General features: G+C 69.5%; 103 protein-coding genes (1 of these 103 running past the window's edge). 49 read left to right on the top strand and 54 right to left on the bottom strand.

What is annotated here, in order from left to right; all coding sequences use genetic code 11:
* From AB7I40_RS12005 to AB7I40_RS11990, 4 genes are all read right to left on the bottom strand, one after another.
* Positions 1 to 828 carry the 5' end (the start) of an MMPL family transporter gene (locus AB7I40_RS12005; protein ID WP_428347705.1) on the bottom strand. Its footprint begins 1,272 nt before the window's first position, so only the first 828 of its 2,100 coding nucleotides appear in the window; the start codon lies at positions 826 to 828; its stop codon lies beyond the left edge, outside the window.
* 66 nt (positions 829 to 894) lie between these two features.
* A complete protein-coding gene (locus AB7I40_RS12000) occupies positions 895 to 2,649 on the bottom strand; it encodes an ABC transporter ATP-binding protein (RefSeq protein WP_428347704.1) in 1,755 nt (584 codons plus the stop codon).
* The gene (locus tag AB7I40_RS11995) at positions 2,646 to 4,370 is read right to left on the bottom strand and encodes an ABC transporter ATP-binding protein (RefSeq protein WP_428347703.1); all 1,725 of its coding nucleotides are present in this window, start codon (positions 4,368 to 4,370) and stop codon (positions 2,646 to 2,648) included. Before AB7I40_RS11995 ends, AB7I40_RS12000 begins: the two co-directional genes overlap by 4 nt.
* A 42-nt stretch (positions 4,371 to 4,412) precedes the next feature.
* A complete protein-coding gene (locus AB7I40_RS11990) occupies positions 4,413 to 4,937 on the bottom strand; it encodes a YbaK/EbsC family protein (RefSeq protein ID WP_428347702.1) in 525 nt (174 codons plus the stop codon).
* Here AB7I40_RS11990 and AB7I40_RS11985 point away from each other — a divergent pair.
* Positions 4,936 to 6,075 (top strand): glycerophosphodiester phosphodiesterase family protein, encoded by a 1,140-nt coding sequence (locus AB7I40_RS11985; RefSeq protein ID WP_428347701.1) that lies wholly within the window; start codon positions 4,936 to 4,938, stop codon positions 6,073 to 6,075. The two genes, AB7I40_RS11990 and AB7I40_RS11985, sit on opposite strands and share 2 nt — an antisense overlap.
* On the opposite strand, the gene AB7I40_RS11980 is transcribed toward AB7I40_RS11985, so the two are convergent.
* From AB7I40_RS11980 to AB7I40_RS11970, 3 genes are read right to left on the bottom strand one after another with little or no spacing between them, the layout of a single operon-like run.
* Positions 6,059 to 6,271 carry a PspC domain-containing protein gene (locus AB7I40_RS11980; RefSeq protein ID WP_428347700.1) on the bottom strand — a complete coding sequence of 71 codons (213 nt, stop codon included), beginning with the start codon at positions 6,269 to 6,271 and terminating at the stop codon, positions 6,059 to 6,061. The genes AB7I40_RS11985 and AB7I40_RS11980 overlap by 17 nt on opposite strands.
* Positions 6,268 to 6,492, bottom strand: coding sequence for a hypothetical protein (locus AB7I40_RS11975; RefSeq protein WP_428347699.1), 225 nt, complete (start codon positions 6,490 to 6,492; stop codon positions 6,268 to 6,270). Before AB7I40_RS11975 ends, AB7I40_RS11980 begins: the two co-directional genes overlap by 4 nt.
* Positions 6,492 to 7,637 (bottom strand): PspC domain-containing protein, encoded by a 1,146-nt coding sequence (locus AB7I40_RS11970; RefSeq protein ID WP_428347698.1) that lies wholly within the window; start codon positions 7,635 to 7,637, stop codon positions 6,492 to 6,494. Before AB7I40_RS11970 ends, AB7I40_RS11975 begins: the two co-directional genes overlap by 1 nt.
* Positions 7,638 to 7,780: 143 nt before the next feature.
* Between AB7I40_RS11970 and AB7I40_RS11965 the strand changes: the two genes are divergently transcribed.
* Together AB7I40_RS11965 and AB7I40_RS11960 are read left to right on the top strand one after the other, a co-directional pair.
* Positions 7,781 to 9,046 carry a PspC domain-containing protein gene (locus AB7I40_RS11965; protein ID WP_428347697.1) on the top strand — a complete coding sequence of 422 codons (1,266 nt, stop codon included), beginning with the start codon at positions 7,781 to 7,783 and terminating at the stop codon, positions 9,044 to 9,046.
* Entirely contained in the window at positions 9,039 to 9,677 is a 639-nt protein-coding gene (locus tag AB7I40_RS11960) for a response regulator (protein WP_428347696.1), read from the top strand. Before AB7I40_RS11965 ends, AB7I40_RS11960 begins: the two co-directional genes overlap by 8 nt.
* Positions 9,678 to 9,739: 62 nt before the next feature.
* Here AB7I40_RS11960 and AB7I40_RS11955 read toward each other — a convergent pair whose 3' ends face one another.
* Both AB7I40_RS11955 and AB7I40_RS11950 read right to left on the bottom strand, forming a co-directional pair.
* Positions 9,740 to 10,039 carry a hypothetical protein gene (locus AB7I40_RS11955; protein ID WP_428347695.1) on the bottom strand — a complete coding sequence of 100 codons (300 nt, stop codon included), beginning with the start codon at positions 10,037 to 10,039 and terminating at the stop codon, positions 9,740 to 9,742.
* Positions 10,040 to 10,104: 65 nt separating this feature from the next.
* Positions 10,105 to 10,983, bottom strand: coding sequence for a Calx-beta domain-containing protein (locus tag AB7I40_RS11950; protein ID WP_428347694.1), 879 nt, complete (start codon positions 10,981 to 10,983; stop codon positions 10,105 to 10,107).
* A 121-nt stretch (positions 10,984 to 11,104) separates the two neighbouring features.
* Between AB7I40_RS11950 and AB7I40_RS11945 the strand changes: the two genes are divergently transcribed.
* The 6 genes from AB7I40_RS11945 to AB7I40_RS11920 all read left to right on the top strand — a co-directional run bounded on the left by AB7I40_RS11945 (position 11,105) and on the right by AB7I40_RS11920 (position 18,371).
* Positions 11,105 to 11,461 (top strand): hypothetical protein, encoded by a 357-nt coding sequence (locus AB7I40_RS11945; protein WP_428347693.1) that lies wholly within the window; start codon positions 11,105 to 11,107, stop codon positions 11,459 to 11,461.
* A 105-nt stretch (positions 11,462 to 11,566) separates the two neighbouring features.
* The gene (locus tag AB7I40_RS11940; protein ID WP_428347692.1) at positions 11,567 to 12,028 is read left to right on the top strand and encodes an NAD(P)H-dependent oxidoreductase subunit E; all 462 of its coding nucleotides are present in this window, start codon (positions 11,567 to 11,569) and stop codon (positions 12,026 to 12,028) included.
* On the top strand, positions 12,025 to 13,629 hold the full coding sequence (locus tag AB7I40_RS11935) for a formate dehydrogenase beta subunit (RefSeq protein ID WP_428347691.1): 1,605 nt from the start codon (positions 12,025 to 12,027) through the stop codon (positions 13,627 to 13,629). Before AB7I40_RS11940 ends, AB7I40_RS11935 begins: the two co-directional genes overlap by 4 nt.
* Positions 13,626 to 16,445, top strand: a complete 2,820-nt coding sequence (gene fdhF, locus AB7I40_RS11930; RefSeq protein WP_428347690.1) for a formate dehydrogenase subunit alpha — start codon at positions 13,626 to 13,628, stop codon at positions 16,443 to 16,445. The genes AB7I40_RS11935 and fdhF overlap by 4 nt, the downstream gene beginning before the upstream one ends.
* The gene (locus tag AB7I40_RS11925) at positions 16,438 to 16,650 is read left to right on the top strand and encodes a formate dehydrogenase subunit delta (RefSeq protein WP_428347689.1); all 213 of its coding nucleotides are present in this window, start codon (positions 16,438 to 16,440) and stop codon (positions 16,648 to 16,650) included. Before fdhF ends, AB7I40_RS11925 begins: the two co-directional genes overlap by 8 nt.
* A gap of 41 nt (positions 16,651 to 16,691) precedes the next feature.
* Complete coding sequence (locus AB7I40_RS11920; RefSeq protein ID WP_428347688.1) at positions 16,692 to 18,371, top strand: formate--tetrahydrofolate ligase; 1,680 nt, start codon at positions 16,692 to 16,694, stop codon at positions 18,369 to 18,371.
* 25 nt (positions 18,372 to 18,396) lie between these two features.
* On the opposite strand, the gene AB7I40_RS11915 is transcribed toward AB7I40_RS11920, so the two are convergent.
* The 3 genes from AB7I40_RS11915 to AB7I40_RS11905 form a co-directional block, all read right to left on the bottom strand.
* On the bottom strand, positions 18,397 to 19,035 hold the full coding sequence (locus tag AB7I40_RS11915; RefSeq protein WP_428347687.1) for a sensor domain-containing protein: 639 nt from the start codon (positions 19,033 to 19,035) through the stop codon (positions 18,397 to 18,399).
* Between the two features lie 69 nt (positions 19,036 to 19,104).
* On the bottom strand, positions 19,105 to 19,767 hold the full coding sequence (locus tag AB7I40_RS11910) for a class F sortase (protein WP_428347686.1): 663 nt from the start codon (positions 19,765 to 19,767) through the stop codon (positions 19,105 to 19,107).
* Positions 19,764 to 20,813, bottom strand: coding sequence for an ice-binding family protein (locus tag AB7I40_RS11905; RefSeq protein WP_428347685.1), 1,050 nt, complete (start codon positions 20,811 to 20,813; stop codon positions 19,764 to 19,766). Before AB7I40_RS11905 ends, AB7I40_RS11910 begins: the two co-directional genes overlap by 4 nt.
* 247 nt (positions 20,814 to 21,060) lie before the next feature.
* Here AB7I40_RS11905 and AB7I40_RS11900 point away from each other — a divergent pair, with 247 nt between their 5' ends.
* Positions 21,061 to 22,149: an alpha/beta hydrolase family protein gene (locus tag AB7I40_RS11900; protein ID WP_428347684.1), complete on the top strand. Its 1,089-nt coding sequence runs from the start codon at positions 21,061 to 21,063 to the stop codon at positions 22,147 to 22,149.
* A 10-nt stretch (positions 22,150 to 22,159) separates the two neighbouring features.
* Here the strand turns inward: AB7I40_RS11900 and AB7I40_RS11895 are convergent, their stop codons facing one another.
* Entirely contained in the window at positions 22,160 to 22,813 is a 654-nt protein-coding gene (locus tag AB7I40_RS11895; protein ID WP_428347683.1) for a TetR/AcrR family transcriptional regulator, read from the bottom strand.
* Between the two features lie 77 nt (positions 22,814 to 22,890).
* Here AB7I40_RS11895 and AB7I40_RS11890 point away from each other — a divergent pair, with 77 nt between their 5' ends.
* Positions 22,891 to 23,412 carry a cupin domain-containing protein gene (locus tag AB7I40_RS11890; protein ID WP_428347682.1) on the top strand — a complete coding sequence of 174 codons (522 nt, stop codon included), beginning with the start codon at positions 22,891 to 22,893 and terminating at the stop codon, positions 23,410 to 23,412.
* Between the two features lie 27 nt (positions 23,413 to 23,439).
* Here AB7I40_RS11890 and AB7I40_RS11885 read toward each other — a convergent pair whose 3' ends face one another.
* Together AB7I40_RS11885 and AB7I40_RS11880 are read right to left on the bottom strand one after the other, a co-directional pair.
* Positions 23,440 to 23,919, bottom strand: a complete 480-nt coding sequence (locus AB7I40_RS11885) for an XdhC family protein (protein WP_428347681.1) — start codon at positions 23,917 to 23,919, stop codon at positions 23,440 to 23,442.
* 16 nt (positions 23,920 to 23,935) lie between these two features.
* Complete coding sequence (locus tag AB7I40_RS11880; protein WP_428347680.1) at positions 23,936 to 25,756, bottom strand: flavin-containing monooxygenase; 1,821 nt, start codon at positions 25,754 to 25,756, stop codon at positions 23,936 to 23,938.
* A 102-nt stretch (positions 25,757 to 25,858) separates the two neighbouring features.
* On the opposite strand from AB7I40_RS11880, the gene AB7I40_RS11875 reads away from it, so the two are divergent.
* Together AB7I40_RS11875 and pcrA are read left to right on the top strand one after the other, a co-directional pair.
* The gene (locus tag AB7I40_RS11875) at positions 25,859 to 27,079 is read left to right on the top strand and encodes a GAF domain-containing protein (RefSeq protein ID WP_428347679.1); all 1,221 of its coding nucleotides are present in this window, start codon (positions 25,859 to 25,861) and stop codon (positions 27,077 to 27,079) included.
* Positions 27,080 to 27,117: 38 nt separating this feature from the next.
* Positions 27,118 to 29,571, top strand: a complete 2,454-nt coding sequence (gene pcrA / locus AB7I40_RS11870; protein WP_428347678.1) for a DNA helicase PcrA — start codon at positions 27,118 to 27,120, stop codon at positions 29,569 to 29,571.
* A 4-nt stretch (positions 29,572 to 29,575) separates the two neighbouring features.
* Here the strand turns inward: pcrA and AB7I40_RS11865 are convergent, their stop codons facing one another.
* The gene (locus AB7I40_RS11865; RefSeq protein ID WP_428347677.1) at positions 29,576 to 30,487 is read right to left on the bottom strand and encodes a M23 family metallopeptidase; all 912 of its coding nucleotides are present in this window, start codon (positions 30,485 to 30,487) and stop codon (positions 29,576 to 29,578) included.
* 300 nt (positions 30,488 to 30,787) lie between these two features.
* Here AB7I40_RS11865 and sucC point away from each other — a divergent pair, with 300 nt between their 5' ends.
* Positions 30,788 to 31,948, top strand: a complete 1,161-nt coding sequence (gene sucC, locus AB7I40_RS11860) for an ADP-forming succinate--CoA ligase subunit beta (RefSeq protein ID WP_428347676.1) — start codon at positions 30,788 to 30,790, stop codon at positions 31,946 to 31,948.
* 11 nt (positions 31,949 to 31,959) lie between these two features.
* Positions 31,960 to 32,841 (top strand): succinate--CoA ligase subunit alpha, encoded by an 882-nt coding sequence (gene sucD, locus AB7I40_RS11855; RefSeq protein WP_428347675.1) that lies wholly within the window; start codon positions 31,960 to 31,962, stop codon positions 32,839 to 32,841.
* A 108-nt stretch (positions 32,842 to 32,949) separates the two neighbouring features.
* Here the strand turns inward: sucD and AB7I40_RS11850 are convergent, their stop codons facing one another.
* Complete coding sequence (locus tag AB7I40_RS11850; RefSeq protein WP_428345898.1) at positions 32,950 to 34,800, bottom strand: hypothetical protein; 1,851 nt, start codon at positions 34,798 to 34,800, stop codon at positions 32,950 to 32,952.
* Between the two features lie 100 nt (positions 34,801 to 34,900).
* Between AB7I40_RS11850 and AB7I40_RS11845 the strand changes: the two genes are divergently transcribed.
* From AB7I40_RS11845 to AB7I40_RS11825, 5 genes are all read left to right on the top strand, one after another.
* Entirely contained in the window at positions 34,901 to 36,166 is a 1,266-nt protein-coding gene (locus AB7I40_RS11845; protein WP_428347959.1) for a cell division protein PerM, read from the top strand.
* A 21-nt stretch (positions 36,167 to 36,187) separates the two neighbouring features.
* Entirely contained in the window at positions 36,188 to 36,805 is a 618-nt protein-coding gene (gene purN, locus AB7I40_RS11840) for a phosphoribosylglycinamide formyltransferase (RefSeq protein ID WP_428345900.1), read from the top strand.
* Positions 36,805 to 38,361 (top strand): bifunctional phosphoribosylaminoimidazolecarboxamide formyltransferase/IMP cyclohydrolase, encoded by a 1,557-nt coding sequence (gene purH / locus AB7I40_RS11835; RefSeq protein WP_428345901.1) that lies wholly within the window; start codon positions 36,805 to 36,807, stop codon positions 38,359 to 38,361. Before purN ends, purH begins: the two co-directional genes overlap by 1 nt.
* A 72-nt stretch (positions 38,362 to 38,433) precedes the next feature.
* Positions 38,434 to 39,297, top strand: coding sequence for a bifunctional methylenetetrahydrofolate dehydrogenase/methenyltetrahydrofolate cyclohydrolase (locus tag AB7I40_RS11830; RefSeq protein WP_428345902.1), 864 nt, complete (start codon positions 38,434 to 38,436; stop codon positions 39,295 to 39,297).
* Between the two features lie 3 nt (positions 39,298 to 39,300).
* Positions 39,301 to 39,684 carry a DUF3017 domain-containing protein gene (locus AB7I40_RS11825; protein ID WP_428345903.1) on the top strand — a complete coding sequence of 128 codons (384 nt, stop codon included), beginning with the start codon at positions 39,301 to 39,303 and terminating at the stop codon, positions 39,682 to 39,684.
* A gap of 25 nt (positions 39,685 to 39,709) precedes the next feature.
* Here AB7I40_RS11825 and AB7I40_RS11820 read toward each other — a convergent pair whose 3' ends face one another.
* The gene (locus AB7I40_RS11820) at positions 39,710 to 40,699 is read right to left on the bottom strand and encodes a malate dehydrogenase (RefSeq protein WP_428345904.1); all 990 of its coding nucleotides are present in this window, start codon (positions 40,697 to 40,699) and stop codon (positions 39,710 to 39,712) included.
* A gap of 66 nt (positions 40,700 to 40,765) precedes the next feature.
* On the opposite strand from AB7I40_RS11820, the gene AB7I40_RS11815 reads away from it, so the two are divergent.
* Positions 40,766 to 41,473, top strand: coding sequence for a hypothetical protein (locus AB7I40_RS11815; RefSeq protein ID WP_428345905.1), 708 nt, complete (start codon positions 40,766 to 40,768; stop codon positions 41,471 to 41,473).
* Between the two features lie 65 nt (positions 41,474 to 41,538).
* Here the strand turns inward: AB7I40_RS11815 and AB7I40_RS11810 are convergent, their stop codons facing one another.
* Positions 41,539 to 42,396 carry an MIP/aquaporin family protein gene (locus tag AB7I40_RS11810; RefSeq protein WP_428345906.1) on the bottom strand — a complete coding sequence of 286 codons (858 nt, stop codon included), beginning with the start codon at positions 42,394 to 42,396 and terminating at the stop codon, positions 41,539 to 41,541.
* 108 nt (positions 42,397 to 42,504) lie between these two features.
* On the opposite strand from AB7I40_RS11810, the gene AB7I40_RS11805 reads away from it, so the two are divergent.
* Complete coding sequence (locus AB7I40_RS11805) at positions 42,505 to 44,736, top strand: NADP-dependent isocitrate dehydrogenase (RefSeq protein WP_428345907.1); 2,232 nt, start codon at positions 42,505 to 42,507, stop codon at positions 44,734 to 44,736.
* A gap of 175 nt (positions 44,737 to 44,911) precedes the next feature.
* On the top strand, positions 44,912 to 46,156 hold the full coding sequence (locus AB7I40_RS11800) for an MFS transporter (protein WP_428345908.1): 1,245 nt from the start codon (positions 44,912 to 44,914) through the stop codon (positions 46,154 to 46,156).
* 9 nt (positions 46,157 to 46,165) lie between these two features.
* Here the strand turns inward: AB7I40_RS11800 and AB7I40_RS11795 are convergent, their stop codons facing one another.
* Positions 46,166 to 47,278, bottom strand: coding sequence for a GNAT family N-acetyltransferase (locus AB7I40_RS11795; RefSeq protein ID WP_428345909.1), 1,113 nt, complete (start codon positions 47,276 to 47,278; stop codon positions 46,166 to 46,168).
* A 99-nt stretch (positions 47,279 to 47,377) separates the two neighbouring features.
* Here AB7I40_RS11795 and trpS point away from each other — a divergent pair, with 99 nt between their 5' ends.
* Genes trpS through AB7I40_RS11775 form a run of 4 tightly spaced genes read left to right on the top strand, consistent with a single transcriptional unit; the run spans position 47,378 to position 50,257 of the window.
* A complete protein-coding gene (trpS, locus tag AB7I40_RS11790) occupies positions 47,378 to 48,436 on the top strand; it encodes a tryptophan--tRNA ligase (RefSeq protein WP_428345910.1) in 1,059 nt (352 codons plus the stop codon).
* Positions 48,437 to 48,446: 10 nt separating this feature from the next.
* Positions 48,447 to 48,977: a 2'-5' RNA ligase family protein gene (locus tag AB7I40_RS11785; RefSeq protein ID WP_428345911.1), complete on the top strand. Its 531-nt coding sequence runs from the start codon at positions 48,447 to 48,449 to the stop codon at positions 48,975 to 48,977.
* A gap of 9 nt (positions 48,978 to 48,986) precedes the next feature.
* On the top strand, positions 48,987 to 50,039 hold the full coding sequence (locus AB7I40_RS11780; protein ID WP_428345912.1) for a YihY/virulence factor BrkB family protein: 1,053 nt from the start codon (positions 48,987 to 48,989) through the stop codon (positions 50,037 to 50,039).
* On the top strand, positions 50,036 to 50,257 hold the full coding sequence (locus tag AB7I40_RS11775) for an SCO4848 family membrane protein (protein WP_428345913.1): 222 nt from the start codon (positions 50,036 to 50,038) through the stop codon (positions 50,255 to 50,257). Before AB7I40_RS11780 ends, AB7I40_RS11775 begins: the two co-directional genes overlap by 4 nt.
* A gap of 4 nt (positions 50,258 to 50,261) precedes the next feature.
* Here AB7I40_RS11775 and AB7I40_RS11770 read toward each other — a convergent pair whose 3' ends face one another.
* The 4 genes from AB7I40_RS11770 to AB7I40_RS11755 form a co-directional block, all read right to left on the bottom strand.
* Positions 50,262 to 51,005 carry a succinate dehydrogenase/fumarate reductase iron-sulfur subunit gene (locus AB7I40_RS11770; protein WP_428345914.1) on the bottom strand — a complete coding sequence of 248 codons (744 nt, stop codon included), beginning with the start codon at positions 51,003 to 51,005 and terminating at the stop codon, positions 50,262 to 50,264.
* Positions 51,002 to 53,023 carry a fumarate reductase/succinate dehydrogenase flavoprotein subunit gene (locus AB7I40_RS11765; RefSeq protein ID WP_428346068.1) on the bottom strand — a complete coding sequence of 674 codons (2,022 nt, stop codon included), beginning with the start codon at positions 53,021 to 53,023 and terminating at the stop codon, positions 51,002 to 51,004. Before AB7I40_RS11765 ends, AB7I40_RS11770 begins: the two co-directional genes overlap by 4 nt.
* Positions 53,024 to 53,043: 20 nt before the next feature.
* A complete protein-coding gene (locus AB7I40_RS11760; protein ID WP_428345915.1) occupies positions 53,044 to 53,745 on the bottom strand; it encodes a succinate dehydrogenase cytochrome b subunit in 702 nt (233 codons plus the stop codon).
* 73 nt (positions 53,746 to 53,818) lie between these two features.
* Positions 53,819 to 54,898, bottom strand: a complete 1,080-nt coding sequence (locus AB7I40_RS11755; protein WP_428345916.1) for a glycosyltransferase — start codon at positions 54,896 to 54,898, stop codon at positions 53,819 to 53,821.
* Between the two features lie 157 nt (positions 54,899 to 55,055).
* On the opposite strand from AB7I40_RS11755, the gene AB7I40_RS11750 reads away from it, so the two are divergent.
* From AB7I40_RS11750 to AB7I40_RS11715, 8 genes are all read left to right on the top strand, one after another.
* Positions 55,056 to 55,853, top strand: coding sequence for a hypothetical protein (locus AB7I40_RS11750; protein ID WP_428345917.1), 798 nt, complete (start codon positions 55,056 to 55,058; stop codon positions 55,851 to 55,853).
* Position 55,854: 1 nt separating this feature from the next.
* Positions 55,855 to 57,753, top strand: a complete 1,899-nt coding sequence (locus tag AB7I40_RS11745; protein ID WP_428345918.1) for a fumarate reductase/succinate dehydrogenase flavoprotein subunit — start codon at positions 55,855 to 55,857, stop codon at positions 57,751 to 57,753.
* A 13-nt stretch (positions 57,754 to 57,766) separates the two neighbouring features.
* The gene (locus AB7I40_RS11740) at positions 57,767 to 58,543 is read left to right on the top strand and encodes a succinate dehydrogenase/fumarate reductase iron-sulfur subunit (RefSeq protein WP_428345919.1); all 777 of its coding nucleotides are present in this window, start codon (positions 57,767 to 57,769) and stop codon (positions 58,541 to 58,543) included.
* A gap of 69 nt (positions 58,544 to 58,612) precedes the next feature.
* On the top strand, positions 58,613 to 59,323 hold the full coding sequence (locus tag AB7I40_RS11735) for a hypothetical protein (RefSeq protein ID WP_428345920.1): 711 nt from the start codon (positions 58,613 to 58,615) through the stop codon (positions 59,321 to 59,323).
* 65 nt (positions 59,324 to 59,388) lie between these two features.
* On the top strand, positions 59,389 to 61,203 hold the full coding sequence (locus AB7I40_RS11730) for a methylmalonyl-CoA mutase family protein (protein ID WP_428345921.1): 1,815 nt from the start codon (positions 59,389 to 59,391) through the stop codon (positions 61,201 to 61,203).
* Entirely contained in the window at positions 61,200 to 63,422 is a 2,223-nt protein-coding gene (scpA, locus tag AB7I40_RS11725) for a methylmalonyl-CoA mutase (protein ID WP_428345922.1), read from the top strand. Before AB7I40_RS11730 ends, scpA begins: the two co-directional genes overlap by 4 nt.
* Complete coding sequence (meaB, locus tag AB7I40_RS11720) at positions 63,422 to 64,459, top strand: methylmalonyl Co-A mutase-associated GTPase MeaB (RefSeq protein ID WP_428345923.1); 1,038 nt, start codon at positions 63,422 to 63,424, stop codon at positions 64,457 to 64,459. The genes scpA and meaB overlap by 1 nt, the downstream gene beginning before the upstream one ends.
* Before the next feature lie 74 nt (positions 64,460 to 64,533).
* Complete coding sequence (locus tag AB7I40_RS11715) at positions 64,534 to 65,715, top strand: amidohydrolase (protein ID WP_428345924.1); 1,182 nt, start codon at positions 64,534 to 64,536, stop codon at positions 65,713 to 65,715.
* Here AB7I40_RS11715 and AB7I40_RS11710 read toward each other — a convergent pair.
* The 4 genes from AB7I40_RS11710 to AB7I40_RS11695 all read right to left on the bottom strand — a co-directional run bounded on the left by AB7I40_RS11710 (position 65,712) and on the right by AB7I40_RS11695 (position 70,921).
* Positions 65,712 to 66,983, bottom strand: coding sequence for an ABC transporter permease (locus AB7I40_RS11710; RefSeq protein ID WP_428345925.1), 1,272 nt, complete (start codon positions 66,981 to 66,983; stop codon positions 65,712 to 65,714). The genes AB7I40_RS11715 and AB7I40_RS11710 overlap by 4 nt on opposite strands.
* Positions 66,980 to 68,200, bottom strand: coding sequence for an ABC transporter permease (locus AB7I40_RS11705; RefSeq protein ID WP_428345926.1), 1,221 nt, complete (start codon positions 68,198 to 68,200; stop codon positions 66,980 to 66,982). The genes AB7I40_RS11710 and AB7I40_RS11705 overlap by 4 nt, the downstream gene beginning before the upstream one ends.
* Positions 68,197 to 69,711: an ABC transporter ATP-binding protein gene (locus AB7I40_RS11700; protein WP_428345927.1), complete on the bottom strand. Its 1,515-nt coding sequence runs from the start codon at positions 69,709 to 69,711 to the stop codon at positions 68,197 to 68,199. Before AB7I40_RS11700 ends, AB7I40_RS11705 begins: the two co-directional genes overlap by 4 nt.
* Positions 69,712 to 69,805: 94 nt before the next feature.
* The gene (locus tag AB7I40_RS11695; protein ID WP_428345928.1) at positions 69,806 to 70,921 is read right to left on the bottom strand and encodes a BMP family lipoprotein; all 1,116 of its coding nucleotides are present in this window, start codon (positions 70,919 to 70,921) and stop codon (positions 69,806 to 69,808) included.
* Between the two features lie 147 nt (positions 70,922 to 71,068).
* Between AB7I40_RS11695 and AB7I40_RS11690 the strand changes: the two genes are divergently transcribed.
* A complete protein-coding gene (locus AB7I40_RS11690; protein ID WP_428345929.1) occupies positions 71,069 to 71,470 on the top strand; it encodes a cytidine deaminase in 402 nt (133 codons plus the stop codon).
* A 30-nt stretch (positions 71,471 to 71,500) separates the two neighbouring features.
* Positions 71,501 to 72,799 carry a thymidine phosphorylase gene (locus tag AB7I40_RS11685; protein WP_428345930.1) on the top strand — a complete coding sequence of 433 codons (1,299 nt, stop codon included), beginning with the start codon at positions 71,501 to 71,503 and terminating at the stop codon, positions 72,797 to 72,799.
* A gap of 22 nt (positions 72,800 to 72,821) precedes the next feature.
* Here AB7I40_RS11685 and AB7I40_RS11680 read toward each other — a convergent pair whose 3' ends face one another.
* Positions 72,822 to 73,274, bottom strand: coding sequence for a MaoC family dehydratase (locus tag AB7I40_RS11680; RefSeq protein ID WP_428345931.1), 453 nt, complete (start codon positions 73,272 to 73,274; stop codon positions 72,822 to 72,824).
* A gap of 71 nt (positions 73,275 to 73,345) precedes the next feature.
* On the opposite strand from AB7I40_RS11680, the gene AB7I40_RS11675 reads away from it, so the two are divergent.
* Entirely contained in the window at positions 73,346 to 74,431 is a 1,086-nt protein-coding gene (locus AB7I40_RS11675; protein ID WP_428345932.1) for an adenosine deaminase, read from the top strand.
* On the opposite strand, the gene AB7I40_RS11670 is transcribed toward AB7I40_RS11675, so the two are convergent.
* Genes AB7I40_RS11670 through deoC form a run of 5 tightly spaced genes read right to left on the bottom strand, consistent with a single transcriptional unit; the run spans position 74,403 to position 78,872 of the window.
* Complete coding sequence (locus AB7I40_RS11670) at positions 74,403 to 74,999, bottom strand: hypothetical protein (protein WP_428345933.1); 597 nt, start codon at positions 74,997 to 74,999, stop codon at positions 74,403 to 74,405. The genes AB7I40_RS11675 and AB7I40_RS11670 overlap by 29 nt on opposite strands.
* Complete coding sequence (locus AB7I40_RS11665) at positions 74,989 to 75,600, bottom strand: ATP-binding protein (protein WP_428345934.1); 612 nt, start codon at positions 75,598 to 75,600, stop codon at positions 74,989 to 74,991. The genes AB7I40_RS11670 and AB7I40_RS11665 overlap by 11 nt, the downstream gene beginning before the upstream one ends.
* Positions 75,601 to 75,603: 3 nt before the next feature.
* On the bottom strand, positions 75,604 to 76,473 hold the full coding sequence (locus AB7I40_RS11660; RefSeq protein ID WP_428345935.1) for an aldehyde dehydrogenase family protein: 870 nt from the start codon (positions 76,471 to 76,473) through the stop codon (positions 75,604 to 75,606).
* Positions 76,470 to 77,891, bottom strand: a complete 1,422-nt coding sequence (locus tag AB7I40_RS11655; RefSeq protein ID WP_428345936.1) for an aldehyde dehydrogenase family protein — start codon at positions 77,889 to 77,891, stop codon at positions 76,470 to 76,472. The genes AB7I40_RS11660 and AB7I40_RS11655 overlap by 4 nt, the downstream gene beginning before the upstream one ends.
* Before the next feature lie 3 nt (positions 77,892 to 77,894).
* Positions 77,895 to 78,872: a deoxyribose-phosphate aldolase gene (deoC, locus tag AB7I40_RS11650; protein ID WP_428345937.1), complete on the bottom strand. Its 978-nt coding sequence runs from the start codon at positions 78,870 to 78,872 to the stop codon at positions 77,895 to 77,897.
* Between the two features lie 55 nt (positions 78,873 to 78,927).
* Here deoC and AB7I40_RS11645 point away from each other — a divergent pair, with 55 nt between their 5' ends.
* On the top strand, positions 78,928 to 79,482 hold the full coding sequence (locus tag AB7I40_RS11645; RefSeq protein WP_428345938.1) for a hypothetical protein: 555 nt from the start codon (positions 78,928 to 78,930) through the stop codon (positions 79,480 to 79,482).
* A 26-nt stretch (positions 79,483 to 79,508) separates the two neighbouring features.
* Here AB7I40_RS11645 and AB7I40_RS11640 read toward each other — a convergent pair whose 3' ends face one another.
* From AB7I40_RS11640 to AB7I40_RS11600, 9 genes are read right to left on the bottom strand one after another with little or no spacing between them, the layout of a single operon-like run.
* Positions 79,509 to 81,134, bottom strand: coding sequence for a phospho-sugar mutase (locus AB7I40_RS11640; RefSeq protein ID WP_428345939.1), 1,626 nt, complete (start codon positions 81,132 to 81,134; stop codon positions 79,509 to 79,511).
* A 10-nt stretch (positions 81,135 to 81,144) separates the two neighbouring features.
* Positions 81,145 to 81,945 carry a crotonase/enoyl-CoA hydratase family protein gene (locus AB7I40_RS11635; protein WP_428345940.1) on the bottom strand — a complete coding sequence of 267 codons (801 nt, stop codon included), beginning with the start codon at positions 81,943 to 81,945 and terminating at the stop codon, positions 81,145 to 81,147.
* A 57-nt stretch (positions 81,946 to 82,002) separates the two neighbouring features.
* Entirely contained in the window at positions 82,003 to 83,013 is a 1,011-nt protein-coding gene (locus AB7I40_RS11630; RefSeq protein WP_428345941.1) for an aldo/keto reductase, read from the bottom strand.
* 33 nt (positions 83,014 to 83,046) lie between these two features.
* Positions 83,047 to 83,436 (bottom strand): MerR family transcriptional regulator, encoded by a 390-nt coding sequence (locus AB7I40_RS11625; RefSeq protein WP_428345942.1) that lies wholly within the window; start codon positions 83,434 to 83,436, stop codon positions 83,047 to 83,049.
* 33 nt (positions 83,437 to 83,469) lie between these two features.
* Positions 83,470 to 83,922: a VOC family protein gene (locus AB7I40_RS11620; protein WP_428345943.1), complete on the bottom strand. Its 453-nt coding sequence runs from the start codon at positions 83,920 to 83,922 to the stop codon at positions 83,470 to 83,472.
* A gap of 20 nt (positions 83,923 to 83,942) precedes the next feature.
* Entirely contained in the window at positions 83,943 to 85,136 is a 1,194-nt protein-coding gene (locus AB7I40_RS11615; RefSeq protein WP_428345944.1) for an acetate/propionate family kinase, read from the bottom strand.
* A complete protein-coding gene (pta, locus tag AB7I40_RS11610; protein WP_428345945.1) occupies positions 85,133 to 87,190 on the bottom strand; it encodes a phosphate acetyltransferase in 2,058 nt (685 codons plus the stop codon). Before pta ends, AB7I40_RS11615 begins: the two co-directional genes overlap by 4 nt.
* A gap of 46 nt (positions 87,191 to 87,236) precedes the next feature.
* The gene (locus tag AB7I40_RS11605) at positions 87,237 to 88,043 is read right to left on the bottom strand and encodes an NAD-dependent epimerase/dehydratase family protein (protein WP_428345946.1); all 807 of its coding nucleotides are present in this window, start codon (positions 88,041 to 88,043) and stop codon (positions 87,237 to 87,239) included.
* 5 nt (positions 88,044 to 88,048) lie between these two features.
* Positions 88,049 to 88,843: a purine-nucleoside phosphorylase gene (locus AB7I40_RS11600; RefSeq protein WP_428345947.1), complete on the bottom strand. Its 795-nt coding sequence runs from the start codon at positions 88,841 to 88,843 to the stop codon at positions 88,049 to 88,051.
* Between the two features lie 145 nt (positions 88,844 to 88,988).
* Here AB7I40_RS11600 and AB7I40_RS11595 point away from each other — a divergent pair, with 145 nt between their 5' ends.
* From AB7I40_RS11595 to AB7I40_RS11585, 3 genes are read left to right on the top strand one after another with little or no spacing between them, the layout of a single operon-like run.
* Positions 88,989 to 90,392, top strand: a complete 1,404-nt coding sequence (locus tag AB7I40_RS11595) for a ferredoxin reductase family protein (protein WP_428345948.1) — start codon at positions 88,989 to 88,991, stop codon at positions 90,390 to 90,392.
* A 4-nt stretch (positions 90,393 to 90,396) separates the two neighbouring features.
* The gene (locus AB7I40_RS11590; RefSeq protein ID WP_428345949.1) at positions 90,397 to 90,882 is read left to right on the top strand and encodes an FMN-binding protein; all 486 of its coding nucleotides are present in this window, start codon (positions 90,397 to 90,399) and stop codon (positions 90,880 to 90,882) included.
* A 32-nt stretch (positions 90,883 to 90,914) separates the two neighbouring features.
* Positions 90,915 to 91,745, top strand: a complete 831-nt coding sequence (locus tag AB7I40_RS11585) for an FAD:protein FMN transferase (protein WP_428345950.1) — start codon at positions 90,915 to 90,917, stop codon at positions 91,743 to 91,745.
* Here the strand turns inward: AB7I40_RS11585 and AB7I40_RS11580 are convergent.
* Genes AB7I40_RS11580 through AB7I40_RS11570 form a run of 3 tightly spaced genes read right to left on the bottom strand, consistent with a single transcriptional unit; the run spans position 91,640 to position 93,847 of the window.
* The gene (locus AB7I40_RS11580; protein WP_428345951.1) at positions 91,640 to 92,470 is read right to left on the bottom strand and encodes a carbohydrate kinase family protein; all 831 of its coding nucleotides are present in this window, start codon (positions 92,468 to 92,470) and stop codon (positions 91,640 to 91,642) included. The genes AB7I40_RS11585 and AB7I40_RS11580 overlap by 106 nt on opposite strands.
* 4 nt (positions 92,471 to 92,474) lie before the next feature.
* Positions 92,475 to 93,395, bottom strand: coding sequence for a pseudouridine-5'-phosphate glycosidase (locus AB7I40_RS11575; RefSeq protein WP_428345952.1), 921 nt, complete (start codon positions 93,393 to 93,395; stop codon positions 92,475 to 92,477).
* On the bottom strand, positions 93,395 to 93,847 hold the full coding sequence (locus tag AB7I40_RS11570; protein WP_428345953.1) for a gamma-glutamylcyclotransferase family protein: 453 nt from the start codon (positions 93,845 to 93,847) through the stop codon (positions 93,395 to 93,397). The genes AB7I40_RS11575 and AB7I40_RS11570 overlap by 1 nt, the downstream gene beginning before the upstream one ends.
* A 59-nt stretch (positions 93,848 to 93,906) precedes the next feature.
* On the opposite strand from AB7I40_RS11570, the gene lpdA reads away from it, so the two are divergent.
* Together lpdA and AB7I40_RS11560 are read left to right on the top strand one after the other, a co-directional pair.
* Positions 93,907 to 95,304 carry a dihydrolipoyl dehydrogenase gene (gene lpdA, locus AB7I40_RS11565; RefSeq protein WP_428345954.1) on the top strand — a complete coding sequence of 466 codons (1,398 nt, stop codon included), beginning with the start codon at positions 93,907 to 93,909 and terminating at the stop codon, positions 95,302 to 95,304.
* Between the two features lie 15 nt (positions 95,305 to 95,319).
* On the top strand, positions 95,320 to 96,711 hold the full coding sequence (locus tag AB7I40_RS11560) for an NAD(P)H-quinone dehydrogenase (protein ID WP_428345955.1): 1,392 nt from the start codon (positions 95,320 to 95,322) through the stop codon (positions 96,709 to 96,711).
* A gap of 130 nt (positions 96,712 to 96,841) precedes the next feature.
* Here the strand turns inward: AB7I40_RS11560 and AB7I40_RS11555 are convergent, their stop codons facing one another.
* Positions 96,842 to 97,690, bottom strand: a complete 849-nt coding sequence (locus AB7I40_RS11555; protein WP_428345956.1) for a hypothetical protein — start codon at positions 97,688 to 97,690, stop codon at positions 96,842 to 96,844.
* Between the two features lie 188 nt (positions 97,691 to 97,878).
* Between AB7I40_RS11555 and AB7I40_RS11550 the strand changes: the two genes are divergently transcribed.
* Both AB7I40_RS11550 and AB7I40_RS11545 read left to right on the top strand, forming a co-directional pair.
* Positions 97,879 to 99,066, top strand: a complete 1,188-nt coding sequence (locus tag AB7I40_RS11550; RefSeq protein WP_428345957.1) for a SpoIID/LytB domain-containing protein — start codon at positions 97,879 to 97,881, stop codon at positions 99,064 to 99,066.
* 5 nt (positions 99,067 to 99,071) lie between these two features.
* Positions 99,072 to 99,413, top strand: a complete 342-nt coding sequence (locus AB7I40_RS11545) for an MmcQ/YjbR family DNA-binding protein (protein WP_428345958.1) — start codon at positions 99,072 to 99,074, stop codon at positions 99,411 to 99,413.
* A gap of 18 nt (positions 99,414 to 99,431) precedes the next feature.
* On the opposite strand, the gene AB7I40_RS11540 is transcribed toward AB7I40_RS11545, so the two are convergent.
* The 5 genes from AB7I40_RS11540 to AB7I40_RS11520 all read right to left on the bottom strand — a co-directional run bounded on the left by AB7I40_RS11540 (position 99,432) and on the right by AB7I40_RS11520 (position 108,358).
* Entirely contained in the window at positions 99,432 to 102,809 is a 3,378-nt protein-coding gene (locus tag AB7I40_RS11540) for a pyruvate carboxylase (protein ID WP_428345959.1), read from the bottom strand.
* Between the two features lie 93 nt (positions 102,810 to 102,902).
* Positions 102,903 to 104,564, bottom strand: a complete 1,662-nt coding sequence (locus tag AB7I40_RS11535) for an FAD-binding dehydrogenase (protein ID WP_428345960.1) — start codon at positions 104,562 to 104,564, stop codon at positions 102,903 to 102,905.
* Positions 104,554 to 106,059, bottom strand: coding sequence for a PH domain-containing protein (locus AB7I40_RS11530; protein WP_428345961.1), 1,506 nt, complete (start codon positions 106,057 to 106,059; stop codon positions 104,554 to 104,556). Before AB7I40_RS11530 ends, AB7I40_RS11535 begins: the two co-directional genes overlap by 11 nt.
* Complete coding sequence (locus tag AB7I40_RS11525) at positions 106,056 to 106,544, bottom strand: PH domain-containing protein (protein WP_428345962.1); 489 nt, start codon at positions 106,542 to 106,544, stop codon at positions 106,056 to 106,058. The genes AB7I40_RS11530 and AB7I40_RS11525 overlap by 4 nt, the downstream gene beginning before the upstream one ends.
* A gap of 23 nt (positions 106,545 to 106,567) precedes the next feature.
* The gene (locus AB7I40_RS11520; RefSeq protein ID WP_428345963.1) at positions 106,568 to 108,358 is read right to left on the bottom strand and encodes an acetyl/propionyl/methylcrotonyl-CoA carboxylase subunit alpha; all 1,791 of its coding nucleotides are present in this window, start codon (positions 108,356 to 108,358) and stop codon (positions 106,568 to 106,570) included.
* Between the two features lie 165 nt (positions 108,359 to 108,523).
* On the opposite strand from AB7I40_RS11520, the gene AB7I40_RS11515 reads away from it, so the two are divergent.
* On the top strand, positions 108,524 to 109,177 hold the full coding sequence (locus tag AB7I40_RS11515) for an NADPH-dependent F420 reductase (protein WP_428345964.1): 654 nt from the start codon (positions 108,524 to 108,526) through the stop codon (positions 109,175 to 109,177).
* Between the two features lie 30 nt (positions 109,178 to 109,207).
* On the opposite strand, the gene AB7I40_RS11510 is transcribed toward AB7I40_RS11515, so the two are convergent.
* Positions 109,208 to 111,514 (bottom strand): peptidase M6, encoded by a 2,307-nt coding sequence (locus AB7I40_RS11510; RefSeq protein ID WP_428345965.1) that lies wholly within the window; start codon positions 111,512 to 111,514, stop codon positions 109,208 to 109,210.
* A gap of 173 nt (positions 111,515 to 111,687) precedes the next feature.
* On the opposite strand from AB7I40_RS11510, the gene AB7I40_RS11505 reads away from it, so the two are divergent.
* Both AB7I40_RS11505 and AB7I40_RS11500 read left to right on the top strand, forming a co-directional pair.
* Positions 111,688 to 112,896 (top strand): acyl-CoA dehydrogenase family protein, encoded by a 1,209-nt coding sequence (locus tag AB7I40_RS11505; protein ID WP_428345966.1) that lies wholly within the window; start codon positions 111,688 to 111,690, stop codon positions 112,894 to 112,896.
* A gap of 54 nt (positions 112,897 to 112,950) precedes the next feature.
* Positions 112,951 to 113,460 carry a GtrA family protein gene (locus tag AB7I40_RS11500; protein WP_428345967.1) on the top strand — a complete coding sequence of 170 codons (510 nt, stop codon included), beginning with the start codon at positions 112,951 to 112,953 and terminating at the stop codon, positions 113,458 to 113,460.
* Here the strand turns inward: AB7I40_RS11500 and AB7I40_RS11495 are convergent.
* Positions 113,417 to 114,010, bottom strand: coding sequence for a TetR/AcrR family transcriptional regulator (locus AB7I40_RS11495; protein ID WP_428345968.1), 594 nt, complete (start codon positions 114,008 to 114,010; stop codon positions 113,417 to 113,419). The genes AB7I40_RS11500 and AB7I40_RS11495 overlap by 44 nt on opposite strands.
* Positions 114,011 to 114,052: the final 42 nt, after the last annotated feature.

The following is a 114,052-nucleotide window of genomic DNA, read 5'->3' as shown; positions in this document are numbered from 1 at the left end:
GGCGGCGCGGTGCAGGGCGAACGCCATGGCCTCGTGTCGGTCCTCGTGGCGACGGAGCTCTTCTCGGTAGCGCGCCACGAGCAGGAGGGCGTAGTCCGTGCCGGCGCCGAACACCAGCACCGTGAGGATGCCTTGACTCTGGCCGTTGACGGTGAGGTCGGCGTACTTGGCGAGGAAGTAGATGAGTGCCTGGGCCGTGAACAGGGCCACCACCGCGGAGAAGACCGGCAACAGCCACAGGACCGGGCTGCGATAGGTCAGCAGCAGGATCAGGATGACGACCCCGCCCGCAGCGAACAGCAGGGTGCTGTCGAGCCCGGAGAAGGCCTCGGCGGAGTCGGCGGCCTGACCTCCGGCTCCGGCGATGTGCACCGTCACGCCGTCGATGGCTGCGGCCTTGCGCAACTCGTCGACGGCGTCCGGCATGGCGTTCCAGCCGTCCTTGCCGAAGTTGAACGTGACGATGGTCTGGGCTGCCTGCCCGTCCTCGGACGGGAACGGCCCCAGGATCTCGCCCTCGACCCCGTCGAGGTTCGCGAAGTCGGCGGTCTGGGCCTGCGCGGCGGCCAGGTCGCCCTCGCTGAGACCTGAGCTGCGCTGGTAGACGACCACGGTCGGGATGGCGTTTTGATCCTGGAAGGCACCGAGCTTGTCCAGGGCGAGGGTCGACTCGGCGCTCGAGGGCAACCAGGACGAGGCCTCGTTGTTCTGGACGTCGGTGAGCTTGGCGGCGAAGGAGGACGAGCCCACGACGACGATGATCCAGAAGGCCGCGACGACCCACTTCATGACAGGACCGGTGAGCTTGCCAGCGATTTGACGGTGCATGACCAAATTGGACCACCACCCACCGACAAAGTCATCGGGGTTTACCCCGAGCTTTTCAGTGTTCGCTCAGCTTTCGCGCTGGTGACCGTTCCAGGAGTCCCACAGCGCGGCGTAGGAGCCGCCGGCCGCCACGAGCTCGTGGTGCGATCCGAACTCGGAGATCACCCCGTCCTCCACCACCGCGACCCGGTCGGCGTCATGGGCCGAGAACAACCGGTGGGCGATCGCGATCACGGTGCGGCCCTCCAGCACACCGGCCAGCGAGCGCTCCAGGTGCCGCGCTGCCCTCGGGTCGATCAGGGAGGTCGCCTCGTCGAGGACCAACGTGTGGGGGTCGGCCAGCACGAGCCGCGCCAGAGCGACCTGTTGCGCCTGGGCCGCGGTCAGGGACCGGCCGCCGGAGCCCACGATCGTGTCGAGTCCCGCGGGGAGCGCACGCACCCAGACATCGGCGTCCACCGCCACCAAGGCCGCCCAGAGGTCGTCGTCGGTGGCCTGGGCTGGAGCGGCCAGGGCCAGGTTCTCCCGCACCGAACCCACGAAGACGTGGTGCTCCTGGGTGACCAGCGCGACGTGGCCGCGCAGGTCGTCCAGCGGCAGGTCGGTCAGGCCGACACCGCCGACGGTCACCGCACCGGTGCGGGGAGGGTGGATGCCCGCCAAGAGGCGCCCGAGCGTGGACTTGCCGGCACCCGACGGTCCGACCATGGCGATCCGCTCACCGACCCCGACCGTCAGGTCGATGCCGTGGAGCACGTCGCGACCCTCGACGTAGGCGAACCGCACGTCGCTGGCCTCCAGGTGCTCTCCCTCGGGCTCGGCACCGCTCACGCGACGGTCGTCAGGCACCTGGGCGACTCCCAGCAGACGGGCCAGGGACGCGGCACCGAGCTGCAGTTCGTCGAGGATCGACACGATCCGGTCGACCGGGTCGATGAGCATCTGGACGTAGAGCGTGGCGGCGGTGACCTCGCCCAGCGAGACGCTGCCCTGCGTGTAGAGCCACCCGCCGAACAGCAGCGTGCCGACCGTCGGCAGGAGGTAGGAGACCTCCATCGAAGGGAAGAACACGGTGCGCAGGAAGAGGGTGTAGCGCTCGGCGGCGTACGAGGCGGCCACGTCACTGTCGATCGCCGCGATGCGCTCCTGCTCCAGTCCCAGGGCCTCGATGGTGCGGGCACCCTCGACACTCTCGGTCAAGGTGGCGTTGATCCGGGAGTACGACGCACTCTCGCGCAGGTAGCCCTCCTTCGCGCGGGCGAGGTACCACCGCAGCCCGATCACCAGCGGTGGGAGGCCCAGCAGGCAGGGCACCAGCACCCACCAGCCCACGAACAGCGCGGCCGCGAACGTGAGCACGGCGGTCACGACCGCGATCACCCACTCGGGCAGTGCCCAGCGCACCGACCAGCCGAGCTGGTCGACGTCGCGGCTGGTGCGGGTCAGCAGGTCTCCGGACCCCGCCGACTCCACCACGCCGACCGGGAGCGCCAGGATGTTCTCGACGAAGTCCTCGCGCAGGTCGGCCAGGATCTCCTCACCCAGGGACTGCGAGACGTAGCGGGCGTAGCGGGTGAACACCGTCTGCAGCAGCAGGAAGCCGGCCAGAGCCGCGACGATCAGGTCGACGTGACCGGTCGTGGTCCCGGTCTCCACCGCCTGCACCAGGCCGCCCAGCAGGGCGGGAGCGGCCAGACCGGCCAACGCGGCCAGGACGTGCAGTGCCAACGCAACGCCCAGCTTGCGGGGGTGACGACGGGCCAGGCGGCCGGCGTAGCGGCGGACCTCCGCGGTCGAGGAGACGGGCAGTGCGACGCTCATCGGGCCTCCTCCAGCTCGGTCTCGCGGATCACGATGCGGCGGTACGCCGGGTGGGTGGCGAGCAGGTCGAGGTGCGTGCCGGTGGCAACGATCCGGCCGCCCTGCAGGAACGCGACCCGGTCGACGGCATCCAGCATGAGCGGGCTGGAGCTGGTGACCACCGTCGTCCGGCCGGCCCGGTGTCGGCGCAGTCGGGCAGCGATCCGGGCCTCGGTGTGGGCATCGACGGCACTGGTCGGTTCGACCAGCACCAACACCTCCGGATCGGCGCTCAGCACCCGTGCCAGGACCAGGCGCTGGCGTTGACCACCGGAGAAGGTGCGGCCACGTTCGGCCACCTCGTGGTCGAGTCCGCCGGGCAGGCCGTCGAGGATGTCGTGCGCGCTGGCCGTGGCCAGCGCCCGGTCGAGGGCCTCCCAGCCGTGGCCCCGGATGTCGATGCGGGTGCTCAGCGGGCCGGAGAACAGGGCGGCTCCGGTGTCGGAGACGACGATCCGGCGCCGGACCTCCTCGCGCAGCAGGGACGTGAGTGGAACCGCGCCGAGGCGGACCTCGTCGTCGGGTTCGGCCGCGGCCAGTCCCAGCCGGTCGGCGAGCAGGGCTGACTCGTCGGGTTGCTCCGAGACGATCGCCAGGAACTCGCCGTGCGTGACCCGCAGGCCGCTGCGGAGATCATGCAGGTCGGCACCCGGCTCCGGAGAGGGTGCTGGGCTCGAGGGCTCCACGAGGTCCGGCTCGAGCGCCATCACCGTGCACACCCGTCGGGCCGAGACCCGAGCCCGGATGAACTTGTTGGCGTACTCGGTGGCGGTTCGCAGGGGGATCATCAAGAAGGCGGCGTAGCCGTAGAACGCCACCAGCTCCCCGGGGCTGATGCTCCCCTCGACCGCGTAGCGCGCACCGATCCAGACCACGAGGACCACGAACAGCCCGGGCAGGAAGACCTGGAGGGCATCGAGCACCGACTGCAGCCGGGCCACCTGTACGCCGGCCTGCCGGGTGCGCTGGGACTCGAGCCGGTAGCGCCCGAGGAACACGCCCTCGCCCCCGATGCCGCGCAGCACCCGCAGCCCGCTCACGATGTCGCTGGCGGTGTTGGACAGGGAGCCGGTGAGCTCACGTTGCGCGGCACTGCGCGACTGCAGCGGTCGCAGGAGCGGACCGATGAGCAGCATCAGCGCGGGTACGCCGACCAGAACGATCAGTCCCAGCGTGACCGACGTCTGGAGCAGGATGACCGCCACCAGGACGAAGGAGACGATGGCACCGGCGAACCTCGCGGTGACGTCCATGACCTGACCCAGGTTGGACAGGTCCGAGGTGCCGATGGCGATCACCTCGCCGGTCGAGACCTTGCGTGGCAGCGCCCCGCCGAGGCGGGCGGCCTGCCGGCCGACCAACTGGACCGTGCGGTAGGCGGCAGTCAGCCAGTTCGTCACGGCGAACCGGTGCCGGATGATGCCGCTGACCGCCTGCACGAGCCCGATCGCCAGCATCACACCCGCCCAGAGCACGAGCTGGCCGGAGTCGCGGGCGGCGACGCCGCGGTCGATGGCGACGCCGATCACCGCCGGCATCACGGCCTGGCAGCTCATCCAGACCACGCCGAAGAACATGCCCGCCGTCAGAGTGCGCCACTGGCCCTTCGCCATCCACCACAGAAACCGTCCCGGCGACCGGTGATCGGGGATCCCGGGGTCGTCCAGGGGAAGTCTGCGCACTCGCTCCACGGTAGGTCGAAGTGCGTGCATCCGCCAATCGTTTTAGCGGGCCAGCCCCTCGACGACCTCGGCCCCGGGGAGGTCGGCCAGCAGCCGCCCCGGCAGGAAGAGCTTGGAGCCGCGCAGGCCACTGCCGATGACGGCCGACTCGATGGCCAGGATCCGACTGTCCACCAGGACCCGCCACCCCGAGGGGAGGCCGAGCGGGGTGATCCCGCCGTACTCCATCCCCGATTCCTCGACCGCCCGGTCCATGGACAGGAACGAGGCCTTGCGGACGTCGAGGAGCCGCTTCACCACGGTGTTCACGTCGGCTCGGGTGTCGGCCCGCACCATGCAGGCCGCCACCCGCTCCTGACCGTCGCGCCGACCCGCCACCACCACGCAGTTGGCGCTGTCGCGCATCGAGAGCCCGTAGGCCTCGGTGAACGCCGCCGTGTCGGCGAGGCTCGGGTCGATCGCGGCCACGCTCACCCGGTCGGCTCCCGACCAGGCGGACAGCGCGCCGGCCACCGGGGCGGCCAGCAGGTCGAGACGGTCGAGGGCCGGGAGATGGGTCAGGTCCATGGAGTCATCATCCGGCATTCACCCGGAGGACATGCCTGCGCCGTACGTCGCCTGGAGCATGGCTTTCGTGAACCCGTCGACGACAGTGCCGTGGCGCACCGACTCCCTGGCCGTGACGCCGTCGATCGTGGCGCACCGAGGTGCCTGCGCCCATCGCCCCGAGCACACCATGGCGGCCTACCGCCTGGCCATCGCGATGGGGGCAGACGACCTGGAGATCGACGTCGTGTCGAGCGCCGACGGGGTGCTGGTGGCCCGCCACGAGAACGAGATCAGCGCCACCACCGACGTCGCCACTCGCCCGGAGTTCGCAGCACGACACGCTGTCAGGGAGGTCGACGGCGTGCATCGGGAGGGCTGGTTCACCGAGGACTTCACGCTCGCCGAGCTCAAGACCCTGACCGCGCGCGAACGGCTTCCCGCATCCCGGCCGGCGAGTGCGGCCTACGACGGGATGCACGCGATACCCACCCTGAACGAGATCCTGGCCATGGTGCAGGCGGAGTCGACCCGGCACAAGCGGATGGTGGGGCTCCTGGTCGAGCTCAAGCATGCGACGTACTTCGCCGGTCGGGGCCTCCCGCTGGGGCAGCCGCTGACCGCCGACCTGCGACGCCACGAGGTCGACCACGCCCGCTCGCGGGTGAGCGTGATGTCGTTCGAGACGACGATCCTGCGCCAGCTGAACCAGGTCCTGCGCGTCCCCCTGATCCAGTTGCTGGATCGTGCCGAACGTCGGCCCGCGGACCTGCGGGCCATCGGTGACCCTCGCACCTACGCCGACCTCGTCACCCCGGAGGGGCTGGCCCACATCGACGGCTACGCCGACGGCATCGGTGCCCACTCGAGCCTCGTCCTGCCGCGGGAGGCGGACGGATCGCTGGGGAAGCCGACAGCGTTGGTGCGTGACGCCCACCGCCTCTGGCTCGATGTCCTGGTGTGGACGCTGCGGGCCGAGAACCGCTTCCTGCCCACCGACCATCGCCGTGGTGCGGAACCTGACGCCCACGGTGACCTCCTGGGCTTCGCCCGGAGGTGCCTTGATGCCGGGGTGGACGGCCTGATCACCGACTATCCCGGCATCGCGGCAGCGCTGCGTCAGCGTGCGGTCCGTGGCGAGGTCATGATCGGGGCATGAGCACCCACGCGACGACATAGATGATCAGGAACGACCCGAAGCCGAAGATCGTGCCCAGCACGACCAGCAGCCGGATCAGGTTGGCATCGACGCCGAGGTACTCGGCCACGCCCCCGCAGACCCCGGCCACCATCGAGTCGCTGTTGCTGCGGGTCAGGCGCTTGACCGGCGGTGGGTTGAACTGGCCCTCGCTCATGGGTGGACCTCCGTCTCAGGGGTGTCGATGGGTTCTGTTCGTCGGCTGCCGACCCCGCGCAGCGCGAAGGCCAGGAGGCCGATGACACCGGCGCCGACGAGCAGCACCGGCAGGACGTAGGTGGAGTCGGTGATCCAGCCGGCCTGGTCCGCGGTCCACAGGCCGGAGACTCCCAGCAGCACCAGACCGATGACGAGGTGACTGACATTGAGCGGGTGCATCAGGGGTTCCTCACGTTGATGGAGCCGAGGTCCAGCTCGGCGTTGATGGTGATGCTCGGGACGTCGGTTCCGCCGTCGAGGCTGCGGGTCAGGTGAGGGCTGTCACCGTCGTCGGTGTCGCCGAAGATCTCAACGTTGCCACCACCGTCGATGTCACCGGTGGCGACGACGTCGATGCCGGCCGGCACGATCACGTCGATGCTGGCCAGGGTGCCGCTGAGATTGATGGTGCGCCCGTCGAGCGCCTCGAGGTCGCGCACGTCTCGCAGGTCCAGCTTCAGCTCGCCGATGCCGACGTCATAGCTGGGCGCGACTCCGGCCGCCGTCTGCGGGGTGTGGTTCTCGGTGCCTCCGATGCCGTGGGCGGCGAGGTTGGCGGCTCCCAGGCCCAGGCCCGAGATCATGGCGAGGAAGAGTACGCCGCCTGCACGGCCGTACCACGCACCGAGCACCAGCATCGCGCCGCAGATGGCCAGCGCCAGAGCGGGGTAGGCGCCCCCGGGCACGTCGGTCCCCGACAGGTCGACCAGCCACAGGATCCCGAGTCCGACCGCGATGAGCGCCACGGTGGCCAGGAAGAGTCCCGGGCCACGGTAGGGCCTCACCACCGGCGGAGCCGGCTGCCAGACAGTGGGGGGCTCCTGCTTGTCGAGGGAGACGGTCCCCGCGGGCTGGCCTGGAGGTGGTCCGCCGGTGCCGACCTGGCGGTCCTGCCGGCTCATGATGACCGCCAGGATCACGATCCCGACCACGAACACCGGCCAGGGGAAGTCGAAGACACCGGAGGAGTCGCCGACGACGAGGAGCACCGACACGACCGCGAGGCCGATCAGCACCACGGAGCGGGCTGACGGCTCGATGTTGATCTTCGCGTGGTCGGTCCCCTCGTCGGGCACCAGCAACCAGCTCACGCCGTACAGCAGGAGACCGGCACCGCCGAACAGCGCGAGCACCACGAAGCCGACCCGGAAGATGGTGGGGTCGAGATCGAAGTGGCGGCCCAGGCCGCCGGCGACGCCGGCGAGCTTGCGGTCCGAGCGGCTGCGGCGCAGGCGGGCCAGGTCGCGCATCTCCTCGGCCGAGACCCGCGGTGCGCCCTGGTAGGGGGTGTCCTGCTGCGGTGCAGGTGGTGGTGTCGTCGTCATGTCTCCACCTTGTCCCCGATCCTGGCCGCGCACCATCGGGGACAGCCCTGATTCCTGGGCCCCGCAGGGCGTGCGGACTCAGGGTCGGCTCAGGGGTCCACCTCATGGGGTGGGAGCCGCAGCGGTGAGACGATGGACCCACGATGAGCCTGGAATCCACCGACACCCCGCGTCGGGCCACCCGCGACACCCACGACGTCTGGCTCGGTGGGGTGGCCTCGGGCCTGGCCCAGCACCTTGGCGTGCCCACCGTCTGGGTGCGCGCCGCTTTCGTCGCGCTGTCGGTGCTGGGCGGGGTCGGTGTGGCCTTCTACGCCGGACTCTGGATGACGTTGCCCACTGATGCCCGCTTCGCCCGGTCCGCCCCAGGCATCGACTCGGCCACCCGGACGGGCAAGCGCCCCGGGGAGCGCCGACGACTGGCGGAGCTCGGCCCGGTCGCCGCGGTCGCCGCTGTCGCCGTAGGGGTCGTGCTGCTCGCCGAGGCGACCTTCGGGCGTGGTTTCCTCTTCTGGCCGGTCCTGTTCGGGATCGGCGGTGTCGCCTTCCTGTGGCGCCAGGCCGACGAGGCCCAGCGGGAACGCTGGATGGACACCTCGAGCAGGGTCAACCCGTTGCAGGCGCTGCTGGGCTCCGGGGGCCCCGCGGCGATCGCCAGGATCGTCGCCGGCGTCGGCCTGATCGTGATCGGGCTGGTCATCTTCGCGGTCAACAGCGGGGACGTGCAGGTGGCGCGCGACGTCCTCATCGCCAGCCTCCTCGGTGTGGCGGGCATCGCCCTCACCCTGGGACCCTGGGTCTTCCGCCTGGCCAGCGACCTCACCCAGGAGCGTGCCGAACGGGTGCGCAGCCAGGAGCGTGCCGACATGGCGGCGCACCTGCACGACTCGGTGTTGCAGACGCTCGCCCTGATCCAGAAGAACGCCGGTGACAGCGCGGTCGTGAGCAAGTTGGCCCGCGCCCAGGAGCGGGACCTGCGGTCCTGGCTCTTCGACGAGGCGCCGCCTGCGGGCGGCTCCTTGGCCAGTGCGCTCAAGGAGCTCGCCGCCGAGACCGATGACGTCCACGGGATCGCGGTCGACGTCATCACCGTGGGTGACACGCCGCTCACCGAGACCCTGCAGCCTCTGGTCCTCGCGACCCGGGAGGCCCTCACCAACGCGGCGCGCCACGCAGGCGCGTCCCGGATCGACGTCTACGCCGAAGTGACGCCCCAGCGAGCCGAGGTGTTCGTCCGCGATCGTGGTGCCGGGTTCGACCCGGCGAGCATCGCTGCGGATCGTCAAGGAGTACGGCGCAGCATCATCGACCGCATGACCCGTCACGGCGGCACTGCAGCCGTGCAGTCAGCCCCCGGTGAGGGCACCGAAGTGCGCCTCGCCATGCCTCTGGAGGAGAACGATGACTGACCTGACCCGCGTGCTGATCGTGGACGACCATGCGATGTTCCGGGCCGGTGTGCGCGCTGAGATCGGCGGTGCCGTCGACGTGGTGGCCGAGGCCGAGGACGTCGCCAGTGCGGTCGCGGCGGTGCGGGAACACCACCCGGACGTCGTGCTCCTCGACGTCCATCTTCCTGGCGGGGGTGGCGTGGAGGTGATGCGCCAGGCTCATGAGCCCGAGGTGAAGTATCTCGCGCTGAGTGTCTCCGATGCTGCCGAGGACGTCATCGGCACGATCCGCGGTGGGGCTCGCGGTTACGTCACCAAGACCATCACCGGGGAGGAGCTGGTGGCCGCCATCCAGCGGGTGCGTGACGGCGACGCCGTCTTCTCACCACGGCTGGCCGGGTTCGTCCTGGATGCCTTCGCGGGATCGGTGGAGATCGCCGCGATCGACGAGGATCTCGACCGTCTCACCGAGCGTGAGCGCGAGGTGATGAGGCTCATCGCTCGTGGCTACGCCTACAAGGAGGTCGCCAAGGAGCTGTTCATCTCGATCAAGACCGTGGAGACCCACATGTCCAACGTGCTGCGCAAACTGCAGTTGTCGTCGCGGCACGAGCTGACACGGTGGGCCTCCGATCGCCGGCTGCTCTAGACGCCCAGAGTCCGCGGGCTCGAGCCAGGACCGGGCAGGCCCGGGTCGCTGGAGTGGTTGGTTCAGGCGCTGCGGAGAAGGTCGAGAATGGCGGTCACATCGGACCTCAGGGTCTCGACCTGGGACCCGAGGGCGTCGACCTGGGACCCGAGGGCGTCGAGTTTGGATCCGTGGGTGTGGACCTGGGTCCCGAGGGCGTCGAGTTTGCTCTCCACGCTGGTGAGTCGGCCCTCGACGCCATCGAAGCGCGAGCTGTGCACGTCCTGCGTCTCGCGAAGGGCCCCGAGCAGGCCATAGACAGCCAGGATGTCAGCGTCGTGTTGACGCACCTTGCGATCGAGGTCCCCCGCACTGAGCTTCATGGGGCGAGCGTAGGTCCCTGCACGGCACCGCGCGAGCCCTGATGCGGCCGCTGTGGAGAACCTCCTCAGTCCTCGTTGGCGAGCACCAGGTCGATGTCATTGTCGGTGACCGCGATGGTGGTGGTGTTGTCGAACCGGACATCCACCTCCTCGTCGCCCTCGGCAGTCGTGTCCCCACAGATCGTGATGGGCAGGTTGGACACCCGCTTTCCGCTGGGGTAGGTCAGCGTCCGGGACCCGAAGCCGACGTAGTCGCTGCCCGGGCTGGCCGTGCCGTAGGTGCCGGTCAGCGGCGGGGGCAGGGGGACTGCGGAGTAGTCCTCGGCGTCGACCGTCGAGCGAAGCTTGGCCGGTTTGCTGAGCGGCACGGTGACGCGGTAGTCGAAGCAGCCGCTGTCGGGCTCGGGCATCGTCTGGTTGGGCGGGAGCAGCAGGGGCTTCTTGGTCTTGGCGGCGCCCGTGTCGTCGTTGCCGATGACCAGGTCGATGTCGTTGTCGCCGACGAAGAACTCGGTGTCGTCGAACCGGACGTCGATCTCCTCGGAAGGCTCGATCGCCGTGTCGCCCTTGATGGCGACGGTGAACCGCGCCACCTGCTGGCCGGGCTGGAAGACCAGGTCGAAGCTGGGGAAGGCCACGTAGTCGGTGCCGGGGGTCGCCGTACCGTAGGTGCCGCCGCCGGGGAGCTGGACGGCGGTGTAGTCGACCACCTCCAGGGACACTGCGTGGTTGAAGGGATTGGGAGCGCTCAGGCCCACGTTGACCACGAAGCCCGCCGGACCGCTGTCGCCTTCGGCCACGACGATGTTGGGCAGCAACACGGTCGGGGCGACCGGGGCAGCCTGGGCAGGTGCGCCGGCGACTCCCAGCCCGACGGCGACGGCGCCGGCGGCTGCAGCGGTGAGATGGCGGCGCGCCGAGCGCCTCGTGGTTGCTGTGGACATGAGGATCGCCTCCAGGAGTGACGGGTCGGATGTGATCACCCACGAGCGCGATCGAGACGGAGGAGAAGGGCGGCGACGCCGGTGATACAGCTCCTGGGGCGCCTGCCCTACGATTCCGCCCATGGAAACCCTGCGACTGGTCCTGCTCCTCATCCACATCTTCGGTTTCGCGGCCCTCTTCGGCGGGTTGGTGGTGCAGGCGCGTGAGCCGGAGAAGAAGATCAACGCCGCCATGCGCGATGGCGCGGGTACGGCGTTCCTCGCGGGCCTCCTGCTGGTCGGTGTGCTCGAGGCGGGCGACGACTCCGTCAACCACGCGAAGATCGGCGTGAAGTTCGCCGTCGCGCTGGTGATCCTGGTGCTGGTGATGGCCAACGTACGCAAGCCGCGCATCCCCGACGGCCTCTACTACGGCCTGCTCCTCCTCACGGTCGCCAACATCGCTGTCGCGGTGTTCTGGGCCCCCGCACACACCTGAATCACCGATTTGTTGCTGTAGGCGCAACGCCACGCGTCATTAGCAACAAAATGCTAGCCCTGGAGGGCTGGTCGGGTGCACGATCAGTGCAGGAGGATCAGCCACGTGGAGGACACCATCACCAGCGCGGTCGCGTCAGCGGTCGACGCGGCAGTTGCGACCCATCGAGATGACCGGGGAGCGCTGCTGCCCGTCCTGCACGCCATCCAGCGCGAAATCGGGTGGTTGCCGCCGGAGGTGACGGGGCTTGTCGCCCAGGCCCTCAACCTGTCTCGGGCGGAGGTGCACGGCGTCATCACCTTCTATGCCGACTTCCGCCAGCAGCCGCCGGCGCGGCGTACCGTCCGGGTGTGTGGCGCCGAGGCCTGCCAGGCGCGCGGTGCTCGTGCCCTCCTCGCCCACGCACATGGCCGCCTCGACGCCGTGGGCGCGAGCGACACCGCGCTCGAGCGGGTGCTGTGCCTGGGCAACTGCGCTCTGGGACCTGCCGTCGAGGTCGATGGCGTCCTGCACGGCCGGGTCGACGCGGACCGCTTCGACGTGCTCGTGGAACGGGGTCAGGCATGAGCGTCACGCTCTACGTCCCCCGCGACAGCGCCGCCCGCTCGGTGGGCGCCGACGAGGTGGCGGCCAGCCTGGCCGACCTCATCGGTGACGATGCCCGGATCGTGCGCAACGGCTCGCGCGGACTGCTCTGGCTCGAGCCGATGGTCGAGGTCCTGACCGACGCCGGCCGGATCGCCTACGGGCCGGTCACGCCCTCGGACGTCGAATCCCTGGTGGAGGCCGGACTGTTGACCGGCGGTGACCACGCTCTGCGCCTCGGGCCCACCGACGAGATCCCCTGGCTGGCCGACCAGCAGCGGGTGACGTTCGCGCGGGTCGGAGTGATCGACCCACTGTCGCTGGAGGACTACCGCGACCACGGCGGACTCACCGGCCTCCAGCGGGCCCTGACCCTCAGCGGCCAGGAGGTCGTCGAGGAGGTCACCGCGTCGGGCCTGCGTGGCCGGGGTGGAGCCGGCTTCCCCGCCGGCATCAAGTGGAAGACCGTGCACGACGCGGACGCCGCGCTCAAGTTCATCTGCTGCAACGCCGACGAGGGCGACAGCGGCACCTTCGCCGACCGGATGCTCCTCGAGGGGGATCCGTTCAGCCTGATCGAGGGCATGCTGATCGCGGCCCACGCCGTCGGGGCGAGCGAGGGCTACGTCTACCTCCGCTCGGAGTACCCCGCGGCTGCCGAGGTCCTCGGCACCGCCATCGACATCGCCTACAGCCATGGGCTCCTGGGCTCGTCGGTGCTGGGCAGCGAGCTCTCCTTCGACCTGCACCTCAGGATCGGTGCCGGGGCCTACATCTGTGGCGAGGAGACCTCGATGCTGGAGAGCCTCGAGGGCAAGCGCGGGGAGATTCGGGCCAAGCCCCCGATCCCGGCACTGGTCGGGCTGTTCGGACAGCCGACGGTCGTGAACAACCTGATCACCCTGGCCACCGCGCCGATGATCCTGGCCGACGGCGGGGCGTCGTACGCCGAGCTCGGCGTCGGCCGCTCGCGTGGGACCCAGGTGTTCCAGCTGGCCGGCAACGTCGCGCGCGGCGGCATCGTGGAGACCGCCTTCGGGATCACTCTCGGCGAGCTCGTCGAGGGGTACGGCGGCGGCAGCGCCACTGGCCGTCCCGTCCGAGCCGTACAGGTCGGAGGCCCCCTGGGGTCCTACCTGCCCGCCGAGCAGTTCGACCTGCCGATGGACTACGAAGCCTTCGCCGAAGCGCAGGCGATGGTCGGGCACGGAGGGGTGGTGGTCTTCGACGACACCGTCGACATGGCCGTCCAGGCCCGGTTCGCCATGGAGTTCTGTGCCGAGGAGTCCTGCGGCAAGTGCACCCCGTGCCGGATCGGCTCGGTGCGCGGTGTCGAGGTGATCGACCGGATCATCGCCGACCAGGACCGGGAGGCCAACCTGGTGGTCCTCGAGGACCTGTGCGACCTGATGACCGATGGTTCCCTGTGCGCGATGGGGGGACTGACCCCGATGCCGGTCCGCAGCGCCCTGCGGCACTTCTCCGACGACTTCACCCGGCCGGGGGTCGCCCCGCCCGCCCCTGTCGCGATCGAGCTCGTCGATCGCCACCCTGCACCGACGACGAGGGAGTCCAGCTCATGAGCCTGCTCAAGGAACCCGACCTCGGCACCCCCGCTCGTCCGGGTGCCCCGAGCGTTGCGGTGGAGATCGACGGGCAGCAGATCACGGTGCCTGAGGGCACGTCGGTGATGCGTGCGGCAGCGCTGGCCGGTGTCGACGTACCCAAGCTGTGTGCGACCGACAGCCTCGAGGCCTTCGGCTCGTGCCGGCTCTGCCTGGTCGAGGTCGACGGGGTGCGTGGCACCCCGGCGTCGTGCACCACGCCCTGTGCGGACGGGATGACCGTGCGCACCCAGACCGACAAGCTGGCCAAGCTGCGGCGCGGGGTGATGGAGCTCTACATCTCCGACCACCCGCTCGACTGCCTCACGTGCCCGGCCAACGGCGACTGCGAGCTCCAGGACATGGCGGGTGTGGTCGGCCTGCGTGAGGTCCGCTACGGCTACGACGGTGCCAACCACCTCGATGCCCCGAAGGACACCTCGAACCCCTACTTCGACTTCGACCCCAGCAAGTGCATCGCGTGCTCCCGTTGCGTGCGCGCCTGCGGGGAGGTGCAGGGCACGTTCGCCCTGACGATCTCCGGGCGCGGCTTCGAGTCGGCGGTATCAGCGAGCGCGGGGGAGAGCTTCCTCGAGTCCGAGTGCGTCTCCTGCGGAGCCTGTGTGCAGGCCTGCCCGACCTCGACCCTGCAGGAGAAGTCCGTCGTCCAGATCGGCATGCCCACCCGGTCGGTGCTCACCACCTGTGCCTACTGCGGGGTCGGCTGTTCCTTCAAGGCCGAGCTGCGCGGCAGCGAGGTGGTCCGCATGGTGCCGGCCAAGGAGGGCGGCGCGAACGCCGGGCACTCCTGCGTCAAGGGCCGGTTCGCGTTCGGCTACGCGAGCCATCCCGATCGGGTCATGAAGCCGATGATGCGCGAGAGCATCGATGACCCGTGGCGCGAGGTCGAGTGGGACGAGGCCATCGGCTTCGTCGGGCGCCGCTTCCGCGAGCTGCAGACCGAGTACGGCGCAGGCGCCATCGGCGGCATCACGTCCTCGCGCACCACGAACGAGGAGGTCTACGTCGTCCAGCGGATGGTCCGTGCAGCCTTCGGCAACAACAACGTGGACACCTGCGCCCGGGTCTGTCACTCGCCGACCGGCTACGGCCTCAAGCAGACCTTCGGCACCTCCGCGGGGACCCAGGACTTCAAGTCGGTCGAGGAGACCGACGTGATGGTGGTGATCGGGGCCAACCCCACGGACGGACACCCGGTCTTCGCCTCGCGGATGAAGAAACGCCTGCGCGAGGGCGCCCGCCTGATCGTGATCGACCCACGGCGCATCGACCTGGTCCGCAGCCCGCACGTCGAGGCCCAGCACCACCTCCAGCTCGCCCCGGGCACCAACGTGGCCGTCATCAACGCGATGGCCCACACCGTGGTCACCGAGGGGCTGGTCGACGAGGCGTTCGTGGCCGAGCGCTGCGAAGGCTACGCCGAGTGGGCTGAGTTCGTGGCCCGGCCGGAGAACAGTCCCGAAGCCCTCGCCGAGGTGAGCGGCGTACCGGCCGACGACCTGCGAGCAGCGGCCAGGCTGTACGCCGCCGGTCCCAACTCGGCCATCTACTACGGCCTCGGCGTGACCGAGCACAGTCAGGGCTCGACGATGGTGATGGGGATGGCCAACCTGGCCATGGCCACCGGCAACATCGGGCGCCGCGGCGTGGGCATCAACCCGCTAAGGGGCCAGAACAACGTGCAGGGCTCGTGCGACATGGGTTCATTCCCGCACGAGCTGCCGGGCTACCGACACGTCTCGGACCCTGGCGTCCGCAAGATCTACGACGACCTGTGGGGCTCCCAGATCCCCAGCGAGCCCGGCCTGCGGATCCCCAACATGTTCGACTCGGCTCTGGACGGCACGTTCCGGGGGCTGTTCATCCAGGGCGAGGACATCGCCCAGTCCGACCCCAACACGCAGCACGTCACCGCTGCGTTGCGCGCCCTGGACCTGGTCGTCGTGCAGGACCTGTTCGTCAACGAGACCGCCAAGTACGCCCACGTGCTGCTGCCGGGCACGTCGTTCCTGGAGAAGGACGGCACGTTCACCAACGCCGAACGCCGGATCAACCGGGTCCGGCCGGTGATGCCGCCGCGGACAGGGAAGCACGAGTGGGAGATCGTCTGCGAGATCGCGGCGGCGATGGGCTATGAGATGGCCTACGAGTCCACCAGCCAGATCATGAACGAGATCGCGGCCACCACGCCGACGTTCGCGGGGGTCTCCTTCGACCTGCTCGACAAGGCCGGCAGCCTGCAGTGGCCCTGCAACGCCGAGCACCCCACCGGCACCGAGATCATGCACGAGGACACGTTCGCCCGCGGGCTGGGTCACTTCATCGTCACGCCCTACGTGGCCACCACCGAGCGGAGCACCCGCAAATACCCGTTGATCCTGACGACCGGCCGGATCCTGTCGCAGTACAACGTCGGCGCGCAGACCCGGCGTACTGCCAACGTGGCCTGGCACCCCGAGGACCTCCTCGAGATCCACCCGCACGACGCCGAGGACCGAGGCATCAAGGACGGGGACCTGGTCACGCTGAGCAGCCGGGTGGGCACCACCACGATGCACGCGAAGCTGGCTGACCGGATGCCGGTCGGTGTCGTCTACACGACGTTCCACCATCCGGTGAGTGGCGCCAATGTGGTGACGACGGAGAACTCCGACTGGGCGACCAACTGCCCCGAGTACAAGGTGACCGCCGTCCAGATCGCCCTGGCCACCGCGCGCGAGCAGGCCGAGATGACCCAGGCCGAGTTGACCCAGGCCGGAACGGCTCATGGGTGAGCCCGCGGTGGTCCGGATGGCCAACGACATCGCACGCCAGTTCGCACACCTGCCCGAGCCGGATGCAGCCGCTGCCGTCGCGGCACATCTCGAGATGTTCTGGGAACCGCGCATGCGTCGCGAGCTCCAGGCCGAGGTCGAGCGCGAGCCTGACCAGCTCGCGCACGTCGTCGTCACCGCGGTGTCGCTGGTCGAGACCGTCTGATCCCCCCACCCCGTCAGTGCCACTCAACGAGGAGAAGGCCCGTGCTGTCTGACATCGAGATCGCCAACGCTGCCACGCTGCACCGCATCACCGACGTCGCCCGGGACGCGTTGGGGATCAGCGACGAGCACCTGGTGCCCTACGGACACGACAAGGCCAAGGTGGACCTGCGGTTCCTGGCGTCGCTGGAGGACCGGCCGCTCGGGAAGCTGATCCTGATGACCGCGCTCTCCCCCACTCCGGCGGGGGAGGGCAAGACCACCACGACCGTCGGGCTCACCGACGCCCTGCACGGTCTCGGGCACCGGGCGATGGCCTGCCTGCGCGAGCCGTCGATGGGCCCGGTGTTCGGGATGAAGGGCGGGGCAGCGGGAGGCGGCTATGCGCAGGTGGTGCCGATGTCCGACATCAACCTGCAGTTCACCGGCGACTTCACCGCGATCGCCGCCGCCAACAACCTCCTCGCGGCCCTCATCGACAACCATGTCCACCACGGCAACGAGCTCGACATCGACGTCCGCAGCGTGACCTGGAAGCGGGTGGTCGACCTCAACGACCGGGCACTGCGCGACCTCGTGGTCGGCCTGGGCGGCGTCGGCAACGGCTACCCGAGGCAGGACGGGTTCGACATCGTGGTGGCCTCGGAGCTGATGGCCATCTTCTGTCTCACCGAGTCCTGGAGCGATCTGAAGCGGCGCATCGGCGACATCGTGATCGGCTACACGCGCAGCAAGCAGCCCGTCACGGCTCGCGATCTCCAGGCCGACGGCGCCATGACGGTGATCCTGCGCGATGCGTTGGCACCCAACCTCGTCCAGACGCTCGAACATGCCCCCGCCTTCGTGCACGGCGGCCCTTTCGCCAACATCGCCCACGGGTGCAGCTCGGTGATCGCGACCCGGGCGGCCCTGCGTCTGGCCGACTACGTGGTCACCGAGGCCGGGTTCGGGGCGGACCTGGGCGCTGAGAAGTTCGTCGACATCAAGTGCCGCAAGTCGGGCCTGCGGCCCGATGCGGCGGTGGTGGTGGCCACGGTGCGCGCGCTGAAGTACCACGGTGGCGTCGCGGTGGCCGACGTCGGCGAGGAGAACCTGGACGCGCTGGAGGCCGGAATGGCCAACCTCGCCCGTCACCTGACCAACCTGCGCGAGGTCTACGGCATCCCGTGCGTCGTGGCGATCAACAGGTTCCCGGCCGATACGGACCGGGAGGTCGACCGGTTGGTCGAACTCGTCGCCGAGGCCGGCGTCGAGGCGTTCCCGGCGACCCACTTCGCCGATGGCGGCACCGGTGCGACCGAGCTGGCCAAGGGTGTCCTGCAGCTGCTCGACGAGCCGTCGCCGTACACGTTCTCCTACACCTACGACGACGACCTCGGCCTCGCCGAGAAGGTCAAGGCGATCGCCACCCGTCTGTACGGCGCCGCGGAGGTGACGTGGGATCCGAAGGCTCGACGTCGGCTGGCCCGGATCGAGGCGGACGGCTACGGGCGGTTGCCGGTGTGTGTGGCCAAGACGCAGTACTCGTTCTCCACCGACGCCACTCGTCGGGGGGCGCCGTCGGGGCATTCCCTGCACGTGCGCGAGGTGCGACTCTCCGCGGGCGCCGGTTTCGTGGTGCTGGTCTGCGGTGACGTGATGACCATGCCGGGGTTGCCGAAGGTGCCGGCCGCAGCCCGGATCGACCTCCTGGACGACGGGACCATCGTCGGGCTGTCCTGACGCGTCACGCGGGCCTTGGCCGTGATCAGAGCAACGCCCGGTCGAGCCGGGCACGCCAGTGCATCACCGCAGGCACGAGCATCCACCACGCCACCAGGGAGACGAGCAGCCACGTCCACTCCAGGAACGCCTCGGCCTGGGTATCGATCGTGAGGATGCCGTAGTCCATGTCGAAGACGCCTTCGGGGCTCACCCAGTACACGAACGGGAAGACGGCGTACCAGAGCACGAGGAGGCCCAGGCCGACCGGGATCCACGCAAGCACCCAGCCGATGGTGGCCGACATCCAGGCCCAGGCGAAGTCCCGCCACCTGGCCGGGTCGCCGGCCCACGTCCTGATCAGGTCGAGCGGTGAGCTGCCGCGCCGGACCTGATAGTCCGCATCGATCCGGACGCCCAGGATGCTGCCGGCGATCCGGCGGTGAACGTCGGCGAGGACCTGGTTGAGCGGCACGAACGCGAGCAGCAGGGGGAGGCCGATCGTGATGATCGCCAGGGCGAGCGACGTGGTGAGCAGACAGACCAGGGCCAGCGCAGGCACCGCGAGGAGCACGTAGACCAGTGCCAGGCAGGTGAGCCTGAGGCGCCGTACCAGTGCCTGAGCGGGGGGAGGGAGCGACCGGTTCGTGGTCGGTGCGGCGACGGTGTCGCTGACGGTGCTCATGAGGTGCTCCAAGACGTGAGGATGTTCTGCTTCGAATCCTCCGTCATCCCTCGTCTCCTGGCAGGGGGGCTAGGCCCCCTCTTTGCCGGCGATGAGCAGACGCGTGTAGACCACCACGTTGGCCTGGTATCCACCCTGAGCTGCGTCGTAGGCGCCCCCGCAGGTGACGAGGTTGAGGAAGCGGCCATCGCTGCGCGCATAGACGCGCTGGGCCGGGAAGTCGGCGTTGGGGTAGGTCTCGACGGCGGTCACGACGAAGACGTTCGTCTCTCCGGTTCGGGTCGCGACGAGGACGTGTTGGCCTCGACGCAGTCCGGCGAGCCGCGCGAACACGGCTGGTCCCTCGAGGGAGTCCACGTGGCCGAGGATGACCGATGATCCGGTCTCGCCGGGACGAGGTCCCAGGTGGTACCAGCCGGCCAGGTCCGGATCGTCGGGGACCTCGACCGTGCTGTCGGCGTTGAGTCCCAGGCGCAGCAAGGTGGTGGACACCTCGATCGCCGGGATGCGAAGTCGGACCGGCGCCCCGGTGACCGCCGCAGCCCGCTCAGGTGAGTGGGTGGGAGCGGTGGTGGTGCTGGAGGTCGACGAGTGCGGCTCGGAAGCGGCCGGGGCCGGTTGGTTCGCCCAGGCCAGGAGGCACCCCACACCGGCCAGGGTGAGGACCGCGGCCAGCGCCCGCCACCCCATGGTGCGGGGGCGCGGGGCGCTGGCGTGCCTGCTCGCGGTCACTGTCCGGCAGAGTGCCGGGACCTGGTCCGGCGACGTCCGCTGCGGCTGCCGAGCACGGCCGCCCCGGCGGCGCCCGTGAGCGCCAGTGCGCCAGCCGTGAGCCAGCCCAACCCCGCTGGACCGGTGCTCGGGGCCACGGTTCCGGTGTGCGGGTGCCCCACGGGGACCCGGGGCGCGTTCGGTCCGCGGGGACCGTCAGGTCCTCCGGTGCCGTTGGGGTTGTCGGGGCCGGTCGAGGTGTCACCGCCGGGGACGTCGGTCCCGCCTGCGGTGGCGGTTGCCGTCGTTCCACTGGTCGGGCCGGAGCTGGGACTGGCCGTCGAGGTCGGCACCACGTTGCAGCCGGGCCTCGTGATCGTGTTGGTGTCCAGGCTCACCTGACCGTTGCGGGCCAGGACCCGGCCCTGCACCGATGCTCCTGTCTGAAGCGTGGCACTGGTCAGGGCAAGGATGCTGCCCACGAAGGTGGTCGAGGTGCCGAGGGTCGCGGAGCTGCCCACCTTCCAGAAGACGTTGCACGCCTGCGCTCCGCCGATCAGGGCGACGGTGCTGCTGCTGGCGGTGATGAGTGTGGAGCCGGCCTGGAAGATGAACACGGCATTCGGGTCGCCCTGGGCGTCCAGGGTGACGGTCCCGGTCAGGGCCATGGCGTTGGCCGCCTGGTAGACCCCTGACACCAGGGTCTGACCACCGAGGTCCTGGCTGGTCTTGTCGACGACGGGAGTGCGTCCGGCGGCGTCGTTGTAGGCGGTCGTCACGTCGTTCTGGGCCTGGAGGGCCACGGCGTCGCTGACATGCATGGTGCCGTTGATGACTGACCCGGGTGGGAAGCCGGTGACGGCGGAGCCGGGACTCACGCCGAGGTCACCGGAGATGACCGAGGGGCCGACGTTGGTCACCGTGGTTCCGGCGAGCACGGCGAAGGAGGTGGCGGTGCCGAGGCCGACGGTGGCCTGCGCGGCGAAAGCTGCTGGCGCCTGGGCCAGGAGGAGCAGGCCGGTGCCGGCGGCGACGAGAGGGAGGGCAAGGAAGGGTCTGCGGACCATGAGGGCATCCGAACGGTTTGCCGGTGCGGCTGCCACGAGATTCATGCCATCGAGTCCGGATGTTTTGAAATTACAGAAGTTCTGGCCCGGAATAGCCTAAATCAACCATTTTTCTGGATTTTCCTGACAATTGACCGGTTTTGAGTCTGTAGCCGGTCTAGAGCACCGTCCACGATCCGGTCACGTCGGGTCCTGGAGCCGCTGGCTACTGTGGTCAGCCACTGGCCAGTTGACCTGGAGGTGCTCGATGCGTGGGTGGCAGGGACTGACAGCGCTGATCGGCAGCGCCGTCCTGGTCGCCGGATGTACCTCCGGGGGCTCGGAGCCTGGGCCGTCCGGGGAGTCGACGTCCGCGAGTGTGCCAGGCCCCACCGAGAGCCGGTCGGCCCAGCGCCCGAGCGCGACGTCGAGCCCCTCGGCGGCTCCCGCGACGGCCCGCGCTGTCTCGGTGCTGGGTCTGTCGCAGCAGCGACACAGGGGCGATCGACTGCGTCTGGGGGCGGTGCGGGAACGCACGGCCGCGTACACGTCGTACGACGTGACCTACCGCAGCCGCACCACCACCCGAGAGGGGGAGGAGTCCTACACGATCTCGGGCGTGCTGAACGTGCCGCGAGGCGTCGGCCCATTTCCCGCCGTCGTCCTGGCCCACGGCTACATCGACCCTGCTATCTACGTGCGCGGACAGGGCATGACGCGCGAACGGGGTTACCTGGCCTCGCGTGGCTACATCGCCCTGCATGTCGACTACCGCAACCACGCCGAGTCCGATGACGACCCGCGCTTCCAGCGGCGGATGCGCCTGGGCTACACCGCCGACGTCATCAACGCCGTCAAGGCTCTGCGCAACTCCACCCAGGTGGCGGTGGATGATGACCGGGTTGCCCTGTTCGGACGGTCCATGGGCGGCGGGGTGATCCTCAAGGCGCTCGTCGCCGAACCCGGCCTCGTCCAGGCGGCGGCTCCGTGGGCATCGGTCTCGTCGCTGGAGGCCCAGAACTACCGGCAGTTCATCCGGCCGGACCCCGAGGACGCCGGGCTGCGCGACGAGTTGGCCACTCGCTTCGGTACGCCGGCGCAGAACCCTCGGTTCTGGCTCGAGAACTCGTCGCGACCCTATTTCGACCGCATCACCGAACCGGTGCTCCTGGTGCACGGTCGCTTCGATGACACCTGCCCGCCGCCCTGGGCATCAGCCACGCAACGTGCGCTCGTACGAGCTGGCGTGGATTCTCGACTGGAGTGGTACGACGACGCACACGCCTTCGGGCCCGCGTTCAACGCGGCGATGCAGCGAACCGTACGGTTCTTCGACCGCCAGCTCGCTGACGTGTGACCGTCGCCGGTCAGGGGACGCCGGCCCGCAGGAACGTCGAGGTCCACACCTCGGTCACCAGGTCGACGTACTGCTGGGTGGTCAGGCCCCGGCTTCGGAGCAGCTCGAAATAGTCCGGGCTGTTCATCGACCACACGAGGTCGGCAACCCAGTCGTCGGAGATGTCGTCGCGCAGGTCCCCGGTGTCACGCAGGTCCGCGGCGAACAGGCGCATGTTCGCCGCCCGCCGTTCAGCGACCGACGCCGACACGTCGAGGCAGTCGGGATCCGTGGCTCCGGCTGCGCGTAGCGCCAGCAGGAGCGGAACCGTGCTCGGCAGGACCGTGCCCAGTGCGACGGCGTAGAGCCTGATCTTCTCGCGGGCCGTCGGGGCCTGCCGGATCTCCTGGACATACCTGCGCTGCTCGGCGGGCACAGGTTCGGAGCCTCCGGCGAGCATCATGTCGTGCACCGCGAGCAGCAGCTGTGGTTTGCGACCCACGCTCGCGTAGACGGTATCGACCGACACGCCTGCCCTGCGGGCGATGCTCGCCACCGACGTCGCGGGGTAGCCCGCGGTCGTGAAGAGGTCGTGAGCGGCTGCGAGCACGGCCCGACGCGTGCCTTCAGCCGATTCGCGGCGCCGCGAGGCGTCGTAGCGGCGGGTGTTGACCTCGCCCGGCATCAGACCTACTCTCAAGATTCATCCGAATATCTTTCGGATGAATATAGCCCATCGGAGCGGACACAGAAGGAGCCTCGATGTCAGACGTCGCAGCCGCCGGCACCCAGGACACGTCAGGCGTGGTCATGCGCGAGCCCGGCACGGCTCGGGGGACGTGGGCCATGCAGTCCCTCTTCGAGCACCTGCTGGAGTCCCCCGAGAGCGGCGGCAACCTCGGCGTCTCGCTCGTCACCCAGCCTCCAGGAGTGGCGACCCCGTTGCATCGCCACCTCAACGAGGCCGAGGCGTTCTTCGTGCTCGATGGCACGCTGGACTATCAGGCCGGGGAGACCCTGCACCACCTGCACACCGGCTGCTTCATCTACCTGCCCGCCGGGGTGCCGCATGCCTTCCGGATCCGCGGGGACCAGCCGGCTCGCGTCCTCGCCCTGACCACACCCGGTGGCCTGATGTCGCTGTACGACGAGGTGGGCCTTCCTGCCCAGGAGCATCGACTCCCCGGCGCGGACGGACAGAGCCCGGGCGAAGAGATCGCCAAGTGGGCCCAGGTTGCTCCGCGTTACGGACTCCAGGTGGTCGGTCCACCCCTCCCTGAATAGGGAGTCTCCGCAGAGCCAGGCGCCTGTTCAGCCGCCGGGGCACGTCGCTTCACCGGGGGCCAACTCGGGGTGGATGGCACCGTCACGTGCGCTGATCGAGGTCACCGCTGACGCCCGTCCTCGGCGTACGGCGACGATCTCGGCCAGGATGGAGACGGCGATCTCGCCGGGTTCGTCCGCGCCGATGTCGAGTCCGATGGGCGCGTGCAGCGCAGTCAGGTCAGCCTCGGTGACGTCGTTGGCGAGCAGCCAGGCCCGGCGACGGGCCTGGGTACGTCGCGATCCCATCGCCCCGACGTAGGCCGTCTTGAGAGTCAACGCCGCCTTGATCGCAGGGCCGTCGACATCCTCGTGGTGGCTGGTGACCACGACGGCGTCCACGTCTGGGCCGATGGAGGGATCGGTGAGCGCGACCGTCGGCGACCACCCGAGGGCCGACACCATCGGGACGAGGGCGTCCGAGACCGGGCCGTCGCCGACGATCAGGAGATTCACTTGGTCAGCCATGCAGCCAGTATCACCCTCATCGGAGGTGATGGACCTCCTGCAGTCCGTAGACCGGGGTCGCGATCCCCTCGGCGCGTGCTTTGAGCTGCAGTGCGAGATACAGCGAGTAGTGCCGCGACTGGTGCAGGTTGCCGCCGTGGAACCACAGACCTTCCTGTTGGGTGGGCTTCCACATGTTGCGCTGCTCGCCCTCCCACGGTCCCGGGTCCTTGGTGGTGTCCGAGCCCAGACCCCAGACCTTCCCGACCCGATCCGCCGTCCCCTGGTCGATCAGGTCGGCCGCCCAGCCGTTCATCGAACCGTAGCCGGTGGCGTAGACCACCAGGTCGGCCTCCAGCTCCGTGCCGTCGGCGAGCACCACGCTGTGCTCGGTGAGGTGGTCCACCTGGCCGTGGGCAAGCTTGACGTCGCCGTTGGCCACCAGGTCGGCCGCACCCACGTCGATGTAGTAGCCCGAACCGCGGCGCAGGTACTTCATGAACAGGCCCGAGCCGTCATCACCCCAGTCATGGTCGAAACCGGCTGCCTCCAGGCGCTGGTAGAAGTCCTTGTCCCGCTCCGCCATCTGCTCGTAGAGCGGGATCTGGAAGGTGTGCATGATCCGGTAGGGCAGCGAGGCGAAGACCAGGTCGGCCTTCTCGGTGGTCATGCCGGAGGCCACGGCCTCCTCGGAGTACAGCGCACCCAGCCCGATCTCCATCAGCGAGTCGCTGCGCACGACGTGCGTCGAGCTGCGCTGCACCATGGTCACGTCCGCACCGTGCTCCCACAGGGCCCCACAGATGTCGAAGCTGGAGTTGTTGCTCCCGATGACCACGCACTTCTTGCCGGCATAGGCGTCGGGTCCCGGGTGGGCCGACGAGTGGTGCTGGTCGCCGCGGAACACGTCCATGCCCGGCAGGTCCGGGAGGTTGGGCTTGCCCGACATCCCGGTCGCCAGCACCAGCTGCTTCGGGCGCAGGGTCAGGGGCCGGCCCTCACGTTCCACCTCGACGGTCCACTCGCCCGTCTCCTGCGAGTACGACGCGCTCGTCGCCGTCGTGCTGGACCAGTAGGGGATCTCCATCACCTTGGTGTAGGACTCCAACCAGTCGGCGATCTTGTCCTTCGGGGCGAACACCGGCCAGTTGTCGGGGAACTTCAGGTAGGGCAGGTGGTCGTACCAGACCGGATCGTGCAGGCACAGCGACTTGTAGCGTCCGCGCCACTGGTCGCCTGGTCGGGAGTGCTTGTCGATCACGAGGGCTGTCACCCCGAGCTGCCTCAACCTGGCCCCGAGGGCGATCCCGCCCTGGCCGCCGCCGATCACCAGGACGTAGGGCTGCGTCGTGGACCCCAGGCTCTCAGCCTCGGCCTGCTGACGCTCCAGCCACGTGACCCGATCGCGGGAGGCACCGTGCTCGGCCCCCATCGGTCGGGCTGTGCCTCGTGGTTCCTCGTGCCCCTTGAGCTCATGGAGCGTCGTCAGGAGCGTCCAGGCCTTCGGGCCGTCCTCGTCGATCAGGCGCAGCAGGCCACGCCCCCGGCCTACAGCGGTCTCGAAGGTGATCCAGGCGGTGGTCACCCCGTCGGCCTCCTCGGCCGGCTCCTCGGTGGCGAACCGGCACGCACCCGTGGCCGAGGCCGTCGCCACCACCAGGTCGGCCACCTGTTCGCGGCCCTCGACCGTGGTCAGGTTCCAGCTGAACGAGATCAGGTCGCGCCAGTAGCAGTCGGTGGCGAACAGCGCCGCGGCCGCCGTACCGTCCGCAGCCTGCAGTGCCGCCTCGAAGTCCGCCAGCCACGTCTCGACGGTGCGCTGGGCTGTCCCGGTGTCTGGTTCCAGGGTCTGGGTCATGGTGTCTCCTTCACCTACTCTGTGTGATGGAGCACACACCGCCGCCGCCCGTCGGCGGAAGGGTTGCAGGCTGTTGCAGTCGGCCTGCGGAGAGGACCGGCCGTGGCCGAGCGGGAGCGCGAGCTGCACCGCAGCCGCGAGCGCACGCTCGCAGGCGATCCACGCACAGCCGGTGCGCGCCGCGAGATCGCCGCCTCGTGGCGGAGAGTCGAGGCCTGCGGGCTCGCGCCCGGGTCTGAACCCTCCGTCGCACCACTTGGCACGGCCGAGCTTGAGCGGCGCCGCGAGGACAGTGGTCTGGCTGCTCGGGTTCCGCGGCTCACGCAGGCGCTCTCCTCGGTGATCGAGGCCGGACAGATGGTCGTGGTCGCGGGGACCGACGGTCGGGTCCTGTGGCGGGCCGGGAGCTCTGGCGTACGGCGGCTCGCCGACGGGCTGGGCTTCGTGGGCGGATCGGCGTGGACCGAGGGCAACGTGGGCACCAATGCGATCGGCACGTGCCTGGTCCTCGGCGAAGGCGTGCACATCCAGGGACCCGAGCACTTCGTCGAGTCACACACCCGCTGGGGCTGCGCGGCCGCCCCCCTGACCGACCCCTGGTCGGGCGCCACGCTCGGCGTGGTCGATGTCAGCGGTCCCTCCCGAGGCATGCACCCCGCGGAGCTGGCGCTCGTCGAGATGGCGGCTCGGATGACCGCACTGGAGATCGTCGCCGAGCACCGCGCCCGCCTCGACCGGCTCCGGGCCGTCGCTGCGCCCCTGCTCGCCCGGGTCGGTGGCGAAGCCCTCGCGGTCGATACCTCCGGCCACCTCGCCGCCGCGGTCGGGTTGGCCGCTCCTGACCGGGTGGTCCTGCCCGATGACCTCAGCGGCGGTTCGATCTGGCTGCCCACCCTCGGTGCTGCGAGCGCCGAGCCCCTTCCCGGGGGGTGGCTGCTGCGCCTGGGCGAGCGGTCGGCGGCACCCTCCACCAGCCTGGTGCTCGACCTCAGCTCGGCCCCGACCGTGGCGGTCTCCGGGCCGAGCGGCTCGTGGGTGCACGCCCTCTCGCCACGGCACGCCGAGATCCTCGTCGCGTTGGTGCGGGCCGGCTCCGAGGGACGTACGGCGGCAGGGTTGGCCGACGACCTGTTCGGCGACTCCACCCGGTTGGTGACCGTCCGTGCCGAGGTGTCCCGGCTGCGCCGGGCGCTCGGCGGGGTCCTCGTGACCCAGCCCTACCGGATCGCGCCGTCGGTCCGGGCCGCACTGGTCCTGCCTGACGACCCGGCAGCGACGCTTCCGTGCTCCAGCGCGCCGGTGGTCACGGCCCTGCGTGGCTGACCGGGCTGTCCGTGGGTCCACGTAGGCTGGACACCGAGATGAGCACCCCTTCCACTCTGCCCGGCCTCGAGGCTCCCACTGCCACCGCCGAGGCTTCAGCATCCCCCCGCCGCACGCCGGATGCGGAGCAGTTGCTCGACGGACTCAACGAGCCCCAGCGGGCCGCGGTCGTCCATGCCGGTGCACCACTTCTGGTGGTCGCCGGTGCTGGCTCCGGCAAGACCCGGGTGCTCACCCGGCGCATCGCCTGGCTGATCTCGCAGCGCAAGGCCCACCCGGGCTCGATCCTGGCCATCACCTTCACCAACAAGGCTGCGGCTGAGATGAAGGAGCGGGTGGAGGACCTCGTCGGCAAACGCGCCCGGATCATGTGGGTCTCGACGTTCCACTCCTCCTGCGTCCGCATCCTGCGCAAGGAGATCGACAAGCTGGGCTACAAGTCCAACTTCTCCATCTACGACGCCGCCGACTCCAAGCGGTTGATGTCGATCGTGGTCAACGACCTCGAGCTCGACCCCAAGCGTTTCCAGCCCCGTGCGGTGCTCAACTGGGTGTCCAACTGCAAGAACGAGTTGAAGGATCCCGACGACGCCACCAAGGACGCGCGCAACGGCGCCGAGGAGGCGTTCGCGGCGGCCTACACCAGTTATCAGCGGCGACTGCGGGAGGCCAACGCCCTCGACTTCGACGACCTGATCATGCTCACGGTGCACCTGTTCCAGCAGTTCCCCGAGGTCTGTGAGACCTACCGCCGCCGGTTCCGCCATGTGCTGGTCGACGAATACCAGGACACCAACCACGCGCAATACGCTCTGATCTACGCCTTGTGCGCCGACTCGCTGGAGGATCCCCTGGTGTCCGCCAGCGGTGCCGGGGCAGTGGCAGGGCGTGCCGGCGACCTGGCCCGGGTCGAGCCCAGCGAGCTCATGGTCGTCGGCGACGCCGACCAGTCGATCTACGCCTTCCGGGGCGCCAACATCCGCAACATCCTCGACTTCGAGCAGGACTTCCCCAACGCCGAGACCATCCTGCTCGAGCAGAACTACCGCTCCACCCAGACCATCCTCACCGCGGCCAACTCGGTGATCGGCCACAACAAGGGCCGCAAGCCGAAGAAGCTGTGGTCCGACGCCGGCGCCGGCGCTCGGATCGTGGGATATGTCGGTGACGACGAGCGAGACGAGGCCCGGTTCGTCTCCGAGGAGATCGACAAGCTGACCGACGACGGCGCGCGTGCCGCCGACATGGCGGTGTTCTATCGCACCAATGCGCAGTCCCGGGTGTTCGAGGAGGTGTTCATCCGCACCGGTCAGCCTTACAAGGTCGTCGGTGGGGTGCGCTTCTACGAGCGTCGTGAGGTCCGTGACGCCCTCGCCTACCTGCGGATGCTGGCCAATCCGGCCGACGAGATCTCCCTGCGGCGGGTTCTCAACACCCCGAAGCGGGGCATCGGGGAGCGAGCCGAGGCGTGTGTCGCCGCCTTGGCCAGCCGCGACCGGCTGACGTTCTGGGAGGCGCTCGTGCGAGCCGACCAAGCACCCGGCGTCGCCACCCGGTCGCTCAGGGCCATCCAGGGCTTCGTCGACATGGTCACCGAACTGCAGTCCATGGTCGACGCCGGCGAACGCGCCGACGTGATTCTGGAGACCGTGCTCGAGCGCTCGGGCTACGTCGCCGAGCTCGAAGCCTCCGACGACCCGCAGGACGAGACCCGGGTCGAGAACCTCGCCGAACTCGTGGCCGTGGCTCGCGAGTTCTCCGACGACCCGATCGCGGGTCCCTCGGCAGATCCGGCGGACGTCGAGGCCGGGACCGTGGCCCCAGGACTCACCGACTTCCTCGAGCGGGTCGCGCTGGTGGCCGACGCCGACCAGATCCCCGACTCTCCCGACGGTGACGACTCCGGCGTCGTCACGCTCATGACGCTGCACACGGCGAAGGGCCTGGAGTTTCCGGTCGTCTTCCTGACCGGCCTCGAGGACGGTGTCTTTCCCCATTCCCGCTCGCTCGGTGACCAGCCCGAGCTCGAGGAGGAGCGCCGGCTCGCCTACGTGGGAGTCACCCGCGCCCGCGAACGCCTCTACCTCTCCCGCGCCGTCGTCCGTTCGGCGTGGGGGGCACCCTCACACAATCCCGCCTCCCGGTTCCTCGACGAGATGCCGGTCGACCTCGTGGACTGGCGACGCACCGAGGCCGCCCAGACCCAGTGGGATCGTCCCGACTACGGCTCCTCGTCGTTGGCGACCCCGACGGCCGCAGGTCGGCGCAACTTCGGGAGCGCCGCACTGCGGATGGATGCCGCCGCCAAGGCGAAGCCGTCACGGCCCATCCCGTCCCTGGAGCCCGGCGATCGGGTGGTGCACGACTCGTTCGGCATGGGCACGGTCGTTGCCGTCGAGGGCGTCGCGGACAAGTCCGTGGCCTCGATCGACTTCGGGTCCGAGGGCGTCAAGCGGCTGCTGTTGCGCTACGCGCCTGTCGAGAAGCTGTGACCTGTCAGGGTGTGACGCCGTGCACCTGGAAGGCCGGGTAGGGGTCCACCGGGTCCCCGGCGCCCGGTCGGACCTCGATGTGGACGTGCGGACCAGTGCTGTTGCCGGTCGAGCCGACGTAGCCGATCACGTCACCCTGCTGGACTTCCTTGCCGATGCTCAGGTCGGAGGCGAACGAGGTCTGGTGGCCGTACCAGATCTCCGTGCCGTCCTCGAGGGTCATCACGGTCTTGTTGCCGTAGGACCCGTCGTACTCGTAGGAGGTGATGACCCCGTCTGCGATCGCGTGGATCGGGGTGCCGCTCGGGCATGCGAAGTCGAGGCCGGTGTGCACGGAGGCGTAGTAGGAGCGCACCATGCCGAAGGTGTTGGTGATGTGATACCCGACCACCGGGAGGATCCACAGGTCCTCGGCGATCTTGTCGGCCTGCTTCTCCGCCGAGGCCATCGCCTGGGTCAGGGCCGCGGTGCGAACCTCCGCCTTCGCCTCGACGGTCTTCTGCAGCTTGTTGGGCGTCGATGAGCTGCGCGCGGAGTCGCGGCTCGCCTCGGCTCCTCGGCCCGACGTGACCTGGGCGATGCCACCGGAGCCGTTGAGGGCACCGGCCTGTGAGGTGAACTGGAAGTCGTCGGCGGCCGACGACACGGCGTCGGAGTTGCCGACAGTCACCGCTCCACCAGCTGAGATCGCCAGGGCGGCGACGCCGAGCAGCACGGGGGCCGAGGGCAGCCCACGGAAGAGGGGACCCCGGGCGGCGGCGTGCTTGACGGCCTTGCGCTTGCCAGCGACGTTGGTGGGTCCCGAGTCGTCGCGTCGTGTGACACGGCGTGCGGCTCGGTGGTTGCCCATGAAGAAGTGGTCCTCGGAGTGCTCGGGGGTAGGACGGCGAAGCCACGACTGTAACGGATAGATCACGGCCTCCGAAATCGCTGTGGCGGGCGAATGTGCACAAATACCCCCTTCCGGTGCACGAAATCCCCTGTTGTGGGTACGAATCGGACCTGTGGACCGCACGCGCGGCACGTCCGGGCGCTGTGGGTGGTGGCGGACGTCACGTCGCGTCGAGCCACGCCTTACGTCGGGCGCGGCGTGTGCTGCGTCACGTCGGGCGACCGGCAATGGTCCTGACCCCTGCACCGGGACTAGGGTGCCGAAAGGAATCCCCAGACTCTTGAGACAGACTCTCAAAACACATGAAGAAGGACTGGTTGGATCGTGGACCTGATGGAGTTTCAGGCGAAGGAGCTCTTCGCCAAGCATGACGTTGCCGTGACACTGGGCATCGTCGCCACCACCCCCGAGGAGGCGCAGGCCGCGGCCGAGCAGCTCGGGGTCGTCGTCGTCAAGGCGCAGGTGAAGGCAGGCGGGCGCGGGAAGGCCGGCGGCGTCAAGCTCGCCAAGACCCCCGCCGAGGCCTTCGAGCACGCGACGGCGATCCTCGGCATGGAGATCAAGGGGCTCACCGTGAACCGGGTGCTCATCGCTCCCGCTGCCAGCATCGAAGAGGAGTACTACTTCTCCTTCCTGCTCGACCGCGCCAACCGCCGCTACCTCTGCATCGCCAGCGTCGAGGGCGGCGTCGAGATCGAAGAGGTCGCCAAGACCAACCCGGATGCGGTCAAGCAGATCGCGATCGACCCGGGCACGGGCGTCGACGAGGCGAAGGCCCGTTCGATCGTCGCCGAGGCAGCCTTCCCGGAGGTCTTGACCGAGCAGGCCGTCGCGATGGTGCTCGCCCTGTGGAAGGTCTTCGTGGAGGAGGACGCCACGCTGGTGGAGGTCAACCCGCTGGCCCGTCTCACCGGTGACACGCTGGAGGCGCTCGACGGCAAGGTCTCGCTCGACGAGAACGCCGAGTTCCGCCACAGCGACCACGCCGCTTTCGAGGACAAGGCGGCCGCCGACCCCCTCGAGCAGAAGGCGAAGGACAAGGGGCTCAACTACGTGAAGCTCGACGGGGCCGTCGGCATCATCGGCAACGGTGCGGGGCTCGTGATGTCGACGCTCGACGTCGTGGCCTACGCCGGGGAGGCCCATGGTGGCGTCAAGCCGGCCAACTTCCTCGACATCGGCGGTGGTGCCTCGGCCCAGGTGATGGCTGACGGCCTCGACGTGATCCTGCACGACGCCCAGGTCAAGGCGGTGTTCGTGAACGTCTTCGGCGGCATCACGTCCTGCGACGCAGTCGCCAACGGGATCGTGGGGGCCCTGGACATCCTCGGAGACGAGGCCAGCAAGCCGCTCGTCGTACGCCTCGACGGCAACAATGTCGAGGAGGGACGCCGCATCCTCGAGGAGCGCAACCACCCGCTCGTGACCCTGGTCGACACGATGGACGGAGCGGCCGACAAGGCCGCCGAGCTCGCGAACGCGTAAAGGACTCAGAAGTGTCTATCTACCTCAACAAGGATTCCAAGGTCATCGTCCAGGGCATCACCGGCGGCGAGGGCACCAAGCACACGGCCCTGATGCTGAAGGCCGGCACCCAGGTCGTCGGAGGTGTCAACGCGCGCAAGGCCGGGACGACGGTTACCCACGGTGACGTCACCCTGCCCGTCTACGGCTCGGTCAAGGAGGCGATGGCCGAGACCGGCGCGGACGTCTCCGTGGCATTCGTGCCCCCCGCCTTCACCAAGGACGCCTGCATCGAGGCGATCGATGCCGGCATCGGCCTGCTGGTGGTCATCACCGAGGGAGTGCCCGTCCAGGACACCGCCGAGGTGTGGGCCTACCTCGACGGCAAGTCGACCCGGATGATCGGCCCCAACTGCCCGGGCATCATCACTCCGGGCGAGGCGCTCGCCGGCATCACACCGGCATCCATTGCGGGCAAGGGCCCGGTCGGCCTGGTGTCGAAGTCGGGCACGCTGACCTACCAGATGATGTTCGAGCTGCGTGACTTCGGCTTCTCGACCGCCATCGGCATCGGCGGGGACCCGATCGTGGGAACCACTCACATCGACGCGCTGGCGGCGTTCGAGGCCGACCCCGAGACAGAGGCGATCGTGATGATCGGTGAGATCGGTGGCGATGCCGAGGAGCGGGCCGCGGCCTACATCAAGGATCACGTCACCAAGCCCGTCGTCGGCTACGTGGCCGGCTTCACCGCGCCCGAGGGCAAGACGATGGGTCACGCCGGCGCGATCGTCTCCGGCTCGTCCGGCACGGCGCAGGCCAAGAAGGAAGCGCTCGAAGCGGTGGGCGTGAAGGTCGGCAAGACACCGTCCGAGACCGCCCAGCTGATGCGGGAGATCCTTCAAGCCCGCTGACCCACCGCCGACCTGTCGCAGATGTACACGGCATCACGTACATCTGCGACAGGTCGATGCGATTTCGGCGTACATCTGCGACAGGTCGGGTGGGCGGGGCCGACTCGGCTATGAGGGCGGGGGCATGTAGGCCAGGCGCTGTGAGGCGCGCTGCGCCAGGGCCATGAAGGTGTCCTTGTCGAAGGTGGCCCCCGGCGCGGTCACGAACCCGATCTGGGCCACGGAGCGTCCACGTCGCACGATCGCCATCAGGAAGTCGATGGTGTCGGAGTCGTTGACCTCGGTCTCCACTCGCCAGGCGGCGATCTCGCCGGCCTTGTCGGTGCTGTCGAACAGCGGGGTGACCGTGCTGGCCAGGTCGGTGTCCTCGCAACGTCCGAGGCGTTTGCGGACCGCATCGACGAAGCGACCGGCGGCCTTGGGGGTGGGCAGGGTCCCCACCGTCTGGGTGATCCCGAACCGCTCCGGCACGTCGCCGTTGACGATGAGGAAGCTGCGCGTCATCCCGTTGCTCACCGGCGCGCGGCTGAAGTCGCTGGTGTCGCAGGCGATGGCGGCCAGGTTCTGCAGCGCCTTGCGGGGCCGGGTCGCGGTCCACGTGGCGATCACCGAACCCGCCTGCGGGAGGTCGACCGCAGCCAGCATGCCTGGCCCGGGCGTGATGGCGAACGGAGCCACCTCGGCCGGTCGCGGGGGCGCCGCACAGCTGCCCGATCCCGGCGTACCGCAGACCCGGTTGACGGCTGCCGCGGTCAGCGAGGCCATCGGTTCGAGGTCGGGCAGGTCCCGCTTGGCGCCCTTCCACACGGTCCGGCGCACGGTCGTCGTGGTGACCTGGCCGGTCCTGGCCACGGCAACGGTGAGGGTCCCGGGCTTCCCGCCCCACGTGCGCAGGAGGAACATCGATGCCTCGTCGCCGACCCCCTCGAGGTCGTAGGTCTCCAACAGCTGGGTGCTGGGCGCGAGGCAGCCGGCGTACCAGCCGACGGTCGTGTCGTAGGCCATCCGGGCGCGCTTGGGGTTGCGGGACAGCTCGCTCGCCTGGAGGGCAGTCACCGTGTTGGCCCCAGCCGGGGTGGTCGAGGTGAAGGTGCGGACCAGGGTCTGGGTGCCCTTGGGGTCGGCGAACCGCGATCCCTGACACGCGGCGTAGATGCCGTCACCGTCGGTGTTGGGCGTCGTACGCGTCTCCGACCAGGTACGGCGCGGACTCAGACGGGTGACCTGGTCGGAGGAGAGCAGCTCGCTCTCCTCCAGACGTGGGCTCTCGGGCTGCGGAGCGGTGACGGCAGCCGGCGAGCCGGTGGCCTCCTCGTCTGCGAGGTTGGGGGAGACGCCCTGATGATCGGTCACGAACAGGCCGGTCCCGACGAGCGTGGCGAGGACCACACCCACCCCGATCGCGGTGAAGACGCGGCGCCGGGCCGCGCCGGCGCGGCGAATGATGGAGGGACGCGGGAAGGTGACGTCCTGCACCGCGGACGACAACCCGGTCAGGTCGGCCAACGCCCGGGTGGAGGCCGCGTCGCGAGCCACGGCGTACTGGCTGGTGGCTGCCTGCAACACGCGTTCGGCGGCCTCCTGGGTCAGACCGACCTCGCGGGCCAGCGTCGGGATCGGGGTGGCGCTCAGGTGGTTGAGGACCAGGACCCGGCGCTGCTGCTGGGTGAGCTTGGCCAACGCATCGAGGGTCGCGCGGGACTCGCTGTCCAGGTGCTTGTCGCGATGCCAGATGCGCGCCGAGTGCCGGCGCTGGGCGTCGGCGAGGGCGTGCGGGCGCACCCAGGCCTCGGGATCGGGTTGCCGCTCCACCTTGTTCCAGTGGTGCCACGCAGCCACGTAGGCGTCGCGAATAGCGCGGCGGGCTGCGGGCAGGTCGCCGGTGAGGGCGAAGGTCTGGAGCAGCAGCCGCTCACGGGTCGCCTTGTAGAAGGCGTCGAATTCGTCGGAGTGGCGCATGGCCCATCCACCGTACGGGACGGTCCGGGTGCCCGGAAAACGAGCGCACCGGCGTGGCCTGCGCGGACCCGACCCCGGATCGGGTGACACTGGTCGGGTCATGACGTCTCTGCTCACCGGTCCCCGCCCATCGTCCTCCACAGCCGCTGTCCACCCGACTCCTCGGCGTCCGCTGGTGTTCAGCGCGACCCTGGGTGGCCTGGTTGCGGCACTCGCGCCGCTCACCGTGATGTTGGCCATCGGGGTGATCGGGTGGTTCGTCAGCGATGCCGGCGCCCACGGCACCCCGAGCGACGGGCTCAGGATCGGTGCCCTCGGGTGGTTGATGGCCCACGGTTCGGGTGTCGAGGTGGGCGGCGTGAGCGTGAGCGCCGTACCTCTCGGAGTGACCTTGATGTGCGCCTGGGTGATCGGTCGGCTCGGCCTACGTGCAGGGGAGTCGGTGTCGGGCCACGGTCCCGATGCTCATGCCATCGCCGACGGGGACCGCGACTGGACGGTCCCGGTCACCGCATCGCTGTTCGCGGCCGCCTACGTGGTCGTGGCGGTCGTCACCACCGTGCTCGCCGCCACTCCCGAGACAGCCCCGTCCACAGGACGCGTGGTGCTCTGGGCACTCGCCCTCTCCCTGTTCGTGGCGACCCCGGCCATCGCCGTCGGCTCGGGACGGGCCGCGATCTGGTCGGCCGCCGTTCCGGTCTCGGTGCGCGCTGCGGTGACGACCGCGACCCGCACGCTCCTCGGTTTCCTGGGCGTGAGCGCCCTCGTGTTGGCAGTCACGCTGGCGCTGGACTTCGGTGCCGCGGCCAACGTCCTGTCGCGGCTGCACGCCGACGGCGGTGACTCCGCGCTCTTCACGCTGGTCACGCTCGCGGTGCTGCCCAACGCCGTGATCTTCTCCGGCTCCTACCTGCTGGGTCCCGGCTTCGCCCTCGGCACGGGCACCCTGGTCTCCCCGACGGTGGTGGCGCTAGGTCCGGTCCCGGCCTTCCCGTTGCTCGCGGCGCTTCCCGACAACGGCCCGGCTGCTGCCTGGGTGGTGGCGCTGATGGGCCTGCCGTTCGTCGTCGCAGCGTTCGCCGCGGCGCGCACGCACCGGCGGTTCCCGACGTTGCGTTGGGAGGAGGGCGCGGTTCGCGGCGTCGCGGGCGGGGTGCTGGCCGGGATCGCATTCACCGTCCTGGCCCAGCTCGCGGGAGGATCGGTCGGGCCGGGCCGCATGCAGGACGTCAGCCCGAACGTGGCCGACGTCCTGATCCATGCCATCACCGCTTTCGGCCTCGGTGGACTCGTCGGTGGACTGTTCATGACGTGGCGTGAGCGCCGCTCGTCAGCTGCGGCGGACGGCCTCGACAGCGGGGCCTGACCTGTCGCTAAACTCCGCGACGTGGCCACCCCTTCGAACGCGCGTCTGGTCGTGCTCGTCTCGGGATCGGGCACCAATCTCCAGGCCCTGCTCGACGCCTGCGGCGATCCGGAGTACGGCGCCCGCGTGGTCGCGGTCGGGGCCGACCGTGACGGCATCGAGGCACTGGCCCGGGCCGATCGGGCTGGTCTGCCCACCTTCGTGCGCAAGCTCAGCCAGTTCTCCTCCCGCGAGCAGTGGGACCGTGCCCTGGCCGACTCGGTGGCCGCCTTCGACCCCGACCTCGTGGTGCTGGCCGGCTTCATGAAGCTCGTCGGTCCGGATTTCCTGGCGCGACTGGAGGGCCGGGTCGTCAACACCCATCCGGCCCTGAGTCCTTCATTCCCGGGGACCACCGGTCCGGCCGACGCCCTGGCCTACGGTGTGAAGGTGACCGGGGCGACCCTGTTCGTGGTCGACTCCGGTGTGGACACCGGCCCCGTCGTCGCCCAGTGCGTGGTCACGGTGGAGGATGACGACGACGTCGACACGTTGCACGAACGGATCAAGGTCGCCGAGCGCCGGATGCTCGTCGATGCGGTGGGCCGGATGGCCCGCGAAGGATTCACGATCACCGACAGGAAGGTGCGGTTCGGCTGATGTCCGACCGGATTCCGCTCAAGCGAGCACTCATCTCCGTCTACGACAAGACCGGACTCGACGAGTTGGTCCGTGGTCTCCACGACGCCGGCGTCGCGCTGGTGTCCACCGGCGGCTCGGCCGCCAGGATCGAGTCCCTCGGACTGCCGGTGACCAAGGTCGAGGACCTCACGGGCTTCCCGGAGTGCCTCGACGGTCGGGTCAAGACCCTGCACCCCCGTGTCCACGCCGGCATCCTGGCCGACCTGCGCCTGGACTCGCATGCGCGGCAGTTGGCCGACCTCGAGGTCGAGCCCTTCCAGCTGGTCGTCTCCAACCTCTATCCCTTCACGCAGACCGTGGCCTCGGGAGCGAGCCCGGACGAGTGCGTCGAGCAGATCGACATCGGCGGGCCCTCGATGGTCCGCGCTGCCGCCAAGAACCACCCGTCGGTGGCGATCGTGACCTCGCCCGGACGGTACGCCGACATCCTTCAGGCTCTCGACGATGGTGGCTTCACGCTGGCACAGCGTCAACTGCTGGCGGCTGAGGCGTTCGTCCACACGGCGTCGTACGACGTCGCAGTGGCCTCCTGGATGGGCAACGTCCTCACCGACACCTCAGGGGGGACCGGGTTCCCGGCTTGGATGGGCGGCACCTGGGAGAAGTCGGCGGTGCTGCGCTACGGAGAGAACCCCCACCAGAGCGCGGCGCTCTACGCCAACGACTTCGCCCCCGGTCTGGCCCAGGCCACCCAGCTGCACGGCAAGGAGATGTCCTACAACAACTACGTGGACGCCGATGCCGCCCGGCGTGCCGCCTACGACTTCACCGACCCGGCCGTCGCCATCATCAAGCACGCGAACCCGTGCGGCGTGGCCGTGGGCGCCGACGTAGCCGAGGCACACCGCAAGGCCCATGAGTGCGACCCGGTCTCGGCCTTCGGCGGCGTGATCGCGACCAACGTCCCCGTCTCGGTGGAGATGGCCCGTCAGGTCGCCGACGTCTTCACCGAGGTGGTCGTCGCGCCGGGGTACGACGAGGGCGCCGTGGAGATCCTCGCGGCGAAGAAGAACATCCGGTTGCTCCGGTGCGAGCCTCTGCGACGGGCCGGTGTGGAGCTGCGCCCGATCTCCGGAGGCCTGCTGGTGCAGCAGCGTGACCTCGTCGATGCCGAGGGTGACGACCCCGCGACCTGGGTGCTGGCCACGGGCGAGGCCGCCGACGAGGCCACGCTCGCCGATCTCGCCTTCGCCTGGACCGCCTGTCGCTCGGCCAAGTCCAACGCCATCCTGCTGGCCCGCGACGGTGCCTCGGTGGGGGTGGGCATGGGCCAGGTCAACCGCGTCGACTCGTGTCGGCTCGCGGTGTCGCGCGCCGGCGAACGGGCAGCGGGGTCGGTCGCGGCCTCCGATGCGTTCTTCCCGTTCGAGGACGGCCCGCAGATCCTGATCGACGCAGGGGTCAAGGCCATCGTGCAGCCGGGCGGCTCCATGCGTGACGAGCTCACGATCGCGGCGGCCGAGGCTGCCGGGGTGACGATGTATTTCACCGGAACCAGGCACTTCGCCCACTGACCCGCCAACGTCATGACAACTGGTCGCTCAAGCGACCGATTGGTATGACCCCACAGATGACAGGATGATCCCGTGACCGCACAGAAACTCGACGGCAGCGCCACGGCGGCGGCCATCAAGGACGAACTGAAGGCCCGCATCGCGGTGCTGCGCGACGAGGGCATCGTCCCTGGTCTCGGGACCGTGCTGGTCGGCGACGATCCGGGGTCGCGGTGGTACGTCAACGGCAAGCACAAGGACTGCGCGGAGGTCGGCATCGAGTCGATCCGCGTCGACCTGCCGGAGGTGGCCACCCAGGAGGAGATCGAGGCCGCGGTCGTCGGTCTCAACCAGGACCCGGCCTGCACCGGCTACATCGTCCAGCTGCCCCTGCCGCGCGGTCGCGACGAGAACCGGGTGCTCGGACTGATCGATCCGGCCAAGGACGCCGACGGGCTGCACCCGACCAATCTGGGCTGGTTGGTGCTCGGTCACCCGGCACCGCTGCCGTGCACGCCCTACGGGATCGTCGAGCTGCTACGTCGCCACGACGTGCCGATCGCCGGTGCCGAGGTCGTGGTGGTGGGTCGTGGGATCACGGTGGGTCGGCCGCTCGGACTGCTGCTGACCCGTCGCTCCGAGAATGCCACCGTGACCCTCTGTCACACCGGCACCGTCGACCTCGCTGCACATGTCCGCAAGGCGGATATCGTCGTCGCGGCCGCCGGCGTCCCCGGCATCATCACCGCCGACATGGTCAAGCCCGGTGCGGCTGTGCTCGATGTCGGTGTTTCGCGGGTCGAGGGCAAGATCGCCGGAGACGTGGCCGACGACGTCTGGGACGTCGCGGGGTGGGTCTCCCCGAACCCGGGAGGCGTCGGGCCGATGACCCGCGCCATGTTGCTGTCCAACATCGTCAGCATCGCCGAGAAGGCCGCACAGCGAGACCGGGCCTGACCTGTGGCCGAGGCGCCGGAGCCCGCCGACCCCGTGGAGGGACCCCCACCGGGACCACACCTCTCGGAGTTCGCTCATCCCGAGGTCGAGGTGGTGCAGCAGCCACGCACCGTCGGCCGGCGCTACCCCTCCACCGTGGGCGGGGTGGTCTACCTGCTGGTGCTGGGCTCCGCGGGTGCCGGCCTGGTCCTCACCTCCACCGGTCGCTGGCGAGTCGGGATGCTCTGGCTGGGCAGCGCACTGCTCGGCGCTGCAGTCGCCCGCCTGCTGCTCCCTGAGCGCCAAGCAGGCATGCTCCACATTCGCCGCCGACTGGTCGACGTCGTACTCCTGGTGCTGCTCGGAGCCGGCGTGCTGATCGCGGCCGCCAGCCTCCCCGGACCCTGATCGGATCCGGGGAGCCGGTGGGCTCTCAGATCAGGCCGAGCTCGGTGACCGCCGAGCGCTCGTCGGCCAGTTCCGCGGTCGAGGCGTCGATCCGGGCGCGGGAGAAGTCGTCGATCTCCAGGCCCTGGACGATCTCCCAGTCGCCACCTGACGTGGTGACGGGGAACGAGGAGATCAGCCCTTCGGGGACACCGTAGGAACCGTCGGAGACGACCGCCATGGACACCCAGTCGTCAGCGGCCGAACCGAGCAACCAGTCGTGGGCGGCATCGATCGTGGCCGAGGCTGCGGATGCTGCCGAGGACGAGCCGCGCGCCTCGATGATGGCGGCGCCGCGCTTGGCGACCGTCGGGATGAAGTCGTTCTCCACCCAGGCCTGGTCGTTGACCAGGGCCGCGGCGTTCTGGCCGTTGACCTCGGCGTGGAAGATGTCGGGGTACTGCGTGGCCGAGTGGTTGCCCCAGATCGTCATCTTCTTGATGTCCGACACCGACGCTCCGGTCTTCGCCGCCAGCTGCGAGATGGCCCGGTTGTGGTCCAGGCGGGTCAGGGCCGAGAACCGGGACTGCGGGATGTCGGGGGCGTTGGTCATCGCGATCAGGGCATTGGTGTTAGCCGGGTTGCCGGTCACGCCGATGCGAACGTCGTCGGCCGCCACCGCGTTGAGGGCCTTGCCCTGCGCGGTGAAGATCGCGCCGTTGGCCGACAGTAGGTCGCCGCGCTCCATGCCCGGGCCGCGCGGACGCGCGCCGACCAGGAGGGCGAGGTTCACGCCGTCGAAGATCGCCTCAGCGTCGTCGCCGATCTCGACTCCTGCCAGGGTGGGGAAGGCGCAGTCGTCGAGCTCCATGACGACGCCCTCGAGGGTCTTGAGCGCCGGCGTGATCTCCAGCAGGCGCAGCTCGATCGGTCGGTCGGCCCCCAGCAGGCCACCGCTCGCAAGGCGGAACAAGAGGCTGTAGCCGATCTGACCGGCGGCACCGGTGACGGCCACCTTGAGGGGAGTTGCGCTCACGTCGAATCTCCTGGATGAGGGTGGGTGGTCCGATCCGACGCTAGCAGCGTCCGGCATGATGAGGGCATGCGCCCCAAGGCCGTGCGATCGGCGCTCGCACTGGCTCTCCTCGTCGCGCTTGGCACCGGCTGCGGCTCGCAACCGCCGCAGAGCCCGCCGAGCGGGGTCGATGAGCTGGTCATTCCGACGCCCAGCCCCCGGGCAGCCGACTTCTCCGGGTCTGTGACCAACCCGTTCCTGCCGCTGGCTCCGGGCAGCACCTGGGTCTACGGCGTCACGGGCAGCGACGATGTGCAGCGCATGACCGTCTCCGTGCTCGAGGCACCCCGAGAGGTCGCCGGGGTGTCGACGACCGTCGTTCACCAGGTGCGGACGGGACAAGGCGGCAGGGTCGTCGAGGAGAGCTACGACTGGTACGCCCAGGACCGCGACGGCAACGTCTGGAAGTTCGGCACCGAGGGCACCTGGGAGGCCGGCGTCGACGGTGCGCAGGCGGGCCTGATGATGCCCGCCACCCCGAGGGTCGGCGACGGCTTCGTCCAAGGGATGCTGGCCGGCGTCGCCGAGGGCCGAGCCACGGTCGCGAAGGTGGATGCCGAGGCCGTCGTGCCCGGGGGCGAGTTCACCGACGTCGTCCAGATCGAGGTGTCCTTGCCTGCCGAGCCGGGCACGAGCCGGCGGACGTCGTACGCCGCGGGGGTGGGTCCGGTCCTGGCGGTGTCCTCCGGGGGGTCACGCGAGATCGTTCAGTTGCGCTCGTTCACTGCTGGTTGAGCCCTCAGACACAGGTCGGGCGGACCGCCGTTGCGATCCGCCCGACCTGTGCTGGTGACCTTGGGTCAGGCCCTCTCGTCCGGGTCGACCGGGTCGACCGAAGGAGTCGGCGGTGCCTCTGCCGCGGGAGCGTCCCACGTGGACTCCGGCTCGCCGCCGGCCCACTGCTGGGGTGCGGCGGCCGCAGCGGTCGGGATGTAGAGGTTGCGGTCGCGGTCGTAGCCGAAGATCGCCGGATAACCGAAGCCGGCCAGTGCCGCGCCCGCCAGGGGCGCGAGGATGAACAGCCACTGCTGCTGCAGCGCGTCCCACCCGGCGAACAGGGCCGGGCCGATCGAGCGGGCCGGGTTGACCGAGGTGCCGGTGAAGCCGATCAGCGCGAAGTGCATCAGTGCCAGGGCCAGGCCGATCGCGATGGGGGCGGGGATCCCGCTGCCCTCGCGGCGGTTGTCGGTGACCGCCAGGATGATGAAGACGAACGTGGCGGTGCCGATCATCTCGATCAGGAAACCGCCCAGCCAGTCCATGCTGACTCCGGTGTCCCACTGGGTGGAGACGTTGGCCATGGGATGGGCGACCCCGAGCACGTCGCTGAGGTCGTAGAGCTTGGTCAGGATGAAGAGCACCAGGCCCGCGCCGACGCCGGAGACGACCTGGACCGCCGAGTAGATGCCGGCGTCCTTCCAGTCCATCCGACCCGAGACCGCGGCGCCGACCGAGACGGCGGGGTTGAAGTGCCCGCCGGAGATGTGGCCGACGGCGTAGGCCATGGTGAGCACGGTGAGACCGAAAGCAAGGGCGGTGGCAACGTAGTCGCCGCCGGAGGCCAGGGCGGTCCCGCAGCCGAAGAACACGAGCACGAAGGTGCCCAGCGCCTCGGCGGACAGCTTCTGTCCAAGGGTGGGAGTTGCGACGTCTGTCATTCCGAATTACCCCTTCAGAGGATGTGGGTGGCCGCCTGTGGAGGCCTTGGCAGGACTCTAGACCTGACTCGGGTCGGGGCGTCGGATGCGCACCGATAGGCTCAGCCCGTGACGGAATCCAAGATCATCTACACCCATACCGACGAGGCGCCGCTCCTGGCGACGTACTCCCTCCTCCCGATCATCTCCGCCTTCGCCTCCACGGCGGGCGTCGACGTCGAGACCCGCGACATCTCGCTGGCCGGCCGGATCATCGCCAGCTTCCCCGAGCGACTCAGACCCGAGCAACAGCTCTCGGACGCGCTCGCCGAGCTCGGCGCCCTGGCCAAGACGCCGGCAGCCAACATCATCAAGCTGCCCAACGTCAGCGCCTCGATCCCGCAGCTCAAGGCCGCGGTGACCGAGTTGCAGGGTCATGGCTACGACCTGCCCGACTACCCCGACCACCCCGCCACCGACGAGGAGCGGGAGGCTCGGGCGCGCTACGACAAGGTCAAGGGCAGTGCCGTCAACCCGGTCCTGCGCGAGGGCAACTCCGACCGCCGCGCCCCGGCGTCGGTGAAGCAGTACGCCCGCAACCATCCGCACTCCATGGGTGCCTGGAGCCCTGACTCGAAGACCAACGTCGCCACGATGACCGCCGACGACTTCCGTCACAACGAGAAGTCGGTGGTGATCGAGGCCGACACCTCGCTGCGCATCCAGCACGTAGCCGAGGACGGCACCACCACGGTGCTCAAGGAGTCGGTGCCGGTCCTGGCCGGCGAAGTGGTCGATGCCACCGTGCTGCACGTGGCAGCGCTGGGGGAGTTCCTGACCGCCCAGATCGCCCGGGCCAAGGCTGAGGGCGTGCTGTTCTCGGTGCACCTCAAGGCCACCATGATGAAGGTCTCTGACCCGATCATCTTCGGTCACGTCGTCAAGGCGTTCTTCCCCGCGGTCTTCGAGGAGTACGGCGACCAGCTCACCGCGGCCGGCCTCAGCGCCAACGACGGTCTCGGTGCGCTGCTCAACGCCGTCGACGCACTGCCGGACGGTCCGGCGATCAAGGCGGCCGTGCAGCAGGGCATCGCCGACGGCCCGGCGCTGGCCATGGTCGACTCCGACAAGGGCATCACCAACCTCCACGTGCCCAGCGACGTGATCGTCGACGCCTCCATGCCGGCCATGATCCGCACCAGTGGTCACATGTGGGGCCCCGACGGCGCCGAGGCCGACACGCTCGCGGTCATCCCGGACTCCTCGTACTCGCGCATCTACCAGGTCGTCCTCGACGACTGCCGCGCCCACGGCGCCTATGACCCGGCGACGATGGGTTCGGTGCCCAACGTGGGGCTGATGGCCCAGGCTGCCGAGGAGTACGGCTCCCACGACAAGACCTTCGAGGTGGCCGCGGCCGGCACCGTTCAGGTGGTCGACGGCTCAGGGACGGTGCTGCTCGAGCAGTCCGTCGAGGCGGGAGACATCTGGCGGGCCTGCCAGACCAAGGACATCCCCGTGCGGGACTGGGTCAAGCTGGCCGTGACCCGGGCCCGCGCCACGGGGGTGCCGACGATCTTCTGGCTCGACGAGTCGCGCGCTCATGACGCCAACCTGATCGCGAAGGTCAACGCCTATCTCCCCGACCCGGACGTGGTGGGAGACGCCTCCGGCCTGGACATCCGGATCATGACCCCCGAGGACGCCATCCAGTTCTCGCTGGACCGGATCCGGCGCGGCGAGGACACCATCTCGGTGACCGGCAACGTCCTGCGCGACTACCTCACCGACCTGTTCCCGATCCTCGAGCTCGGCACCAGCGCCAAGATGCTCTCGGTGGTGCCGCTCATCAACGGCGGTGGGCTGTTCGAGACGGGCGCGGGAGGATCTGCCCCGAAGCACGTGCAGCAGTTGGTGAAGGAGAACTACCTGCGCTGGGACAGCCTCGGGGAGTTCCTGGCCCTGGCGGTCAGCTTCGAGCACCTCGCCACCACCACGGGCAACGCCCGGGCCCAGATCCTGGCCGACACGCTCGACCGGGCCACCGCCACGTTCCTCAACGAGAACAGGTCGCCCAGTCGCCGCGTCGGTGGCATCGACAACCGGGGCAGTCACTTCTACCTGGCGCTCTACTGGGCCCAGGAGCTCGCCCGGCAGACCGAGGACGCCGACCTCGCCGCGGCCTTCACCGCCGTTGCTGATGCTCTCACCTCACAGGAGGACGTCATCGTCGGCGAGCTCCTCGCGGTGCAGGGCGCGCCCGCCGACATCGGCGGCTACTACCGCCCGGACTCCGAGAAGGTCTCCGCGGTGATGCGTCCTTCGGCCACGTTCAACCGGATCCTTGCCGAACTGGCCTGAGCCTCGGTCGGTTCATCAAGGTATGCAGACGAACCTCCGCTGTCCGTGGCGAATGAACCACGGACAGCGGAGGTACGTCGTGGGAAGCGCTCAACCGTGGGCCCTCGTGAGCGCGGTCACGGGGTAGTTGTCGTTTTCAAGGAATGGCCCGGACGGGCCTACCGTTGTCCCCATCGTGACCTCGCCATCCCTCGCCTCCCAGACAAGCCAGGGCTCCGCCCCGTCGGAGTCCGGCGCGCAGGGCGGCAAGCACCCGCACTTCGCGCTGGCGGTGCTCTCCCTGGCCATGGGCGGCTTCGCGATCGGGACCACCGAGTTCGTCACGATGGGTCTGCTGCCCGAGATCGCCACCGGTGTCGGCGTCACGATCCCGGCTGCCGGTCACGTGATCTCGGCGTACGCCGTGGGGGTGGTCGTGGGGGTGCCGATCATCGCGATCCTCGGTGCCCGGCTGCCGCGGCGAGCGCTGCTCGTCGCCCTCATGGTGGCCTTCGCGCTCGGGAACGCTGCGAGTGCTGCGGCGCAGTCCTACGGTGTGCTGACCCTGGCGCGATTCTTCGCCGGGCTGCCCCACGGCGCCTACTTCGGCGTCGCCTCCCTCGTGGCTGCGGGCCTGGCCGCGCCGGGACGGAAGGGTCGCGCGATCGCGATGATGATGCTGGGGCTCTCGGTCGCCAACGTCGTCGGAGTCCCTGCTGCCACGTGGCTGGGGCAGAACCTCGGCTGGCGAACGGCCTATGTGGCCGTCACCGGGCTCGGCCTGCTGACGGTCGCCTTGGTGCTCCTGTTCGTGCCGTCGTTCCCAGGTGACCGTGAAGCCACCGGTCGACGTGAACTGGCTGCGTTCCGTCGCCCCCAGGTGCTGCTGACCCTGCTTGCCGGGGCCGTGGGCTTCGGTGGCATGTTCGCCGTCTACTCCTACATCGCCCCGACCGTCACCGAACTGGGCGGCCTGCCGAACTCGGCCGTCCCGGTCTTCCTGCTCTCCTTCGGACTGGGCATGGTCGCCGGGACCTGGGTGGCGGGGGAGCTGGCTGACTGGTCGGTCTTCAAGTCCCTGCTCGGCTCGTCGGTCGGTGTCGCGGTGATCCTGGTCGTCTTCGCCCTCGTGGCCCCTTATGGCTGGTGGGCCCTGCCGGTGGTCTTCCTGATCTCGGTGATCTCGTCGGTGCTGGTCGTCAACCTGCAGCTGCGCCTGATGACGGTCGCGGCGGACGCCCAGACGATCGGGGCGTCGATGAACCACGCCTCGCTCAACATCGCCAATGCGCTGGGTGCGTGGCTGGGGGGTCTGGTGATCGCTGCCGGCTACGGCTACAGCGCGCCGGCTCTCGTGGGTGCGGTCCTCGCCGTGCTGGGCCTGGTGATCCTGCTGGCCTCGGCCGCGCTGCACCGCCAGCAACACCCTGTCGTCAGCTGAGGACGGACCTCACCGCTCGAGCCACGCCTCGTCGTCGGCCCGTACGTCGTAACACGCAGCATCGACCCAACCGCTGCGGATCTGGATGCCTGTAGGCTCGACGCCCCACTGCGACATGCCACATCGCTCCAGCACCTGTCGGCTGGCGGTGTTCTCGACGGCCGCCATGGCCCGCACCCGGCGGAGCCCGAGGTCGTCGAAGGCATGCTGCAGCACGAGCCTGCAGGCCTCGCTGGCGACTCCACGGCCGCGGGCCTCGGGGTGCGTCCAGTAGCCGACCTCCGCCTCCTGGCCGGTGACGAAGTCGAAGAGGTTCACCGCGCCGAGCAGCTGGTCGGACCCGGGGTCGGCGACCGCCCAGGTAGCGGCACGCCCCGTGGCTGCGTTGGCGTTGCACTCCTCCAGCCAGCCGATGGCTTCGGTGCTCGAGTACGGCGACGGCATCCGGCCCAACCAGGTCGAGGTGTCCGGATCGGCGCACGCCTCCACGATCCGGGGCACGTCGGTGTCGCGCAGTGGTCTGAGGGTGACGGTCTCGCCCGTCAGCACCGGCGTCTGCCGCCAGGGGTGTCGCGGCTCACGAGAGTCTCCTCGTAGCAGCGTGCCGGTCCAGGCGTCGGTGAGGACCCCGCGGTGGGGCAGCCAGGAACGCACCATGCCGTCGAAGCTGAACCCCAGCCGCCAGGCGACCTTCCGGGAGGCCCAGTTGCCGCGGTTGGCCCACCAGATGACCGTCTGGAGGTCGCGATCGGCGAAGCCCCAGTCGAGCAGGAGCCGCAGTGCCGAGGTCATGTGGCCGGTGCCTCTGACCCAGGGATGTGAGCCGAAGGCGATCTCGGCCCGCGCGTCGTGCGCGTTGCGCAGCGACACCGTCCCGGCGTACCGACCCTCGACGTCGACCGCGAAGCCCCACTCCAGGTCCGTCGCCCAGCCGCCGGGCATGATGTCGCGGATGAACCGTTTGGCATCCTCGGTGCCGTAGTTCAGCGGCACTGTCGTCCAGCGTTGGCTGAGCGGATCGTTGCTCTGCTCGACGACTCCGGTGACGTCCGCCTCGAGATGCCGGCGCAAGGTCACGGTGCCGTCGGTGAGGGTGGGGACGTCGTCCACGCTGGGAGCCATGCGCGAACCCTGCCTGAAGCCCGTCGGGCCGGGCAACCCGATTTGCCGACCTGTGAACCGGCCGTCGGGACCATCGCTCGCGTTTGACACAATCACGCCATGTCCACGACCACCGTGCCCGAGGTCGCTGCTGCCCTGGCTTCCTCCGCCTCCTCCCGACCGCGGGTGTTGTCGGGGATCCAGCCGACCGCCGACTCCTTCCACTTCGGCAACTACCTCGGCGCCCTTCGGCAGTGGGTGGACCTGCAGAACGATCACCAGCCGTTCTTCTTCATCGCCGACCTGCATGCGATCACGGTGGAGCAGAACCCGAAGGTGCTGCGGGAGCGCTGCCTGCGAGCAGCCGCCCAGCTGCTGGCCATGGGCATCGATCCACAGCGGTCGGCGATCTTCATCCAGAGCCAGATCCCGGCACACGCACAGCTCGGCTGGGTGCTGCAGTGCCTGACCGGCTTCGGTGAGGCCCGCCGGATGACCCAGTTCAAGGACAAGTCGGCCAAGGGCGGCGAGGGGGCGGCCAGCGTGGGGCTGTTCACCTACCCGGTGCTGCAGGCTGCCGACATCCTGCTCTACCGGCCGCACTTCGTGCCGGTGGGGGAGGACCAGCGCCAGCACCTGGAGCTCACCCGGGACCTTGCCCAGCGGTTCAACCACCGCTACAAGAAGACGTTCCGCCTGCCCGAGCCCTACATCCTCAAGGCGACCGCCAAGATCCTCGACCTACAGGACCCGACGGCCAAGATGTCCAAGTCGGCCTCCTCACCGCAGGGCATCGTGGAGATGCTCGACGCCCCTGCGGTCAGTGCGAAGAAGATCCGGGGCGCGGTGACCGACTCGGAGTCGGAGATCCGGTTCGACCCGGAGAACAAGCCCGGGATCAGCAACCTGTTGACCATCTACTCCTCGCTCAGCTCGCGATCGATCGCGTCGCTGGAGGAGCAGTACGACGGGCGCGGCTATGGCGACCTCAAGAAGGACCTGGCCGAGGTCGTCGTCGACTTCGTGACCCCGTTCCGGGATCGGACGCTGGAGCTCCTGGCGGACCAGACCTACGTGAGCGACGTACTCAAGAAGGGTGCTGAGACTGCGAGCCAGGTGGCCACCGCCACGTTGCGCGACGTCTACCAGCAGGTCGGGTTCGTCGCCCCGGCGCAGTAGGGTCGTATCCGTGCCCACCATCGGTGTTGCCGTCGCCATCCCTGAGCCCTGGGCCCAGGACCTCCAGGACTATCGCACGTCCGTGGGCGACCACACCGCACAGATGATCCCGACCCACATCACGCTCGTGCCCCCGTTCGAGGTGGCTGAGGGCGACCTGCCGGACATCGAGAAGCACCTCGATGCGGTCGCCGCGTCCTTCGAGTCGTTCGGCATCCATCTGCGTGGCACCGGGACCTTCCGCCCCGTCTCGCCCGTGGTGTTCGTGAGCCTGGTGGAGGGCATCTCCCAGTCCGAGCAGCTCGCGGACGCCGTACGCCGGGGCCCGCTGACCCTCGAGCTGCCCTTCCCGTTCCACCCGCACGTCACCATCGCCCATCACCTCGACGACGCCACGCTGGACCGGGCCTTCACGGAGCTCGCGGGCTTCGAGTGCCGGTTCGAGGCGGAGGACTTCCATCTCTACGTCCACGACGACACTGTCGGTTGGCGCCCGTCCCGCTCGTTCGAGCTGGTGCCGCGCGCCGATCGCGAGGAGTGAACCCACCCTGTGGCACTGAAGCAGCAGATCTCGGACCGCATCACCTCCATCCGGGCCAGGCGCCCCTTCATCGACCATCTCGTGCGCATGGTCGAGCACTACGGCACGGTCAAGGGCAACATGCAGGCCGGCGCGGTGACGTACTTCGCCTTCCTGTCGTTCTTCCCGATCCTGGCATTGGCCTTCGCCGCCGTCGGCTACGTCGTGCGCATCTATCCCGATGCCCAGGAGGACCTGGTCACCGCGATCAACCAGGTGCTCCCGGGGTTCGTCGGCAACGACGACGGTCAGGTGTCCCTGTCGGCGATCGAGGACGCGGCGGGCGCGGCGATCGGCTTCGGCCTGATCGGTCTGCTGGTCGCCGGCCTCGGGTGGCTGTCCTCGATGCGCGATGCGCTCCTGGTGGTCTTCGAGAAGCCGCAGGAGGAGCAGCCCAACTTCGTGTTCGGCAAGCTGCGGGATCTCGTCGCGATGATCACGCTGGGGGTCGTGCTGCTGCTGAGCGTGGCGGTCTCCGGGGTGGTGACGTCGTTCTCCAGCGACATCCTCGATGCTCTGGACCTGGCCACGGGACTGGGCTGGCTGCTGAGCACCATCTCGATCCTCATCGGCCTGCTGGCCAACATGGTGCTGTTCTTCACGTTCTTCAAGCTGCTGGGCGCCCCGGACGCGCCGTCGCGGTCGTTGTGGAGTGGGGCGCTGCTGGGCGCCATCGGTTTCGAGGTGCTCAAGCAGGCCTCCACGTTCCTGCTGGCCGCGACCTCGAAGTCGCCTGCGTTCCAGGCCTTCGGGATCGCGCTGATCCTGCTGGTCTGGATCAACTACTTCTCGCGCCTGGTGATGTACGCCGCCGCGTTCGCCCACACCTCCCTCGAGGCCCGGGCCGTCCGGGAGGCGGCTGAGGCCGCCGAGGCGAAACGGGTGGCCGCCACCAGGGTGGACCTGCGCAAGGACCCGGCCCCGGTCGTCGCGTCCTCGGGGGCGCCGGTCGCCGCATTCGCCGCCGGAGGCATCACGGCGCTGGGGCTCATCGCCGTACTCAGAAGGAGGAGGGACTCATGAAGTTCGAACGCAGACACGCCTGGCTGCTGATCGGAGTGGCGCTGTGGAACTTCTTCATCTGGGCGACCTTCGCCAAGAACCTTGCGGCCGCCCACTCAGCCGGTGAGGACCGGGCCACCGGCTACTGGGTCGCGCACTGCGTGCTCATCGTGGTGAACGTCGTCCTGGGTGTCGTCCTGGGTCGCCTGGGCCTCAAGGCGCTGCGCGCCGCCCGCTGACAGGTCAGTGGCCGTGCTTGATGGCGGTGCGCAGGTCCCTGTTGAGCTGCGAGATCACGTCGAGCGGGATCTCCTTGGGGCAGGCGCTCGCGCACTCGCCGATGTTGGTGCAGCCGCCGAAGCCCTCATGGTCGTGCTGGGCCAGCATCGAGACGACTCGGCTGTCCCGCTCGGCCTGACCCTGGGGCAGTTCGCCGAGGTGGGTGATCTTGGCTCCGAGGAACAGCGACGCCGAGCCGTTGGGGCAGGCGGCGACACAGGCACCACAGCCGATGCAGGTGGCCACGTCGAAGGCTCGGTCGGCGTGGTCCTTCGGGACCGGCGTGGCGTGCGCGTCCGGTGCGGCACCGGTGTTGACGGAGATGAACCCGCCCGAGGCGATGATCCGGTCGAAGGCGCGGCGATCGACCACCAGATCCTTGAGGACCGGGAAGGGGTCGGCACGCCACGGCTCGATGGTGATGGTGTCGCCGTCGTTGAACGAGCGCATGTGCAGCTGGCACGTGGTGGTCACGTCCGGGCCATGGGCCTGGCCGTTGATCATCAGGCCGCACATGCCGCAGATGCCTTCGCGGCAGTCGGAGTCGAAGGCGATCGGCTCCTCCCCGGCGGCGTTCAACTGCTCGTTGAGCACGTCGAGCATCTCGAGGAACGACATGTCCTCGGACACGTCCTCGAGCTCGTAGGTGTGCATCGCTCCGGCAGTGGCCGCATCGGGCTGGCGCCAGATCTTGAGGGTCATTCTCACTTGTAGCTCCGCTGCTTCATCTCGACGAACTCATAGGTCAGTTCTTCCTTGTGCAGGACAGGCTTCTCGTCCTCGCCGCCCCACTCCCAGGCCGCCACGTAGGCGTAGAGGTCGTCGTGGCGCAGGGCCTCGCCCTCCTCGGTCTGGGACTCGCCGCGGAAGTGGCCGCCGCAGGACTCGCGACGGTTGAGCGCATCGATGCACATCAGCTCACCGAGCTCGAGGAAGTCGGCCACCCGACCGGCCTTCTCCAACGACTGGTTGAGGCTGTCGGGGCTCCCGAGCACCTTCACGTTGCGCCAGAAGTCGTCGCGCAGGGTGCGGATCAGGTCGATGGCCTTGCGCAACCCGTCCTCGGTGCGCTCCATGCCGCAGTACTCCCACATGATGTTGCCGAGCTCGCGGTGGTAGGAGTCGACGCTGCGGGTGCCGTTCGTGGTCATGAAGTGGTCGATCCGCGCCTTCACCGCCTGCTGTGCCTCGAGTACGGCGGGGTGGTCGGTGGGGATCTTGTCGAACGGTCCCTCGGCCAGGTAGTCACGGATCGTGTTGGGGAGCACGAAGTAGCCGTCGGCCAGCCCCTGCATCAATGCCGAGGCACCGAGTCGGTTGGCGCCGTGGTCGGAGAAGTTGGCCTCCCCGGTCACGAACAGGCCGGGGATCGTCGACTGGAGGTCGTAGTCGACCCACAGCCCGCCCATGACGTAGTGCACGGCCGGGTAGATCCGCATGGGCACCGTGTAGGGGTCCTCACCGGTGATCCGGGCGTACATGTCGAAGAGGTTGCCGTACTTCTCCTCGATCGCGGCCTTGCCCAGCCGCTCGGTGGCCTCCGCGAAGTCCAGGTAGACGCCGCGGCGTACCCCTTCGACCTCGGGCCCGACACCGCGACCCTCGTCGCACATGTTCTTGGCCTGGCGCGATGCGATGTCGCGGGGCACCAGGTTGCCGAACGCGGGGTAGATCCGCTCCAGGTAGTAGTCGCGGTCCTCCTCAGGGATGTCCTGAGGGTTCTTGGTGCAGTCGGCGGCGTCCTTCGGCACCCAGATGCGGCCGTCGTTGCGCAGCGACTCGCTCATCAAGGTGAGCTTGGACTGGTGGTGGCCGGTGACCGGGATGCAGGTCGGGTGGATCTGGGTGTAGCACGGGTTGGCCATGTAGGCACCCTTGCGGTGCGCCCGCCAGGTCGCGGTGACGTTGCAGCCCATCGCGTTGGTGGACAGGAAGAAGACGTTGCCGTAGCCGCCACTGGCCAGCACCACGACGTCGGCGAAGTACGTCTCGATCTCGCCGGTGACCATGTCGCGCACGATGATGCCGCGAGCCCGGTCGTCCACGACGATCAGCTCGACCATCTCGTGGCGGGTGTAGGTCTTCACCGTGCCGGCAGCGACCTGGCGCTCGAGGGCCTGGTAGGCGCCGATCAGGAGCTGCTGGCCGGTCTGGCCGCGGGCGTAGAACGTCCGCGACACCTGGACGCCGCCGAAGGAGCGGTTGTCGAGCAGTCCGCCGTACTCCCGGGCGAAAGGCACGCCCTGGGCCACGCACTGGTCGATGATGTTGCGGCTGACCTGGGCCAGTCGGTAGACGTTGGACTCGCGCGAACGGTAGTCGCCGCCCTTGATCGTGTCGTAGAAGAGCCGGTAGACCGAGTCGCCGTCGCCCTTGTAGTTCTTGGCGGCGTTGATGCCGCCCTGCGCGGCGATCGAGTGGGCGCGCCGCGGTGAGTCCTGGTAGCAGAACGACTTGACCACGTAGCCGGCCTCGCCCAGCGTGGCGGCCGCGGAGGCGCCGGCCAGGCCGGTGCCCACGACGATCACCGAGAGTCGGCGGCGGTTGGCCGGGTTGGCGATGCGGGCCTCGAACTGGCGGGTGTCCCACCGTTCGTCGATCGGGCCGCCGGGAGCCTTGGTGTCCGCGAGGGGGGAGCCGGGGGTGTAGTAGCCGGCCGCGTCGTCGAAGAAACCGCCGGCAGGCGCCTCGGCCGATGCCGGAGCGGACGTGGTGGTGTCGGGCATGTCGGTCATGGTCAGAGCCCTTACTTGGTGATGACGCCGGCGAGGACGAAGATCGGGACCAGCGAGAAGCCGCCGGCGATGATGACGGCGACCACGAAGCCGGTCTGCTTGGCCACCGTGCGCGAGCGGGCCGAGTTGGTGTAGCCGAGGGTCTGGGCGGCGCTCCAGATGCCGTGATGCAGGTGCGCGCCGAGCATGGCCATCGCGACAAGGTAGATCAGGGTCAGCCACCACACGTCGAAGCTGTCGACCAGCAGGTTGTAGGGGTCGTTGGTCGGCCCGCCCTGGACGTTGACCTTGCCCACGGTGAAGTTGAGCAGGTGCCAGACGATGAACAGCAGCAGGGTCAGGCCGCCCCAGCGCATCAGGTGGCTGGCGTTGGTCGAACCCGAGCGACGCTTGACCTGGTACTTGATCGTGCGAGCGCGCTTCGCGCGGCGCCACAGCGTGACTGCGGCGTAGACGTGGACGATCAAGGAGCCCAGCAGCACCACCCGCAGGATCCACAGGACACCCTCGTGGGGGAGCATCGGCTCGCCGATCTCCCGCAGGTGCTCGGCGTAGGTGTTGTAGGCGTCGTGACCGCTGAAGGCCTTGAGGTTGCCGTACATGTGGAGCAGCACGAAGACGATGAAGACGATGCCGCTGCCGGCCATCAGGATCTTCAGCGCGATGGTCGAGCGCGACGCGCGCGCTCCTTTGACAAGAGTCGGGGTTGCCACGCTGCCCAACTTACCGGCACCTGAACCTGACGTCTGCCACGGGGAGTGTGACAAATGCCCGGTTACCGAACGGTCATGCCACCCGAATGCGTCTCGCGCCGCGAATGAGCGGACGGTAGTGCAGCCCGATCAGCTCGTCGACCGCTGCCGTCCAGTCCCGGACGGTCGCTGCCCTGCGGGCCTCGCGACCCATGAGGGCCCGCCGCCAGGGGTCCTGGGTCAGCTGGGCGACGGCGTCACGCAGACCGAAGTACGTCGACGGGTCGTAGAGGAGCCCACCGGCGCCCTGGGTGACCACGTCCAGCGTGCCGCCGGTCGCAGGCGCGATCACCGGGACTCCGCTCGCGGTGGCCTCACGCAGGGTGTGGCAGCTGGTCTCGACCGTCCCGGGGTGCACGAGCACGTCGAGGCTCGCCATCGCGACGGCCAGCTCGCTGCGGCTCGGCGCTCCGAGGAACCGGGCTCCGGGCACGTGCACCCGCAGCCATGACTTCTGCGGTCCGTCCCCGATGATCACCAGCCGCACTCCCGGCACCTCGGCGACCTCAGGCAGGCGGCGTACGTCGTTGCCGCGACGCAGGTTGCCGACATAGCCGACCACCACCTTGTCCGTCGCGTCCGAACGGCTGCGCGACCAGGCGGCGTGAAGCGCCTCGTCGCGCAACTGCGGTCCGAAGCCGTTGACGTCGACACCCGGGGTCCAGACGGGTGCCTCGAGCCCGAGCTCCTCGAGCCTGCCGGCCATCCAGCCGCAGGTGACCAGGATCCGATCGGAGCGGTCCGCCACCTTGTGCCGCCAGTAGTCGGCCGCCTCGGCGATGACCGACTGCTGGACGGTCAGGGTGGGAACGGCGAGGTGACGGGCGTGCTTGAGCGCCTTGCGTCCCAGGGTCCCGGGAGTGGTGACGTGCACGAGGTCGGGCGCGAAGTCCGTGAGCGCGTCACGGACCTCCCGCCCGGGTGTGCGGAGGCCTGCCAGGCTCGTGGACACCCGAACGACGCGGCAGCCGCGGTAGGTCGCGAGGCCGGGGGCCGGGGCCACGATCAACACGTCGTGCCCGGTGTCGACCAGCCGGTCGGCGACATTCCTGACGGTCGTGGTCGCGCCGTCCACCGCAGGGTAGAAGGACTCGGTGACCAGTGCGATCCGCATGGCTCAAGCGTGCTCGGTCCGGGCCAACCGCGAGCAGCAACCGGATGGACACGGAGTGAACATCATCGGTGTGGGCCCTTTCACATCCGGCCACTTCAGCACATAGTGGGGTCCAACCGCCGGCCGATGGCCGGGCACCAACGAGGTGGAGGTGACGATGGCGTCAACCGACGCAGGGGTGACCGGGCCCACCAGGGCTCGCATCGAGGCAAGGACACTGCGCCCGGATCGATGGTGGATCGCCCCGCTGACGACGTTCATCGTGTTCTCGGCCTTCGTGGTCTACGCGACGTGGCGGGCGTTCTCCGGACATCACTACTACTCGGCGCCCTACCTCTCCCCGTTCTACTCGCCGTGCCTGACCGACTCGTGCGTGGCGGGGTCCTCCGACTTCGGCCAGCCGTTCACCTGGTGGCAGCTGTCCCCGGCGTTGATCATCCTGATCTTCCCGCTCGGCTTCCGGATGACCTGCTACTACTACCGCAAGGCCTACTACCGGGCCTTCTGGCTCTCGCCGCCGGCCTGCGCCGTCGCCGAGCCGCACGCGGCGTACTCGGGGGAGAGCCGGCTGCCGCTGATCCTGCAGAACATCCACCGCTACTTCTGGTACGCCGCTCTCGTGGTCGCCGTGGTCCTGAGCTACGACGTCATCCTGGCCTTCCGTGACGCCGACGAGCAGTGGGGGCACATGGGGCTGGGCACGGTGTTCATGCTGGTTAACGTCGTGCTGATCTGGCTCTACACGCTGTCGTGCCACTCGTGTCGCCATGCGGTGGGCGGGCGACTGCGGCACTTCTCGAAGCATCCGGTGCGCTACCAGCTCTGGACCTGGGTCTCGAAGCTCAACGTCCACCACGCGAAGTTCGCGTGGTACTCGCTCTTCTCCGTCGCCCTGGTGGACCTCTACATCTACCTGCTGGCCAATGGCACGATCACCGACCCGAGGTTCTTCTGACATGGTCTCGACAGGCTCGACCAACGATGACGGCCGCTCGACCAACGACGGCTCGGCCAACAGCGGCCGCCACCCGATGACGGGCAACGAGATGTCCGGTGCTGCCACGGGGGGCATGGAGCGACACTCCTACGACGTGGTGGTGATCGGTGCCGGCGGCGCCGGCCTGCGCGCCGCGATCGCTGCCCACGACGCAGGTGCGCGGACCGCCATCGTCTGCAAGTCACTGCTCGGCAAGGCGCACACCGTGATGGCCGAGGGTGGGATCGCGGCCTCCATGGGCAACGTCTACCCCGACGACAACTGGCAGGTGCACTTCCGCGACACGATGCGCGGCGGCAAGATGCTGAACAACTGGCGCATGGCGCAGCTGCACGCCCAGGAGGCCCCCGAACGGGTCATGGAGCTGGAGGACTGGGGGGCGCTCTTCGACCGCACCGAGGACGGCCTCATCTCCCAGCGAGACTTCGGCGGCCACAAGTACGCCCGGCTCGCCCACGTCGGTGACCGGACCGGCCTGGAGATGATCCGCACGCTGCAGCAGCGGGCGGTGGCGCTCGGCATCGACGTGTTCATGGAGTGCACCGTCACCGACCTGATGAAGGACGGCGAGGTGATCTCCGGTGCCTTCGGCTACTGGCGCGAGACCGGTCGCTTCGTGCTCTTCGAGGCACCGTCGGTGATCCTGGCGACCGGAGGCATCGGCAAGTCGTTCAAGGTCACCTCCAACTCGTGGGAGTACACGGGCGACGGGCACGCGCTCGCCCTGCGGGCCGGGGCGAGCCTGATCAACATGGAGTTCGTGCAGTTCCACCCCACGGGCATGGTCTGGCCGCCGTCGGTGAAGGGTCTGCTGGTCACCGAGTCGGTTCGTGGGGACGGAGGGATCCTCACGAACTCCGAGGGCAAGCGGTTCATGTTCGACTACATCCCGGAGTTCTTCAAGGCCGAGACGGCCGACACCATCGAGGAGGCGGACCGGTGGTACGACGACAAGAAGAACAACCGTCGGCCCCCTGAGCTGTTGCCCCGCGACGAGGTGGCGCGCGCGATCAACTCCGAGATCAAGGCGGGTCGTGGATCACCGCACGGAGGCGTCTTCCTCGACATCGCCTCGCGTCGCACCCCGGAGTTCATCCGGCGGCGCCTGCCCTCGATGTACCACCAGTTCAAGGAGCTGGCCGATGTCGACATCACTGCCGAACCGATGGAGATCGGACCGACCTGTCACTACGTCATGGGCGGGGTGGAGGTGGACGCCGACACCGAGCTGAGCGGCGTCACCGGGCTGTACGCCGTGGGGGAGTGCTCCGGTGGCATGCACGGCTCCAACCGGCTCGGTGGCAACTCGCTGTCCGACCTGCTCGTGTTCGGACGCCGGGCCGGCGAGTCCGCCGCGGCCTACGCCTCCGGCCTGGGCGCCTCGCGTCCCGCCGTCCACGAGGCCGACGTGAAAGCGGCCGAGCGCAGCGCATTGCTGCCCTTCGAGGTGGAGGGCGGGGAGAACCCCTACACGATCCAGCACGACCTGCAGGAGACCATGCAGGACCTGGTCGGGATCATCCGCACCGCCGGCGAGCTGAGCCAGTCGCTCGAGGAGGTGGAGGCGTTCAAGGCGCGGGCCGGACACCTGACCGTGGAGGGCCACCGGCAGTACAACCCCGGCTGGCACCTGGCCCTCGACCTGCGCAGCATGCTGCTGGTCTCGGAGTGCATCGCGAAGGCGGCCCTGGAGCGGCAGGAGTCGCGCGGAGGCCACACCCGTGACGACTTCCCGGGCCCGGATCCCGAGTGGGGCAGCAGGAACCTGGTGCTCCGCCTCAACGAGCTCGGCACCGGGGTCGACCTGGCACACCAGCCACTGCCGGTGATGCCCGATGAGTTGAAGGCGTTCTTCTGATGAGGAGTGGTGCATGAGCTACGACCTGAAGCTGCGCGTCTGGCGAGGCGACCAGTCCGGCGGCGACCTGGGCGACTACACCGTCGCGGTGGAGGAGGGTGAGGTCGTCCTCGATGCCATCCATCGCCTGCAGGCCACCCAGGCCGGTGACCTGGCGGTGCGCTGGAACTGCAAGGCCGGCAAGTGCGGCTCGTGCAGTGCCGAGATCAACGGTCGCCCCCGTCTGCTGTGCATGACACGGCTCTCGGACTTCGACCCTGCCGAGACGATCACGGTGACGCCGATGCGCTCCTTCCCCGTGATCCGCGACCTGGTCACCGATGTGTCCTACAACTACGAGAAGGCCCGCGAGCTGCCCGCCTTCGCACCGGGGCCGCGCGACGCCGACAACAAGCGCCGGATGATGCAGGTCGACGTGGAGCGGGGCCAGGAGTTCCGCAAGTGCATCGAGTGCTTCCTGTGCCAGAACACCTGCCACGTGGTGCGTGACCACGAGGACAACAAGCCGGCGTTCGCGGGGCCGCGCTTCTTCCTGCGCTACGCCGAGCTGGACATGCACCCGCTGGACACGCACGACCGTCGGTCACTGGCCCAGGAGGCCGCGGGGATCGGGATGTGCAACATCACCAAGTGCTGCACCGAGGTCTGTCCCGAAGGCATCAAGATCACCGACAACGCGATCATCCCGATGAAGGAGCGGGTCGCCGACCGCAAGTTCGACCCGCTGGTCTGGTTGGGCTCCAAGATCGGGCTGCGCAACAAGGACAACGACGGTCGCACCGAAGTCTGAGCCTCATCCCGGTCGTGGTAAGTATCCGACTCCATGTCGCCCGACCGCCGTCGCTGGGATGCTCAAACCATGACAACTGACTCAAACTCCTCGCTACGCCGCATCATCGTCGCGGTCACGATCGGCTCGTTCTCGATCGCCGCCCTGATGGGGGTCATCGCCCTCCTCGGCGGCGGGCCCTTCGGCGAGCTGGAAGGGCGAGTGCTGCTCACCACCCTGATCGTCGGCACCACCAGCGTCGCGGTGCTCTGCTACCTCGGCACGGGCGAGACGCCGTACCAAGCCGTCGGGGTGCTGGGCGGGGTCGTCGTCCTCGTTCCCCTCTCCACCGCGCTGTGGATGGTGTGGGCAGACTTCGACGACGCCTCGGAGCCGCTCTGGAAGACCTTCGGGGTCGGCCTGGTGCTGGCTGCCACCCTGGCGCAGGCGAGCCTGCTGTTGGCGCTGGCCGGCAAGGTGCCCTCGCTCCGCTGGCTGTTGCTGGCCACCCTCGCCTGCGCCTCCGCGTTGGCCGCGATCGTGTCGGTGCTGATCGTCGGCGAGGGCGGTGATGACGACACGATCTTCCGGGTGATCGGGATCCTGGCGATCCTCGACGTCCTCGGCACCGTCATCTGCATCGCTCTCGGTGTCTTCGGACGCAACCGCCAGCCGGCCGAGCGCGGGATGCAGGTCGTCCTGCCCGCAGACCTGAGCGTGCGACTCGCCGCTCGTGCTGCGGAGACCGGGAGGTCCACCGACGACCTGCTGGTGGAGGCGGCCGAGCGCTATCTGGGCTGACCATCGGCGGGGGATAGATCACAGTCGGTGGCCGCGCCGGGAGCCGGGCTCCTATTGTGCGACCTATGACTGACGCCACAGAGGAACTCCGGCTCGTCTCCGACGAGGACGTTCACTCGCAGGCGGACTGGGAGAAGGCAGCGGCAGCGGTCTTGCGCAAGAGCGGCAGGCTCAGCGACGCCGACCCGGATGCTGCCGTCTGGGACCGGCTCAGCGTGGACTCGTTGGCGGGGATCGAGGTCGCGCCGTTGGGGATCGCCTCGATGCTGGACGACCTGGCCGCATCCGGTGCGCCCGGGGCCGCGCCCTTCACCCGCGGACGCCTGGCCCACCGCCCCGAGCACGGCTGGGACATCCGGCCCTCGTACGTCGGCGCGCAGGCTGCCGAGACCAACGAGGCGGTGCTGACCGACCTCCAGAACGGCGCCACCTCACTGTGGTTGACCCTCACGGATGGCGGCCTTCACCACACCGGCATCGCAGGCGCCCTCGACGGGGTGCTGCTCGACCTGGCCCCGGTGGTGCTCGACGCACCCGGAGACCCGATCAGGGCAGCGCAGGCGCTGGTGGAGCTCATCGCCGAGAGCGGCAGTGCCCCGGCCGACGGCACCAACCTGGGCGCCGACCCCATCGGCGCTCGGGTGCGCGGAACGAGTCAGACCACGACCGACGACCTCGTGGCCGTGGCCCGCCTCGCCTGCGACGCGGGCACCCTCGGCATCGTCGTCGACGCCACGGCGGTCCACGACCTCGGGGCGTCGGAGTGGCTCGAGCTCGGCTACAGCATGGCGGTGGGCGCCACCTACCTGCGGCTGCTCACCGCCACCGGATTCAGCCTCGAGCAGGCGATGGGTCTCATCGAGTTCCGCTACGCGGCCACCGACGACCAGTTCGTCACCATCGCCAAGCTCAGGGCCGCTCGGCGACTGTGGCATCGCGTGGGTCACCTGAGCGGCGCCACGCACGCTCCAGGGCAGCGGCAGCATGCGGTCACCAGCCGCCCGATGATGGCCAAGTACGACCCCTGGGTGAACATGCTGCGCACCACCGTCGCTGCCTTCGCCGCGGGAGTCGGAGGTGCCGACGCGGTGACGGTGCTGCCGTTCGATGCCGCACTGGGCCTGCCCGACGCCTTCAGCCGACGGATCGCGCGCAACACCTCCTCCCTGCTGATCGCCGAGGCGCACGTCGCCAAGGTCGCCGACCCTGCCGGCGGCTCCTACGCGGTGGAGAAGATGACCGACGACCTGGCGCACTCCGGTTGGGGTGCCCTGGACTCGATCGAGACCGAAGGTGGGATCGAGGCGGCCATCGCCAGCGGGTGGCTGGCCGGCATCCTCGGCGACAATCGCGGCGCCCGGCGCACCCGGATCGCCACGCGCCGGCAGCCGATCACCGGCGTGAGCGAGTTCCCGAACCTGTCCGAGGTGCTGCCCGAGCGGGCGCCGTACCCTCCCGGGACGCTGGAGGTGGCGCGCTACGGCGCCGACTTCGAGACGATGCGCGACCAGCCGACAGGCGAGGTCTTCCTGGCCACCCTGGGGCCGATCGCCGCCCACACCGCGCGCGCCACCTTCGCCGCCAACCTCCTGGCCGCCGGTGGGATAGCCGTAGCGGCAGCCGGTGCCACGAGCGGGGTGGACGACGTGGTGGCGGCGTACGCCGGACAGGCGGTGGTCTGCCTGGCCGGCACGGACGCGGCGTACGCCGAGTGGGGAGCCGACCTGGTGGCGGCGCTCCGGTCCGCCGGTGCCCGCCACGTGATCCTGGCCGGCAACCCCGGCGGGATCGAGGTCGACGACTCCTGCACCCTGCGAATGGATGCGGTCGCCTTCCTGACCCGCACCAGGACCATCCTGAACGAAGGGGCCCTGTCATGACCGTCCCGAAGAGCTTCGCCGGGCTGCCTCTCACGGAGGTGGTCTCGACAAGCTCGACCACCGAGCGGGGCTCGACCACCGAGCGGGGCTCGACCACCGAGGGGGGCTCGACCACCGAGCGGGCGCCGGCCTGGGCCAGCCCGGAGGGCATCGACGTCCTGGCCGTCTACGGACCCGAGCACCTCGAGGGTCTCGATCACCTGGGCACGTGGCCGGGACTGAGCCCGTTCCTGCGTGGGCCCTATCCGACGATGTACACCACGCAGCCGTGGACGGTGCGCCAGTACGCCGGCTTCTCGACCGCCGAGGACTCCAACGCCTTCTACCGGCGCAACCTGGCGGCGGGACAGAAGGGCCTCAGCGTCGCCTTCGACCTGGCCACCCACCGTGGCTACGACTCCGACCACCCACGTGTGCGAGGCGATGTGGGCATGGCCGGAGTGGCGATCGACTCGATCTACGACGCCCGAACACTCTTCGACGGCATCCCGCTCGACCAGATGAGCGTCAGCATGACCATGAACGGCGCCGTGCTGCCGGTCCTGGCGATGTACATCGTTGCGGCCGAGGAGCAGGGGGTCGCGCTGGACAAGCTGACCGGGACCATCCAGAACGACATCCTCAAGGAGTTCATGGTCCGCAACACCTACATCTATCCGCCCACCCCGAGCATGCGGATCATCTCCGACATCTTCGCGTTCACGGCCCAGCGGATGCCGCGCTTCAACTCGATCTCGATCTCCGGCTACCACATCCAGGAGGCCGGGGCCACGAACGACCTCGAGCTCGCCTACACGCTGGCCGACGGCGTCGAGTACCTGCGTGCAGGCCTCGACGCCGGACTCGACATCGACGCCTTCGCCCCGCGGCTCAGTTTCTTCTGGGCCATCGGGATGAACTTCTTCATGGAGGTCGCCAAGCTGCGGGCCGCCCGTGCGCTCTGGGCCAGGCTGGTGCGCGAGTTCGACCCCCAGAACCCCAAGAGCCTCTCCCTGCGCACCCACAGCCAGACCTCGGGCTGGTCACTCACCGCGCAGGACGTCTTCAACAACGTCCAGCGCACCTGCATCGAGGCGATGGCCGCCACCCAGGGCCACACCCAGTCCCTGCACACCAACGCCCTCGACGAGGCGATCGCGCTGCCGACCGACTTCTCGGCCCGGATCGCGCGCAACACCCAGCTCCTGCTCCAGCAGGAGAGCGGGACGACCGGCATCATCGACCCTTGGGCCGGCTCCTACTACGTCGAGAAGCTGACCCACGACCTTGCAGCCCGGGCCTGGGGGCACATCCAGGAGGCCGAAGCGGCCGGCGGCATGGCCAAGGCCATCGAACAGGGCATCCCCAAGATGCGGATCGAGGAGGCGGCGGCACGCACCCAGGCGCGCATCGACTCCGGCACCCAGGCGGTCATCGGGGTCAACACCTACCGGCTCGACGTCGAGGACCGGCTCGACGTACTCCGGGTCGACAACGACGACGTCTACGCCCAGCAGGTGGCCAAGCTCCAGCGGCTGCGCGCCGAGCGCGACGACGACGAGGTACGCCGCACCCTCGAGGCACTCACCCGGTCGGCCGGCGACGGTCACGTCCACGGCGGCTCCCTGGACGGCAACCTGCTCAAGCTCGCCGTGGACGCGGCCCGCGCCAAGGCGACGGTCGGCGAGATCTCCGACGCGCTGGAGAAGGTCTACGGCCGGCACCAGGCAGTGATCCGTACGATCAGCGGCGTGTACTCCTCCGAGGCGACCTCCGGCGGCAACGACCAGGTCCAGGCGGTGCTCGACGCGACGACGGCCTTCGAGGAGGCCGAGGGGCGGCGACCCCGGATCCTGGTCGCCAAGATGGGACAGGACGGCCACGACCGCGGTCAGAAGGTGGTCGTGACCGCCTTCGCTGACCTCGGCTTCGACGTCGATGTCGGCCCGCTGTTCTCGACCCCCGAGGAGGTCGCCCAGCAGGCGATCGACGCCGACGTCCACATCGTCGGGGTCTCCTCGCTGGCTGCGGGCCACCTCACGCTGCTGCCCGCGCTCAAGCAGGCGCTCGCCGACCAGGGGCGCCCCGACATCATGATCGTCATCGGTGGCGTCATTCCGCCCGACGACGTGGTGAGGCTGAAGGAGATGGGCGCTGCGGCGGTCTTCCCGCCCGGCACGGTCATCGCGGACTCCGCGATCGAGCTCCTGGCCAAGCTGTCCTCCCAGCTCGGGCACTGATGATCGAGGTCCGCACGCTCGTCGAGGGCATCCGCGCCGGCAACCGGGCCCAGGTCTCCCGCGCGATCACACTGGTGGAGTCCAGCCGACCCGACCACCGGGAGGCGGCGCGCGAGCTGCTGGCCGAGTTGAGTGGTCTCGACAAGCTCGACCACCGAGACAGGCTCGACCACCGAGACAGGCTCGACCACCGAGACAGGCTCGAGCACCGAGGCAGGTCTGTGCGAGTGGGGATCTCGGGGGTGCCCGGGGTCGGCAAGTCCACGTTCATCGAAGGACTGGGGACGTCCCTGACCGCAGCGGGTCATCGGGTCGGCGTCCTCGCCGTCGACCCCTCCAGCGTGCGCACCGGAGGCTCCGTCCTCGGCGACAAGACCCGCATGGCGAAGCTTGGGGTCGACCCGAACGCCTACATCCGGCCCTCGCCGTCGGCCGGCACCCTGGGCGGCGTGGCCCGTGCCACCACGCAGGCGATGCTGGTGCTGGAGGCCGCGGGGTACGACGTCGTGCTGGTCGAGACGGTCGGGGTCGGTCAGTCGGAGATCACGGTGGCGGGCATGGTCGACACCTTTCTGTTCCTCACCCTGGCCCGCACCGGCGATCAGCTGCAGGGGATCAAGAAGGGCATCTTGGAGATCGCCGACGTCATCGCGGTCAACAAGGCAGACGGGGACCGTGAGCAGGAGGCCCGGGCGGCCGCTCGCGAACTGGCCGGTGCTCTCCGCCTGGTGCACGGTGCCGGCGAACGTGCCCCGGAGGTGGTCACGTGCTCGGCGCTGACCGGCGTCGGGGTGGACGAGGTCTGGTCGCGGGTGCTGGCCCACCGCGAGCACCTGGGGGTCGACGGGATCGACGCCAAGCGGGCCGCACAGCAGCTGGACTTCATGTGGGCGCTGGTGCGCGACGAGCTCGACCAACGGTTGCGCCGCTCGCCGGGCGTCTCGGCCATCCGTGCCGAGATCCGTGCTGCCGTGCTCTCCGGTGAGCTCGCGGCCCCGGCGGCGGCGGACCGGATCATCGAGGCCTTCGACGCCTGAGCCCGGTGGCGTCCTGCTCGCGACCCTCCGGGGGAGCGGCAGGTACGGCGCCCGGCGACGGTAGGATCGAGGGAATGTCCACAGCCGAAGCGTCCCGCGTCATCGAGTCCGTCGTCGAGAAGTACCGCGACGAACTCATCGAGGTCCGACGCGACCTGCACGCCCATCCGGAGTTGTCGTGGCAGGAGTCACGCACGACCGGCGTGGTGGCCGGACGACTGGCCGACGCCGGCTATGCGGTGCGGCGGCTGCCGCGCTCCGGACTCATCGCCGACCTCGGCGCCTCCGGGCCGGTGGTGGCCCTGCGCGCCGATCTCGACGCCCTCCCTGTGGACGACCGCACCGGCGACCCCTGGGCGAGCACCGCCCCGGGGGTGGCGCACGCCTGCGGGCACGACGTGCACACGACCTGCCTGCTCGGTGCCGGCCTGGCGTTGGCGGAGGTGCACCAGCGCGGCCTCCTGGCCGGCCGGGTGCGTCTGCTCTTCCAGCCTGCCGAGGAGGTGATGCCCGGTGGCGCCCTCAGCATGATCGAGAACGGTGCCCTGACCGATGTGGTGCGCGCCTTCGGTCTGCACTGCGACCCGGGCCTCGACGTGGGCGAGGTCGGCCTCCGCGTCGGCCCCCTGACCGGGGCTGCCGACGCACTCGAGGTGCGCCTGCACGGCGGTGGCGGACATACCTCGCGTCCGCACCTGACCCAGGACCTCACCTTCGCGCTGGGGACCCTGGTGGCCCAGCTGCCGGCGGCGCTGTCTCGTCGCCTGGACCCGCGCGCCGGCCTGAGCCTGGTCTGGGGCCTCATCCAGGCCGGTTCTGCTCCCAACGTCATCCCTGCCTCCGGCCGGGCGGCCGGCACGGTGCGGATGCTCGATGCCCGCACCTGGGCGGAGTCCGAGGCCCTGGTGCGCGAACTGGCGGCCCAGATCGTCGCGCCGTACGGCGTGGAGGTGGATGTCGACTACACGCGCGGCGTACCACCTGTCGTCAACGAGGCCAGGGCGACCGGGCTGCTGGGTTCGGCGGTCGAGTCCGTGCTCGGCCCCAGCGGGCTGGTGCCCACCCAGCAGAGCCTGGGAGGTGAGGACTTCGGGTGGTACCTCCACCAGGTCCCCGGTGCCATGGGGCGCCTGGGCACCCGCACGCCCGACGGCCCGACCTACGACCTGCACCAGGGCAACCTGCGCATCGACGAGCGGGCGATCCCCATCGGGGCTCGGGTGCTGGCCGAGGCGGCGGCCACCGCCAACGGCTAACCCTTCTGGTAGGGGATGCCGTCGGCCGCAGGTGGGCGGGACTTCCCGACCAGGCCGGCCACCGCGAAGATGGTCACGACGTAGGGCAGCATCAGCATGAACTGGCTGGGCACCGGGGAGCCGATGACCGACAGCACACCCTGCAGGTTCGAGGCGAACCCGAAGAGGAGCGCGGCCAACGTCGCCCGGACGGGGTCCCACTTGCCGAAGATGACCGCGGCCAGGGCGATGTAGCCGGCCCCGCCGGTCATCTCGCGGTTGAACTGGGGCACTGAGACCAAGGTGTAGAAGGCGCCGCCCATGCCGGCGATGGCGCCGGCGATGAGGATGGTGCGGTAGCGCGTGAGGTTGACCTTGATGCCCACCGTGTCGGCGGCCTTGGGGTGCTCGCCCACCGCCCGCACGCGCAGTCCCCAGCGGGTGCGGTAGAGCGCCCAGGTGACGATCGCCACGACGGCGTAGAGGATGTAGACGATGACGGTCTGGCGGAAGAAGATCGGTCCGATCAGGGGGATGTCGCCCAGGACGGGGATCGACAGGGCCGGGAACCGCGGCGGTGAGTTGAGGGACTCGGAGTTGGGGGCCAGCACCTGGGTGAACATGAAGCTGGTCAGGCCGATCACGAGCACGTTGAGGACGACGCCGACGATCACCTGGTCGACGAAGTAGGTGATCGCGAAGAGGCCGAGCACCAGCGCGACGAGGGTGCCCGCCACCATCGAGGCCGCCAGGCCTGCCCAGGTCGACCCGGCCAGTGAGCCGACCAGCGCAGCAGCGAAGGCACCCGCGAGGAGCTGGCCGTCGATGGCGATGTTCACCACGCCGGAGCGTTCCCCGAGCACGCCACCGAGGGCTCCGAAGACGAGCGGGACGGCCAGGGCCAGCGACCCGGCCAGCAGGCCGACCACGGGGATCGTGCCGCCGGCGGCGGCCCAGGTCAGGAAGCCCACCATCCAGGCGACCGCGAAGACCACCACCAGCCACATCGGGGTGTTGCGCTCCTTGCGGTACAGCAGCACAGAGCCTGCCGCGCAGGCCGCACAGATGAGCACGAGCAGCCAGGTCGTGAGGGTGGACGGCACGGTGACCGCTGGGAGCTCCACGAAGTCCGAGGGAGTCGCCAGCCGGAAGGTGGTGTCGCCCGACTGCGCTGCCAGTGCCACGATGAGCAGCAGGCCCACCGTGAGCACGCTGAACAGGACAGGCGCCTTCTTGTCGATGACGGTCGTCACCCCGGCCAGCCGGGTCTCCTCGACGTTGGTGCTCACTTCGCCTCCTTGGCGGGTAGACGGAAGATGGCCCGGATGAGCGGGGGCGCCGCGAGGAAGAGCACGATCAGGGACTGCACGACCAGCACGATGTCGACCGGGATGTCCTGGGACGCCTGCATCGCGAATCCCCCGGCCTTGAACGCGCCGAAGAGGAGCCCCGCGCCGAGGATCCCCAGGGGGCGGGACCTGCCCAGGAGGGCGACGGTGATCGCGTCGAAACCGATACCCGCATCGAGGTCGACCGTCACGCCGCTGGTCACGGTGCCCAGCACCTGGTTGGCGCCGGCCAGCCCCACCAGGGCTCCGGCGATCACCATGACGAGGGTGTAGGTCCGCCCGACGTTGATGCCGGCCGCCCGTGCGGCCGTCGGGTTGAGCCCGACCGCGCGGATCCGGAAGCCGAGGGCTGAACGCGTCAGGAGCCACCACACGAAGGCCACGGCGACCAGGGCGAGCAGGAAGCCCAGGTGGAGGTTGTACTGGTCGCCCAGCAGCTTGGGCATCGTGGCCGACTCGCGCATCGGCGCGGACTTCGGGTTGAAGGACCCCGGAGCCTGCAGCAGGCTCTGCTGGGACAGGGCGAAGAAGACCAGGTAGAACGCGACGTAGTTGAGCATGATCGTCACGATCACCTCGTGCGCCCCGGTCCGCGCCTTGAGGAGACCCGCCAGTCCGGCCCACAGGGCACCGGCGAGCATGCCTGCCCCGACGGCCAGGGTCAGGTGCACCGGCCACGGGAGGCTGAACTGGTAGCCCACCCAGCCGGCCGCCGCACCGGCGAGGAGCATCTGACCACGACCACCGATGTTGAACATGCCCGCTCGGAACGCGAGCCCCACACCGAGGCCCGCGGCGATCAGGGGGGCGGCGAACTTGCAGGTCTCGGTCAGCGGCCGGATGCCGGTGGCGAACGTGTCTGCCCGGGTGTTGTAGATGGAGCCGCGGAACAGGGCGGTGTAGGCGCCCCAGATGGCGTCCCAGGTCGCCTGGAAGAAGTCCCCCGGCCGCGCGAAGATGTAGCTGGAGGCGTCTCGCACCTGCTCGTCGGTGAGCGCGATCATCAACGAGCCGACCGAGACCGCGAGCAGGACGCCGAGCACGGCCACCAGGGCGTTGCCGGAGGTGATCTCGCGCATCGCCTCCCGCCAGCGGCTCGATTCCGGAGTCTCGGGCTCGGCGGGAGAGGGCTGCTCCGTCCCCACTGGGCTGGTCATGCGATCGCCCCTTCCGGACGCTCACCGGTCATCATGAGACCGAGCACTTCACGTGGCGTGTCCGCCGGCACGATGCCGACGATCCGGCCCCGGTAGAGGACCATGATGCGGTCGGCCAGCGCAACCACCTCGTCCAGCTCGGTCGAGACCACGAGGACGGGGACCCCGGCATCGCGGCCGGCCACGATCTGCTTGTGGATGAACTCGATCGAGCCCACGTCGACACCACGGGTCGGCTGGGCGGCGACCAGGAGACGCAGGTCCCGGGAGAGCTCCCGGGCCACGACCACCTTCTGCTGGTTGCCGCCGGAGAGCTGGTCGGCGCGTGAGGTGATGCCGGGCGCCCGGACGTCGTACTCCTTGAGCTTGGCGTCCGCGAAGGCCTCCAGCCGGTCCAGGCGCAGCGACCCCCGGCTCACGAAAGGCTCGCCGTGGCTGCGGTTGAGCATGAGGTTCTCGGCGATGGTGAACTCGCCGACGAGCCCTTCGGCCTGGCGGTCCTCCGGGATGAACCCGACACCGGCCTCCAGGATCTGACGCACGGACCGGCCGACCAGCTCGGAGCCGTCGAGACGGATCGAGCCTCGCACGTGCTCCTGCAACCCCAGCAGGGCCTCGGTGAGCTCGGTCTGGCCGTTGCCCTGGACGCCGGCCACCGCGAGCACCTCGCCGGTCCTGATCGCGAAGCTCACGTCGTCGACGTGCACTCGACCCAGGTGGTCGATCACGGTGAGACCTTCCACGACCAGGGCATCCTCGCCCAGGTGGGGAGGCCCCTTGTGCACCGTCAGCTCCACCGGACGCCCGACCATGAGCGCAGCCAGCTCGGCGTTGCTCGCAGTCGGGCTGGCCTCGCCGACGACCTTGCCGAGCCGGATGACCGTGATCCGGTCGGCCACCTCGCGCACCTCGCGCAGCTTGTGGGTGATGAAGACGATCGCCTTGCCGGCCGCCTTGAGCTGGCGCATGATCTCCATCAGCTCGTCGGTCTCCTGCGGGGTCAACACCGCCGTGGGTTCGTCGAAGACCAGGACCTCGGCATCGCGGGAGAGGGCCTTGATGATCTCGACCCGCTGCTGGACGCCGACGGGAAGGTCCTCCACGATCGCGTCCGGGTTCACGTGGAAACCGAAACGGGCCGAGATCTCGGCCACGCGCTCCCTGGCGGCATCGACATTGAGCGAGCCGGCGAACCCGGTGGACTCGTCGCCGAGCATGACGTTCTCGGCCACGGTGAAGACCGGGACGAGCATGAAGTGCTGGTGGACCATGCCGATCCCGGCCGCGATGGCGTCACCGGGACCCGTGAAGTGCTGAACGACGTCATTCAGCTCGATCTCGCCCTCATCGGCCTGGTAGAGGCCGTACAGAACGTTCATCAGCGTCGACTTCCCGGCGCCGTTCTCGCCCAGGAGGCAATGGATCTCACCCGGTTCGACGGTCAGTGAGATCCGGTCGTTCGCAACGAGCGTTCCGAAGCGCTTGGTGATGTCTCGCAGGACAAGCTTCATGGCACGGCATCCTAGTGTCGCTTGCTGGTGGCCCAGAACGTGGCAGGGGGAGGTCGGCCTGAGCCGACCTCCCCCGCCATCTGGCCTGCTGAACTTACGGCGCGAGGTACGACGTCACCTTGATGGAGCCGTCGATGATTCCCGCCTTGATGTCGTCGAGCTCGGCTGCCACCGTGGGCGAGACCTTGCTCTCGAAGTTGTGGAACGGTGCGATGCCGACTCCGTCGTTCTCCAACGTGCCCACGTAGGGCGTGAAGTCGAACTCGTCGTTGCCGGCCGCCATGATCGCCTCGTAGGTCGAGACCTTCATGTTCTTCAGGATCGAGGTGATCACGACGTCCTGTGTATTCGGGTCGGTCTCGAAGACATCGGCGTCCGCACCGATCATGGCGACGTCCTTGCCGGAGGCCTCGATCGCGGTGAGCGCACCCTGGTAGATCGGACCGCCGACCGGAAGGATCACGTCGACGTCCTGGTCAAGCAGCTGGCGAGCCGTGTTGGTGGCCGTCTCGTTGGCCTCGAAGCCACCGGTGAAGCTGCCGTTCTTGCCGTCCCAGCCGACGACCTTGACGTCCTTCTTCTTCTCCTTGGCGTAGTACTCGACACCCTGCTTGAAACCGTCCATGAAGATCGTCACGGTCGGGTAGGGCTGACCGCCGTAGGTGCCCACGACACCGGTCTTGGTGTAGTCGGCGGCCAGGTAGCCGGCCATGAAGGCGGCCTGGGCGGTGTCGTAGAGCAGCGGCTTGATGTTCGCGACGTCGGCCTTGCCGTCGAAGGTCTGGCCGTCGTCACCACCGTCGGCGGAGTCGTCGATGAGGACGTAGTCGATGTCGGGGTTTGCGGTCGCGGACTCCTTGGTCGCCGCGGCCAGGGCGAAGCCGACGGTCACGATGGCGTCACAGCCCTCAGCGACCAGGCTGTCCAGGTTGGGGGCGTAGTCGTTCTCGCTGTTGGACTCGACGGCCTTGAACTCCGAACCGAGCTCCTTGGCGGCCTGTTCCACGCCCTCGTAGCTGAGCTGGTTGAACGACTTGTCGTCGAACCCACCAGCGTCGGAGACGATGCACGGCAGGAAGTCAGAGGCTTCGCTGCCGGAGTCCCCGGACTCATCGGGAGCGTCGCCACACGCGGCCAGGACCGTGGCCATCACAATCAGGCCCAGGCCGCCGGCTGCGGCCTTCCTCATCTTCTTCACTGTTGCCTCCATGTCTTCACTCCATCGAGTACGGGGTGACGGGCAGTCACGGTACCGAATGCTTCACCGGTTTCGGCCCCCCGGGAACATTTCCTGTCCAAACGGTTATCATGTTGCGATGTTCCGTCGACGCCTCGCCTCCGCCGGGGAACCCCTCACTTGAGCACGGTTCAGGCAGATGAGTGGGGCGCGCTGCGCGCCGCGGCTCAAGCAGCGACCGAGCATGCCTATGCTCCCTACTCTCGGTTTCGGGTCGGCGCAGCGGCCCTGGTCGACGACGGCAGAGTGGTCACCGGCTGCAACGTCGAGAACGCGGCGTACGGCGTGACCTTGTGTGCGGAGTGCGGACTGGTCTCGCAGCTGCACATCACCGGCGGCGGCCAGTTGACCCACTTCGTGTGCGTCAACGGTGAGCGTGAGGTGATCATGCCCTGCGGGCGGTGCCGCCAGTTGCTGCACGAGCACGGACGAGCCGACCTCCAGGTGCTCACCCCGCTGGGCGTGCGCACCATCGACGAGATCCTGCCCCAGGCGTTCGGGCCAGCGGACCTCGAGCGCTGACGTCACGGCAGACCGATATCAAGGAGACGTATGACCAGGCACGACGCCGTCGAGGTGATCATCGCCAAGCGTGATGGCGCTGAGCTCACCGACAGCCAGATCGACTGGGTGATCGACGCCTACACCCGTGGAGACGTCGCCGACGAGCAGATGTCGGCCCTGGCGATGGCGATCCTGCTCAACGGGATGAACCGTCGCGAGATCTCGCGCTGGACCGCGGCCATGATCGCCTCGGGTGAGCGGATGGACTTCTCGACACTGTCACGCCCGACCGCGGACAAGCACTCCACCGGTGGCGTCGGGGACAAGATCACGCTGCCCCTGGCGCCCTTGGTGGCGGCCTGCGGGGTGGCGGTGCCCCAGCTGTCCGGCCGCGGGCTGGGTCACACCGGCGGGACCCTCGACAAGCTGGAGTCCGTGCCCGGCTGGCGGGCGGCGCTGACCAACGCCGAGATGATGTCTCAGCTCGAGTCCGTCGGAGCTGTGATCTGCGCGGCCGGGGACGGGCTGGCGCGGGCGGACAAGAAGCTCTACGCCCTGCGCGACGTGACCGGCACGGTCGAGGCGATCCCGCTCATCGCCTCCTCGATCATGAGCAAGAAGATCGCCGAGGGCACCGGCTCGCTGGTCCTGGACGTCAAGGTCGGCACCGGCGCGTTCATGAAGTCCGTCGACCTGGCCCGCGAGCTGGCCAGCACCATGGTCGAGCTGGGCACCGACGCAGGCGTGCACACGGTGGCACTGCTCACCGACATGTCCACGCCGCTCGGCCTGACGGCCGGCAATGCGATCGAGGTCGAGGAGTCCGTCGAGGTGCTCGCCGGCGGTGGACCGGCAGACGTCGTCGAGCTCACCCTGGCTCTCGCCCGCGAGATGCTCGCGGGAGCCGGAGTCACCGGTGTCGACCCGGCTGCAGCCCTCGCCGACGGGTCGGCGATGGATGCCTGGAACGACATGATCCGAGCCCAGGGCGGCGACCCCGCCGCCCCGATGGCGGTGGCTCGTGAGTCCCAGGTCGTCACCGCGCCTGCTTCGGGCACGCTGACCCGGCTCGACGCCATGGCTGTCGGACTCGCCGCATGGCGACTGGGCGCCGGCCGGGCCCGGCAGGGCGACGCCGTCCAGGCCGGAGCCGGAGTGCGCTGGCACGCCCGACCCGGTGACCGGGTCACGGCGGGTGCCCCGCTCTTCACCCTCCTCACCGACGAGCCTGACCGCTTCGAGCGCGCTCTGGACTCGTTGGAGGGCGGCTACGACATCGTGGCCGACGACTCGACCGGCCCCGCGCCGTACTCCCCGGCGCCGCTGCTCATCGACCGCATCTCCTGACCCCTCGCAGGTGGTCGGGAGATCAGGGCAGCAGGAGGACGACGGTCTCCGCGACGCAGGCGGGCTTGTCGGCTCCCTCGATCTCGATGAGGTACTTCAGAGTCATCTGCTTGCCCATCGGCAGATCGGTGACACCGGCAACGGACACGTGCGCCCGGATCCGTGACCCGACCCGCAACGGGGTAGGGAAACGCACCTTGTTGACCCCGTAGTTGAGCTTCGCACCTGGTGTCTGGAGCTCGAAGACCTGGCTGCCGAGGTAGGGCACGAGGGAGAGCGTCAGGTAGCCGTGGGCGATGGTGCCCCCGAACGGCCCAGCGGCGGATCGTTCGACATCGACGTGGATCCACTGGTGGTCCCCGGTGGCCTCGGCGAACGCGTCGACGCGCGCCTGGTCCACCAGGAGCCAGTCACTGGTGCCGAGATCTTCGCCGACCGCGGCGGAGATCTCGTCGAGGGTGGTGAACGCGCGCATCTGAGCTCCTCTGAGGTGTGAAGGTCGCCTGCGAACCTATCGGGTCCGCCTCGAGTGCAAGGATGGCCCCCGTGTCCACCCTTTCCCCTTCCTCGCCGACCCGCGACGTCGTACGACGCGCGCCCAAGGTGCTGCTCCACGACCACCTGGACGGCGGGCTGCGCCCGCAGACCATCATCGACCTGGCCGACGAGGTCGGGCATGAGCTGCCCGCGAACGACGCCGAGGCGCTGGGGCGATGGTTCCGGGAGTCGGCGGACTCGGGCAGCCTGGTGCGCTACCTGGAGACCTTCGACCACACCGTCGCGGTCATGCAGACCGGCGCCGCGATCACCCGAGTGGCGCGCGAGTGTGTCGAGGACCTGGTCGCGGACGGAGTCGTCTATGCCGAGATCCGCTATGCCCCCGAGCAGCACGTCGAGGGCGGGCTGACCCTGGACGAGGTGGTCGCGGCCGTCAAGGACGGGTTCGAACAGGGAGTCGCCGCGGCCGAGGGTCGGATCGTGGTCCGTCAGCTGCTCACGGCCATGCGCCACGCAGCACGGTCGATGGAGATCGCCCAGCTGTCCATCGCGTGGCGCGACCGCGGCGTGGCCGGGTTCGACATCGCCGGTGCCGAAGCAGGATTCCCTCCGACCCGGCACCTCGACGCCTTCGAGTACCTCCAGCGCGAGAACTCACACTTCACCATCCACGCGGGCGAGGCCTTCGGGCTGCCCTCGATCTGGCAGGCACTCCAGTGGTGTGGGGCCGACCGCCTGGGGCACGGGGTCAGGATCATCGACGACATCACCGTCGGCGAGGACGGGGCGGTGGAATTGGGTCGACTGGCCTCCTACGTCCGAGACAAGCGGATCCCGCTGGAGATGTGCCCGGCATCCAACGTGCAGACCGGGGCCGCCGACTCCATCGCCGAGCACCCGATCGGGCTGCTGACCCGGCTCCGGTTCCGGGTCACGGTCAACACCGACAACCGGCTGATGAGTGGCACCTCGATGACCGACGAGATGACGGCTCTGGTGGAGGCATTCGGCTACGGGCTGCGTGACCTCGAGTGGTTCACGCTCAACGCCATGAAGTCGGCCTTCCTGCCGTTCGACGAGCGGCTGGAGATCATCAACGGCATCATCAAGCCCGGCTACGCCGTCCTCGCCTAGGGAGCACCACCAACCAGGGCACTCGCCAGCCCGCCACGTCGAGGCGACCGGCCACGAAGTCGGCCCGGGTGATGGGGTAGGTCCGTCCGTGGGCCGGGTCGTAGATCACGACGTCGTGTCCGGCCACCTCCAGGGCCAGGACGACGTGGCGCGGGGACAGCCGGTTGCCGACGTAGAGCGGAGTGACGTGGCCGGCCTCGAGAGCCGCCCTGACCGAGACGAATGCGCTGCCACGTCGACGGGGGAGGACCAGGCGGGCGCGGTACGTCGTGCCTGGCACGCCGGCGGACGCGTCGAGCTCACGGACCAGCGACCACGGTGCCGTACCGAGCGCGCGTGGCCACGGCAGCTGCGCCCGACCCTGGGCGTCGAGCATCCCGCTGGTGCGACGGTGGACCTGCAGCGTCTCGGTCCGGAACCGCTCGGACAGCGGGCCTGCCGGCGCGCTCAGTGTGCGCAGGTAGTCGGGGCGGTTCAGCATTCTCGCCGCGACCAGCGTCGCTGAGCCGCAGGTCCGCTGGTCGGGCTGGACCAGCCCCGCGAGAAGACGCACCGACTCAGGTGTCATGCATCGAGGGTGCCACCAAGGCCCGGATCTCGGCCAGAGCCTGGTCGGGGGTGACGGGCTGACAGCCAAGTGCAACGGCCTGCGCGACGACCCGCTTCTGGTCGCGCATCAGCACCAGGCCCCGGCGCAGCAGCACCAACGGCGGCTTCCGTCGCTCGCGCAGGTCCCGGGTGAGCCGGCGCCAGAACGTCTTCATCGGGTGCTGGCGCACGCAGTAGGCCGCAGCGAGCAGGCCGTGTGCGCGACACGAGGCGACGATGTCCTGTGCGAACAGGCCCTCGGCCACGAAGAGACTCGCGCCGCCGAGATCGAGGACCCGGGATCCGCACCGCCCGTCGTGCGCGATGTCGTAGATGGGGACCTGCGCCGACCCCTGCGCACACAGCGTGGCAATGGTGGAGAACGCGTCGTCCGGCAACCAGGCGGCAGGATCGTCCCAGTCGACGATGCCGGCGTTCGCGCCCTCGGCGATGCGAGGCAGGGTCGGGTCGGAGCCATCCTTGTAGAAGTCGTCGAGCCGCAGCATCGGCAACCCCAGCCGCCCGGCCAGCCGGGACTTGCCCGCCCCCGACGGACCGGCCAGCACGATGACCCGTGCCACCGTTCAGAGGCCGATCGGGTGCCAGACCGTCTTGGTCTCCAAGAACCGGGTCATCCTGTCGATGCCGGGGTCTGCGCTCCAGTCCGGCTCCGTGGCGGGGGCCCGCAGCACCCGCTTCAGGTTGTCGGCGGCGGCAACCTCGAGCGCTGTGGTCTGCTCGGGTCCGCCGGCGGCCCCGGTCAGGTCGATGGCGTTGACGTCCATGTGGGAGGCGAGCCAGGGTGCGGTCGTCGTGTTGTCACCGGTGAGCACGTTGACCACACCGCCCGGTACGTCCGAGGTGGCGAGCACCTCCGCGAAGGTCACCGCCGGCAGCGGTCGATCGTGGGAACTCAGGACCACGGCCGTGTTGCCGGTGACGATCACCGGTGCCACCACCGAGACGAGGCCCAGGAGCGAGGACTGCTGGGGAGCCAGCACCGCCACCACGCCGGTCGGCTCGGGACTGGACAGGTTGAAGAACGGGCCGGCCACGGGGTTGGCGTTGCCGACCACCTGAGCGATCTTGTCCGCCCACCCGGCGTACCAGACCAGGCGGTCGATGGACTCGTCGACGACGCGGGTCGCGCGAGCGCTCGTCAGACCCTCGGACTGGATGACGGCGTCGACGAACTGCGGGCGCCGGTCCTCCATGACCTCGGCGACGCGGTACAGCACCTGGGCGCGGTTGTACGCCGTGCGTGCCGACCAGCCGCCGAAGGCCTTGCGGGCGGCGCTCACGGCGTCGCGAGCGTCCTTGCGGGAGGCGAGGGCGGCGTTGGCCATGAACTTCCCCTTCGCGTCGGTGACGACATACGAGTAGCCCGACTCCGAGCGGGGGAAGGCGCCGCCGATGTAGAGCTTGTAGGTCTTGCGGACGTCGATACGACTCATCGCAGGTAGGCCTCCAGACCGTGCCGGCCGCCTTCGCGGCCGTAGCCCGACTCCTTGTAGCCGCCGAACGGCGAGGTCGGGTCGAACTTGTTGAACGTGTTGGCCCACACCACGCCGGCCCGCAGCTGGTTGGCCATCCACAGGATGCGCGAGCCCTTCTCGGTCCAGACCCCGGCCGACAGCCCGAAGGGGGTGTTGTTGGCCTTCTCCACCGCCTCGGAGGGGGTGCGGAAGGTGAGCACCGAGAGCACCGGGCCGAAGATCTCCTCGCGCGCGATCCGGTGGGCCTGGGTCACGCCGGTGAAGATCGTGGGCGGGAACCAGAATCCGTGCTGCGGCAGGTCGCAGGCGGGGGCCCAGCGGCCCGCCCCCTCGCTCTCGCCGATGTCGGAGAGCTCGCGGATCTTGGCCAGCTGCTCGGCGGAGTTGATCGCACCGACGTCGGTGTTCTTGTCGAGCGGGTCGCCCACGCGCAGGGTCGACATGCGGCGCTTCAGCCGGTCGAGGAACTCCTCGGAGATGCTCTCCTGGACCAGGAGGCGGCTCCCGGCACAGCACACATGGCCCTGGTTGAAGAAGATCCCGTTGACCACGCCCTCGACGGCCTGGTCCAGTGCTGCGTCGTCGAAGACGATGTTGGCGGCCTTGCCGCCGAGCTCGAGGGTGACCTTCTTGGAGGTCCCGGCCACGGACCGGGCGATGGCCCGGCCGACGTCGGTGGAGCCGGTGAAGGCGACCTTGTCGACGTCCGGGTGGGCCACCAGCGCCCGACCGGTGTCGCCGGCTCCGGTGATGATGTTGACGACCCCGGCGGGCAGGTCGGCCTGCTGGCAGATCTCGGCGAACAGCAGGGCCGTCAGCGGGGTCGTCTCGGCCGGCTTGAGGACGACGGTGTTGCCACACGCCAACGCGGGCGCGATCTTCCAGGCCAGCATGAGCAGCGGGAAGTTCCAGGGGATGACCTGACCGGCGACACCGAGCGGGGTGCTCCCGTGCCCGGAGTACTCCAACTTGTCGGCCCAGCCTGCGTAGTAGAAGAAGTGCGCGGCGACGGTGGGGATGTCGACGTCGCGGGTCTCCTTGATCGGCTTGCCGTTGTCGATCGACTCGAGGACGGCGAGCTCACGGCCGCGTTCCTGGATGATCCTGGCGATCCGGTAGAGGTACTTCGCTCGTTCGCGGCCCGGCATCCGCGACCACACCCGGGTGTGGGCGCGCCGGGCGGCCTTCACGGCGGTGTCGACGTCGGCCTCGGTGGCCTCGGCGACCTCGGCCAGCACCTCTTCGGTGGCCGGGTTGATCGTCTTGAAGGAGCTGCCGGCGCCGTCGACGAACTCTCCGTTGATGAAGAGCCCGTAGGACGCCTTGATGTCGACGATCGCCCGGGACTCCGGGGCGGGGGCGTATTCGAAGGTCATGACTCAGTCCAGGGTGAAGTAGTCGGGGCCCGAGTAGCGGCCGGTGAGCATCTTCGTGCGCTGCATGAGCAGGTCGTTGAGCAGGGTGGAGGCGCCGAAGCGGAACCAGTCCGGGTCCAGCCAGTCGGGTCCGGCGACCTCGTTGACCACGACGAGGTACTTGATGGCGTCCTTGGTGCTGCGGATGCCGCCGGCGGGCTTGACGCCGACCATCTGCCCGGTCTGGGCGCGGAAGTCGCGGACGGCTTCCAGCATGATCATCGTGACCGGGAGGGTGGCTGCCGGCTGCACCTTGCCGGTGGAGGTCTTGATGAAGTGGGCACCGGCGAGCATCGCCAGCCACGAGACCCGGCGGACGTTGTCGTAGGTCTGCAGCTCGCCGGTCTCGAAGATCACCTTGAGGTGCGCCGCGTGCCCGTCGGGACGGACGCAGGCCTCGCGCACGGCCACGATCTCGTCGAAGACCTGCTGGTAGCGGCCCGACAGGAACGCCCCACGGTCGATGACCATGTCGATCTCGTCGGCGCCCGCCTCGACCGCGTCGCGGACGTCGGCGAGCTTGATGTCCATCGCCGCCCGACCGCTCGGAAAGGCGGTGGCCACCGCTGCGACCTTGACTCCGGAGTCGCCCAGGACCTCCTTGGCGGTGGCGACCATGTCGGGATAGACACAGACCGCAGCCGTCATCGGGCACCCGGGGTCCGTCGGATCGGGATGCATCGCCTTCGTGGCCAGCGCCCGGACCTTGCCGTGGGTGTCCTGGCCCTCCAGCGTGGTCAGGTCGACCATGCGGATGGCGAGGTCGATGGCGTAGGCCTTCGCGGTCGTCTTGATCGACCGTGTGGACAGGCTCGCAGCGCGGGCGTCCGCGCCGACCTGGTCCACGCCGGGGAGCCCGTGCAGGAACCTGCGCAGCGATGACTCCGATGACGTGATGTCCTCGAAACCGGCTGCACTCGTCGTTGAGGCAGTAGTCGTCACCAAGCCAGCATAGGGTTGTCGGCGCAGAGCCGGGCAATTGCCGAAAGGGGCCGTCGTGGCCGACCAGGACGTGGAGTACTTCAAGCCGACCAACGGACGCGTGGTGGGCGTCCTCGGCCTGCTCGTGGCGCTCGGCCTGATCGTCCTGCTGGCCTCCGACGGCCTGCGGGGCGCCGATGTGCCGGTCATCCTCGGCATCGCCTTCGGTGCGGTCCTGGTGTGGGCGGCGATCGTGCGGCCCCGGGTCGGGGTGTCACGCGAGGTGCTGGTGCTGCACAACCTGGCCAGCACGGTCACCATCCCCCTGATCAGCATCGAGCAGCTCGTGATCCGCCAGTTCCTGGAGGTCCGCGTCGAAGGTCAGCGTTTCGTCTCGCCCGCCGTCGGTCGCAGCCTGCGCGACCTGCGCAAACGCTCGGGCCGGGTGCTCGACCCGGTCAGCAGCTACACCGACTTCATCGAGGACCGCCTGGACCGCCGCCTGGCCGAGGCCAAGGAGCTGGCCTCGAAGGGGCAGCCCGCCCCCGCCGTACGGCGTGACTGGGCGTGGCCCGAGTTGGTGGCCATCGTGGTGACCGGCACCGGTTTCTTGGTGTCTCTCTTCCTCTGAGGACGGACCTTCGGCGACGTCAGGTCTCAGATTCCGGCGGCGGCCTTGATGTCGTTGCGCAGGGCGTCCAGCCGGCCGGCCGCAGAGATCCGGGCTGCGTCGACGCCGTCCTCGGGGTCCACCGCGATGACGACCTCGAGATAGCACTTGAGCTTGGGTTCGGTGCCGCTCGGGCGGACGATGATCCTGGCGCCCGGCATCTGGTAGCGCAGCCCGTCGGTGGGGGGCAGTGCCGCCGAGCCCAGCGACAGGTCGTCGACCCTGTCCACGCGCAGCCCGCCCAGCGTGGTGGGCGGCGTCGCCCGCAGCCGAGCCATCGCGGCACCGATCTCGGCGAGGTCGGTGACCCGCACGCTCAGCTGGTCGGTGGCGTGCAGGCCGTGCTGGCGCGCGATGTCGTCGAGCAGGTCGACCAGGGTCTTGCCCTCCGCCTTCGCTGCGGCCGCGAGCTCGCACAGCAGCAGGAGGGCTGAGACGCCGTCCTTGTCCTTGACCTGCTCCGGATCGACGCAGTAGCCCAGCGCCTCCTCGTAGCCGTAGGCGAGTCCCTCCACCTTGGCGATCCACTTGAACCCGGTCAGCGTCTCCTCGTGCGGTTGACCGTGGGCAGCCGCCAGCTTGCCGAGCAGCGAGGAGGACACGATCGAGTTGGCGTACACGCCGGTGCGTCCGCTGCGCAGCAGGTGCAGCCCGAGCAGTGCGCCCACCTCGTCGCCGCGCAGCATCTGCCAGCCGTGCGGACCTGGCACAGCCGCAGCGCAGCGATCGGCATCGGGATCGTTGGCGACGACCAGGTCGACGCCGCGCTCCCGGGCCAGGGCCATGGCCAGGTCCATCGCGCCCGGTTCCTCGGGGTTGGGGAAGGCCACGGTCGGGAAGTCCGGGTCAGGGGCCTCCTGCTGGCTCACGACGTACGGCGCGGTGAAGCCGGCGCGTTCCAACACGCTCAGTACCGAGGTGTTGCCCACCCCGTGCAGGGGTGTGTAGACGGTGCTCAGGTCCCGGGGACCGTCGCCGGCCAGGGCCGCGACCGTGTCGAGATAGCGCTCCACGATCGCGTCGTCGAGCACCTGCCCGCCGTCGCCGCGCGGGACGTCGGCCACCGCTCCCACGGCCGCGATGGCGGTGGCGATGCCGGTGTCGGCTGGTGGCACGATCTGGCTGCCGTCACCGAGATAGACCTTGTAGCCGTTGTCCTGGGGCGGGTTGTGGCTGGCGGTGACCATGACGCCTGCGACGCAACCGAGGTCACGGATGGCGAAGGCGAGCAGCGGTGTGGGCAGCGCGCGGGGGAGGGTTAGCGCGCGCAGACCTGCTCCCGTGATCACCTCCGCGGTGTCCCGGGCGAAGACGTCGGAGTTGTGGCGGGCGTCGTAGCCGATCACGACGGCATCGCCGGTCTCGGCCCCGTTGGCTCGCAGGTACGCCGCGAGCCCTGCTGCGGCCCGGATCACGACGACGCGGTTCATCCGGTTGGGCCCGGCTCCCAGGGCTCCGCGCAGGCCTGCGGTGCCGAACTCGAGGGTGCCGTCGAACCGGTCGCGCAGCTCGGCGCTGTCCCCGGCTGCGATCAACGCCTCGAGCTCCGCACGGGTCTGGTCGTCGGGGTCGTCGGCGGCCCAGGCGGTCGCCTGCTCGATCAGATCGGTCATGGCCAGCAGGCTAGCGTCGCCCGCGCGGGCCGAACACCGGCGCCACCCGCTTCACGGCCGCCTCGCGGGTGGCCTTCGTGTTGGCTGCGAGCAGGAGGTAGATCTGCTCGGCGCGTTCCCTGCCGAGGGTCACCCGGGTTCGCGCGGTCCAGGTGGTGTTGAACAGGCGCTTGGCGGCGGCCAGTGCGTCCGGCGACCGGGTGGACAGCTCCTCGGCGAGGGCGAAGGCCGCGGCGACCGGGTCAGGAGCCAGCTCGGTGGCCAGGCCGAGGTCGGTGGCCTCCTTGCCGGAGACGACCTGGGCCGTCATGGTCAACCGTTTGGCGGTGTCGATGCCCACCAGCTCCTTGAGGGTCTGGATCCCGCTCATGTCGGGGATCAGTCCCCAGCGGGCCTCCAGCACCGACCACTGCGCATCGGGTGTGGTGAACCGGAAGTCCGCCGCCAGGGCGATCTGCAGCCCGCCGCCGAAGCAGTGTCCGTGCACCGCCGCGATCACGGGCACCGGGAGTCGGCGCCAGGCCCAGCAGGCCTCCTGGAACACGTTCGTGCCGCGCCAGGGCAGCGGCACGAACGCGCGGGCGATGCCCACCGGGTCCTTGAGGACCGTGCCCACGTCGAGCCCCGAGCAGAACGAGTCGCCCTCACCCGACAGCACGACCGCGCGCAGTGTCCGGTCGCGACGCAGCCGGCGTGCGGTCGCGCCGAGCTGGGTGAGGGTCTCGAGGGTGAGTGCGTTGAGCTTGTCGGGGCGCTCCAGCCGCACGTGGGCGATGCCGTCGGACACGCTGCAGGACACCAGTTCCACCATTCCCTCACGATAGTCCCAGACCAGAGGGCGCCACGGGCGGGCAGGCTGAGGGGTCGCTCAGGCGTCGATGTGGGACATGTCCCCGTAGCGATCCCCGGCCACGGCGTCGCGCGGCACCGCGGCCTCCAGGGCCGTCAGGTCGTTGTCGCTCAGGACCACGTCGGCTGCGCCCGCGTTCTCCTCGAGATAGGCGACGCGCTTGGTCCCCGGGATCGGCACCACGCCCAGCCCGTGCCGCGGCCCCTGGGCCAGCACCCAGGCCAGGGCGAGCTGGCCGGGGGTGACGTCCTTGGTCACCGCGAGCTCGCGGATCCGAGCCACCAGGGCCAGGTTGGCCTCCAGGGCCTCGCCCTGGAACCGTGGGAAATAGGCCGTACGCCGGGCATCCGCCGCGCCGTCGGCGCCCGAGTCCCGGGTGATGGTGCCGGTCAGCAGGCCTCGCCCGAGGGGCGAGTAGGGCACCAGTCCGATCCCCAGTTCGAGCAGCACCGGGAGGATCTCGTCCTCGAGGTCACGGGTGAACAGCGAGTACTCGGTCTGGAGGGCGGTGATGGGGTGGGTGGCATGCGCCCGGCGGATGGTCGTGGGGCTTGCCTCGGAGAGCCCCAGGTGGCGGACCTTGCCGGCCGCCACCAGTTCGGCCATGGCCCCCACGGTCTCCTCGATAGGCACGGACTTGTCGACGCGGTGCTGGTAGTAGAGGTCGATGTGGTCGACCCCGAGCCGCTGGAGCGATGCGTCGCAGGCGGAGCGGACGTAGTCAGGCGACCCGTTGATGCCGACCCGGGTGCCGTCGGGGAGTCGCTCGTTGCCGAACTTCGTGGCCAGTTGGACCTCGTCGCGGCGACCGTGGATGGCCTTGCCGACCAGTTGCTCGTTGGTGAAGGGGCCGTACATGTCAGCGGTGTCGAGGAAGGTGACGCCCAGGTCGAGGGCGCGGTGGATGGTGGCGATGCCTTCTGCCTCGTCACCGGTGCCGTAGAACTCCGACATGCCCATGCAGCCGAGGCCGAGGGCGGAGACGGTGAGTGGTGCGGCGGTGCCGAGAGTGCGATCTGTGATGGTCATGACTCGAGTCAACGTCTTTGAGCGCGCTCAAAGTCAAGCGTGGTCGACTTGACCCTCGTAGATCCCGATCTTGTGGTCGATGGCGCGCAGGTGGGCGCTGACCTCGGCGAGCTGTCGCTCGACGCGCTCGCGGTGGGACGTGAGCAGGGCCAGGCGCTCGGCCTCGTTGCCCGGACCGGTGCGCACGAGCTCGGCGTACTTCTTGACCTCACGGATCGGCATCCCCGTGGAGCGCAGCTTGGTGAGGAGCGTGATCCAGGTCAGATCGCGCTCGGTGTAGCGACGGTGGCCGGACGCTGAGCGGTCCACGGGTGCGAGCAGCAGGCCGTCGCGTTCGTAGTAGCGCAGGGTGTGGGCGGAGAGTCCGGTCTGGACGGCCACCTCGGCGATGCTCAGAGCGGTCGGCTGGGTCAGTGTGGTCACGACTCCAGTGTCACTCTTCGAGTGTGCTCACAGTCAAGCGACGCAGAACTCGTTGCCCTCCGGGTCATGCATGAGCACGAAGTAGTGACGGTGGGCCTCGTCCACGTTCTTGCGGCCGATGGTCGCGCCCCGGCTCACGAGGTCAGCCACGAACGCCTCCACGATCTCCTTCTTGCGGGCGAAGGACATCAGGGGGTCGCGCCCTGTCGGATAGACGTCGAGATGGAACCGGTTCTTGATCGACTTCACCTCCGGCACGATCTGGAACCAGATCCTGGGGCCTGCGCCGCTCGGGTCATGGATCCGGTCGCACCCGTCATTGGTGGGGTCGAGCTCCTCCTCGGGCACGCCCTTGAAGCGGTACCAGTCGTTCCACGTCTCGAAGCCCTCGGGCGCGGGCTGGCGCTCGTAGCCCAGCACCGGGGCCCAGAACTCCACCAGGCGCGAGGGGTCATTGGCGTCGATCGTCAGCTGCCAGGTCGTCATGCCGGCGACGATAGACCCGGTCACCGACACTCGGTGATGACCGCCAGGGTCGCTCGGGCGATGGCGAGCTCCTCGTTGGTGGGGACCACCAGGACGGTGGTCGGCGATCCATCGGCCGAGATGACCCGGGGACCGGTCCCCGAGGCGTTCCGCTCCCGGTCCAGGACGAAGCCGAGCGGTGCCAGTGCGGTGAGCACGTCGGCGCGAACGCCGGCGTTGTTCTCCCCGATCCCGGCGGTGAACGTCAGGGCGTCGACGTGGCCCAGGACCGCGAGGTAGGCACCGACGTACTTCACGATGCGGCGTACGTAGATCCCGTGCGCCAGCTCCGCATCCTCGTCACCGCCCTCACGCAGTGACTGCAGGGCCCGGAAGTCGTTCTCCCCAGCGAGGCCCAGCAGCCCCGAGCGCTTGTTGAGCATCGTGTCGATGTCGGTCGTCGACATCCCGGCCTGGCTCAGATAGCCCTGGATGCCGGGATCGAGGTCGCCGGGCCGGGTGCCCATCACGAGGCCTTCGAGCGGGGTCAGCCCCATCGAGGTGTCGACCGCGCGACCCGCTTCGATCGCCGAGACCGAGGCTCCGTTGCCCAGGTGCAGCACGATCTGGTTGAGCTCGGCGCGATCGCGGCCCAGGAAGGCGGCCACGGCGGCCGAGACGTAGTCGTGGGAGGTCCCGTGGAAGCCGTAGCGCCGGATCCGGTGCCGCCTGGCCACGTCACGGTCGATCGCATAGGTGTGTGCCACGGCCGGCAGGTCGGCGAAGAAGGCGGTGTCGAACACGCCGACGTGGGGCAGGTCGGGGCGCAGTGTCATCGCGGCCCGGATGCCCTGCAGCGCCGGTGGGTTGTGCAGGGGCGCCAGGCTGTTCTGCTCCGCGATGCCCTCCAGTACGGCGTCGTCGAGCAACGTCGGCTCCCGGAAGCGGTCGCCCCCGTGGACGACCCGATGGCCCATGCCCCGCAGCCCGCTGGCCGCCAGGTCCGGGCCGTGCCCGGCGAAGGCCTCCTGGATGGCGGCCAGGGCGGCCCGGTGGTCGGTGAACTGCGCCCGCTGCTCGAACCGCTCACCCCCCACCCGGTGGGTGAGGGCCCCGTCGGCCTCACCGATGCGCTCGACCAGGCCCGAGGCCAGGACGGCCTCGGTGGTGGCATCGACCAACTGGTACTTGAGCGAGGAGCTGCCGCAGTTGAGCACCAGGATCGGGCTGCTCACGATTGCGCCTGGATCGCGGTGATCACGATGGTGTTGACGATGTCGTGCACCAGGGCGCCGCGCGAGAGGTCGTTGATCGGCTTGTTGAGACCCTGCAGGATCGGGCCGATCGCCACCGCCCCGGCCGAGCGCTGCACCGCCTTGTAGGTGTTGTTGCCGGTGTTCAGGTCCGGGAAGACGAAGACCGTGGCGCGCCCGGCGACGGGGGAGTCCGGCAGCTTGGCCCGGGCGACGGTGGGGTCGATGGCGGCGTCGTACTGGATCGGGCCCTCCAGCAGCAGCGAGGGGGCCCGCTGGCGCACCAGCTCGGTGGCCTGGCGCACCTTGTCCACATCGGCCCCGGAGCCGGACGAGCCGGTGGAGTAGGAGAGCATCGCGACCCGGGGTTCGATCCCGAACGCGGCAGCCGTCTCAGCGGAGCTGATGGCGATGTCGGCCAGCTCGGTGGCATTCGGGTCCGGGTTGACCGCACAGTCGCCGTAGGCCAGGACCCGGTCGGCCAGGCACATGAGGAAGATGCTCGAGACCACGGTGACGCCGGGCTTGGTGCGGATGAACTGCAGACTGGGCCGAATCGTGTGGGCCGTGGTGTTGACGGCACCGGAGACCATGCCGTCGGCCATCCCGAGGTGGACCATCATCGTGCCGAAGTAGGACACGTCGCTCATCGCTTCCCGGGCCTGCTCCAGCGTCACGCCCTTGTGGGCACGCAGTCGCGCATACTCGTCGGCGAACGCGTCGAGGTGGGCCGGGTCGAGCGTCGAGACCACGTCCGCGCGGGACAGGTCCAGGCCCAGGGCAGTGGCCTGGGCCATGATCCGGTCCCGGTCGCCGAGCAGGGTCACGTCGGCCACGGCCCGGCGGAGCACCACGTCCGCGGCCTGGAGGATCCGGTCGTCGCTGGCCTCCGGCAGCACGATGCGGCGCCGGTCGGTCCGGGCACGCTCCATCAGCTGGTACTCGAACATCAGCGGGGTCCGGATCCCCGACGACGGGGTGTTGATGGCGGCCAGGAGCGCCACCGGATCGACCCGTTCGGCGAACAGGCGGCGCGCGGTCTCGATCTTGCGGGTCGAGCCGATGTTGAGCGGTCCGTGCAGGTCGTCCAGCCGTTGGGCGGTCGGGTAGGTGCCCAGCGACGTCAGCGCGATCGGGAGCTCGACGTCGACGCCCGCGCAGAGCCGCCGGATCGACGGGGGGATCTCGTAACCACCGACCAGGATGATGCCGCCCAGGGTGGGGAACGTGTCGGACTGGTGCGCCATCAGCAGCCCGGCGAGCAGCTCGGTGCGGTCGCTGGGCGTCACGACGGTCGCATCGAGGAAGAGTCGGTCCAGGACGTTGGGCAAGGTCATCCCGGCCACGAGTACGCCGAGCGACTCGCGATCGAGCTGGGCGTCGTCGCCCTGGACGAGGCTCGCCTCGGCCGCCACCATCTGTTCGCGGATCGTGGGCGCCGTCAGCAGCGAGTGCTCCGGCATCACCCCGGTGGTCAGCCCGGGCAGCGTGGCCAGGGCCCGCTCGGTCTCCTCGACCGAGTCCTGCGCCACGCGGTTGGCGATGAGCGCCACCACGTCGTTGTGCTGGCGCCGGAACTCGTCGATCGCGCCGCCGGCACTGCGCACGATCTCCTCAGGCGTCCGGTCGACCCCCGAGACCACCATCACGACGGGGGAACCCAGGTTGGCAGCGATCCGTGCGTTGAAGGTGTGCTCGGTGGGGCTCGAGACGTCGGTGAAGTCCGAGCCCATGATCAGCACGAAGTCGTGGCGCTCGCTGATCTCGCCGTAGCGGCGCACGATGGTGGCCAGAGCCTCGTCCGGGTTGGCCACTGCCGCCTCGTAGGTCACCCCGCGTGCGTCCTCGTAGGTCTGGTGGCTGCTGGGATGGGCGACCAGGACATCGATGAGTACGTCGCGCTGATGACCGTTGACCAGGGGGCGGAAGACCCCGACCGAGCCCACGTCTCGTGCGAGGAGGTCGAACAGGCCGAGCCCGACCGCGGACTTGCCTGTGCGGCCCTCGGGTGAGGTGACGAACACGCTCCTGGTCACGAGGGAAGGCTAACGCTGCGCACTCGTCGGTCTCGCCTGCTGGATGTCACGCGCGGTCGAGTGCCGGGCGCTGCATCGACTCGCCCACGAACGCGCCGCCCACGTGAGCGGCCTCATCCTCGTCCTGTGGCGAAGCCGCGACGAGCTGGGCGAACTCCTCGGCATCGTCCTGGGGCTGGTAGCCGAGACGGCGTCCAGGCTCCAGATCCCACCAGGCTCGGGTGTTGGCCGAGATGCCGTAGAGCACGGCGTACCCCGGGCTCGGCGCCGTCAGGCCGGCCTCGAACATCCGGACGCAGTCGTCGGGGGACAGCCAGGTGCTGAGCTGGCGCACACTCTCGGGCTGCGGCTGGAAGGAGCCGATCCGGCAGGCGACGGCATCGATTCCGTGCCGGTCGGCGTACAGGCTCAGGAGCGCTTCTGCCGCCACCTTGGCCACACCGTAGAAGGTGTCCGGGCGCGGCGGGGTGTCGATGCCGAGCAGTTCGCGGCGTGGGGTGCGGCCCACCGCGTGGTTGGAGGACGCGTGCACGATGCGGGTGACGCCGTGCTCGACCATGGCGTCCAGCAGGGCCGCCGTGGTCACGACGTGGGAGGTGAGGGAGTCCGGGAGGCTGGCCTCGCCCGGGTTGCCGGCCAGGTGGACGACCGCGTCGAGACGATGCACGGCGAAGACGTCGGCGACCGCGTCGGCGTCGGCACAGTCGGCGGTGTGCCAGTCGTTCGTGGACTCGTCGTAACCCTCCGGAGCCGGGACCCGGTCCAGCCCGACCACCGTGTGGCCCCGGTCGGCCAGCCCGACCATGGCGACCTGTCCGATGGTGCCCGCGGCACCGGTGACCAGGATCTTCATGGCGCTCAGATCCGGGGCACGATCTGGCCCAGCAGCGCGCCCATCCGGCTGGCGGCCGCCCGCCCGGCCTCCAGCACCTCGGCGTGGTTCAGGGGCTCTCCGGTGATGCCGGCGGCCAGGTTGGTGACCAGGCTGATCCCCAGCACCTCCATCCCGGCCTCGCGCGCGGCGATGGCCTCCAGCGTCGTACTCATGCCGACCAGGTGCCCACCGATCGCGCGCACCATGCCGATCTCCGCCGGCGTCTCGTAGTGCGGGCCGGGGAACTGGACGTAGACGCCCTCGTCGAGCGTCGGGTCGACCTCACGGCACATCGCACGCAGCCGCGAGCTGTAGAGGTCGGTCAGGTCGACGAAGTTGGCGCCCTCGATCGGCGAGGTGGCGGTCAGGTTGATGTGATCGCTGATGAGCACCGGCTGGCCGGGCTGCCAGGTCTCGCGCAGTCCGCCACAGCCGTTGGTCAGGACGATGGCCCGGCAGCCGGCGAGGGCTGCGGTCCGGACCGGGTGGACCACCGCGGCCACGCCCTTGCCCTCGTAGAAGTGGGTGCGGCTGAGGAAGACCAGCAGGTTGCGGTCGCCGGCCCGGATGCTGCGGATGCGGCCCGAGTGCCCGGCCACCGCGGCCGCGGAGAAGCCGGGCAGGTCGGTCGTCGCGATCTCGGCCGTGGCCTCGCCGAGGGCGTCCACGGCGGGCAGCCAGCCGGAGCCCAGGACCAGGGCGATGTCGTGGCGCTGCACACCGGTGAGTTCGGCAAGGGTGTCGGCGGCCTGCTGGGCCAGCGTCGAGGTGTCGGTCACGCACCGACTCTAACCAAGCGGCCCGGACCCGGAGTGCCCGCGGGCCGCCGTCAAGGCCAACGGAGAGCGGTGTCGGCGGGCGGCTCACAGGAAGCGCACAGGAGAATGCCAGCCCAGACCTATCGCGCTACGCCACTGTGAGCCCATGAGCGCGACGATCAGCCGTCCCCGGCACAGCCGGGAGTTGGCCTTCGTCGGACGTCGCGCGAGGTTCGACGCCCGCGTGCGGGTCGCGGCGATGGCGGCGCTGTGGCTGAGCCTCCTACTGGTGTCCTACTGGTGGGTGAGCGCCGGCGGGGTGCAGGACCTGGCCGGCTGGACCAGCGGTCTCACCTCGATCGGCCGGCTCACCGGACTGGTCGCCTCGGTGCTGCTCCTGGCCCAGGTCGCCCTGATGGCCCGCATCCCGACCCTGGAGGCGGCATGCGGCCAGGACCGGCTCGCCCACCTGCATCGCCTGGTCGGGTTCACCTCCTTCAACCTGATGCTGGCTCACATCGTGCTGATCACCTGGGGCTACGCCCTCGGCAACGTGCTCCAGACGCCCGCAACGCTGTGGGACCTGACCCTGCACTCGCCCGGCATGCTCCTGGCCGCGGCCGGCACGCTCTGCCTGGTCATGGTGGTGGTCACCAGCGTCAAGGCCGCTCGGCGGCGCATCCGCTACGAGTCCTGGCACCTGCTCCACCTCTACGCCTACCTCGGTGTGGGGCTGGCGCTGCCCCACCAACTGTGGACCGGCCAGGAGTTCATGACGTCACCGGGTCGCACCGTGTTCTGGTGGACCGCCTGGGCGAGCGTCGCGGCCGCGGTCCTCTACTGGCGCCTCGGCCTGCCGCTGTGGCGCAACCTGCGCCACCAACTGCGCGTCGTCTCCGTGGTGCCCGAGGCCGACGGCGTCGTCTCGGTGCTCCTGACCGGACGCCGGCTGGACCGACTGCCTGTGGAGGCGGGACAGTTCCTCTCCTGGCGCTTCCTGGGTCGGCCCGGTTGGAGCCGCGCGAACCCCTACTCGCTCTCGGCGGCCCCCGATGGCCGGACGTTGCGGATCACCGTGCAGGTCGTGGGCGACGGCAGTGCGGCGATCCGGTCGTTGCGTCCTGGCACGAGGGTGTTCTTCGAGGGGCCGCACGGCCGGCTCAGCGCCCGCTCGCGGACCCGTCCGAAGGTGGCCTTCATCGGCGCCGGCGTCGGGATCACCCCGCTGCGGGCGCTGGCCGAAGGACTCGACTACCGCCCGGGCGAGGCCACCTACCTCGAACGATTCACCGATGCGCCGCTGTTCGCCACGGAGATCGACCAGCTCGCCCGGGATCGCGGTCTGCACGTCCTCCGGTTGCCCGGGCGTCGCCGCGGACCCGGCTCCTGGCTTGGGGACCGCATCGGCGGCGCGAGCGACCTGGCCGCCCTCCTCTACTGGATCCCCGACGTGGCCGAGCGCGACGTCTACGTGTGCGGCCCCGAGGTCTGGACCGACCTCGTCGTGCGAGACCTGGTGGCTGCCGGCCTGCCCCCTGATCAACTCCACCTCGAGACCTTCAGCTGGTGACGACATGAAACGCATAGTGCTGTGGCTGCTCAGCACCCTGTCCATCGTCGTGCTGCTCTTCGGCTACGACACCTCGACCTCGGGGGTGCAGACCGCCTCTCCCACGTCGATCATCTCGGGTGGCAGCTCCGCGGCGTCGCAGTCCACCTCGACGGGAAGCTCGAAGTCCGGCTCGAACACCGGCTCGAAGTCCGGGTCCGGCTCGGCGTCGAAGTCCTCGACCGCGACCGGCGACACGGTGGCGACGCAATGGGGGCCGGTGCAGGTCGAGCTGACCGTGAAGGCGGGCACGATCACCGACGTCAGTGTCCTGCAGTACCCCAGCGGCAACGGCAGGGACGCAGAGATCAACAATTACGCGCTGCCGATCCTCATCCAGGAGACGCTCGATCAGCAGGGCGCCTCGATCGACATGGTCAGCGGCGCCACGGTGACCAGCGTCGGCTACACGCAGTCCCTGCAGAGCGCCCTGGACCGGGCCGGACTGTGAGCGGGTCGGCCCGTCGGTGGGTGGAACAGGTCATGGGGCTGCCGATCAGCCTGGCCCTGCGCGGACGACACGCCGATGACCGTCAGGGGTACGACGCCTGGCAGTCGGCGCTCGCCGAGCTGCGTCACGTGGACGAGGTGTTCAGCACCTACCGCGCGGACTCCTACGTCTCCCGCCTCGGCCGTGGCGAGCTCGCGCTCGGGGAGTGCCCCGCCGAGGTGGCCGAGGTCCTGGATCTCGCCGAGGAGGCCCGGGTGGCCTCCGCCGGCGCCTTCGACGTACGCCGCCCCGGGCCGGAGGGTACGACGGTGTTCGACCCGAGCGGGGTGGTCAAGGGATGGGCGGTGCAGCGCGCCGCTCGTGCCTTCGAAGATCTCGACGACACGGACGTCTGCCTGTCCGGCGGTGGGGACATGGTGTGCCGCCTCGGTGCACCGGACCACGAGCCCTGGCAGATCGGCATCGAGGACCCCCATGACCCGCGACGTCTGCTCGCCCGTATCCCGGTCCGTGACGCGGCAGTCGCCACCTCCGGACTGGCCCACCGCGGTGCCCATATCGTGCACGGCGTCACGGGAGCCGCCCCGCAGGGCATCGCCTCCGTGACCGTCGTCGCCGACGACCTCACCTGGGCCGACATCGACGCCACGGCGGCGTTCGCACAGGGAACCGGGGCGCTGAACTGGTTGCGGACCAGGCCCGGGCGCGCCGGTCTCGTGGTCTGGAAGGACGGCACCACCGAGACGTTCGCGACCGCTCAGGGCGGATCGGGCCGGGCCCCGCGCACGCACACACAGGCGGCCGCCGCGGCCAGTCCGGACCCCACGGCCACGTGGGGCCCGCGGGCCCGGGCCGCCAGGTAGCCGGCGCAGAAGGCATCGCCGGCGCCGGTCGAGTCCAGGACGACGGCCGGGTGCGCCGCCTGCACCTCTCCGGCCACCCGGACCCCACCCGCACCGAGGGTGACGACCGCACGTGGGTCGTCATCCAACCCCAGGAGATCGGCCTCGTCGGCGTTGGGGAACAGCAGCTCGGCTGAACGCGTCCAGTCCAGGAACCGAGCCGGGCCCACCTCACGCAGGAACGACACCGTGCTGGGGTCGACGCTGAGTCCCACCCCGCGCCGAGCGGACTCCTCGACCAGAGCGAGGGCGAACTGCCGGGTGCTCGGGTCGAAGAAGGTGTAGCCGGTGAGGTGCAGCCAGTCGACCTCCGACCAGGCGTGCTCGGGCACGTCGTCCATCGAGATCCGGGAGTTGGCCGCCCGGTCGACGTACATGGTCCGTTCACCGGCGGGGTCCAGGGTCAGGACCAGCGTTGCGGTCGGGAGCTCAGGGTCGCCGGCGATGATAGCCTCCACGCCGGACCGGTTCAGCGCCGCCGTGTGTCGCTCCACCCCGTCAGCCCCGGCACGGCCGACGAACACGACGTCGGCGCCCAGGTGCCCCAACCAGGCGGCCACGTTGGCCGCCGAGCCTCCTGCCGACATCCTGATCTCGGAGCGGGTGTCGCTGGACGGCGTCACCGCGGTCAGCGGGCGGACGCCGATGTCGTCGATGACGTCTCCGACCACCAGGATCCGCGACACCAGGTCAGCCTGACACCTGGGTGCCGGCCCACGCGACCGCGATGTCGCCGGCGACTCGGATGTTGTTGCGGGCGATGTCGAGGTTGACCCGGAGGCTCTCACCACCGGTGAGCTCCACGATCGTCAGCAGCAGGAACGGGGTGACCTCCTTGCCGCTCAGACCACGCTCCTGCGCCATCGCGAGCGCCCGGTCCAGCGCCTGGTCGTGCACCGCCGGATCGAGCTGCTGGTCGAGCGGCAGCGGGTTGGCCACCAGGATCCCGGCGCGCTGGTCGAGTCGGTCGCGCATCCGCATCACCTCGGCCACGGCCTCGGCATCCGGCACCGACCAGTCGAGGTGGTGCCCCGAGCTGGTCAACCAGAAGCTCGGGAACTCGCGCGTGGCGAAGCCCAGCACCGGCACGCTCAAGGACTCGAGGCGTTCAAGGGTGGCGCCGATGTCGAGGATGGACTTCACGCCGGCGGAGACCACCGTGATCGGCACGTCGGCCAGCACGCCCAGGTCCGCGGACTCGTCGAACGACTCCGAGGCACCCCGATGCACCCCACCCAGCCCGCCGGTGGCGAAGACCCGGATGCCTGCCAGGTGAGCGATGAACGAGGTGGCCGCGACGGTGGTCGCCCCGCTGCCGCCCCGCGCCAGCACGATGGGCAGGTCACGCACGCTCAGCTTGTCGATGTCCTCGCTCGCGATCCGCTCGAGCTCGTCGGCACTCAGCCCGGCCTTCAGCTCACCGTCGAGCACGGCGATGGTCGCGGGTACGACGCCGCGCGCCCTGAGCATGTCCTCGAACTCGCGGGCGGCGACGAGGTTGTCGGGGCGCGGCAGCCCGTGGGAGATGATCGTGCTCTCGAGGGCGACCACTGCTCGGCCGGCCTCGAGGGCCTCGCGGACGGCCGGGCTGACGCTCAGTGGTGCCGGCATCACAGGCCGGTGGAGCGGCAGGGCCTGGCTCGCAGGGCGGCCACATAATCGGCGGGAGCGTCGGCGGCCACGGCGGCATCGGCGAGCACGCCCAGGTACGACGCCGACGGCAGGCCGCCCTCGTAGGCGTCGAGGACGTAGGTCCACACCACCAACTCACCGGCGAGCGTCTTCACCCGCACCTTCGTGGTGCGGTAGAGGCCGGTGTCGGCGGAGTCCCAACGATCCAGTTCGGCCACGTCGTCGGCCGTGACGTCGTACACCGCGACGTACACCTGCTCGAACGGGTCCTGGACGATGGTCGCGAGGGCGCCGTCCCACCCGTGTTCCTCGCCACCGAAGGTCAGGCGCCACCCTTCGAGCCACCCGGTGGTCTGCAGCGGGGAGTGCGGACAGCGCGCACTCATCCGGGCTGGGTCGAGGTTCGTCCCGTAGGCGGCGTACAGCGTCACGACAGTGAGATTAGTGCCTGCGTTGGAGCCGGGGGCCGCGACCTCCTAGGCTGAGCACCGTGACCCACTTCAATGTGCTTGTTCTTGGTGCCGGTCCGGGCGGATATGTCGCGGCCATCCGCGCCGCCCAGCTCGGCCTGTCCGTGGCGGTCGTCGAGGAGAAGTACTGGGGGGGAGTCTGCCTCAACGTCGGCTGCATCCCGTCCAAGGCGCTCCTCAAGAACGCCGAGCTCGCCCACGTCCTCACCCACGAGAAGGCCAAGTACGGCATCGAGGGTGACGCGACCATGTCGTTCGGCCCGACGCACAAGCGCAGTCGCCAGGTGAGCGCCGGCATCGTCAAGGGCGTCCACTTCCTGATGAAGAAGAACAAGATCACCGAGATCGACGGCTGGGGCACGCTCACGGGTCCCCGGGCGCTCGACGTCAAGGGCAGCGACGGAGCCACCACGTCCTACACCTGCGACAACCTGATCATCGCGACCGGTGCCACGGTCCGTCTGGTGCCGGGCGTCACGCTGTCGCCCAACGTGGTGACCTACGAGGAGCAGATCCTCAGCGACCAGCTCCCCGGCTCGATCGTGATCGGCGGCTCCGGGGCCATCGGCGTCGAGTTCGCCTACGTGATGAAGAACTTCGGCGTCGACGTGACGATCGTGGAGTTCCTCGACCGGATGGTGCCCACCGAGGACGCCGACGTCTCCAAGGAACTCGCCAAGCACTACAAGAAGCTCGGCGTCAAGGTGCTGTTGGCGACCGCGGTGAAGGGCGTCGAGGACACCGGATCCGGGGTCAAGGTCACCGTCGCGCCCGCCGGCGGCGGCGACGAGACCGTCCTGGAGGCCGACAAGTTCCTCGCGGCGTTCGGCTTCGCGCCCCGGATCCTCGGCTACGGGCTGGAGGCCGCCGGGGTCGAGGTCACCGACCGCGGCGCCATCGCGATCGACGGGCGTGGGCGCACCAACGTGGAGGGCGTCTACGCGATCGGCGATGTCACCGGCAAGATGATGCTGGCCCACGTGGCCGAGGCGATGGGCATCGTGGCGGCCGAGACGATCGCCGGGGCCGAGACCATGGAGGTCGACTTCGACATGATCCCGCGGGCGACGTACTGCCAACCGCAGATCGCGTCGTTCGGCTACTCCGAGCAGCAGGCCATCGACAAGGGGTACGACGTCAAGACGTCCACGTTCCCGTTCTCGGCCAACGGCAAGGCCCAGGGACTCGGTGACACTGCCGGGTTCGTCAAGATCGTGGCTGACGCCGAGCACAACGAGATCGTCGGTGCCCACCTGATCGGCCCCGACGTCACCGAGCTCCTGCCCGTGCTGACGCTGGCGCAGCAATGGGACCTCACCGCCGACGAGGTCTCGCGCAACGTGTTCGCGCACCCGACCCTCGGGGAGTCCGTCAAGGAAGCCATCCACGGCATCGCCGGCCACATGATCAACTTCTGATCCAGACAGGGACTGATGAACCGCATCGTCATCATCGGCGGCGGGCCGGGTGGCTACGAAGCCGCCCTCGTCGCCGCCCAGCTCCATGCTCGAGTGACGGTGGTGGACTCCGACGGCATCGGTGGCTCCGCCGTACTGACCGACTGCGTCCCGTCCAAGACCCTGATCGCGACGGCCGAGGTGCTGACCGACATGGCCTCCGCCGAGGCGCTCGGCGTGACGCTCGCCGACGCCGAGGGCGATGCGGCCTCGTGGGTCACGATCGACCTGGCCCGGGTGAACGCGCGGGTGAAGAGACTGGCAGCCGACCAGTCGGCCGACATCTCCGCTCGACTGGAGCGTGAAGGCGTCCGCGTCGTCCAGGGCCACGGCCGCCTCGACGGCGTCGGCAAGGTGGTGGTCACGCTGGCCGACGGCAGCAAGGAGCGCCTCGACGCCGACGCCATCCTGGTCGCGACCGGCGCCGCCCCGCGCGTGGTGCCCGAGGCCCAGCCCGATGGCGAGCGCATCCTGACGTGGGAGCAGGTCTACGACCTCGACGAGCTGCCCGAGCACCTCATCGTGGTGGGGTCCGGTGTCACGGGCGCCGAGTTCGCATCGGCGTACGTGGCGCTCGGGATCGACGTCACGCTGGTGTCCTCGCGCGAGCGGGTGCTGCCCGGTGAGGACGCGGATGCGGCCACAGTGCTGGAGCAGGTGCTCACCAGGCGCGGCATGAAGTTGCTCTCGCAGTCGCGGATGCAGAGCGTGACCCGGGACGGCGACGTGGTCACCGTCACCCTGGTCGACGGCCGCTCGGTCACCGGCTCCCATTGCGTCCTGGCGCTGGGCTCGATCCCGAACACGGCGGGCCTCGGCCTGGAGGAGGCCGGGATCAGGCTGGACGCCCAGGGCTTCCTCAAGGTCGACCGGGTGTCGCGGACCTCGGTCACCGGCGTCTATGCGGCCGGCGACTGCACCGGCGTGCTGATGCTCGCTTCGGTCGCCGCCATGCAGGGCCGGATTGCGATGTGGCACTACATGGGCGACGCGGTCTCGCCCATCGACCTCAAGAAGGTCTCCTCGAACGTCTTCACCTCACCCGAGATCGCCACCGTCGGATGGTCGCAACGGGCCATCGACGCCGGCGAGATCGCTGCGGAGACGGTCATGCTGCCGCTGGCCACCAACGCGCGGGCCAAGATGCAAGGCATCAGCGACGGGTTCGTCAAGCTCTTCTGCCGCCCGGGCACCGGCTCCGTGGTCGGGGGAGTGGTGGTCGCGCCGCGCGCGTCCGAGCTCATCCACGTCGTCTCCCTGGCGGTCGCCGAGTCCCTGACCGCCGATCAGCTGGCGCATGCGTTCACGGTGTATCCGTCCCTGTCCGGCTCGATCGCCGAGGCTGCGCGCAGGCTGCACCAGGTCTAGCGACCGTTGCTGCCGACGGTTCATCAAGGTATGTCGGCCAACCTCCACTTCCCACGGTGAACTCGTCGTGGACAGTGGAGGTTCGCCTGCATCCCATGATGAAACTCCATGGGCCGCACCCGGTGCCGGCTCAGAAACCGCCGCCGTCGAAGCCGCCGCCACCGTCGAAGCCACCGCCACCGTCGTACCCGCCGCTGTCGTACCCGCCACTGTCGTAGCCACCGTCCGAGCCGCCACCGTCCGAGCCGCCACCGTCCGAGCCGCCACCGTCTGATCCGCCCGAGCCGTCGCCACCGTCTGCGCCGGTCCCGTCACTGCCCCAGCCGCCGATCATCGAGCCGAGCACGAAAGCCGGGAAGAGACCGTTCATCGCCCAGGCGCCGTAGTAGCCCTGGGCATACGACTGGTAGCCGGGTCCGCCGTCGTACCACGGCACCATCCGGTTGCCGGAGCGCACCATGCGCGCGTCGGGTTCGGCCCCCTGGGCGAGTCGCTCGGCGTCCGCGAGGCACACCGGCACCTCGCGGGGCTGCCCGCCTGGTGGCGCCCACTCGACGTCAGTCTGCGACGGACCGTGCGCGGGGCTGAAGAAGCAGGGCGGCCGACGCTCGGGGAGCTTGTCCCCGGATTGGCGCGCGAGCACGCAGGCCTTGGCGTAGCGACCGTCCTCGAGCGTCTTGGTCACCTCGGTGACATCCTCGGGGCGGGCCACGTCACGCATGAGGGTCTTGGCGTTCTCGTAGCAGTCGAGCGCCCGCTGATAGTCCTGGCGCATCGCGGCGTCGAGGTCGGTGGTCAGCGTCTCGATGTGCAGGTCCTGGAGCTCCTCGCCGAAACGGGTGACGTCCTCGTCGGCGACCGCACGCACCTGCTCGAGCTCGCGTTCACGCTGCACCCGGAGGCGTTCTGTCTCGCGGCGCCGGGACAGCAGAAACATGGCTCCGATGGCGAGGACGACGGCGATCAGGACCCATTCCATGTCTCCAGCCTAGGCGGACGTGCCCAGTGCTGACCGGCTGTGCGACGTGGCGCCCACCTCGAGCGGGGGCAGGCCGCCGCCGAACCACGCTTCTGTAATTCGTCAGAAGCGGTGGACGGTCCCCAGTGCGCGTGTTCGACTGGGGATCCCACCCGTCCCTGACGTCACACCAACCTCGGAGTTCCCTGATGCCCCGCCCCCTGCTCGCCGCTGCACTCGCCCTCGCCGCCAGCACCGCCCTGGCCCAGCCATCACAGGCGGCGCAGGCAGAGGTCCCGGTCCCGCCGCAGGCCTGGGTGACCATCAACGGTCATGGTTACGGCCACGGCCACGGCATGTCGCAGTACGGCGCCGAGGGTGCCGCCCGGCAGGGACTCAGCGCCCAGGCGATCATCAACTTCTACTACCCGGGAACCAGGCGAGGCACCCTGACCGGCAAGATCAGCGTCCACCTCACCGCCGACACCGATGACAACACGGTCGTCCTGAGCCGCGCGGGACTCCGCCTGCGAGACTTGTCGACCGGGCAGATCTGGACCCTGCCGGACAACGGCGCGCGCCGCTGGCGCCTCGCGGTCGGCCCCGGCGGTGCGTCGAGGGTCGGCTACCTGACCGACGCCTGGCATGCCTGGCGCACCCTTGAGGGCGACGGCGCGTTCTCCGCGGGAGGAGCCCCGGTGACCCTGGTGACGCCCAGCGGCCAGGTCGCCTACCGAGGCGCCCTGCGGTCGATGCGTCCCTCGAACGGATCGATGGCGCGCGACACCGTCAACGTCCTCAACATCGACAGCTACCTGCGCGGCGTGGTGCCCCGCGAGATGCCGGCGACCTGGCGACCCGCCGCCGTACGTGCCCAGGCGATCGCCGCGCGCACCTACGCGGCGTACGAGCGGGCCCACCCGCTGACGAGCACCTACCAGATCTGCGACACCACCTCGTGCCAGGTGTACGGCGGCTACTCCGCCGAGCACCCCGACTCCAACGCTGCCATCGTCGCGACCGCCGGCAAGATCCAGCTGTACCGCGGTGAGCCGGCCTTCACCCAGTTCGCCTCGAGCAGCGGTGGCTGGACCTCGGCCGGCAGCATGCCCTACCTGAAGGCTCAGCAGGACCCCTACGACGACTGGTCCGGCAACCCGGTGCACAACTGGTCGACCCGCGTCGATGCCCGGAGCATCGAGCGCGCCTGGCCGAAGCTGGGCAACCTCACCGGGATCCAGGTCACCTCGCGCGACGGCAACGGCGCCTGGGGCGGTCGCATCGTGACGATGGTCCTGCACGGCGCGAAGGCCGACGTGACCGTGTCCGGCGACACCTTCCGCTCGGTCCTGGGGCTGCGCTCGACCTGGCTGGCGTTCAAGGCGACCGCGAAGTAGGCGGCATGATCGAGGTGGCCGAGGTCCGCCGGTTGGCGCTGAGCCTGCCGCGCACCACCGAGCACCTCATCCGCGACCGGGTCAAGTTCCGCGTCGGCCAACTCGTGTACGTCGCCTTCTCGCGCGACGAGTCCCTGATGGGGTTCGCCTACCCGAAGGAGGAGCGCGACGGCCTCGTCGCGAGTGATCCCGATACCTTCCAGCTGCCGGTCGCCTCCGACCTGCGCTACCACTGGGTCGTCGCCCGAACCGCTGCCCTCGACGCCGACGAGATGACCGAGCTGGTCACCGACGCGTGGACGATGGTGGTCCCGAAGTTCCTCGTGCGCGAGCATCTCGGTCGCTGAGCGCCGGGGAGCAGAGGGTCAGGCCAGGACCAGCACCAGGTCGCCGCCCTCCACCGACTGGGTGCCACCGATCGCGATCCGCTCCACGGTGCCCGACACTGCTGCCGTGATCGAGGCCTCCATCTTCATGGCCTCGATCGTCGCGACGGTGTCCCCGGCGGCCACCTTGTCGCCGATGGCAACGCCGACCGTGACCACACCCTGGAAGGGTGCCGCCACGTGGCCCGGTGTCGCAGGGTCGGCCTTCTCGGCCACGGGGACGTCGGCGGCGACGTTGCGATCGCGCACGGAGACCGGCCGGATCTGGCCGTTGATCGTGCACATGACGCTGCGGTAGCCGCGCTCGTCCGGCTCGCTGATCGCCTGGAGGCCGATGAGCAGCTTCTTGCCCTCGGCGATGGTCACCTCGTGCTCCTCGCCGGCGCGCAGACCGTAGAGGTAGTCGATCGTGGGCAGCACCGAGGTGTCGCCGTACCTCGAGCGGGACTCGGCGAAGATCGCGGTCGGGCCGGGGAACAGCAGCTCGTTGAGGGTACGGCGCCGGTCGGTGTCGAGCGCGGTCATCTGCTCCTTGGTGAGGTGGGCGGCCGGAGCCTTCCACGTGCGCCCGGCGAGTGCCTTGGTGCGGAAGGGTTCGGGCCAGCCACCCGGCGGGTCACCCAGCTCTCCGTTGAGGAAGCCGATCACCGAATCGGGGATGTCGAACCGTCCCGGATCGGCCTCGAAGTCGGCCGGATCGGCGCCGACCGCGACGAGGTGCAAGGCCAGGTCACCGACCACCTTCGAGGACGGCGTCACCTTCACCACGTGCCCCAGGATCCGGTCGGCGGCGGCGTACATGTCCTCGATCTGCTCGAACTTCTCGCCCAGGCCAAGCGCGATGGCCTGCTGGCGCAGGTTGGAGAGCTGACCGCCGGGGATCTCGTGGGTGTAGACGCGCCCCGTGGGCGCGGGCAGCGCTGACTCGAAGGGTGCGTAGACCCGGCGGGTCGCCTCCCAGTAGGGCTCCAGAGCACAGACGGCCGCCAGGGACAGCCCCGTCTCGCGCGCGGAGTGATCCGTGCCGGCGACCAGGCCGGACAGGGCGGGCTGCGAGGTCGAGCCGGCCATCGCTGCGCAGGCGGCGTCCACGGCGTCCACTCCGGAGTCGATGGCGGCCAGCAGCGTCGCGAGCTGACCGCCCGGGGTGTCATGGGTGTGCAGGTGCACCGGCAGGTCGAACTCGGCACGCAGCGCCGTGACCAGCGTGCGCGCCGCCGGAGCACGCAGCAGGCCGGCCATGTCCTTGACCGCGAGCACGTGGGCGCCGGCCTCGACGATCCTCGACGCCAGCTCCAGGTAGTAGTCGAGGGTGTAGAGCCGCTCGGCCGGGTCGGACAGGTCGCCGGTGTAGCAGAGGGCGACCTCGGCCACGGTGGTGCCCGTCTCGCGGACGGCCTCGATGGCCGGCCGCATCTGCTCCACGTCGTTGAGGGCGTCGAAGATCCGGAACACGTCGATCCCGGTGGCGGCCGCCTCGGCGACGAAGGCGTTGGTGACCTCGGCCGGGTACGGCGTGTAGCCCACCGTGTTGCGTCCGCGCAGCAGCATCTGGAGACAGATGTTGGGCACGGACTGGCGCAGTTCGGCCAGCCGCTCCCACGGGTCCTCGGCCAGGAACCGGAGCGCCACGTCGTAGGTGGCCCCGCCCCATGCCTCCAGTGACCACAGCTGCGGCGTCGTCCGGGCGACGTGACCGGCGACCTCGAGCAGGTCGCGGGTGCGGACCCGGGTGGCCAGGAGGGACTGGTGCGCGTCACGGAACGTGGTGTCGGTGACCGCCACCTGGTTCTGCTCGCGCAGGAGGCGGGCGAACTCCACCGGGCCGACGTCCAGCAGCAGCTGGCGCGAGCCGGCCGGTGCGGGCACGTTGAGATCGACGTCCGGGAGCTTCGAGGACGGGGAGATCGACACCGGTGCCGGGCCGTGGGGCTGGTTGACGGTCACGTCGGCCAGGTAGGTCAGCAGCTTGCTGCCGCGGTCGCCGGACGCTCGGGCGGTGAGCAGTTGGGGGTGGGTCTCGATGAAGGAGGTGGTCAGGCGGCCGGCGACGAAGTCCGGGTCCTCGAGCACGGCCTGCAGGAACGCGATGTTGGTCGACACGCCCCGGATCCGGAACTCCGCGACCGCGCGGCGCGCCTTCTCCACGGCCTTGTCGAACGTGCGCCCGCGACAGGTGAGCTTCGCCAGCATCGAGTCGAAGTGGGCACTGACCTCGGCGCCGGTGTACGTCGTACCGCCGTCGATGCGCACTCCCGCCCCGCCGGGGGAGCGGTAGGCGGTGATGACCCCAGTGTCGGGCCGGAACCCGTTGGCCGGGTCCTCAGTCGTGATCCGGCACTGCAGGGCGGCACCGCGCAGCACGATCCCGTCCTGGGACAGTCCGAGGTCGGCGAGGGTCTCACCCGACGCGATCCGCATCTGGGACTGCACCAGGTCGACGTCGGTCACCTCCTCGGTGACGGTGTGCTCGACCTGGATGCGCGGGTTCATCTCGATGAACACGTAGTTGCCGTGCGGGTCGAGCAGGAACTCGACGGTGCCGGCGTTCTTGTAGCCGATCTCCCGGGCGAAACGGACGGCGTCGTCGCACATCCGTTGGCGCAGCTCGGGGTCCAGGTTCGGGGCCGGGGCGATCTCCACGACCTTCTGGTGACGGCGCTGGACCGAGCAGTCGCGCTCGAACAGGTGGATGACGTTGCCGGCGCCGTCGGCGAGGATCTGCACCTCGATGTGGCGGGGCTCGACGACCGCCTGCTCGATGAAGACGGTGGCGTCACCGAACGCCGCCTCGCCCTCCCGCATGCATATCTCCACCGCCTCCCGCAGCTGCGCCGGGTCGTCGACGCGGCGCATGCCACGACCGCCGCCACCGGCGACGGCCTTGACGAAGAGCGGGTAGGGCATGTCTGCCGCAGAGGCGACGAGCGCGTCGACGTCGGTGCCAGGCTCCACGCTGGCCAGGGTCGGTACGCCGGCGGCCTTGGCGGCCGCGATGGCACGCGCCTTGTTGCCGGTCAGGGTCAGGACGTCGGCGGTCGGCCCGATGAACGTGATGCCGGCGTTGGCACAGGCCTCGGCCAGGTCCGGGTTCTCGGAGAGGAAGCCGTAGCCGGGGTAGATCGCGTCCGCGCCCGCCTTCACCGCGACCTCGACGATCGCCTGCGGGTCGAGGTAGGCGCGCACCGGGTGGCCCCGCTCACCGATCTGGTAGGCCTCGTCGGCCTTCAGCCGGTGCTCGGACCAGCGGTCCTCGTAGGGGAACACCGCCACCGTCCGGGCGCCGATCTCGAACGCCGCACGAAAGGCCCGGATGGCGATCTCGCCCCGGTTGGCCACCAATACCTTGGAGAACATGGTCGGCAGGTTACCGACGTACGTGTTTCAGTGGGATGACGTGTCCGGTCCCCGGTCCTTCGCCCTTCCCGGCGCACGGGCCGCAGCGTCTGCTCAACCACGGGCGAGGGCCCGACCCGCCGCCCGCCCACTGAAGATGCACCCCCCGAGGAACGTGCCCTCGAGCGCGTTGTAGCCGTGCACCCCACCCCCGCCGAAGCCGGCCACCTCGCCGGCGGCGTACAGCCCCGGTACGGCGGTGCCGTTGGCGTCCAGCACCCGGGAGTCCAGGTCGGTCTGCAGGCCGCCGAGCGTCTTGCGGGTCAGGATGTTGAGCCGTACGGCGATCAGCGGACCATGCTCCGGGTCGAGGATCTTGTGCGGCTTGGCCACCCGCACCAGCTTGTCGGTGCGCGACTGTCGGGCATTGTTGACCGCCATCAGCTGGAGGTCCTTGGAGAAGCCGTTGTCGAGCTCGCGGTCACGGGCCACGATCTGCTGCTCGAGGGCGGCCAGGTCCAGTTGCGGGCCGCGGCCCTCGGCCAGCCTGTTCATGCCGGCGACGAGGTCGGGCAGGTTGTCGGCGACGACGAAGTCCTCGCCGTACTCCTTGAACTTCTCCACCGGCCCCGGCGCGCCCTTGGCCAGGCGGCTCTGAAGCAGGAACTTCAGGTCCTTGCCGGTGATGTCGGGATTCTGTTCGGAGCCGGAGAGGGCGAACTCCTTCTCGATGATCGACTGGGTCAGCACGAACCACGAGTAGTCGTGTCCGGTGGAAAGGATCTCCTTGAGGGTGCCGAGGCTGTCGAACCCCGGGAAGTTCGGCGCAGGCAGACGCCGTCCCGTGGCGTCGAACCACAGCGACGAGGGGCCCGGGATGATCCTGATGGCGTGGGTGGGCCAGATCGGGTCCCAGTTGTGGACGCCTTCGGTGTAGTGCCACATCCGGTCCTTGTTGACGATGCGTCCACCCGCGGCCTCGGTGATGGCCAACATCCGCCCGTCGACGTGTTCTGGGACCCCGGAGATGAGGTGCTTCGGGGCCGCGCCGAGCCGATCGGTCGGCCAGTTGCGGCGGATCAGGTCGAAGTTGTGTCCGATCCCTCCCGACGTCACGATCACGGCGGGGGCTCTCAGCTCGAACGCCTCGAGCACCTCGCGCGAGGACGAGACGCCCCGCTCCGAGGGATCCGGGGCGAGCACTGAACCGCGCACCCCCACGACGGCCCCGTCTTCCACCACCAGCTCGTCGACCCGGTGCCGGAAGCCGAACTCCACCAGGCCACGCCGCTCGCCGGCCAGGACGGGTTCCTCGAAGATGCGCACCACCTCGGGCCCCGTCCCCCAGGTGAGGTGGAAGCGCGGGACCGAGTTGCCGTGGCCGGTCGCGCTGCCGCTGCCGCGCTCGGCCCATCCGACCAGGGGCACGAACCTGAGGCCGAGGTTGCGCAGGTAGTCACGCTTCTCGCCGGCCGCGAACCGGACGTAGGCCTCGGCCCAGCGGCGGGGCCATACGTCCTCGTCGTCGAGGCGGTCGAACCCCGCCGAGCCGAGCCAGTCCTGCAGCGCCAGCTCGTAGGAGTCCTTGATCCCCATGCGCCGTTGCTCGGGGGAGTCGACGAGGAAGAGCCCGCCCAGCGACCAGAACGCCTGGCCACCGAGGTTGGCGCGGTTCTCCTGGTCGAGCACGAGCACCCGGCGACCGGCCCGGATGAGTTCGTGGGTGGCGACGAGACCGGCAAGGCCGGCCCCGACGACGATGACGTCAGGCTTCATCTTGTTCTCCTGGTGATGTCGCGGGTGAGGATCGTCTGTCGAGGAACTGGGAGACCAGGCCGGGGACCGCACGGTCGGTGAGCGCGACGGCCAGGCCTTCCGGGACGTCGAGGGCGGCGTACGACTGCTTGCCTCCGGCGGTGGTGGCCACGACCGTCGTGAGCCCGGCACGCCGCTGGAACAGCGAGGCCCGGAGGTTCCAGCCGATGATGCCCTCGGCCTCCAGGACGGCGTGGTGCTGGTTGATGCTCCCCGAACGCACGACCAGCCAGCCGTCGACCAGCGTGTGTCCGAGCGATCGCCAGCGGTCGAGGGCCAGCGCCAGGGCGAGCAGGGGTACGGCGGCAGCCAGGACCAGGAACCATCGCGGCACCTCGAGGAACACGATCAGCCCGATCAGCACGCCGCTCACCCCGAGCGCCGGGACCAGTGCCCGGGTGAAGCGACGGGTGCGAGCTCTGGGTCCGTGACCCACCAGCGGCGCCGCGACCGGCGAGGTGCGGCCCAGGATCTCCGCGGTCACGGAGGTCACCACTGAGGAGGGCGCGGGCGGCACGAGAACGGCGCTGGTCTGCTCGTGGTCGAGCCCGGTGACGATCGCGGACAGTCGGCGGGCTCCGGCCAGGCGCAGACCCAAGGGGGCGCCGATCGAGACGCCGCGCACCCTGTCGACGTCGATGCTGGTCTCCCGGGTGGTGATCAGGCCGCGCCGCAGGTGCCAGGCGCCGGCCCGGTTGCTGAGGACGAACCCCCCGTTGGTGACCAGGTAGCCCAGCACCGACAGGGCCGAGACCAGGATGGCGAAGCCGACCACGGCCAGCGGCGCGATCAGCCACCACGGTTGCCCTTCGCCCACCATGGGTGCCTCGTCGACCCGGTCCCACAGGTCGAGGCTGTTGAGGATCTGACTTCCGACACCGAACAGGCCGGCCGCGATCACCAGGCCAGCGGAGGTGAGAGGCGCGTACACCAGCCAGCGGGGCGAGAACCGCACCACCACGCGCTCGGCGGGGACCTCGATCTCGTCGACCGGGGAGGCTCCGACCCGGTGCAGCAGCTCCTCACGCAGCTCGCGCGCCCGGGCCAGCGGCAGGCCGTCGAGGTCCAGCTGCTCGTCGCCGGAGGTGGCCGCGGTGCCGGTGCCGATCCGCACGGTGGTGAGACCGAGCAGTCGGTGGATGGGTGAGGAGGTGAGGTCGACCGTGCGGACCCGGTCCAGCGGCGTGGACAGCACATGGGTGTTGAGCAGGCCGCGGCGCAGCTCCACGCGTCCAGCACTGATCCGGAAGCGGGTCGTGAGATAGCGCAGCAGCCCCAGGCCGATCGGGATCGCGATGCCGAAGTACTCCCACGGCTGTTCGCCGCCGGAGGCGGTGCCGGCCAGGAAGAGCCCGATGATGACCGGCAGGAAGCGGAAGAGCTCCTTGATGGGGTGCACCAACAGCATCCGGGGATCGAGCCGCTGCCAGTCCGCGTCGTGGGCGATCTCGCTCACGTCGCGTCGCCCTCCACCGTGTCGGCCTGGCGGGTGAGCTCGTCGACCAGGGCGCGTGCCCGCTGCTTGTCGAGCCCGGCGATCTCCAACGCCCCCGCCGCCGACGCGGTGGTCACGGTGACGCTGGCGAGGCCGAAGATCCGACTGATGGCACCCTCGGCGTAGTCCACCGTCTGGATCCGGGACATGGGCGCGATCCGTCGCTCGATCGTCAGCCAGCCGGTCTGGGTGTAGACCGCCGTCGCGGTGGCCTCCCAGCGGTGCACGGCGTAGCGCCAGGTCGGCATCACGACGACGTACGCCGCGAGCACGACCCCGGCGACCACGGGCATCCACCATCGCAGGTCGAACCAGCCCCACCACAGCGTCGCGGCCAGCAGCGCCGCCAGGAGGGCGACGGACTCGAGCAGCGCGGAGATCCGCCACATCAATCGGGCACGGGGGCTGACGCGCTGACTGGGCTCGCGCAGTCGAGGACTATCCACGCCCTGACCCTATGCGGCCGGGCTCAGTCCTTGAGCTCGCAGATGACTGCGCCGTTGGTGACGGTGGCGCCGACTTCGGCGTCGAGGCCGGTGACGGTGCCGGCCTTGTGGGCTTTGAGGGGCTGTTCCATCTTCATGGCTTCGAGGACCACGATGACCTCGCCCTCGGTGACGGACTGTCCTTCGGTGACCGCGACCTTGACGATGGTGCCCTGCATGGGTGAGGTGACGGCGTCGCCGGAGGCGGCGGCCCCGGACTTCTTGCCGGCGGCGCGTTTGAGCTTCTTCGCACCGCTGGTCGGGCCGTTGGTGGCCAGGCCCCCGATGCCGGCAGGCAGGACGACCTCGAGGCGTCTGCCGCCGACCTCGACGGTGACGCGTTGCCGTTCGCCCTCCTCGCCGGCTTCGGCGACGTCCCCGCCGTACGGCGTGATCTGGTTGTCGAAGTCGGTCTCGATCCAGGTGGTGTAGACGGTGAACTCTCCGTGCCCGCTGGGGGTGGAGGCGCCGACGTAGGCCGGGTCGTCGACCACCGCGGCGTGGAAGGGGATCACGGTGGGCATGCCGTCGACGCGGAACTCTGCCAGTGCTCGTCGGGAGCGTTCCAGGGCCTGGGTGCGGTCGCGGCCGGTGATGATGAGCTTGGCGATCAGGGAGTCGAACGATCCGGGGATGGTCTCGCCGTTCTCGTAGCCGCCGTCGACCCGGACCCCGGGTCCCTGCGGGGGGCTCCACTCGGTGAGGGTGCCGGGGGCGGGCATGAAGTTGCGGCCGCCGTCCTCGGCGTTGATGCGGAACTCGATGGAGTGGCCTCGGATCTCGGGGTCGTCGTAGCCGAGTTCCTCGCCGGCCGCGATCCGGAACATCTCGCGGACCAGGTCGATCCCGGTGACCTCCTCGGAGACGCAGTGCTCGACCTGCAGGCGGGTGTTGACCTCGAGGAAGGAGATCGTGCCGTCCTTGGCGACCAGGAACTCACAGGTGCCGGCGCCCACGTAGGCGGCTTCGCGCAGGATGGCCTTGGACGACTCGTACAGGCGGGTGCGCTGGTCGTCGGTGAGGAACGGGGCCGGTGCCTCCTCGACCAGCTTCTGGTGGCGTCGTTGCAGCGAGCAGTCCCGGGTCGAGACGACCACGACGTTGCCGTGCTGGTCGGCCAGGCACTGGGTCTCGACGTGGCGGGGTCGGTCCAGGAACTTCTCCACCAGGCACTCGCCGCGACCGAACGCCGTGACCGCCTCGCGGACCGCGGACTCGTAGGCCTCAGGGATCTCCTCCAGGGTGCGCGCGACCTTCAGGCCGCGACCGCCGCCACCGAAGACGGCCTTGATCGCCACCGGGAGTCCGTTGGCCTTCGCGAACTCGACGACCTCGTCGGCGTCCTTGACCGGGTCCTTCGTGCCCGGAGCCAGGGGGGCGTTGGCCCGCTGGGCGATGTGCTTGGCCTTCGCCTTGTCACCGAGTGCCTCGATCGCGGCGGGCGGCGGTCCGATCCAGGTCAGTCCCGCATCCAGCACGGCCTGGGCGAAGGAGGCGTTCTCGGCGAGGAACCCGTAGCCGGGGTGCACCGAGTCCGCGCCGGTCCTCTCGGCGATCGCGATGATCTTCGCGATGTCGAGGTAGGAGTCGGCGGGCGTCGCGCCGCCGAGGGAGTGGGCCTCGTCGGCCAGCCGCACGAACAGTGCGTCTCGGTCCGGATCGGCGTACACCGCGACCGACGCGATCCCGGCGTCCTTGCAGGCCCGCACCACCCGGACAGCGATCTCGCCACGGTTGGCGATCAGGACCTTGCGCAACGGAGTGATCTGGGCCACCGGTATTGACTCCTCGTCCTGGGTGCTGTCGTCCGTCTCGCAGGTTATCGCCCCGTGGCAGCGAACTTCCGGGTCGGGGGGAGTGACACGGGTCACGTCCCGGTCCGGGTCTTGGCCGTCGCCGGGGGCGTTGTGCGCTGCGGCGTCACGGCGTACACAGGAGTCATGAAGATCGCAGTTCTTGGCACCGGCGCCGTCGGGCGCGCCCTGTCCGGCCGACTCGCGGACCTGGGCCACCAGGTCACCGTCGGCACCCGCGACCCGGCCGCCACCGGTGCGGTCCCCGAGTACGCCGCGTGGGCGGACACTCATCCCTCCGTGGGCCTGGCCGCCTTCTCCGATGCAGCCTCCGAGGCTGAGCTGGTCGTCAACGCCACCAGTGGTGCCGTCTCGTTGGAGGTGTTGCGCCAGGCGGGGGCCGAGCACCTGGCCGGCAAGGTGCTGCTCGACGTCAGCAACCCGCTCGACTTCTCCGGTGGCTTCCCGCCGACCCTGTCGGTGTCCAACACCGACTCGATCGGCGAGCAGATTCAGCGGGCGTTTCCTCAGGCGCGGGTGGTCAAGTCGCTGAACACCATGAACAACTCGGTGATGATCGACCCCGGTTCGCTGGGGGAGAGCACCAGTGTCTTCCTGTCGGGCGATGACGACCTGGCCAAGGTCGTCGTGCGCGAACTGTTGGGCGCCTTCGGTCACGACGACGTCATCGACCTCGGCGACATCACGACCTCGCGCGGGGTCGAGATGCTCCTTGCTCTGTGGGTACGCCTGATGGGGCCGCTCGGCACAGCGACCTTCAACTTCAAGGTCGTGCGCTGAGCGGCCCCACCGTTCAGGTGTCGCCGGGGATCAGCCCCCCGGCTGGAGCACTCCGTTGACCTTCAGCTCGTAGCGCGCATACTGCGTGATGCTCTCGCTGGGGTCGTCCATCATCACGACAGCGGCGACCGTGGTGATCCGCTTGCCGTGCGTCGCGTGCCTGTGCCCATGCCCGTGCCACGGGGACCAGGGCAGGCGACCGATCGAGGCACGGTAGCCGTTTCCGATGGGCATCCGCTTGATGTACGAGCGCCCCTGGGCGTCGTAGCCCACCAGCCGCACGAAGTAGCCGGGGACGTCCACCGGGTTGACCTGGGTGATCGTCTGCCAGCCGTCGAGCGAGGAGCTCGACAGTGCCGTGCCGGCAACATCGATGTTGCGCACCCAGAAGCCGCCCTCGTCGACCCCGGAGTCGGTGATGTAGCGGAACCCGATCAGCACGCTCTGCCCGGCGTAGGCCGAGAGGTCTGCGTGCTGCGTCTTCCACGTGCCGGAGTCGCCGGTGAGGCCCGGCAGGTTGTCGACCACACCCGGGATGGCACCCGGGTCGTGGTCGGTGGTGGTGTCCTCGGAGGCCAGGGAGGTCCAGGTGTTGCCACCATCGGTGGAGACCTGCGCGAACGCGGCGTCCCAACCTTCCTCGGTGTCCCAGAGGGCGTCATAGCTGAGCTGTCCACCACCGGCCGGCACGTCGACGGCCTGGACGATGGAGCGGTCCAGGTTGCTGCCGCATCCGCTGTAGAGCGCGACCGCACCGGTGCCCGCGGGCACCGAGGCGCACGAGGTGTCCGCCGTGGTTGCGTCCGGAGGCGTCTGCGACACCGTGAACTCGACCGGCTCGGGGTCGAGCGATCGGGCGCCGGTGAACCGGATGGACTTGATCTGGTCGGCGCTCAGGTAGCGACCGCGACCATCACGCAGGCGCACGTAGTCCGAACCGTTCGGCGGGGCGCCCGGCGTGGCGTAGGCCTGCTCGGTGTCCCAGTTGATCTTGGAGCTGAGCGTGTTGGCGTTGAACCACTTGTAGGGTCCGCCGACCAGCTTGTGGCTCCGGTCGAGCGCGCCGTCGATCGCCATCATCGAGGCCCAGTCGTGGATGCTGTCCATCGCGGACTTGCTGGACCCGAACTGGTCGAGCACCGCGTCGAGTCCCTCGATGCCGTTGGCGTCCTCACGGTGCAGGGCGCTCATGAACCCTTCGCCGTACTTCGCGAAGAGGTACTGCATGAAGGAGTACGCCGCGCCGTAGTCGCACAGGATCTCGGGCCCACCCTGGTCCTGCCAGTTGGTCAATGAGTTCTCCGGACCGCCGTAGTTCTCACCCAGGAAGCCGGTGAAGCAGCTGATGTGGGAGTCGGCAGCTGCCTCGTCCGGCGGGATCGTGGTGTCGACGTAGCCGACGAGGCTCTGGGCGTAGTCAGACAGGCCCTCGTTGACCCACGACGCCTCGTCGGGGTCCTCGTAGCTCTCCAGCAGGTGCTGGTACTCGTGGGCGAAGGTGCCCTCGTAGAGCCGCGGACGCGGTGCGCCGAAGGGACGGGTCTGGCCCAGGGCGGCCGCACAGTCGATGTAGGCCTGGTCGGCCGTGTCGTCCGGGGGGTTGGCGCCGGTGCGGTGCAGCCAGTCGAAGGCGTCGATGGTCATCACGTTGCGGTTCACGTAGTCGTTGAACAACGAGTAGAAGAACCCGGCGATGTAGGTCTGGCCGTCGTCCGAGGCAGGCTCGTAGAAGTTGGAGTCGCGCACGTTGTCGACCAGCACCACGATGTCGTCAGCCTGGTCGGCCGACACCTGGTAGTAGTCAGCCGGCTCGCCGAGGATGTCGGCCAGCGGCGCGTCGGTGCCGTCGAGGCTCGGCGGCACGGAGAACGACTCGGACTCGGCCGGGTAGATGTTGTTGTCGAACTCCGACACGAAGCCGTTCACCTGGTCGTCGGTGATGTCGGTCGAGCCGAGGTCGTTGCGGCAGTCACCGTCGGGGAACTGGCGGTCGTCGGCCACCCACACCTGGATGTGGTCGCCGATCCCGCGCAACACGTAGTCCTTGACGTAGATGCCGCCCGTGGCGTCGTTCAGGGCCAGCCATGTCTTGGTGTCTCCGACGCCGGCATCGGCCGCGGCAGCCGTGGCGTTCTGGCGGCGCAGGGCGGCGCGGACCGAGGACTTGTCCAGCGGCAACGACTTGCCCTGGTTGTAGTTCGGTTCGACCGGCGCGAGGTCGGTGCCGTCGGCACCGGCCGGGGTCGGGGCCGCTTTTGCGGTCCCGGGTTGAGCTGTGGCCAGACTGGCCGGTGATGCCAGAGCGGCCGCCAGGGCGATCGCGGTTGCGACCCCCAACGTCCGTAACTGTGTGGTTCGACGCATTCCGTGCACTCCCTGTCTCCATGGATGTCGGGCTCGGGGGCAGCAGATCATGCGGTACCCGAGTCCTTAGCCCCTGCATACAACCACGACCCGGGGACGGTGACAACGGTTAGCGGTTGTTAACCGACCGGGCTAGCATGGCGTCCATGACCTATGAACTGTCGGCCGAGCACGAGAGCTTTCGCCGGATCGTGCGTGAATTCGCCGAAGCCGAGATCGCACCGCATGCAGCCGCGTGGGACCGCGAGCACCACTTCCCCGTCGACGTCGTCCGCGCCATGGGCGACCTGGGGCTGTTTGGCCTCACCGCTCCCGAGGAGTACGGCGGCGCCGGGCTCGGTGGGGAGGACGGGGCCTTCACCTCGCTGTGCCTGGCCATCGAGGAGATCGGACGGGTCGACCAGTCGATGGGGATCACCCTCGAGGCCGCCGTCGGGCTCGGCATCAACCCGATCCTCACCTTCGGGACCCCGGAACAGCGTGAGACCTGGCTGCCCGACCTGGTGAGCGGTGAGCGGCTGGCCGGTTTCGGTCTGACCGAGCCCGGCGCCGGTTCGGACGCCGGCGCGACCCGCACCAAGGCCGAACTCGTCGAGGGTCAGTGGGTGCTCAACGGGGCCAAGCAGTTCATCACCAACTCGGGCTCCGAGATCACCTCCGTGGTGACCGTGACCGCGCGGACCGGGGTCTCCACGACCGCCTCCGGTCAGGAGCGGGCCGAGATATCGACCATCATCGTGCCGTCGGGCACCGCCGGCTTCGTGGCCGAGCCGGCCTACGACAAGCTCGGGTGGCACGCCTCGGACACCCACCCGCTCAGCCTCGTCGACGTGCACGTGCCTGAGGGCAACCTGCTGGGGGAGCGTGGGCGCGGCTTCGCCCAGTTCCTGGCCACGCTCGACGACGGTCGGGTCGCGATCGCGGCTCTGGCCGTCGGGTGCATCCAGGCCTGTGTCGACATGTCCGTGCAGTACGCCGGTGAGCGCCAGACCTTCGGCGGGCCCATCGGGCGCAAGCAGGGGGTGGCCTTCCAGATCGCGGACCTTGAGGTCATGCTCCACGCCTCGAGGCTGCTCACCTACCGTGCGGCGGCCATGAAGGACTCCATGGACCGTCCCGGCGGAGCCAGCATGAAGGCGTTCAAGCAGGCGGCCTCCGTGGCCAAGCTCTACGCCACCGAGTCGGCCGTGACGGCCACCCGGATCGCCACCCAGGTGTTCGGTGGCTACGGCTTCATGGAGGAGTATCCGGTCACCCGCTTCTACCGCGACGCCAAGGTGCTGGAGATCGGTGAGGGCACCTCGGAGGTGCAGCGGATGCTCATCGCGCGAGGACTGGGGCTCCCGGTCGAGTGAGCCTGGGGTGCTGCCTGCCCCGAATGCGGCCCGGGAACCGTTAGTTTGGGTCCCATGGACCAGCGGTGGCGCCGACGCCTCGACGAGGTCGCCCGCTTCCTTGCCGTCGGAGGGGTGGCGACGCTGGTGGCGCTCTTCCTGTTCAACCTGCTGGTCCATGGCAACTGGGCGGTGAGTGACCCGCCCCTGAGCGACCACGCCCTGCTGGCCTACGTGCTCGCCAACTCGGTCGGCATGGTGATCAGCTATCGGGGCAGTCGGCACTGGGCGTTCAAGCACCGCGAGACCACCTACGCCGACGGCGGCCGCACGGCGTACGTCCTGATCAACCTGCTCACCATGGCGCTGCCGGTGAGTTGCCTGTGGTTCAGTCGCGACGTGCTCGGCCTCGACGATCCGTGGGCCGACAACCTGTCGGCCAACGTCATCGGGCTGTCGTTCGGGATGGTGGCGCGGTTCTACCTGTTCCGCACGGTGGTCTTCAGCCAGCCGCGGCTGCCGCAGCCGGGCGTCGGCGCGATCATGACACCACCTCCAACGCCTCCCCGAACGCACACACCGTGAGCTGAGCCAGCGTGCCGGCCTCGGCGACGTGCTCGGGGGCGCGGATCGCGATCATCACATTCAGCAACATGCCGTGTGCCACGAAGTCGCGGACCTCCTCGTCACCGGCTCCGGTGCGCTTGAGGATCTCGAAGATGTCGGCCATGCCGACACGGGCGCGGGCGCCGATCTCTGGTACGCCGGCCGCCGAGAACCCGTGCATCATCACCAGGAGGAAGTCGCGGTCGGCGAGCAGGCCGGTGTAGGCCATCCCCATCCGCTCCCAGTCGGCTTCGCTCTCGGGGTCGAACGGCCCCTCGGCCAGGACCTGTTCGAAGGCTTCGCCGATGCGGTCGGTAGCCATCGTGAAGACCTCGAGGAACAGGTCGAGCTTGGTGCCGAAGATGCGCACGACGTAGGGCTGTGAGACGCCGGCCTCGCGAGCGACGGCGTCGGTGCTAGTGCCGGCGTACCCACTGCGGGCGAAGGCGCGCATCGCGGCAGCGAGGACGAGCTCGCGGCGGTCCTCGCCGCTCAGGCGGGTGGTGGTCGGGGACTTCCTGGGGGACATGGTTGACAGATTATCACTTGATTACTTACGGTGTTGGACACA

It is taken from the genome of Nocardioides sp., assembly GCF_050246775.1.
Lineage (GTDB): Bacteria > Actinomycetota > Actinomycetes > Propionibacteriales > Nocardioidaceae > Nocardioides.
This window is presented reverse-complemented; position numbering and strand designations above follow the sequence as displayed.

Coding starts and splice junctions, on each gene's coding strand:
- AB7I40_RS12000 (WP_428347704.1), bottom strand. CDS start 2,649: ATGAGCGTCGCACTGCCCGTCTCCTCGACCGCGGAGGTCCGCCGCTAC.
- AB7I40_RS11985 (WP_428347701.1), top strand. CDS start 4,936: ATGGAGTCATCATCCGGCATTCACCCGGAGGACATGCCTGCGCCGTAC.
- AB7I40_RS11990 (WP_428347702.1), bottom strand. CDS start 4,937: ATGGACCTGACCCATCTCCCGGCCCTCGACCGTCTCGACCTGCTGGCC.
- AB7I40_RS11980 (WP_428347700.1), bottom strand. CDS start 6,271: ATGAGCGAGGGCCAGTTCAACCCACCGCCGGTCAAGCGCCTGACCCGC.
- AB7I40_RS11975 (WP_428347699.1), bottom strand. CDS start 6,492: ATGCACCCGCTCAATGTCAGTCACCTCGTCATCGGTCTGGTGCTGCTG.
- AB7I40_RS11970 (WP_428347698.1), bottom strand. CDS start 7,637: ATGACGACGACACCACCACCTGCACCGCAGCAGGACACCCCCTACCAG.
- AB7I40_RS11965 (WP_428347697.1), top strand. CDS start 7,781: ATGAGCCTGGAATCCACCGACACCCCGCGTCGGGCCACCCGCGACACC.
- AB7I40_RS11960 (WP_428347696.1), top strand. CDS start 9,039: ATGACTGACCTGACCCGCGTGCTGATCGTGGACGACCATGCGATGTTC.
- AB7I40_RS11955 (WP_428347695.1), bottom strand. CDS start 10,039: ATGAAGCTCAGTGCGGGGGACCTCGATCGCAAGGTGCGTCAACACGAC.
- AB7I40_RS11950 (WP_428347694.1), bottom strand. CDS start 10,983: ATGTCCACAGCAACCACGAGGCGCTCGGCGCGCCGCCATCTCACCGCT.
- AB7I40_RS11945 (WP_428347693.1), top strand. CDS start 11,105: ATGGAAACCCTGCGACTGGTCCTGCTCCTCATCCACATCTTCGGTTTC.
- AB7I40_RS11935 (WP_428347691.1), top strand. CDS start 12,025: ATGAGCGTCACGCTCTACGTCCCCCGCGACAGCGCCGCCCGCTCGGTG.
- fdhF (WP_428347690.1), top strand. CDS start 13,626: ATGAGCCTGCTCAAGGAACCCGACCTCGGCACCCCCGCTCGTCCGGGT.
- AB7I40_RS11925 (WP_428347689.1), top strand. CDS start 16,438: ATGGGTGAGCCCGCGGTGGTCCGGATGGCCAACGACATCGCACGCCAG.
- AB7I40_RS11915 (WP_428347687.1), bottom strand. CDS start 19,035: ATGAGCACCGTCAGCGACACCGTCGCCGCACCGACCACGAACCGGTCG.
- AB7I40_RS11905 (WP_428347685.1), bottom strand. CDS start 20,813: ATGGTCCGCAGACCCTTCCTTGCCCTCCCTCTCGTCGCCGCCGGCACC.
- AB7I40_RS11900 (WP_428347684.1), top strand. CDS start 21,061: ATGCGTGGGTGGCAGGGACTGACAGCGCTGATCGGCAGCGCCGTCCTG.
- AB7I40_RS11895 (WP_428347683.1), bottom strand. CDS start 22,813: ATGCCGGGCGAGGTCAACACCCGCCGCTACGACGCCTCGCGGCGCCGC.
- AB7I40_RS11890 (WP_428347682.1), top strand. CDS start 22,891: ATGTCAGACGTCGCAGCCGCCGGCACCCAGGACACGTCAGGCGTGGTC.
- AB7I40_RS11885 (WP_428347681.1), bottom strand. CDS start 23,919: ATGGCTGACCAAGTGAATCTCCTGATCGTCGGCGACGGCCCGGTCTCG.
- AB7I40_RS11880 (WP_428347680.1), bottom strand. CDS start 25,756: ATGACCCAGACCCTGGAACCAGACACCGGGACAGCCCAGCGCACCGTC.
- pcrA (WP_428347678.1), top strand. CDS start 27,118: ATGAGCACCCCTTCCACTCTGCCCGGCCTCGAGGCTCCCACTGCCACC.
- AB7I40_RS11850 (WP_428345898.1), bottom strand. CDS start 34,800: ATGCGCCACTCCGACGAATTCGACGCCTTCTACAAGGCGACCCGTGAG.
- AB7I40_RS11845 (WP_428347959.1), top strand. CDS start 34,901: ATGACGTCTCTGCTCACCGGTCCCCGCCCATCGTCCTCCACAGCCGCT.
- purH (WP_428345901.1), top strand. CDS start 36,805: ATGTCCGACCGGATTCCGCTCAAGCGAGCACTCATCTCCGTCTACGAC.
- AB7I40_RS11815 (WP_428345905.1), top strand. CDS start 40,766: ATGCGCCCCAAGGCCGTGCGATCGGCGCTCGCACTGGCTCTCCTCGTC.
- AB7I40_RS11810 (WP_428345906.1), bottom strand. CDS start 42,396: ATGACAGACGTCGCAACTCCCACCCTTGGACAGAAGCTGTCCGCCGAG.
- AB7I40_RS11795 (WP_428345909.1), bottom strand. CDS start 47,278: ATGGCTCCCAGCGTGGACGACGTCCCCACCCTCACCGACGGCACCGTG.
- trpS (WP_428345910.1), top strand. CDS start 47,378: ATGTCCACGACCACCGTGCCCGAGGTCGCTGCTGCCCTGGCTTCCTCC.
- AB7I40_RS11775 (WP_428345913.1), top strand. CDS start 50,036: ATGAAGTTCGAACGCAGACACGCCTGGCTGCTGATCGGAGTGGCGCTG.
- AB7I40_RS11765 (WP_428346068.1), bottom strand. CDS start 53,023: ATGCCCGACACCACCACGTCCGCTCCGGCATCGGCCGAGGCGCCTGCC.
- AB7I40_RS11755 (WP_428345916.1), bottom strand. CDS start 54,898: ATGCGGATCGCACTGGTCACCGAGTCCTTCTACCCTGCGGTGGACGGC.
- AB7I40_RS11750 (WP_428345917.1), top strand. CDS start 55,056: ATGGCGTCAACCGACGCAGGGGTGACCGGGCCCACCAGGGCTCGCATC.
- AB7I40_RS11745 (WP_428345918.1), top strand. CDS start 55,855: ATGGTCTCGACAGGCTCGACCAACGATGACGGCCGCTCGACCAACGAC.
- AB7I40_RS11740 (WP_428345919.1), top strand. CDS start 57,767: ATGAGCTACGACCTGAAGCTGCGCGTCTGGCGAGGCGACCAGTCCGGC.
- AB7I40_RS11735 (WP_428345920.1), top strand. CDS start 58,613: ATGACAACTGACTCAAACTCCTCGCTACGCCGCATCATCGTCGCGGTC.
- AB7I40_RS11730 (WP_428345921.1), top strand. CDS start 59,389: ATGACTGACGCCACAGAGGAACTCCGGCTCGTCTCCGACGAGGACGTT.
- scpA (WP_428345922.1), top strand. CDS start 61,200: ATGACCGTCCCGAAGAGCTTCGCCGGGCTGCCTCTCACGGAGGTGGTC.
- meaB (WP_428345923.1), top strand. CDS start 63,422: ATGATCGAGGTCCGCACGCTCGTCGAGGGCATCCGCGCCGGCAACCGG.
- AB7I40_RS11715 (WP_428345924.1), top strand. CDS start 64,534: ATGTCCACAGCCGAAGCGTCCCGCGTCATCGAGTCCGTCGTCGAGAAG.
- AB7I40_RS11705 (WP_428345926.1), bottom strand. CDS start 68,200: ATGACCAGCCCAGTGGGGACGGAGCAGCCCTCTCCCGCCGAGCCCGAG.
- AB7I40_RS11700 (WP_428345927.1), bottom strand. CDS start 69,711: ATGAAGCTTGTCCTGCGAGACATCACCAAGCGCTTCGGAACGCTCGTT.
- AB7I40_RS11695 (WP_428345928.1), bottom strand. CDS start 70,921: ATGGAGGCAACAGTGAAGAAGATGAGGAAGGCCGCAGCCGGCGGCCTG.
- AB7I40_RS11685 (WP_428345930.1), top strand. CDS start 71,501: ATGACCAGGCACGACGCCGTCGAGGTGATCATCGCCAAGCGTGATGGC.
- AB7I40_RS11680 (WP_428345931.1), bottom strand. CDS start 73,274: ATGCGCGCGTTCACCACCCTCGACGAGATCTCCGCCGCGGTCGGCGAA.
- AB7I40_RS11670 (WP_428345933.1), bottom strand. CDS start 74,999: ATGACACCTGAGTCGGTGCGTCTTCTCGCGGGGCTGGTCCAGCCCGAC.
- AB7I40_RS11660 (WP_428345935.1), bottom strand. CDS start 76,473: ATGAGTCGTATCGACGTCCGCAAGACCTACAAGCTCTACATCGGCGGC.
- AB7I40_RS11655 (WP_428345936.1), bottom strand. CDS start 77,891: ATGACCTTCGAATACGCCCCCGCCCCGGAGTCCCGGGCGATCGTCGAC.
- AB7I40_RS11640 (WP_428345939.1), bottom strand. CDS start 81,134: ATGACCGATCTGATCGAGCAGGCGACCGCCTGGGCCGCCGACGACCCC.
- AB7I40_RS11635 (WP_428345940.1), bottom strand. CDS start 81,945: ATGGTGGAACTGGTGTCCTGCAGCGTGTCCGACGGCATCGCCCACGTG.
- AB7I40_RS11630 (WP_428345941.1), bottom strand. CDS start 83,013: ATGACCATCACAGATCGCACTCTCGGCACCGCCGCACCACTCACCGTC.
- AB7I40_RS11620 (WP_428345943.1), bottom strand. CDS start 83,922: ATGACGACCTGGCAGCTGACGATCGACGCCAATGACCCCTCGCGCCTG.
- AB7I40_RS11605 (WP_428345946.1), bottom strand. CDS start 88,043: ATGAAGATCCTGGTCACCGGTGCCGCGGGCACCATCGGACAGGTCGCC.
- AB7I40_RS11595 (WP_428345948.1), top strand. CDS start 88,989: ATGAGCGCGACGATCAGCCGTCCCCGGCACAGCCGGGAGTTGGCCTTC.
- AB7I40_RS11590 (WP_428345949.1), top strand. CDS start 90,397: ATGAAACGCATAGTGCTGTGGCTGCTCAGCACCCTGTCCATCGTCGTG.
- AB7I40_RS11585 (WP_428345950.1), top strand. CDS start 90,915: ATGGGGCTGCCGATCAGCCTGGCCCTGCGCGGACGACACGCCGATGAC.
- AB7I40_RS11575 (WP_428345952.1), bottom strand. CDS start 93,395: ATGCCGGCACCACTGAGCGTCAGCCCGGCCGTCCGCGAGGCCCTCGAG.
- AB7I40_RS11560 (WP_428345955.1), top strand. CDS start 95,320: ATGAACCGCATCGTCATCATCGGCGGCGGGCCGGGTGGCTACGAAGCC.
- AB7I40_RS11555 (WP_428345956.1), bottom strand. CDS start 97,690: ATGGAATGGGTCCTGATCGCCGTCGTCCTCGCCATCGGAGCCATGTTT.
- AB7I40_RS11550 (WP_428345957.1), top strand. CDS start 97,879: ATGCCCCGCCCCCTGCTCGCCGCTGCACTCGCCCTCGCCGCCAGCACC.
- AB7I40_RS11545 (WP_428345958.1), top strand. CDS start 99,072: ATGATCGAGGTGGCCGAGGTCCGCCGGTTGGCGCTGAGCCTGCCGCGC.
- AB7I40_RS11540 (WP_428345959.1), bottom strand. CDS start 102,809: ATGTTCTCCAAGGTATTGGTGGCCAACCGGGGCGAGATCGCCATCCGG.
- AB7I40_RS11535 (WP_428345960.1), bottom strand. CDS start 104,564: ATGAAGCCTGACGTCATCGTCGTCGGGGCCGGCCTTGCCGGTCTCGTC.
- AB7I40_RS11515 (WP_428345964.1), top strand. CDS start 108,524: ATGAAGATCGCAGTTCTTGGCACCGGCGCCGTCGGGCGCGCCCTGTCC.
- AB7I40_RS11505 (WP_428345966.1), top strand. CDS start 111,688: ATGACCTATGAACTGTCGGCCGAGCACGAGAGCTTTCGCCGGATCGTG.
- AB7I40_RS11500 (WP_428345967.1), top strand. CDS start 112,951: ATGGACCAGCGGTGGCGCCGACGCCTCGACGAGGTCGCCCGCTTCCTT.
- AB7I40_RS11495 (WP_428345968.1), bottom strand. CDS start 114,010: ATGTCCCCCAGGAAGTCCCCGACCACCACCCGCCTGAGCGGCGAGGAC.